This window comes from Levilactobacillus mulengensis, assembly GCF_003946045.1.
Classification (GTDB): Bacteria; Bacillota; Bacilli; order Lactobacillales; family Lactobacillaceae; genus Levilactobacillus; species Levilactobacillus mulengensis.
This window is the reverse complement of record NZ_RHNW01000001.1, coordinates 288,357-403,699: the sequence shown is the minus strand read 5'-3', so window position 1 is coordinate 403,699 and position 115,343 is coordinate 288,357. Positions and strand designations below refer to the sequence as shown.

The window sequence follows — 115,343 nt, the reverse complement described above, 5'->3', positions numbered from 1 at the left end:
GGCAAGTCGTTTTTTGTTTGCTCTTTTCTGTTGGTCGTTGGGACTGCGCTCCCGGCGGTGACTTTCAAGATGCCCTGCTATGGGGAACGCCTGCAGCCTGAGGGGCGGTCTTCCGGCTCGCTTTGAAGCCACGAAAGGCACGCGTCTCCAAAGTCGTCCCATGCTGTAAACGACTAAAGAACAGTCGTTAACACCATCGACACAGCAGGACATCTTGAGTCACCTCTGGTCGCTCACAACGGCCAACCGAAAGGCAAACAAACACTTGGTTTTGTATGGGTGTTGATTGTCGCTCCCGGCGGTGACTTTCAAGATGCCCTGCTGTGGGGACCGCCTGCAGCCTGAGGGGCGGTCTTCCGGCTCGCTTTGAAGCCACGAAAGGCACGTGTCTCCAAAGTCGTCCCATGCTGTAAACGACTAAAAAACAGTCGTTAACACCATCGACACAGCAGGACATCTTGAGTCACCTCTGGTCGCTGAGGCTAGTGGTGCCAGTGTTAGTTTGTTTTAGTGGCCGATCACTTTTGCCTGTAGTGAATGCCAGCCTCGCCGGTCAACTTGACCGGTAACACGGGGTTTACAGTAACAGCTCGTCTTAGCCGGGAGGGGTGTGAAAATGGACTCAGCCGGTGGATTTCCTGAGGTTTCCTCAGGAAATGGCGACTTTGAAACTCGGTCCTCAGAGGTTCAAAGCGAGCTTGAAGACCGCTCTTTGGCTTCGAGCGTCCTACCACCAGCGTTCCGGTCCATTTTCACGCCCCGGTAGGCGGAGGGCAAAGACCAGTCGAAGGTTTTAACGCAATGAGAATTAACGGTCGGGTTGACCGGTGAGCTGAGGTCGGGAAACGGCTTGAGCTCACCGGTTCACCAACCGAGGAACAAATTTTAAGGAGGAAATACGGTATGCGAGTGAAAGACACGCTGAACTTGGGTAAGACCAAGTTTAAGATGCGCGGTAATTTACCAGTCAAAGAAGTTGACCGGCAAAAAGCCTGGGCAGACAACAAGATTTACGAAGCCCGTCAAAAGTTAAACGAAGGGAAGCCATCATTTATTTTACATGATGGGCCGCCATACGCGAACGGCCCCATCCACATGGGTCATGCGATGAACAAGATTTCCAAGGATATCATTGTTCGTTACAAGTCCATGAATGGGTTCCGTGCCCCTTACGTTCCCGGCTGGGATACGCATGGTCTGCCAATTGAACAACAATTGACGAAGGCCGGTTACGACCGCAAGAAGATGTCGACCGCTGAGTTCCGTGACCTCTGTCGCGACTACGCTTTGAAGCAAGTCGACTTACAACGCGATGGTTTCAAACGGCTGGGTGTTTCTGCCGAATGGGACAATCCTTACCTGACTTTGAAGCCTGAATTTGAGGCCGCTGAAGTCCGCGTCTTTGGTGAATTTGCCAAGCGTGGGTTAATCTACAAGGGTAAGAAGCCCGTTTACTGGTCATGGTCATCTGAATCTGCGATGGCTGAAGCCGAAGTGGAATACCACGATGTAACGTCACCATCCGCTTTCTACGGCGAAAAGGTCGTTGACGGCAAGGGTGTCTTAGACGATGACACTTACCTGGTCGTTTGGACCACGACGCCTTGGACGATTCCTGGTTCTGAAGGGATCACCATCGATGCTGGTATCGAATACGCCGTTGTCCAACCCGCTGGGGAAGACCGGAAATTCGTTTTGGCTAGCGACTTAGTGGCTGAAAATGCCGAACGTTTCGGTTGGGAAGACGTCAAAGTCTTGAAGACCGTCATGGGGCAAGACATGGACAACATCATTGCCCAACACCCATTCATCGCTGACCGTAAGCTGGTCGTGATGTTAGGCGACTTCGTGACGACTGACTCCGGGACTGGTCTGGTTCATACCGCACCAGGTTTAGGGGAAGACGACTTTAACGTTGGTAAGCTCTACAACCTGCCTGTCTTGGTGCCCGTTAACGACCAAGGGTACATGACCGCCGAAGCCGGCGAAGACTTTGATGGCGTGTTCTACGAAGATGCCAACCAGATCGCCTTGGACAAGTTGAAGGCCAGCAACGCCTTACTGAAGTACATGCCATACGAACACAGTTACCCATTTGACTGGCGGACCAAGAAGCCCGTTATCTTCCGGGCAACGCCACAATGGTTCGCGTCCGTGGACAAGATCCGTGATGAAATCTTGGCTTCCTTACAAGACGTTAAGTTCCAACCAGATTGGGGCAAGCGTCGTTTGGAAAACATGATCAAGGACCGTGGCGATTGGGTTATCTCCCGTCAACGGGTCTGGGGTGTGCCACTGCCAATCTTCTATGGTGAAGACGGTGAAGCTATCATCACGCCAGAAACGGTCGACCACGTGGCTGATTTATTTGGCAAGTACGGTTCCAACATCTGGTTCAAGCGTGAAGCCAAGGATCTCTTGCCCGAAGGCTTTACCAGCGAACACTCACCAAATGGCGAATTCACGAAGGAAACCGACATCATGGATGTTTGGTTTGACTCCGGTTCGTCTCACCAGGGTGTGCTGGCCGAACGCGACTACCTGGACTTCCCAGCTGACCTTTACCTGGAAGGTTCCGACCAATACCGTGGCTGGTTCAACTCTAGTTTGATCACTAGTGTTGCCGCTACTGGCAAGGCCCCATACAAGCAGGTCGTGTCACAAGGGTTCACGTTGGACAAGGACGGGCACAAGATGTCCAAGTCCATCGGGAACACGATTGCGCCTAGTGAAATCATCCAGAAGATGGGTGCCGACATCGTGCGTCTCTGGGTAACCTCCGTGGATACCTCAGCCGACGTGCGGGTCTCAACGGAATCCTTCGTGAAGATTTCCGACAGTTACAAGAAACTGCGGAACACGATGCGTTACCTGTTGGCCAACACCAGTGACTTTGATCCCGAAAAGGATGCGGTTGCCTTTGATCAGCTGACTGCCGTTGACCGACACATGCTGTATCAACTGAATGAATTCACCAAGAGCGTCAAGGCCCACTACGACAACTTTGACTTCCTGAACATCTACAAGGAACTCATCAACTTTGTCGTCAGTGACCTGTCCGCGTTCTACCTCGACTTTGCCAAGGATGTGCTGTACATCGAGGCAGAAGACAGTGCTGCGCGTCGGTCCATGCAGACCGTCTTCTACCAAATTGCCGTGACCTTGACCAAGTTGATCACGCCAATCCTGCCACACACGGCCGAAGAAATCTGGGGCTTCCTGAAAGAACCAGAAGACTTCGTGCAATTGGCTGAAATGCCCGCTGTGATGGACATGGATGACGCCGTGGAAGTCAAAGACGACGAACACAAATCCGCTTGGGACCACTTCATGGACCTGCGGAGCCACGTTCTGAAGGCTTTGGAAGAAGCGCGTGACGCCAAGTTAATCGGGAAAGCCGCTGAAGCCCACCTGGACTTGTACGTGGACGATGCGACCCAGAGCCTCTTGGACAATCTGAACGTAAACGTGCAACAAATCCTCTTGGTTTCCGGTTTAGACGTTGCGAAGTTGGACCAAGCCCCAGCTGACGCCCTGAACTTTGGTGACATGGCCGTGAAGGTCTCCGCCGCTGCCGGTGAGGTCTGTGACCGTTGTCGGTTGACCAAGGAAGACGTTGGTAGCGATTCTGACTACCCACACTTCTGTGCCCGCTGTGCCGCTATCGTTCGGGCCAACTACCCTGAAACGGCAACTGAAGGTTTTGAAGAAAAATAAGCTTAATCGCTAATCTGAAGAGTCCCATCGCTGACAGAACGTCGGTGGTGGGACTTTTTTTGGGTAAAATTTGGTCAAGCTGGCGCCGGACCGTACCGCCTAAGAACCATTGTTTGCGGTCGACCGTTCAAGCGAGTATAATTTGCACTATGTATGGGAGGGAACACGATGTTAACTGGAAAAGTAAAGAGTTACAATGAACAACGCGGTTTTGGCTTCATCACCACGCCCGCAGACGGCGACATCTTCGTGTACTACACGGCCATCGTCGGGGAAGGGTTCAAAAAGTTAGAAGCTGGTCAGACCGTGCAATTTGTGATTGTTCAAGGCATGCGTGGCCTCCAAGCGGCAAAAGTAACGCCCGTTGTGACGGGTACTACTGAGGAGGCTTAGGCATGGACTTAGAAGAGCACGTTGAATCGACCGAGAAACTCTACGACGGTGTGATTGTGAAGCTGGAACGTCAGCGGGTCCGCCTACCGAATGGGGATACGGCTTCGAGAGAAATTGTGCGTCACGCGGGTGCCGTGGGCATTTTAGCGTTGACGGACGATCATAAAATGATTTTGGAACGGCAATGGCGCGCGCCCATCGCAGCGGCCACGTTGGAAATTCCAGCTGGTAAATTAGACAGCCGGGATGCCGACAACGTGGAACACGCGGTGATGCGTGAGCTCAACGAAGAAATTCGTTACCAACCGGGCCAGTTAAAACGGATTACCGGATTTTATTCTAGCGTCGGTTTTTCTGATGAATACATGACGCTCTTTTTGGCGACTGATTTGAAACCCGTCACGACCGAATTGCCCCGGGACCAAGGGGAAAACTTGGAGCTGTTGACGGTGACCAAGGAAGAAGCTCAGGCCATGATTGACAGCGGCGAAATCAGCGACGCGAAGACAATTACGGCCATCTATTACTGGTTATTACAGAAGTAGGTGACAGCAATGCGTTCAGACGATGAACAAGATAGTCCCAAGACCCGCGCCGATTACCGACGGGAGCAGGAGCGTGCCGAGCAGGAATTTCAGGAACGCGACCGCAAACGGGTGCAAGTTGAAAAAGAATATGCCCGCACACACGGTGGTGAAAAGCCCAGTGACGACGAACCCACTGAACAGCGGGTCAATCCCGTGGACAGCAAACAGCAACGGCTAGGGCGACGGCTCAATTGGGCAATCTTCTGGCTGGTGCTTTTGATTATTGCGGTTTACCTCATCCTCTTCTTCCTCGACTAAGCTTTACCCTTGCTTTGTCGCCGACAGCTGGCAAGTCCGCCACCCTGTGGGGCGACCTCTGAAGCCTGAGAAGCGGTCTTCAGAGGCGCTTTGAACCTCGGAAATCACGAGTTTCAAAGTCGTCCCGTGCTGTAAGGCCGGGAAAATCGCCCGACCAAACAGCACCGACACAGGGTTCTGGGCTTACCAGCTTTACGGCTAAGACAGGTTAAAGCCACCGGACTTTGGTGGCTTGATTTGGTTGAGTGTGAGTGAAGCTAAGTTAACTGGGATGAGACTTTGTATCTATAAGGTATACATCATTTCACCTTTTAAAAATTAATGGATAGCAGTGACTCGCAATCACTGGTGTCGGGTTAAACCGGTGTGAGCCGTGAGGCGCCAGCTAGTAGTTGCGTCATGAATATTAGAAACTAAATAAAAAACAACGGGTTTATCATTAACTGTTGGGTGAGCCGTGAGGGTAGTGCAAATGGGCTCAGCCGGGGGATTTTCTGAGTGTTTTGTTCAGAAAATGGCGACTTTGAAACGCGTTTTTAGCGGTTCAAAGCGAGTCTGAAGACCGCACCTTGGCTTCAGGCGTCCTTCCACCAGCGTTCCGGCCCATTTTCACTGCCCGGTAGGCGCTGGACCCGACTCGTTAAATGATAAACCACGAATAGGAGTGGACACACGATATGACATTTGGCATTCTCTGCGCCATGGAAGAAGAAATTAAAGAACTGCACGAAGCCCTGGAAGACGCTCAAACCACGAGCATTCACGGTTTGGAATTTTATCAAGGCACGATTCACGGGCAATCCGTTGTCCTGGTTCGTTCCGGGATTGGTAAAGTTGAGGCCGGCTTGACCACGGCCCTGCTGATCACCCAATTTGACGTTGATATCGTCATCAACTCGGGGTCAGCCGGCGCCTTGGCCCCTGACCTGAACATCGGTGACGTGGTCGTTTCCACTGAAACGGCTTACCATGATGCCGATGCCCGGGCCTTTGGCTACGAATACGGTCAATTACCCCAACAGCCAGCTCGATTTGAAGCGTCCAAAGAATGGGGCGAAAAGATCGTGGCGGCCGCTGCGGATACCGGTTTGAAGACCAAATTAGGCCTGATTGTGTCCGGTGACCAATTCTTGAACAGTCCTGAAACCATTAAGGACATCATGGGTCACTTCCCAGATGCTTTATCTGGCGAAATGGAAGGGGCCGCTGTTGGTCAAGTGGCGCATCAATTTGACGTGCCATACGTGGTGGTTCGGGCCATGTCCGACAACGCCGACAACGATTCCGGCGTTAACTTTGACGACTTTATTATTGACGCGGGGCACCGCTCTGCACAAATGTTATTAGCCTTGTTAGCTGCACAGAACTAACTCGGCTCTTCAGGAGGTTTTTAGGGTGCAAGAGATTCACATTGATAACAGTAATGCCGTCCGGGAAATCTACCTGGACAACGCCGCCACCACACCGATGGCGCCAGAGGTTTTAAATGAAATGGTCGACAAGATGGCTAACGTGTACGGCAACGCTTCAACCCTGTATGGTTTGGGTCGGCAAGCACACACGGTCATGGAAAACAGTCGCCAAGTGATCGCCAAGAGCATTAACGCGGCTCACGATGAAGAAATCATCTTCACCAGTGGGGGGAGTGAAAGTGACAACACTGCCATTACCCAGACCGCGTTGACGCGTCAATCCTTGGGCAAACACATCATTACCACCGCGATTGAACACGAAGCCGTGCTCAAGCCCCTGCATGCGTTGGAGGAACAAGGCTTTGACGTGACCTATTTGCCAGTCGACGAACACGGACGCATCAGCCTGGACGACTTCAAGGCGGCCCTGCGTGATGACACGATTCTGGTGACCATCATGATGGGGAACAACGAGGTCGGCAGCCGGATGCCAATCCACGAAATTGGTGAGATTTTAAAGGATCATCAGGCGTGGTTCCACACCGATGCCGTGCAGGCTTACGGGTCACTCGACATCGACGTGCAGCGTGACCACATCGACATGCTTTCGACGTCCGCGCATAAGATCAACGGCCCCAAGATGATTGGCTTCCTGTACAAACGTGAAGGCGTGAACTTCCCGAGCTTGATCAAGGGTGGCGACCAGGAAGAGAAGCGGCGTGCCGGGACGGAAAATGTGCCCGCCATCGCTGGAATGGCCGTGGCCGCTAAGCTGTTGACGCCGGAAGTGAAGGCTGAAAAGCGGGCCCGGTTCCACGGCTTCAAGCAACAAGTCGTTGACGGTCTGACCAAGAATGGTGTGGACTTTGCCATCAACGGCTCGCTGGAAGGCGAGAACCTGGAGCACGTCTTAAACATCTGGATCAAGGGGATTTCGACCTACGTGATGCAAACGAACCTGGACTTGGCGGGCATCGCCGTTTCTGGGGGATCTGCCTGCACGGCCGGGTCAATCGAACCGTCACACGTGTTGACCGCCATGTTTGGCGCCGACAGCCCCCGCATTGCGGAGTCGATTCGGTTATCCTTTGGTTCACAAACGACGAGCGACGACATTGACGCGTTTATTAAGAACGTCAGTGCCATCGTGAAGCGACTTTCAAAGAACGAGGTGAAGTAACATGTTATTTGAAAAAGAAATGAAGATCACGGGTGACACGGATACTTACGAATTGCACCCAAATATTAAGGCTTACGCGTTGAAGGACGTGGGTTTCCAAGTCTCCAACGCCGGCAACTACACGCTGGAACGGTCGGTTGACCCAACGTCGCCTTACAACAAGAATCAGATGTTAAAGGTCGTCGTGGCCAAGGACCTCAGCGGATTCAAGATGTCCACGACCAACGCGTCCGGCAACGCCCGGGTCAACATTTTCAAGGGCGCCCACGCCGAGGGCAATGTGGAACAGTACCATTTCATTCTGCAAAACCTGATTGACCGGGAAATTTTACAGAAGAAGTAATAAGAGTGGGACGACAGGCGGTTAGCTGGCGAGCATTAAGGCTGATAGTCGAATAATCCCGGGTTTGGATTGTTTGGCTATCAGGTTTAAGCGGAACCAGCTGCCTGGTGGCGCACGTTTCGACCATGTAAATTGCACAGCGAAAAGTCTGGAATATCCTTTCCAGGCTTTTTTGTCCTTACTGACTTCAAGGCACTTAGCTAAGTCTGGGTGTGTTAGCCGCTGGTATTTTCGAGCGGCTTTTTAGTTTCCAACCCAAAATTGTCTGGTTAGGCATTTTCACCCGCCATTCAGGATCGCCAAACAGGTATCGATAGTACGTGTACTATCGGTATCGTGTCTTGATATTTATTTTAAAAATGGATAGTATTAAGTGTGTGAAATGTTAATATAAAATATATTTTGGGAGAGGGGTGAGTTGAGGCCGACTAGGTTTATCTGAGGAGATTAATCGTTAGTAGAGTAGCTATCGTGTAGCCTTAGTGGGCTATTTTTGGTCAAATCTAAATCAACTAGCACCAAGCGTAATCGTGATAGACATGAGTACCAGATTGCGACAACTATTGGGTACCTAATGGTCGTCGGTTATTTTTACATGGGTCGGGAGGACTACTAATTGCTTTCTTGCAATCTGTGGGACCCATGATGGCAGCATAAAAATATTGAGACAAAGGAAGCAGATCAAAGTGAACAAATTAATTAAGGGCGCAGTAGTGGGCGCGTTGGTTGCTGGCGTGAACTTGGCATTTTTGACCGTGGATTCATCCACGGCGATGGCAAAAACGACGGCTGCTAAAGTCATTAGTTCAAAGAAAATACATAGAACGACGTATTATCCGAATGGCGGGACGCTCTATACGAGTAAGAAGCTCACGACTAAGTCAGCTAAGTCCCTTAAAATGGTGAAAACCGCACTGTATGCAACGAAGTCGGCTAAACTTAAAAGGACGACAGGTAAGAAGGTCACGTATTACTACGTCAAGAATAAACGGGGCAGTGTTAAGGGCTGGATTGGGAGAGGCTATCTCAGTAAGACTAAGAATTTAGCGCAACGTCGTTCGGATATGCGTGGCGTGCAAGCGGCTGTGCGGTGGCTACCTAAGGTCAAACCAACGAAGGGGATGACGACCTATGATCGGCGAGATGATGAAAATCGCCTATTTAAGATCATGAAGCCGGTCAATGCTTACAAGTCGGCAGTATCTTATCCAGGTCTCGGACTCCCCGACGCGATTGCTTACATGTATGCAACGAAGCCTAAAGAATCACGAGCAATCCTTGAAGCTTACAGCGTTTTCAAGGGCCGCTTCGATAAAAAGACGAATGCAAAGTTAGCAAAGTTGAGCAAGCGCGTTGAAAAGAAAGTAAACATCTCAGACACATCGATGCATGATGATCAGGCGCTAGGTGCGACTGAAAACCTAATCCACGCTTTAAAGAAGGCTGTGAAAGGTCTGGATTAGGCGTAGCATCAATTACTAAATATTTAAGCCAAAAGTCTGGAATATTCTTCCAGGCTTTTTTTCGCGAAAAATTGAGTTGGTGGGAAAAGGTCGTTGTGTTTTTAGTGAGTTGAACGTAAAGTTGCTTGTAAGTGTGATTTGCTGGGGTGACCTAAATTCTTTGAGTAGTAAGTAAGGGATAGTGAGTTGATTGTGACGCCACTTATCGGTCAACTCAAATGCCTCAATTTTGTTCGATAATAAACATACATGCTCAACTGTTGATTATAAGAACGAAACTCGCTATGATGACAGCAATGGCAGTCAAAACTAACTTGGTCTCAAGTGTGTAATCAATCAGATAGTTAAGGGACAACACGATTGTGCGCAGAACTAGGATTGTTCACGGAAATGGTGAACTGAGGGCGTCTATGTCAGTGACCAGAGGTAGATCAAGATACACAGCTGTGTCGATGGTCTTAGCTGAGTGGGTTATTCTCAGCTTAGAGCATGGGGCGACCTTTGAGACAGCACTGTGGCTCAAAGTCGAGGTGGAAGCCCGGTTCTCAGGCTGGAACCGACCCCACAGCAGGGTATCTTGAATCTGCCGTCGGGAACGAAAGCAGTCGTCTCAGTTGACCATTCGTGAATGCGTAGATTTGGGGGAATATATTGTGAATGAAATTGCGGGCGTCACCTTTTTTCAACGAGACTTGACCTATCCCACGAACCGTAATCGACTGCGGCTCGTGTACACTAAACCGGTGAATGCGTTATTCCGGGAACACCGGGTCTACAGCGAGATTCACTCGCGGGACAGTCGCTTTAAAATTGATCAGGACAAAATTTTCTTTGGCAATCAGGCCGTCATCGAACCCTACACGGCGTTTGGTCGGGGCGCGGCCTTTCATGCGATGGGGGCGTTCAGTTATTCCTGGAGCGTACTGCCGGTGAACACGGTGGTCGGACGCTACTCCTCGATTGCGGCGGGGTCGAGCGTGATGAACGTGGACCACGCGCTGCACCACTTTACGACGTCGAGCCTGACGTTTGACCACTACCATCAGCCGTTTAACGACTACTTGGCGGACCATCCTGCGTCTAAATTTGATAGCATCGGCCAGGATGGGATGTATCAGATTAAGCCGGTGGTGATCGGCAACGACGTGTGGATTGGCAAGGGTTGTGTGTTTGGCAACAAGGGCATCGTGGTCAACGACGGGGCAGTCGTGGCCGCGGGGTCGTTGGTGACCAAGGATGTGCCGCCGTACGCGGTCGTTGGTGGCTGGCCGGCCAGGGTGATCAAGTTTCGCTTTGACTTCGCCACGATTCACGAGTTGATGGCGCTGAAATGGTGGCAGTACGATTTCGGCCAATTCAGTGATATTGAGGTCCAGGAGGATATTGGCCAGTTTATTGAAAAAATCCGGGCAGCGGAGGCGGCGGGGACGCTGGTGCCTTACGCGCCGGACCCCTTGACGTTGGCGGACGTTCAGGCAGCGACGGAACGGGAGGAAGCTTAAATGACAACGGTGATTAGACACAATACCTTCTTTCAGCGCGACGTGCAGTTGACCGAAAAGCCGCGGGCCATTACGGTCCCCGTTCAGCCGGCCGTCGATGATTATTTGCGGGCGCATCACATCTATACCCGCTTTAATTCGGCGGCCTCCCGGTTCAAGGTCGGAACCGACCAGATTCGCTGGGGCGCGACCGCTAGCATTGAACCCTATACCACGTTCGGTCGCGGCACGGCCTTTTACGCGATGGGGTCGTTCAGTTATGCCTGGAGTCAGCTGCCGGTAAACACGGTGGTTGGCCGCTACACCTCGATTGGCAACCGGGTCCGTCAGCTGGGCCATAACCATCCCCTGGACCGGTTCACCACCTCGAGTGTCAGCTTCGATGGCAAACTGGCGGCATATCAGGATTATTTGCAAACGAGTGGCCAGACTTACCGTCCCGTGGCCAATCCAGCCGCGGTAGTCCAGCCTGTCGCCATTGGCAACGACGTTTTGATTGGTGACGACGTGGTCTTTGGCAACCATGGCGTGGTGGTCAGTGACGGTGCGGTGGTCGCCGCCGGAAGTCTGGTGACGCATGACGTGCCGCCGTACGCGGTCGTGGCGGGCTGGCCGGCTCGAATCATCAAGTACCGCTTTGACTTTCCGACGATTGACCGGCTGCTCGACCTGCGCTGGTGGCAGTACGACTTTGGCCGCTTCGGTGAAATTGCCGCGGACGCACGGATCGAACCCTTTATTGCCCAACTGGAAAATCTAGTGGTCGCGCAAGGGTTGCAGCCGTTCGACCCAGAACCGGTCACGGCTGAGGCGATGCAGTCGGTGGTCAGCGAAACGTAAAAAAACAGGCTAGCCGTTGGGTGGCTAGCCTGTTAGCGTTGTGCGCGAAGCTACTGTCATCGACGACTAAACAATGGTCGCGCGTGACACCAAAATAAACTTGAGGACCGCAATCAGCAGCAGGAGAATCTGCAGGCTGAGGTCGGCCTCGTTTAGAAAATGATGGTCCTTGGTCGTGGTGAAGAAATCAAAGTGGCCCGTTAGCGTGACCAGAGCGAGAAAACTGATGACGGCGAGGACGATGGGCTGGGTCGTCAGGGCGGCAAGAATCAGTAACAGCAACGTGACGCCAAACAGACCTTCCTGCAACTTGGAATTTTGTTGGACAACGTGCATGATGATCCCTCCAGTGAGTCCGGTAGACGGTACTGGGCTCGTTTGATACCGCCATTATGCCGGATTCTAGCGAAATGGCCAGTCGCCGCAACTATTTTGGCAGAGATGGGTTAGCGAACTATCATAATTGACCGCGAAATCTTGCAAAAAAGTAGTGGCTGATTGCAACTAAAAACCGCCGCTCTCCATAATGGGGACGGCGGTTTTATTAGGCTAAATTTTGCCGCACTGCGGCTGCCAGGGATTCCGCCTGCTGTGGGGACGCTTCAGACTGGAAAAACACCAGTCTTCTCGCTCGCTTTGAAGCCACGAAGATCACGTGTCTCCAAAGTCGCCCATATTGTGAGCTAGCCACTGGCCAGCTCACAATATTACCACGGCTGGCTGCATCCCTGTCCTCCTCCGGCTCCACTTGTGTTTTATCACGACAATAGTCGGAAAACCTGGAGACGTAGAACTTTCAGCCTTTAGCTCACCAACTAGACCCAAAACCATCATCTAGGTCTTGAACATAGTTTGGTGACTGATTTGGTTGGAGAAACTGGCAGAGTTCTGCTGGTTGAAAATCAATCTTGGCGAGCTGTTCTGGTGTTTTCCAGAGTAAGCGATCGCCATTACAGGTGGTCGCTGGTAAGGCGACTGTCGTTTCGACTTGAAATAGGAGTACCACTTGTTGCCAGGTTTCGTCAGGAATCGTGACGTGATGGTCGGCCACCGCTAGTAAGTGAATCGGGGTGACTTCAACTCCCAGCTCCTCACGAAATTCACGGACAATGGCCGTCGCAGCGGATTCGTGGAGTTTGACACGACCACCGATCAAGACGACGTCGGCGGTGGTCGAGGTGGTGACGAGAATGCGGCCGGTCGCATCAAAGATGGTGCCAGCTGCGCGGTAGTTGAAGTTTCCGTTGGTCGTTTCTAACGTGATGTCATTGGGCTCGTGTTCCATGTCAATCTCCTTAATTAGCCGAAACGTACTTCAGTAGACCCCGTTGCCATTCAATGTAAGAGAGAATCAGCAACACGCCGGTGACCAGGGCCGTCCACAGCAGCAACCAGGTTGGCCGGTTGTGGCCGAACTGGGCCGGGACGTTGGTGATGGCCAGTGAGGGGATGACCCACAAAAAGAGCTGTTGGATCACCCGCGGATAAATCTTGGCCGGGCGCGCGGACGCGTCCATCAGGTCTTCTGGCAGGCCGTTGAGCGCGGACAGGCCGTCGACCCAAAAGGCCAGTGTGACCATGATCTGGTTGAGGGCGAAGACAAAGCCGATGCCGATCACCACCGCGACCAGGTAAAGGCAGAGGTTCAGCGGTGTCGGGTGCAATTTACTTAGAATCACGCCCTCGATGACGCCGGTCAGCAGTAGCGTGACCAGCGAAGGAAAGTCCACCCGGTAACAGGCGTGAAACCAGTACGAGTTGACCGGCCGCAACAAAGAATAGTCCAGGTTGCCGTCCAAAATTTGGTCAACCAGGTTCTCGTGGCCCGCGACGAATAGGAATTGGTAGGCGTAGCTGATGAGATTGGCCGTGGTGATGAGGTTCAGGTAGTCGAGAAAATTCCAGCCGTAAATGGTGGGGGTAAACGAGAAGTATACGCCACCGGTGATCAACTCGATGGCGTAGAACAGGACTCCGAAGAGGGCGGTCAGCACGGTCGTCACCCGGTAGGTCATGGTCTCCGCTAAGCTTTGCGTGACCAGCACGCGATAAATTTTCAGCATTAGCTCCCCACCCCCTCATAAGAGCGGATACCCCGGGGCCAAACAACCTTCAGGATACCCAAGGCGACGACGGCCCACCCCAACGCCCAACCGCCCGCCAGTAAAATTTGGTTGAGCGACAGTTTGCCTAAAAGCAGGAGCGTCAGTTGGTTACCGGCCAGGGAAAAGGGATTATAGATCAGCCAGGCAAATGCCGGTGGCAACACTTGAAGCGGAAAGGCTTGTCCCCCTAACAGGAGGAAGAGCGCGTTCAGCACGGGCCGTAGCGGCCAGACCTGCACCAGCCAGAAGCTACACAGGCTGATGGCGGTGATCATTAGGAAAAACATGCCATAGGTCAGCCCCATCAAAACTAGGCTGCTGAGCCCGTACAGCAGGCCGCGGCGAAGGACGGGACTGATAAAACCGGTCGCCAGGCCATAGATGACTAGAAAGGGCAGGGCCCGCCCCAGGTAATCCCAGAAGCTTTGGATAAAATAATTGATGGGACGCATGAGCACGACGGAGAGGTTGCCACTGCGGACCAGTCCGCTGAATTTGAAAATGGGTTCTGTGGAAAAGATAAGGGCTAAAACGTTGACTACAATCAGGTAGATGACCATCTGATTGGGTTGGATGCCGGCGATGTCGCTCCGACCGCTAAAGCTGTAGACGGCCAGCCACATGAAGATGGTGACCATGACATTGACGGCGGTCATCAGTAGGTGTAAAACCAGGTTGCCCCGGTAGGCCAGCGTGGCCATCAGGGCGTTTTGACAAGTCAGCCAATATTTCATTGTGTCGGCGCCTCCTCGGAAAACAGTTGGGTGAGAATGGCGTCCAGGCTCCCGTTGTGCCGGTTGACACTTAAAATGTGGCGGGGGTCGATCGGCAAGGTCGTTAGCGCGGTCGCATCAATTTCGTAATGGGTCGCATCCACCTGGCGCACGTGCTCGGGTAGCGGTTCCAACGGCACGTCGGTCACAATTTCCAGAAGGGGCACGGTGGCGTAACGACTGATCAGACCGGTCGTCGTGCCGTCAAAAATCTTGTGACCGTAATTGATGACCGCCACGCGTTGGGCCAGGGCCTCGATATCTTTGGTGTTGTGGCTGGTCAGGATGATGGTCATCTGGGTGTCGTGATTCAGCTGCTTGAGAAAGCGGTAAATGTTGGCCTGACTACTGACGTCGATACCAATCGTGGGTTCGTCCAGGAAGAGAATCTCGGGCTTGTGGATCAGCGCACAGATGAGTTCAAACTTGATCCGTTGGCCCAGTGAGAGCTTCCGAACGGGCACGTGGAGTTGCGGCGTCACGGCCAGTTCCTTGGTGAGAAACGCCAGCCAGGTGGTGAAGGCGGCGTGGGGGATGTGGTAGATCTCCCGCAGGAGCACCAGAGTATCCAGTGGTGGCAGGTCCCAAGCCAGCTGGCTCTTCTGGCTCAGCATGACGCCGATGCGCTGGAGGAAGGCCGGCCGCTTGCGAAAGGGAACCTGGTCGGTGAACAGGCGGACGTCACCGGCATTAACCGGCAGGATGCCCGTCATCAGCTTGATCAGGGTCGTTTTACCCGCCCCATTGGCGCCTAGGAGGCCGAGAACCTCGCCCCGGTTGACGTGGAGGGAAATGTCTTGAACAGCCGCGACGGTGCTTTTTTGACGGTGAAAGAGGTCGTGCCAGGCGCCGCTGAAGCCGGCTTGCTTGGTGAAGGTCACGTAGCTAAAATTGGCGTGGTCGACCGTAATAATGGGTGAGGGCATAGATGTCACTTCCTAACCATGAGAAATTTTAATTATTTTCTCATCATTTTATCATTATACACGTCTAGGGCAGTTTGACCAGTCCCACCACTGGAAACGGGGCAGTTAGGTGAAAGGAAACGCCAGGCTTGCAAAACCGCTTGAAAATGGGTAAACTAGGCAATACTGGATTTATGCGACCTTCAAATCGTAGATTCTCCAGAATCTTAGAGAAATGATGGTGATATCATGCAGGACAACAGCCACACACGGGTTGTCGTTGGTATGAGTGGCGGGGTCGATTCCTCCGTTGTCGCTTTGCGCTTAAAGCAGCAGGGCTACGACGTGATCGGCGTCTTCATGAAGAATTGGGACGATACGGACGAGAACGGGGTTTGTACCGCCACTGAAGACTATAAAGATGTCGCAAAGGTTGCCTCACAAATTGGCATTCCTTACTACTCCGTCAACTTTGAAAAGGAATACTGGGACCGCGTGTTCACGTACTTCTTGGACGAGTACAAAAAGGGTCGGACGCCGAACCCCGATGTGATCTGCAACAAGGAAATCAAGTTCAAGGCTTTCTTGGATTACGCCTTGGAATTAGGTGCGGACTATATCGCAACGGGTCATTATGCCCAGTTGACGCGTGACGAGAACGGCGACGCCCACTTAATGCGGGCCGTGGATCAGAACAAGGACCAGACTTACTTCTTGAGTCAGCTCTCAACGGAGCAGCTGGACCGCGTGATGTTCCCAATCGGTGACCTGGTTAAGCCCCAGGTCCGTGAGATTGCGAAGGAAGCCGGTTTGGCCACCGCTGATAAGAAGGACTCCATGGGAATCTGCTTTATTGGTGAAAAGGGTCACTTCAAGGACTTCTTGAACACGTATCTGCCAGCCAAGCCCGGCAAGATGATGACGGTCGATGGCGAGGTCAAGGGTGACCACGCCGGATTGATGTACTACACGATCGGTCAGCGTCGTGGGTTAGGTATCGGTGGTGACGGTGAGGATAACGAGCCTTGGTTCGTGATTGGTAAGGACTTGACCAAGAACATTTTGTACGTGGGCAAGGGTTACCACAACTCTCATCTGTACGCAACGCACCTGTCCGCTTCGGACATTCACTGGGTCAACACGATTGACCGCGGCAGTGACTTCCACTGCACAGCGAAGTTCCGTTACCGGCAAAAGGATACTGGCGTGACCGTTCACTTGAGTGAGGACGGCCAGCAGGTCACGGTTGAATTCGACGACCCAGCCCGGGCCATCACGCCTGGTCAGGCCGTTGTGTTCTACAACGGTGACGAGTGCTTGGGGAGTGCCATCATCGACGCTGCCTACAACAAGGACCGCGAGTTACAGTTAATCTAATCTTTCAGCTCCCAATGAACCGGCTCGCCGGTTTCATTGGGAGCTTTTTGGTTACACGGGTCGTTGATGGGCCGCCTTACCGGGCGGAGAAAATGGGATCGGAACGCTGAGGGAAGGACGTCTAGAGCCAAAGAGCGGTCTCTAGACTCGCTTTGAGCCGAAGCCCGCGTCTCAAAGTCGCCATTTTCTGAGCAAGCCACTCAGAAAATCCCACAGCTGGACCCATTTTCTCCGCCCTCACGGCTCACGACGGCGGTAACCAGCTCCTATCGAAATAGTGGACTGTTTCAAAAAGGCTGAGACTGTCGTGAGGGGGTGAGTCGTCAGTCCTTAGACAGGTGTGACTGGTCTAGTTGGTGAGTGGCACGCGGTGGGCAGGGCGGTCTTTGACCTTGTTTCTGAGCCGAAGCCCGCGTCTCAAAAACACCACTTATTATGAGAACGAAGCGTTCTCACAATAAGTCCCACGGCTGAACCTATTTTCACCATCCCTGCGGCGGAGACGGCGGTAACTGGCAGCTGATGTGGTGGCGAGGCTGGTTTAATGGGAAGCTGGCACTGATTTGGCTACTGGTAACTCTCGGTCAAGTTGTGGGGATGTCCTGGCAGAGCAACTTTAGGTGGAAGGATGTTCTAGTTGGCTTAACTTTAATTAAGAGTGATTAGTCAACTTAAAGTGGTAGGCACGATGGCAGTAGATAATAATGCCATCGACCTGAGTGAAAGAAACAACCGTAAAATTCAAATCAGTCCGTTCTTGGGATGCCGGAGCGGAGGTGAATCGTCGGTGGGGACAGCCAGAGCGAAAGGGGGACGGGGATAGAACCCTGTGTCGGTGGTGTTAGCTGGGTGGGCTTCCCAGCTTTACAGCACGGGACGACCTTTGAGACGTGGGCTTCGGCTCAAAGGCGAGCCGGAGGACCGCTTCTTAGGCCGCAGGCGGTCCCCACAGGGTGGCAATCCCCGTCCACCGAAGCGGCAGGCCGTCCCCGCCGACTAATTCACCGCAGCGGAGGCAGACCAAGAACCCCAGCAATTTGAATTTTCTAACGGATGTTTCTTTGAAAACTTAGGAAAAACTGGCATAATATAGACTATGTGACTTTACGGAAAGGACGGCAACAATTTTGAAATTATACTTTATTCGCCACGGCAAGACCGAATGGAACCTGGAAGGCCGCTTCCAAGGCGCCGGGGGCGATTCCCCGCTGTTAACCGAGAGCTATGACCAAATGGTACAGGTTGGCCGCTTCTTAAAGAACACGCCGTTCACCCACGCGTACGCCAGCCCCATCAAACGGGCCCGGGTGACGGCCCAACACGTGGTCAAAGAATTACACCAACAGGTGCCGCTGACGCTGGTTAGCCGCCTGGAGGAATTTCATTTAGGCAAGATGGAAGGCATGGCGTTTACCGCGGTGCGCGACCAATTTCCCGCCGAGCTCGATGCCTTTCGCAATCATCCGGACCAATACGATGCGGCGAAGATTGGTGGGGAGACGTTTACCCAGGTGATCGACCGGATGACGCCCGCCATTCAAAAAATTGTGGCGGCTAATTCCAAGCCGACCGACAACGTTCTCATCGTCAGCCATGGTGCAGCCCTGAACGCGGAAATCAACGCGTTATTGGGGACGCCACTGGCCGACCTGCGGAAACGTGGCGGTCTGCGAAACACCAGTGTGACGGTGCTGGAGACCGTGGACGGGCACCACTACGACCTGGTCGACTGGAACAATACTAGCTTCTTGACGGCAACTGCGACGCCAACCGATACAATTTAGGTGATAAAATGACTGAAGAAAAAATGACCCGCGATGCGGATAAACAAAAATCAGAACAACTCGTCCATCAATTGGTTCAACGAATTAACACCCATCCTGGTGATGCGGAAGCGTACTATGAATTGGCCACGGTGCTGGTCGACCTGAACTCCTACGCGCAAGCCGAGGAACTCCTGATGAAGGCCCTCGGACTCTTTGCGACCCAACCGGCCGTGGTGGAAAAGTTGCGCTACGGACTGGGCAACGTGTACTATGCTGCGGAAGACTATTCCAAGGCCATCCAGCAGTTTGATCAGCTGGGTGAGCGGTGGAAGGGTGCCGGCTACCTGATGATGGCGCAGAGCTACATGGCGAATGGCGACCACAAACGGGCGCTGGCCTTTGCGTTAACGGCGCTGACTAGTCAACCGAACGACGAGGCGACCCTCCAGGTCATGGCCGAAAACCTGTTGGCCTTAGGTAACATGGACCAGGCGGCCGAATACTATGATCGCGTGCTCCAACTGGACGCCAAGAACGGCCGGGCTCACTTTGACCGTGGCTTGGTGGCCATGGTCTTAGGCCAACCCTACCAGGACCATTTCGCACAGGCTAAGCAACTGGACCCCACGTACTATGAGAAGGGCCAGCAACGGCTAGCCGACATCGAACGCTTCGTGCAAACGCAACGGGGCAAGACTGACGACCAACAGTAAGGGAGGCGCACAGATGGCAACCGAATCGCTCGATTTATTTGAAGAAAGTGGCGCGCCTCAGGCCGATTATGTGGTCGGCACCGTCAGTGCGGTCTTTTTTGCCAGCAACGATAGCTTCTACAAGGTCATGCTGGTCAAGGTTTCCGAGACCAGCTTGGACTGGCACGAAGACGAGATTGTCGTCACCGGAAACTTTGCCGATATTAAGGATGACGTGACCTACCGCTTCACGGGTAAGCGCGTGGAACACCCCAAGTACGGGGTCCAATTTCAGGCGGATAACTATCAAAATGAAACGCCAACCACCCGCAGCGGCGTGGTCGGCTATTTAAGCGGCGACGACTTCCCCGGGCTGGGCAAGAAGACGGCCGAGAAAATTGTGGATGCTTTGGGCACCAACGCCATTGAAGAAATTTTAAACGATCCGGCGGTGCTCCAGCCACTTGGCTTGTCGCCCAAGGTGTCGGCGACCCTGATCAGTCAGCTCCAGACCAACAACGGGATGGAACAGATCATCATCGGACTCAACGGTTACGGCTTCGGGAGCACCTTGGCCGCGGCCATTTACAACCGGTACCAGGAAAAAACGCTGGACGTGATTCATGAGAATCCGTACCAATTGGCCGAGGATATCAACGGGGTCAGCTTTCGGCGAGCAGACCAAATCGCTACCCAACTGGGGTACGCGGCGGATAAGCCCGAACGATTGCGGGCCGGCCTGTTACAGACGCTCAACGACCTGTCAGTAGCCAACGGGGATACCTATACCACGGCTAAGCCATTGTTAGCCAACGCGTTGAGCCTGCTGGAAAATTCCCGCAACGTGCGCTTGGACCCAGCCAAGCTGGCGGATGAACTGTTAGAGCTGGCTAAGGAACAGAAGGTCGTGGGCGATGACCAGCGGATCTATTTGAAGACGCTCTACGACGCCGAATGGCAGATTGCCGAGCACCTTCAGCGGCTATTAAAGGCGGACGATTCGCCGGCCAAGTTCAACGATGATGCCATCCGTAAGCAACTCCGCATCGTGGAGAAGCAGGGCGACATCGTGTACGATGAGTCCCAAACGGCGGCGTTGACCGCGGCTATCCAGGCCAAGGTCATGCTGCTGACCGGGGGACCCGGGACCGGGAAGACCACGATTATTCGCGGCCTGGTCAATTTGTATGCCCGCATGCACGAGGTCTCTTTAGACATCAACGAATACAAGGAAAAACCGTTTCCAATCCTCCTAGCCGCGCCAACCGGGCGGGCGGCCAAGCGGATGAGTGAATCGACCGGCTTACCGGCCAGCACGATTCACCGCTTGTTGGGCTTGACCGGTCGGGAAGATAATTTAGATGAGGCGGCCACCAACGACTTAGAGGGCGGGCTGTTGATCATCGATGAAACGTCGATGGTCGACGTTTACCTGATGAAGACGCTCTTGCGGGCCGTGCCCGTGGGCATGCGAGTCGTGCTAGTCGGCGATAAGGACCAACTGCCGTCCGTCGGCCCCGGTCAGGTCTTTCACGACCTGTTGGCCAGCGACCAGCTGCAAAAGATTCAGCTCGATACGATTTACCGACAGGGGGATGGCTCGTCCATCATTCCGTTGGCCCACGCCATCAAGTCGGGAAAACTACCGGCTGACTTTACCAAGAACCAAAAGGACCGGTCGTTCATCGCCTGCCACGCTAATCAGGTGGAGAGCGTGATCGACCAAATCGTTCAGAAGGCCCACGCCAAGGGCTTTTCTGCCAGTGATATTCAGGTGCTGGCGCCCATGTACCGGGGCTCGGCCGGGATTGACCGGTTGAACGTGGTGTTGCAGGACATTTTGAACCCGAAAAAGTCTGAGCGGACCAAGGAAGTTGAGTTCCGTAACCAGAAATTTCGGATTGGTGACAAGGTCTTACACCTGGTCAATAGTCCTGAAAACAACGTGTTCAACGGGGATATCGGAGTGATCACCGGGATCGACCTGGCCAGCGATAAGCACAGCGAGGTCAAGAGTGACCAGCTGACGATTGCCTTTGAGCAGACCGAGGTCACGTACGCCCGCAACGACTGGAACCGGCTGACTCTGGCCTACTGTATGTCGATTCACAAGTCGCAGGGGTCCGAATTTAAAATGGTGATCCTGCCCATGGTCGGTCAGTATAACCGGATGCTTCAACGGAACCTGTTGTATACGGCGGTGACGCGGGCAGCGGACATGCTGATCCTCCTGGGTGAGCCGCGGGCCTTTGAGGCCTGTGTCACCAGCCTGGGCGTCAACCGGCGCACCACGCTGACGACGCGAATCCAAACGGTGTTGGACCCAGACGGAACGCCCGTGACGCCTGCGAATCCGGCAGAATCGGCGCCAGTAGCTGAATCCGAGACGCCTGAACCGGTTGCGGCACCAACCACGGATGAGGTGGAAACACCCGAGCCAGCAACAGGGGATACGGCGTCGACTGACACCGCGGAACCCACGACGCCAACGGATTACCGCCTGACGCCGGAACTGGTTTTGAGCCGAAAGATTGACCCCATGATCGGTATGCAGGGTGTGTCACCCAAACAATTTATGCCATCCGTCTAAAATAGCGGTTGCAAGCGTTGCGTTTCCGGTCAAAGATTGCGATAATAAAGACAGAAAAAAGCGCACTGCTGGGCGTCAGTTGGTCTGATTAAGATGACCAGCGCCTGGCAGAACGTCAAATATACGAATTTGTGGAAAACCCACAGGGAGGCTGTTATGGCAGAACACGTCGAAGCTGGCAGAATGAAAGTCTTTGCTTTGAACTCGAACCGACCACTCGCCGAAAAGATTGCGAAGGCGGCAGGTGTCGAATTAGGGAAGGCAACAATCAAGCACTTTAGTGACGGTGAGATTCAGATCAGTATTGACGAAAGTATTCGGGGGGATGAATTGTTCCTGATCCAATCCGTTTCGGATCCGGTTAACACGAACCTGATGGAATTATTGATCATGGTGGATGCCGCACGGCGGGCCAGCGCTGAGAAAATCAACGTGGTCATTCCGTACTACGGTTACTCACGGGCCGACCGTAAAGCCCGTTCCCGCGAACCCATTACGGCTAAGCTAATTGCGTCCTTGTTGCAAATGGATGGCGTCAATCGGGTGATTGCCTTAGACCTGCATGCGGCTCAGCTGCAAGGATTCTTTGACATTCCCGTTGACCACCTCCAGAGTGACCGGTTACTAACCAGCTACTTTGAAAACAGCACGACCTTGGCCGATGAGGACATCGTTGTGGTCGCTCCCGACCATGCGGGGGTCAGCCGGGCCCGGCGGTTAGCCGAGTTACTGGGCGCGCCAATCGCCATCATCGACAACCGCTCCGATACGGAGAACGCGGCGCATCCCGAGGCTGTCATTGGGGATGTGAAGGGCAAGCACGCCATCTTGGTGGACGATATCATTGATACCGCCATCCGAATCACCGTTTCCGCCGACGCCTTGAAGAAGGCCGGTGCGGCGGACGTTTACGCGGCGGCGACCCACGCGGTTCTGTCCGGTGACGCGACCCAACGCATCAACGATTCCGTGTTGAAGAAGGTCGTCATCACCGACTCCATTCAATTGCCAGAGGACAAGCAAAGCGACAAGTTTGTCGTGATGTCCGTCGGCGACATGTTTGGAAAGGCCATCGACCTGATTTACCATGAAGAACCCGTCGATTCCTTGTTCCACAAGGCACCTAAGCGCCAAAAACAGTAAAAATATAAGTTGCGTGAAGTGGTTGAGAAAATAATCTCGACCACTTTTTTGTGCGACGATTAATGTACAGGTTTGGTACGGCAATGTACAGATTTAAAAAGGGCTTTACAACCTTTTGTGCCTTTGCTATAGTGAACGAATCGGGGTGATTGGGAAAAATTGGGGAGGTCAGGATTTTGTCTAATTGGAAAACTTTTGGGATCGATGCACCACTCGTTCCCGTACTATATTTATTGGCGGCGGTCTTCTTGTTTGTGCAGGGTTACGTGTTGCGGCCATCAGCGCCTATCGTGCTGGAGGTGATTGCGGCGGTTATCGTGTTCGTCGAAGGGGGCCTGTTCTTACATACCACGGTCCGGGGAAAGTATCGGCTGTTTGATCAGCTGATTCCGCGACTGGGTGTGCAGGCGACTGACCAGATTCTGGATCTCGGCTGTGGTCGGGGAGCGCTGTTAACCCGGTTGGCCGGGCGATTAGAAAAGTCGGGACAAGCCGTGGGACTGGACTTGTGGCATTCGCGCGACCAGTCGCATAACGCCGCGGCGGTCACCCAGCGAAACGTAACGGCATTAGGGCTTACCGACCGGGTCAAATTAGTGACTGGCGACATGGTGGCTTTGCCCTTTCCGGACGACCAATTTGACGTTATCACGACCAGTTTTGCGTTGCATAATATTCATGGCGTCCAGCAGCGGCAGCGGGCACTACAAGAGGCGGTCCGGGTGTTGAAACCGGGCGGTCAGTTGGTCATCATTGACACCGGCCATCACGCCGCTGAGTATCGGCAGATGCTCAGTGCGGCGCAGTTGGATGTTCGGGAAGCCCATTCGCTGGGCATCAATGGGTGGTGGTCTGGCCCCTGGATGAATAGCTACTTGGTGCGCGGGGTTAAGTTGTAAAGCGCCAGAGCTTTTACTTGTAGTTAAGCGTACGAGAACAAGATAAGGTCCGAAACCAATTGACGGTTTCGGACCTTATTTGTAGAATACTAAATCATTTTCATGTGAATTGATTTCCGGTCATAATCTAAATACCGCTCGAGCCAGTTCTGGCCGGCCGTTAAGACCACGCAACAGAGCCAGTAGAGAATGGCAATCGTGATGTAGATCGTCATGTAGTCCTGATTGGCTCCGGCCACAATTTTTGCGTCCATAAACATTTCGGTCACGGTAATCATGGCGGCCAGCGAGGTTCCCTTGAACATGTCCAGCAGAATGTTGCCGAGCGCTGGAATGCTGATGCGGAAGGCCTGCGGAATGATGATCAGACGCATGACCTTGCGGTAGGGCAACCCAATCGAGTAGGCGGCTTCGTACTGGCCGTGGTCGATCCCCAGGAATGAGGACCGAAAGACCTCGGACACGAACGCCGCGGCACCAATCGTAAACGAAATGATGGCGGCGGGGATGGCGGTCAGGCCAAAGCCGAAGTAGACGATGAACAGGACGACCAGCATGGGCACGCCGCGCATAAAGGAAATATAGGCGCGAGCAATCCAGTGAAGCACCCGAATGTGGCTGAGCTGCGCCAGCGTCAAGAACATCCCCAGAATCGTGGCCAGCACGAAGGCCATTAAAGTTAGGTAGATGGTCATCGGCAGTCCCGCCAGAATCTGGGGGATGGACGACCAAGCCAACTTGGCGTTAAAAAATCCCGGAATCGAGAAATATTTTAGCACAGTGGCGCCACCTGACTTTCTATTGACCCGTGTACTTAGACTTAATGGTGAAGTTCTTAGAGATCTTCACGTTCGGCTTCTTCGTGACATCAGCGCCATAGTACTTTTCAGAAATCTTCTTGATGGTGCCGTTCTTCAATAATTTTTGAACTTCTTTATCGACTTCGGCCTTCAGCTTGGTGTTGCTCTTCTTCATCAAGATCCCCACACCCTGACCATCATCGCTGGTGGTAAAGTACATGTTCTTGATCAAATGCAGACCGTTGTTAGGAATGGCCTTCAACGCCAGTTTTTGCAGGTAGTAGTCGTTCATGATCATATCGGTCTTGCCATTTTTAACGTCCTTCAAATAAACATCATTCGAAACGTTGTCATAGTTGACCAATTTGGCACCAAGTTGTTGAGCTAGCCGTTGATAACCCGTTCCGGCTTCACCAGCGGACTTCTTACCCTTGATGTCTGACCAGTTGTGGATGCCGGAGTCATTGCTGTTCCGGACCATGATACTGTTGAAGGAGTGCTTGTACACCGTGGACAGCGCGTACTGCTTCTTGCGGGCAGGGGACAGACCAAAGTCGTTAGCTGCCATATCGGCCTTACCCGTGTTGACCGCCGTTAACTGCCCGTCAACGCTGAGTTCCTTGAACTCAACCTTCTTGTGCAAGCCTTTGGCGACGGCGCGGACAACTTCAATGTCATACCCCGTCAGCTTGCTGTTCTTGGAGGTGTGGAACGACGTGGGGTACAAAGTCCCGGACGTTGCCACAATCAAGGTCTTCTTGTTAGCAACCTTGGTATTCGTTGACTCCGACGACGATGAGTTCTTCCCGCAACCAACGAGACCGACGCCCATCACTAAGCTTAAACCTAAACCTAAAACCAACCATTTCTTCGTCTTATTCATCAATTTTTCAGTCCTTTCAATTTGTGACCTAAGACTTTTTAAGTATAACTATTTGAAAACGCTTTTACAACCGTCGTGTTCGCAAATGCTGTGGTGAAATAGGGTCGTTCCCGGCGGCGGGCTCAAGTCGGCCTGCTATGGGGCCGGTTCCAGACTGAGGGGCGGTCTTCCACCTCGACTTTGAGCCTGAAGAGCGGTCTCAAAGATCGTCCCGTGTTCTAGGCTGGGAAAGGACCCCAGCCAACAACACCGCCACAGCTGGCCAACTTGGCCCGCCTCTGGTCACTCAGATTTGCTACGACATTTACGCTTGGCGGTTGACGTCTTCAGGTGTATACGAGTGTGTCACAGAAATTCACAAATAGCCCATTCTGTTAGGACTTTTGGCTTATGTTGTAGGTAAGCAAAGACTGGCAAATTATAATAATCGTTCTTACTATGAAAAGTCGGTAAATTGCGGGGCGCTGTACAACAAAATTTAATTGGAAAGCGGTATAGTTACAGTTGGTCCTAGTTTTTAGTAAGTGAATTTTTAGAACGGATGGCTTAATCGTGTAGTCAAAGGACCTGTTGTCGGATTATTCAATTGACTTGGCATCGTTCATGAATGCGTGAGTCGTTGTTCGCAGTAGGCGCTGGAACCGTAAAATATTGTGTCAATATCAGTGACCAGAGGCGAATCAAGGTGACCTGCTGTGTCGGTGGTCTTGGCTGAAGTTTTTGTTCAGCCTAGAGCACGGGACGACCTTGGAAACTCGCGAATTTCAGCGAGGTTTCAAGGCGAGGTGGAAGACCGCTTTTCAGTCTGGAACCGTTCCCCACAGCTGGGCACCTTGAATTCGCCGGCGGGAACGATGGCGATGGCCCAATTTTTATGGTTTCAGATTGAAGTACATAAAATTTGTAGGAGGCGTTTGATTTGGCAATTACGGATTGGATCGGTACACCAGCATTGACGTGGACACAGCGGGTGCGCAGCGGTGAAGTGACCAGCCAAGAGCTGATTGAACGGGCATTTACCGAGATTGAGAAGCAAAATCCGCAGTTAAATGCGGTCATCACGACTAGAAAAGAGAAAGCCTTAAAGGAAGCGGCGGCGCAAACCGATACCGGTCAGCCATTTCTGGGTGTGCCCTTACTCTTGAAGGGCCTGGGTCAACAACTGAAGGGTGAATCGAGCACGAGCGGTTCACGTTTGTTGAAGGACAACGTGGCTACGCAGACGAACTTCTTTGTCGAGGCGCTGCAGCGGGCCGGATTCATTGTGATTGGTCAAACCAATTTCCCCGAATTTGGCTTTAAAAATATCACGGACGCCGATATCTATGGCGACGCGCACAACCCGTGGAACCTGGATTACCAACCCGGGGGGTCCTCCGGTGGTGCCGGGGCAGCGGTGGCCGCAGGGATTGTGCCCCTGGCTGCCGGCAGTGATGGTGGGGGATCGATTCGGATTCCGTCATCCTGGTCCGGAACCATTGGCTTGAAGCCAACGCGCGGTCGCGTTCCCGTGGGTCCTGGTGACTGGCGGTCTTGGCAGGGAGCGGCCATCGACTTCGGTCTGACTCGTTCCGTGCAAGATACCGCGGCCTTACTAGACAGTTTACAAACGATTCAACCGGCGGCCGTCTTTCAGCAGCCGTTGGAGGAACCGGGCTTCTTAGCCCAGTTGGATCAGCCGGTTCAGCCCGGGGTCATCGGTTACACGACCGAATCCCCTGTCGGCACGCCGGTCAGTCCGGATGCCGTTAAAGCGGTCGAAGATGCCGTGGCCTTTTTGACCAGTGAAGGATTTGATGTTGAAGAGGTTCACAGTCCAATTGATGGCGTAGCCTTAATGGAAAGCTACTACACCATGAACGCTGGGGAAACGGCGGCCTTCATGGGTGAAATGCAGGACGGCATGGGCCGACCGTTGACGCGTGACGACATGGAGCTCCTGACGTGGGCGCTGTATCAGACTGGGCTGAATACCAGTGCGGCCGAGTACAGTCAATCCTTGGGCAAATGGGATCAGGCGGCCTGGCAAATGGCCCAGTTACACGCCAAGTACCCGGTTATTTTGACGCCAACGACCGCCTGGCCAGCACCTAAGGTTGGTGACACGTTGGTTTCTGAAGAAAATGCCGCGAAGATGGCCGACATCACGAGCTTGAAGCCAGCGGCACAGAAGCAACTCATTTACGATCAATGGTTGCCGGCACTGACCCGTTCGCCATTTACGCAACAGGCCAACCTAACGGGGGAACCCGCTATCAGTCTGCCAACGGCGGTTACAGCCGAGGGCTTGCCACTGGGAATTCAATTTAATGCGGCCAAGGGTCAGGAAGCGGTTTTATTAAAGCTCGGGGCTTTATTCGAACGCGCAGGTAAGTTAAAATTGTTACACCAGACTATTTTAGATTAGAGGAGCGAAAGTTTTGAAGGGAAAGCAAGTTAGTATTTTAATTGGGGTCGCGTTGTTGGTTGCGGGCGGATTAGCCGCTTGTGGCAAGTCAACGTCCAGCACCAGCAAGTCCAATCAACTGGCGACGAATCAGTCCGTCAAGTTGTCGGCCAAATCCGAGGTCACCACGCTAGACGTGTCCAAGGCTGCGGATTCTACGAGTTTAACCATGCTCTACCATACGCAAGAGGGATTGTATCGGTTAGGCAAGAATGAAAAATTGATCAACGCCATGGCTACCAAGACGACGGTATCTAACGGTGGGAAGACGTACGTGTTTAAACTGCGGCAGAATAATCACTGGAACGATGGCAAGGCCGTAACGGCCAACGACTTCGTTTACTCCTGGCGGCGGACGGTCAATCCCAAGACGGCATCCGAGTATGCGTACTTGATGGCCGGCTTGAAGAATTATCGGGCCATTCAAAAGGGCAACCTCGCACCGAACCAATTAGGGGTTCAGGCCGTGAACAAGAACACCCTGAAGGTCACCTTGAGTAAGCCAGTTGCCTACTTCAAACTGCTGTTGGCGTTCCCAACCTTCTTCCCACAGGAACAAAGCGTTGTGGAGAAGAATGGGAGCAGTAATGGTCACTCAAGCAACCAAACGGCGTACGATGGGCCATTTACCATGACCAAGTGGCAAGGGACCAACCAGAGCTGGGTCTTGAAGAAGAACACCAAGTTCTGGGATAAAAAGGCCATCACATTGGACAAGATGAACTTCCAAGTGGTCGCTGATCCTTCGACCGGACTGAGCTTATACCAGAAGCATGAATTAGATGCCACGACGCTAGACGGCACGCAGGTCGCTAACTTGAAGAATAATCAGGACATGAAGACCTTTGTCGGCGGGACCACCTACTACATGCAGATGAATCAGAAGAAGGTCAAGGCCTTACGGAACTTAAAGGTGCGCCAGGCCTTATCCATGGCCATCGATAAGCAACAGTTAGCCAAGAGCGTCTTACGTGACGGGTCCAAGGCACCAATGGGCTTCGTTTCCCAAAACCTGTCTCGTAACCCGAAGACTAAGGCTGATTTTGCCAAAGACGCCTACGTTAAGGACGGGGTCACTTACGATTTGAAGCAGGCCAAGACCTTGATGAAGGCGGGCTTAAAGGCTTCCGGTCAAAAGAGCCTGAACTTAACGTTGCTGGCGGATGATACCAGCGTGACCAAGACGGTGGCCCAGTACATCCAAGCCGAGCTGCAAAAGCTGCCAAACGTGAAGGTCACTATCAACACGTTACCTTACAAGACGCGGTTGAGTCGGTCAAACGCCGGGAACTTCGAGCTGGTTCTGTCCAGCTGGGGGGCCGATTTCGCCGACCCAATCAACTTCTTGTCTCTGATGAGCACCGGTAACACCAACAATAACGGTGACTTCTCGGATGCCAAATATGACGGCTACGTGAAGGATTCAGAAAACAAAGACGCCAACAAGCCAGCAGCCCGTTACCAAGACCTGGTCAACGCTGAAAAGCGCTTGATGACGCAGCAAGGGGTCGTGCCGTTGTATCAACCCGCTACCGTTGAAATGTGGAATTCCAAGGTTTCTGGGTATGTTTGGAATCCGGCGGGGATGAGTCGCGGCTACCAATGGATGAAGGTTGAAAAGTAACTTGACCTTGGCGGGGGTCGCCTCGCCAGCCAGACACTCCGCCTGCTGTGGGGAGCGCCTGCGGCCTAAGGAACGGTCCTCCGGCTCGGTTAGAAACCGGGCTGAGAATCGCCCGTTTCCCAACGCGTCCCACGGGGTAAGCTGAGCAAACCACTCAGCTAACGCCGTCGACACAGCCGTCTGCGTGTCTGGCTGACTTCGGCTGGCAGCAAGGTTAAGTTCTTTGGGACTTTCCCTGGTTTGCTGGTTGGGGTTGAAAAATAGCCTGGAACGCGGTGGGGAGGACGCCCCGAGCCAAAGAGCGGTCTCGGGACTCGCTTTGAACCTCTGGGAAACGAGCTTCAAAGTCGCCATTTTCTAAGGAGAGCACTTAGAAAATCCCACGGCTGAGGCTATTTTTCCCGCCCTCACGGCTGACACGGAATTAACCGGTGATGATATTGTTCGAACTTTCCGGTTTTACTTTTTGAAAGTTTAAGTGGGTTATGTGGGTCGTGTTGGGAATTGCACTGAGAGGTGTGACTTCTGACACGGCCTTTTGTGTGTCTGAGACACTCCGCCTGCTGTGGGGAACGCCTGCGGCCTGAGGTGCGGTCCTCCGGCTCGGTTGGAAACCGGGCTGAGAATCGCCCGTTTCCCAACACGTCCCACGGGGTAAGCTGAGCAAACCACTCAGCTAACGCCGTCGACACAGCCGTCTGCGTGTCTGGCTGACTTCGGCTGGCAGCAGGGTTAAGTTCGTTTGGACTTTTCAGTTTTACATTTTAAAATTTAAATTGTTTATGCAGGCCGTGTTAGAAAATATGCTGAAAGGCATTTCTTGACACGACCTTTTGTGTGTCTGAGGGGCCAAATGGTGAAAATCTGTGGCTGATGTTAGTGACCAGAGGCGGATCAAGGCGAACAGCTGTGTCGATGTTCTTAGCTGAGTGATTTATTCTCAGCTTAGAACATGGGACAATCTTTGTGACCGATTCTCAGTCACAAAGCTGGGGTGGAAGACCGCTTCTCAGGCTGGAACCGACCCCACAGCAGGGCACCTTGAATCTGCCGTTGGGAATGGTTAGCACAGTTTTCACCCCTCCGGAGGCATACCCAATGAGCAACCTATTTAGTAAATGTTAACTAAATGATAGGTAAAATTTTGATTTTCCATGAAAGCGGATGGCACCGGCCTTGCACTTTTTTGTTTACGATAATGACGAAGAAATTTACTTGAAAATCAAATCCGAATTGAAATTAAATATGAAACATGTTATACCTAGGGTAGTAACTATGAAAGCGAATACATAACCGTGAAACTTGCGGATTTGGAGGCCGACACGATGCAATTTGATGATTTACTGACAGAACAACGGAATCACCGGTCAACACACATTGATCGAGAGTCCACGTTAGAAATGGTTGCGACGATCAACCGGGAGGATCACCGCGTAGCGCGCGCCGTACAAAAGCAATTGCCGCAAATCGCAGCGGCGATTGATGCTGCGTACCCACTCTTTGACCAGGGGGGCCGCTTGATTTACGTGGGGGCCGGGACTTCTGGCCGGCTCGGCGTGATTGATGCGACCGAGCTGCAACCGACCTATGGGCTGAGTGGTGAGCAGACCTTTGGCTTGATTGCCGGGGGCACGGACGCTTTGACCCACACAGTCAAGGCGGCAGAAGATTCGATTGAGCTGGCGCAAAACGATATGGCTGGCGTTGACTTGACCGACAAGGATGTGGTGATTGCGAGTGCCGCTTCCGGCCAGACGCCTTACACGTTGGCTGCTCTGCAGTATGCGCAGGACCATGGTGCCGTGGGCATTGGTTTTTCCTGTATCGAGGGAAGTCCGCTGTCCGAACTAGCCGACTACGCCATCACACCGGTCGTGGGACCGGAAATCATTACTGGGGCCACGCTGTTAAAGGCTGGGACTGCCGAAAAGATGGTTCTGAACATGTTGTCCACGGGGATCATGATCAAGACGGGCAAAGTCTATCAAAACCTGATGATCAACGTCGTGCCAACCAACGACAAGACGTTTGAACGGGCCAAGAAGATCATTGCCGAAGCGACGCAGACGTCCACGCTGGCCGCGGAACGGGCCTTGGAACGGTCAGACAACAATGTGCCGCTCGCCATCGTGTTGATTGAAACGAAGGGGACCATCGCGGAGGCGAAGGCCTTGCTGGAAGCTACCGGTGGACACGTTTCACAAGCGGTTAAATTGAACGATTCACAACATTAAAATTGGCAAGAAACTTGACTGGTCCACACCAATTCTCTATACTTTAACTCAGGTATAAGTGGAAAGGAATGTGGCAGAATGTATCTTGCAGATGAACACCGTTACGACAAAATGCCGGTTCGCCGGGCAGGAAATACGGGTTTCCAATTACCCGCAATTTCTTTTGGGATGTGGCACAGTTTCGGGGAGAACGCTAACTATGGCGACACCCGCGACATTATCCTGAAGGCCTTCGACGCCGGTATTTTTAGTTTCGACTTGGCGGCAAACTATGGTCCTGGCTCTTACGCTGCGGAAAGCCTCTTTGGTGAGGTTTTGCACCGCGAATTGATGCCATACCGTGATGAATTGGTCATCAGTAGTAAGGCTGGTTTCCATATGTGGCCTGGCCCTTATGGTCAAATGAGCTCTAGAAAGGCTTTGACGGCCTCTTTGGATCGTTCCTTGAAGGCAATGGGGTTGGATTACGTGGATATTTACTACAGCCACCGATTTGATGCCGAAACGGCTCCTGAAGAAACGGCCGTGGCCTTGGACGACTTAGTTCGCCAAGGGAAGACACTGTACGTTGGGATTTCCAACTACACGAAGCCACAAGCCGAAGCCATGATCAAGATTTTCAAGGACTTGCACACGCCGTTCGTCGTGGACCAAGTTTCTTACAACATGTTGAACCAAACCGCTAATGATGATGGCTTGTTTGACATGCTGGCTCAAAACAACGCTGGGGCCATCGCTTACGGGCCGCTGTCCGAAGGATTATTGACGGACAAGTACCTCGACGGAATTCCTGAAGACGTGGACATTCACTGGTCCAACGAATTCGTCCTGGACAACGGTCGTGACAAGATGGTCCAAAAGCTCCAAGCACTCAACAAGATTGCGCAGAGCCGGGGCCAAAAGCTCTCCCACATGGCCTTAGCCTGGTTATTACACAACCCGGTTATCACCAGTGTCATCACGGGGGCTTCCAAGCCAGAACACTTGAACGAAAACATCAAAGCCGTTCAAAACTTGGAATTCGACCCAGAACAAGTAGCAGCAATCGATAAAATTTTAAAGGCTTAATGATTAAGCGAAAAGGACTAAATTTGACGGGCAACCGTGAATTTGGTCCTTTTTTTCGGCAGATTTGGCGAGTAAATTCGCGGTTGAAGTAAAACTGAAAGTCACAGTTGGCTGGAATTGGGTGGACCAATTTTACAAATGGTCTCCAAAAAATGACCTATTTGGACGGGTAAACCACTATGCTAACCGTCATCTGCGGGTAACTGTGTAAATACGTTGCAGGTGAAAAGAGTCAAACGCTGAAATTTTTAAAATAGTCGCAAAATCCCGCGTGCCATGGGGTATAATAAAACATAGGTTAAACTTGGTGCTAGCGTAATCAGCGGTACGGTAATACACTGGCCGTTAGTTGCCAAAAAGTTCAATAATGAGTGGAACCGCTGACTCACAAGGAAAACAGTGTCAGTACGCGATAGTGAAAATGAATGCACCCGTTTGAGTGACCAGAGGCAGATCAAGGTGCCCTGCTGTGTCGGTGGCCTTAGCTGAGGGATTTTCTCAGCTTAGACCACGGGACGACCTTGGAAACTCGCGAACCGCAGCGAGGTTTCAAGGCGAGACCCCAGACCGCCCCTCAGGCTGGGGCCGTTCCCCACGGCAGGGCACCTTGAATCTGCCGGCGGGAACGGGTGATTTCATTTTTACTGTCCTGAGTGTACTGACGATGACAGTTTTCCTGCAGTCGGCAGAGCGGTTAAATCTAGACGGTGGAGGTTGGCTATGACACGTAAAGTAACGATCCGGGACCTTGCTGAAGCGGCGGGCGTTTCGGTCACAACGGTTTCGCAAATTTTAAACGGTAAGGGCGAGCGCTTCAGTCTGGATACTCGGCGGCGGGTCCATCAGCTGCAAGAGGAGATGGGCTACGTGCCCGACTTCAACGCCCGCAACCTGATTATGAAGTCGGCCCAGACGATTGGTGTCCTGGTCCCGAACCTGGGGAACCCCTTCTTCAGTATGTTCATCCGCGGGGTACAAGAAACCAGCCGGGAACGGCACTTCATTCCCTTAATCTTTGGGGCCAATCATGATGAAAAGCTAGAGAGCTACTACCTGGAGGAACTGATCAAGCGGGCAGTCGACGGTCTCATCATTGCCAGTGCCTCAATCACGGCCGAAGCTATCGATAATATTTTAAAAAAGAACGGCATTCCGTACCTGTTGATTGACCAAAACGGGGGGCCGAGTGTGGACCGCGTGCAGATCAATGATGAGCAGGGTGGCCAGCTCGCCGCAGATCATCTGTTGGCGCTGGGCCACGAGAAGATTGCGGTCGTCATGCCCGATGATCCGACCCAAAACCTGCAGATTCGGTTGGCTGGGTTTAAACACCGGTTGGCTGAACACCACGTGAATCTGCCGGAAAATGCCATCGTGCATTCGGCCATGACCAAGTTGGGCGGCTACCAGGCCACGGCGGCCGTTCTGGCGCAGCACCCGACCGCAGTCTTTGCCATCAACGACGAAACAGCGTTGGGCTTGATGCGCGGGTTGCACGAGCAGGGGCTGTCGGTGCCCAACGATATTTCAGTCCTGGGTTACGATGATATTGACTTGGACGAGTACGTGGTGCCCAAGCTAACCACGATTCACCAACCCGTTGTGACCATGGGCCAGCAGGCAACCGGGCTGTTGATCAATCGCATCAAGGATCAACGGCAGGCGGCACAGCTGGTAGACTTACCGGTCGACCTGCGTGAACGCGAAAGCACGGCGCATTTGAAATAAATTTCAGTTAGTTCTTGTAAGCCTTTTCGAAACATGATACGCTAAGGGTAATCTAAACGGATACCCTCGGTGTGTCAGCATTGAGTAAAACGTTTTACAATTTTAAACACTGCTTAAGGAGTGAAGGTAAATTATGTCAAACAAAGTTACGGTTCTCGGAAGTCTAAACGTCGATACGACGCTGCGAGTTGCTCGGATGCCCCAACCTGGGGAAACGTTGTCAACGGAAAACAAGAGTAGCGCTGCCGGTGGGAAAGGTGCCAACCAAGCGGTTGCTGCTGCCCGGGCCGGTGCTGAAACCAGCTTTATCGGTAAGGTCGGTAACGACGACGCCGGTCGGTTCATGGTGGAATCCCTGAACAACGACGGCATCGATACCAGTGCTATCATCACGGATAAGACGGTCGGGACCGGTTCTGCGTTCATTCTCTTGGATGAAGCTGGCCAAAACAGTATCTTGGTTTACGGCGGGTCCAACCAACAGATCAAAGCGGACGAAGTCATTGCCCGTGAAGATGAAATTGCGAAGGCTGATTTCCTGATCGCCCAGTTTGAAACGCCACAAGCAGCCACCCTGGCAGCGTTTAAAGTTGCCAAACAACACGGGGTCACGACCATTTTGAATCCCGCACCAGCTGCGAAGATCGACCCAGAAATCCTGAAGGTCACGGACCTGGTGGTGCCTAACGAAACGGAAAGTGCTGAGCTGACCGGTATCGAAGTGACTGACGAAGCCTCGATGGATGCCAATGCGAAGAAATTCCGTGAGATGGGCGTGAAGAACCTGATCATCACGGTCGGGAGCAAGGGTGCGTACTACGCTAACGCCAAGGAATCCGGCTTCGTGCCAGCCTTTAAGGTACACGCCGTCGACACCACGGCTGCCGGGGACACGTTCATTGGGGCCCTGAGTTCACAGTTAAAGCCAGATTTGAGCAACGTGGCCACGGCCTTGGTCTTTGCCCAACGCGCTAGTTCCTTGACTGTTCAAGGTTTAGGCGCGATGCCATCGATTCCCACGGTTGCTGAAATCGAAGCTGCTAGCCAAAAATAATCTTTCAGAAAACAGATAGTCAAATCGCAGACTTAACCGATAATTTTCGGAAAAGTTTGCGATTTTTTTTGCGTTTTGGGACAACCGGTTGCAAACTATTCAAATCGGTCTATTTGGTATAGCTGATTTTTAACGTTTAGAATCGCCGGCCTAACAACTTTCTTAAGAGGGGTTGCATTAATCATTTTAAATTGGTATAGTGATGAAAGTCGATGAGCGATTGGCGATTTTACCGGTAAGATCAACGAATTGGGAACATCAACCAAAAACAAGGCCGTGATTGGTCCGGCCGATTTAAGTGAGGTTATTTAAAAATGTTGAATGAAGAAGTCGTTACTAACCAAATGGATTTTGATGAAACGGATACACAAGCGGTCACTGCCGTGCGGATGTTAAGCATGGATATGATCTCGCGGGCACGGTCGGGCCATCCCGGTCTGCCGTTGGGGGCGTCACCGATGGCTTACGTGTTATTTTCTCGGCACCTGCGGGTTGACCCCTCATTTCCACAGTGGTTCAACCGCGACCGGTTCGTCCTTTCTGCGGGACACGGGTCAGCGATGCTCTACAGCCTGCTTCACCTTAGTGGCTTTGCCTTAGGCCGTAATGATCTAATGAACTTTCGGCAACTGGGCAGTAAGACCCCGGGTCATCCCGAAGTCGGCGTGACCCCTGGGGTGGACGCGACGACCGGGCCGTTGGGCCAAGGTATCGGCATGGCGGTTGGGATGGCCATGGCCGAAAGCCATTTACGAGCAATGTACAACCAACCGAATTTAAACGTGGTCGACCACTATACGTACGCGTTGTGTGGCGACGGTGACTTGATGGAAGGGGTTGCCGCCGAAGCCGCTAGCTTGGCTGGCCAACTCCAACTCAATAAGTTAATTGTTTTGTATGATTCAAATGATATTTCACTGGATGGGCCACTAAGCAATGCCTGCCAGGATGACGTGGGCCAACGGTTTGAAAGCTATGGTTGGAACTACCTGCGGGTCGCCGATGGCGAGGACCTAGAAGCCATTGACCGGGCCATTCGCACGGCCAAGAATAATCAATCCGGGCCAACCCTGATCGAGGTCAAGACGCAGATTGGGGCCGGGAGCCCCGCCGCAGGAACGAACAAGGTTCATGGGGCACCGCTCAGTGAGGCGGATTTGGCCACGACGCGGCAGAACTATCACTGGGACTGTGATCCCTTTACGGTGCCCGCCACCGTGCACGAACGGTTCATGACGACCATCAAGGCTCGCGGCTGGGCGAGCCACCAAGAATGGTCGAACCTAGTTGCCCGTTATTCCGACGTGGAACCAGAATTGGCTACGCAATTTGCGCAGGGCATCAGCCAGGCGTTGCCCGATGACCTGGCTACGCAACTGCCAACGTATTACAAGAAGGACCAGTTAGCTACGCGGGCCAGCGGTCATGAAGTTCTCCAACGGCTGAGTGCAGCGGTTCCTAACCTGTGGGGTGGGTCCGCGGACCTGTTTAGCTCGAACAAGACGGCGGTGACCGACAGTGAGCGGTTCAGCGCTGAAAATCCTCGCGGGAAAAACTTGTGGTTTGGGGTACGGGAATTTGCCGAAGCGGCAGCGATGAACGGGATTGCCTTACACGGTGGCACCCGAATCTACGGGTCAACGTTCTTCGTGTTCTCCGATTACATGAAGCCAGCGATTCGGTTGGCTGCGATTCAACACCTGCCAGTGACCTACGTGTTTACCCACGACTCTCTGGCGGTGGGGGAAGATGGTCCGACCCACGAACCCGTTGAACAATTAGCCGCTCTACGCGCAATTCCGGGGTTAACGGTCTACCGGCCAGCCGATGGCAATGAGACCGCAGCGGCTTGGTTGGCGGCGATTCAGGCGACGGACCATCCAACGGCTATCGTCCTGTCCCGTCAAGGCTTAGCGACGTTGCCACGGCCCATGGCTGTTAAGGCGGGCGTCAAGCGAGGTGGTTACGTGGTCGCAGATGCCCACGATGAGGCGGAAGGTATCCTGATGGCTTCCGGTTCGGAAGTGAACCTGGCCTTGGCCGCACAGGCAAAATTAAGTGCGCTCGGCCATGACGTTCGCGTCGTTTCGCTCCCAAGCTTTGAAAAATTCAATGCGCAATCTGCCGAGTACCAGGAACGGATTCTCCCGCGGCACTTGCGCCGCCGGGTCGCCGTGGAAATGGCCAGTGGCTTAGGCTGGTGCCAATACACGGGTCTGGACGGCATCATGCTCACCCAGGAACGGTTCGGCGCCAGTGGTCCAGGAAGTACCGTCACCGAGATGGCGGGCTTCACACCAGAACGCGTGGTGCAAGCTTACTTAGCACTAAGCTAACGTGATTAAATAAGTAACCAATATTCGGGGAAACAACACACATCGGAGACAGCAAAGCTGGGACGCGGGTCCTGGCTTTGTTGCGTTCTGGTGGGAATGAACTGGCTAACGCGGGTTACAGCAAGCATGTTATTATCTACAAGATGATCTAGTCGGTCGAAAAGGGTTATGATTGTTGTTTGACGATTGTTGTTGAAAATGAACGGTCGATGTCAGCGGACCAGAGGCGGATCAAGGCGGTCAGCTGTGTCGGTGGTCTTGGCTGGGGTGTTTTCCCAGCCTAGCCCACGGGGCAACCTTTGAGACCGCACCCTGGGCTCAAAGGTGAGGTGGAAGCCCGTCCTTTGGCTGGAACCGTTCCCCACAGCAGGGCGCCTTGAATCCGCCGTCGGGGAGCGAAAATACCAACCAATTGATTTTCAACGTAACAAGTTTTCGTCCAAACCTAGTAAGTTGTTAAAATTATTGGTATATTGGGGGTAAAGACACTGGAGGCGGTTTTTAATGGATATTCGACGGATCAAGGTACCGACAGCGCTGGTGTGGTCTACACCAACGACCGTCACAAAAACGGATCGACCTTACTTAAAGGATGGCAACCTAACGACCTGGTTAGCGAGCTTAAAACCAGCGGAACGGGAACAACTCGCGGATAAGAATCGCGTGGTCACTGAGGCCCTGTTTAATGATCGGGTGATTTTAGACCGGGTCGAGGGCGAATGGGCCCACGTTTTTGTGACGCGGCAAAGTAGTCGGCAGGAACGACGCGGTTATCCTGGTTGGATTCCATTAACGCAACTGACCACCAGTGATGAGGAACTCGATTATCCAACGACCACGGTGCGGTTAGCCCATCCCGTTACCCAACTCCTGGATGAGAACAAACAACCCCTGATGGACCTGCCATTGGGGACCATTTTACCGACGACAGGTCAGGACAGCGAGTGGATCCAAGTGGTTACGCCGCTAGGTCATGGCTGGATCACGGCCGCCGCGGCCACACTGGGCGTCGAGGGTACCGATGATGGCAGCCGGCTCCTGACCTTGGGCAAACAATTCCTGGACACACCTTACCTGTGGGGGGGCATCACGCCGCAAGGCTTCGACTGTTCTGGCTTGATCTACGCGCTACACCGGGCATTGGGTTACATGATTCCCCGGGATGCGCAGGATCAATTTGCCAATGGCTACCCAGTTGCGCCCGAAGCATTGGCCATCGGTGACCTAGTCTTCTTTGCTCGGGAACACGGCACGGGTGAGATTCACCACGTTGGCCTGTATGCCGGCAGTGGGAAAATGTTACATGCGCCCAAGCCCGGTGAAGCGGTGCAGTTAGTCTCGATGACGGCGACCGGTTTAGCCCCAGAATATGCGGGTGCCCGGCGTTTCTGGCAATAAAGCAAGTCTGAAGAATTCTCTAAATTCATGGCAGGACTCCACGCAACGTGTGGGGACCTGCTATACTTGTTTTTGGGGGAAGTATTCTAACGAGAAGAGAGGAACATTCTAATGAAAATGAAACACGTAGTTTTAGGATTGGCCGCGGCCTTATTAGCAGTCGGCATCGGCGGTCAAACGTTGGCAGTTCACGCCGACACGACGGATAGTTCCACTGATACCACGAGTACCAGCAGTTCCGCAACCAGTGGCAGCACCGTGCAAACCAAGGCACTGTCCAAGGCCTACGTGGTCTACGGCGCTGGTTTAGCCAGTGAGGACAAGGATACGGTTGCTTCTGCCCTAGGGGTAAAATCAAATTACACGGCCTTAACGGCAACGGGGAGTGACTACGCCCAGTACCTAAACTCAGCCGGAACGACCGATGCCAGCATGATCAGTTCCGTGGCATTGGCGCCAGCTGATCCGGGAACCGGCGTCAAGGTTAACATCGCTGAATACAATGGAAGCAATAACATTACCGAAGTCACCTCACAGCAGTACGCGATGGTCGCCACCATGGCGGGGGTCAAGGACGTGATCATCACCGTGACGGCGGACAAATCCGTTTCCGGTGAATCTGCGCTGACCGGGGTGTACAAGGCCCTGGCTGCGGATGGGTTAACGTTGAACTCAGAAAACACCCAAGCCGCTAACGGTGTGCTGGATGCGACTCAACCAGCCATTGATTCCAACAGTAGTAATAAGAAATACCCAGGGAAGCTGATGTCAGCGGTGGGGTCCGTTTCTTCTGACTTGGCCAAGCAACGGCAAGACGGGAATGACCTGGCCACCAAGGCGGACATTGAAGAGATGCTGCAAAAGGCCCTGGCTAAACAAGGCATTGACGGTCAAACGAGTTCCACCCAAATCACTAATATTGCCATCGCGTTAAGCAAGGTACAACAAGCCCCAGTCTCAACCAGTAAGAATTATGTCACCAACGTGACGAATGTTGCCAATAACCTAGCAAATAGTATTGGGGACAAAATGGCTGGTGTGAAAGACTTTGCCAACAGTGCGGATGCCCAGAAAGCAGAGAACTTCATTGTGCAAATCTGGCAAAAAGTCGTCAACTGGTTTAAGAGCTTAGTCGGTTAAAAGTTAGTAAGAACGGCGGGTTAACGAATTAACGGGAGTTTAGCTCCCGTTTTTTTGTGCGCTTTTTTTATTTTCACAAAGTCGGCGGTCAGGTGAATACTTGTAGTATGCAGAAAGCGCCCTCAATATTAACTTGTATTCTGCAATTAATCGTAAAATGTGACGCTTCTGCAAATATGTGATAGTGGCGGGTAACCAGTTGATGAATGAAAAAGAACAAACGTTTGAATAATAAGTGAAAGAAAATGGCGATAGAAAGGGCTTTCAAGAACATGTCGTATTTCAGAAAACGTCAAAGGGAACACTGGTTCAGCTTAAAAAATCCGTTAACAATTCCTTAATATTTCACAAGGAACTGGGAAAACGTGTGGTACTATTAGTTTGTGATTCGTATTGACTATGAACGAACGGGATTGCGCTTGATCGGCGTGTGACCACGTTCACTTTGTTTGAAAAAATCTAAAGTCATAAAAGGACGTGTTGGTGAAGATGAGTACAGGACAACGAAAAACCAAAGCAGTTGTTGGGGTCGTCGGGGCCATTGGGGCTTTCGCGGCGGGCGCAACTATTACCGCAAATGCGGACAGCATCCAAGTTAAGCCAGGAGACACCGTGTGGGACCTTTCACAAAAACTCGGTGTTTCTATTCAGGATTTAGAACAACAGAATTCAATTGACGGCAAGACCGATTTAATCTTTGTTGGTCAACGTTTGCAAGTCAAGTCAGCTAAGACCGCTAAGCAGTCATACACAGTGAAGTTCGGCGATACCTTATGGGATCTCGCCCAGACCTACCACTTAACAGTGGCCCAGTTACAGAAGGCTAATGATATGTCCGGCGATATGTTAAGCGTCGGCCAGAAGTTGACCATTCCACAAGCGAGCGCAACTAAGGGCGACAGCACGACTAGTCAGGCAGCGCCTAGCGCAACCAGTCAATCAACGCAGAAGGCCAACGCCGTTCAAGCCCAGATTGTGGCTGAACAGCAGGCGGCTGCAAGTAAGCAAAAGCAACAAACCGCCGCAGCTACTAGTAGCTCCACGGTGACGAGCGCGGCGAAGTCAACCAGCTCAACGTCAGCAGCATCGACGGGGCAGAGTAGTACCGCCCAGTCATCATCAACGACGGCGACAAGTCAGGCGAAATCCTCAACGGGCCAAACTGGTTCGCAAACGACTAGTCAATCAGCTTCAACGAGTTCCACGATGAAGCATCAGACGGCGGCACAACCGTCAACCCAGTCGGCTGCTAGCTCATCAGTAACGGCGCCTTCATCAAGTGTGTCAAGCCAGAGTACCACGTCGCGCACGAATACGACGACGTCTTCTTCAGTTGCCAGTCAATCACAATCAACAACAAGCAACCAGACGCCAACTAGCAATGCCACGGCAACGACGCAACGGCGCAGTCGGGCAGCCTTGGTACGGTCCACGTCAAGTGCCACCAGTCAAAGTACGACGAGCCAGAGTCAAACTAGCGCGGCAGCTAACCAGTCAACGACGAGTCAAAGCGCCGTACAGAGCAAGACAAGTACACCAGCTGCCACGAGTAGCAGTGCGGTAACGCAAACGGGCAGTCAAAACGCGACGGCCACGACTGCGGCTAAGAAGACGAAGCGGCTCAAGACCACGACGCGTTCTGCCGTGAACAATCAGACCACTTCATCCGCTTCTGCGGCCCAAGGATCTACGTCCAGTTCAACGGCGGCCGTTGCGACGACTAGCAGCAGTACCAAGAAGAAGGCTAGCACCAGTGGCTTGACCTCAGGTTCCGTCACGGGCTTGGCCTTGAAGTTAGCTTCAGCCAACATTCCTTACGTCTGGGGCGGGTCTTCCTTGAGTGGGATGGACTGTTCTGGTCTGGTCGCTTATGTTTACCAGCACGCCCAGGGCGTCAGCCTGCCACATAACACGGTCTCTCAAGAAAGCTATGTTACCACGCACTCTGTGGGCTCAGCTAAGCCTGGGGACATCCTGTTCTGGGGATCTAAAGGGGCCACGTACCACGATGCCATTTACTTAGGCAACAACCAATTTGTTGCGGCACCAGAACCTGGTCAAAACGTTAAGGTACAGTCCATCAGTAAGTACTTCATGCCTTCCTTCGCAGGGACGCTGAAGTAGAGCGGTTTCATCCGAAGCGGGGGTTTAGCCACTTTGGCCAAATTGCCGAAAAAAGTTAAGATTATCGTTAACAAATCCGTGACCAAGTGTTATGATACTTTTTGTCATTTAGAGACAGACGAGTAATCATAAATAAACCTGGTTGAAGGAGTTGTGTATTGATGAGTAATCGAATTGAGATTCTGGAAGAATACCGGCAAGCTAATTCACAGTTAGCCACGCTTAAGCGGAAAGAGTCTGAGAGTGTTTGTTCTAGTTCGGAAACGGTGCGAATTGAGCCCCGTTACGGCGAGGAAATGCATGACCTATCCAATAAGTGCGCTCAGCTGGACATGATTCTGGAAGCAATGGATGCTTCGGAAGATTAACTAAAAACCTATCGAGGAGTTTGGGGTGTTATGATCCCAGGCTCCTTTTTTGCTGGGCAAATTTGGTAGATGACCGCTGGCAGATGTCAAAATACCAACATTGGTGTATACAAAAAGCCGTAGCATCACTAGGACGTTTGTCCAGTGATGCTACGGCTTTTAAAGTAAGAACCTCGTTAAATGGTTAAATCAAACCAGAAGGGATACTGGTTAACCCCAACGTAGACGTCGAAGAAACGTCCGCCCATCTCTTCACCGTCTAATTGGCCGTATTCGATGGCTGGAACGGTGAGGTGGACCTTTGATGCCTGATAGTAGTGAACGGCCTTAGACGTCAAATGACGCTTAAATACGAGCCGTAGGGCTAACCACATCAGCTTCAAGAAGTTGGGCTTCTCGATAACCACTAGGTGGAGCTGATGATCTTCAATCGTGGCCCCCGGGGCGATGCCAACGCCACCCCCGAAGTAGGGGTGATTAGTTGTAGTCACCAAGAAGGCGTTGGCATAGATGTCTCGCTGATTGCCCACGTGGACGGTCAACGTGAAACCAGATTGGTTGTAATACACATCTAATGCCGACGCCAGGTAAGATAGGGAACCCAGGTGGTGCTTGTTGAGCCAAACCTTGGCTTTGGATTGATTGGCCTTCGTGATGATGGCCGCATCGAAACCGATACCCAAATTATTCGTGAAGACACCATGTTCATGTTTAATCGTTTCATCGTACGTACCAATATCATAATTGGTTGCGTGGGTACACTGGATGACCTGATCAAAGGCGTCTTCCCATTTCGTGGCCATGCCGGCACCGCGGGCAAAGTCGTTGCCGGACCCAATCGGAATGTAGCTAACCGGAATCGGGTAAGTCCGGGGTTGCTTGGTGAGACCGTTAATGGCCTCGTGCAGGGTGCCGTCGCCCCCAATGGCGAGAACTACCCAATTTTGGTGGGGTTCATCGGGGAGTTGTTTGGCAAATTGCTCACTCAACAGAATGGCGTGGTGGGCGTACTCCGAAACAGCTAGTTGGTAGGAGACTTGGGCGTCATCAAGGCGCGCCTTAATCTGGGGCCAAAGTGTAGCGGCCTGGCCACTTCCTGCATGTTCATTTAGGATGATATAGAACTGGACAGTCACCGTACTGCTCCTCTCAATTTTTAGTCCATTTCATTATAAACGAAAACCAGCGGGGTGCCTAGTGATTATCGTCGACTTTCCTTAGTTGTAATAATTAAGACGCCAATGGGTTCGTAAATGGCTAAATGACAACGTTTTCATGGAAACTATGCAACCAAAAAGGACCCGAGACGACTGGTCTCGAATCCTTTAGGTAAATTACTTAGTCATGATGAACATTGGCAGAATCATTGGGTGCCGCTCAGTCTTCTCAAACAAGAAGTTTTGCAGGTCATCAATGACCGCGTTGCGAATGGAGGCTTCAGTCGCCTTCGGATTGCGCATCGCCCGACGGATCGTCTGGAAGACGCGCCGCCGACCTTCGTTCAACAGCTCGCCGGATTCTCGCATGTAGACGAACCCACGAGAAAGCAGGTCAGGACCGGCCTTGATCTCTTGGTTCTTGAGATCAATCGTGGCAACTACGACCACCAGGCCTTCTTCGGAGAGCAATTGACGGTCGCGTAACACGACGTTGCCAATGTCACCGATGCCAGAGCCGTCAATGTAGACGTCACCAGCAGTGAAGTGGCCAGCGACCCGAGCAGAATCCTGGGTGAGAGCGAGAACGTCCCCATTTTGCAGGATAAAGCTGTGATCGAGGGGAACCCCACATTGTTCAGCCAGTTCGGTATGAATCTTCAACATCCGGTATTCCCCGTGAATTGGCATGAAGAATTTCGGTTGCATCAGCCGGAGCATCAGCTTCTGTTCTTCTTGACCACCGTGACCGGAAGTATGAATGTTGTTGACCTTACCATGAATGACGTTGGCGCCGGCTTCTTCTAGCTCGTTAATGACCCGGTTGACTGAGATGGTGTTCCCAGGGATTGGGTTACTAGAGAAGACGACGGTGTCACCCGGCTGGATGGCAATTTGCCGGTGGGTCCCGTTAGCGATCCGTGAAAGGGCCGCCATGGGTTCACCTTGCGAACCGGTACAGAGAATCATGACCTTGTTCGCCGGCATGGAGCGAATGGTATTGGCGTCAACTAACGCTTCGTCGGGGATGTTTAAGTACCCGAGTTCTCGACCATTAACAATGGCTGCTTCCATGGAACGGCCAAAGACCGCAATCTTACGACCGTGGGCCAGTGCTGTTTCACAGGCAGTTTCAATCCGAGAAATGTTCGAAGCGAAGGTGGCAAAGATGACCCGGCCCTCGACTTGGTCAAAGATCTTACGGATGGATTTACCCACCCATTTTTCTGACTTCGTCCAGATAGGGCGTTCAGCGTTCGTGCTATCAGACATCAAGCACAAAACGCCTTCTTCACCCAGCTTGGCCATCTTTTGTAGATCAGGCGGCTGGTTGGTAACGGGTGTTAAGTCGAACTTATAGTCACCCGTTTCCACAATCGTGCCGACTGGTGTATGGACAGCAACCCCCAAGGTATCAGGGATTGAGTGGGTCGTCCGGAAGAAGGTGACACTCATCTTCCGAAATTTAAGCACAGTATCATCATCAATTGTGTGTAGTTCAGTCGATTTAAGTAATCCGTGTTCTTCAAGCTTGTTCTTGATTAAAGCTAAGGCTAACGGCCCCGCGTAAACGGGAACGTTGAGTGCCTTTAATAAATAAGGAATACCGCCAATATGATCTTCATGGCCGTGGGTAATCACTAGCGCCTTGATTTTGGCTTGGTTTTCAACGAGGTACTGGTAATCAGGAATCACATAATCGATTCCTAATAATTCGTCCTCTGGAAATTTAATCCCGGCATCAATTAGGATGATTTCATCCTGAAATTGAATCCCGTAAGTGTTTTTCCCAATTTCGCCAAGTCCACCCACGCCAAAGATAGCGGTCTCGTTATTTTTGACGTTTAATTTGTTCATTCAGTGAACTCCGTTAATTTGTAATTCGGATTCTGTTGCTCGTAAGCTAAGTCGTTGCCTTCAATAGCTTCGATGAATTCGATATTGTGGTCCGTGTGTGCTTCCACTTGTGCCCGGGCTTCAACCTCGGTTGGGGCCTCCAGGTAAAGGGAATGCGTATCCTCGCGCTTAGGATTCCGCTTGTTATCTTCTTGGTAATATACTTTATAAATCACAGACAAAACTCCTTCAATTTAAACGATTTAATTCGTCAATTCGTGAGCGAACGATGAATTATTTATGTCCTGCCGAACTGCGGGTTGCTTACACAACAATTAGCACAATTTTAGCATAGTTTCAGCTGATTGTATAGAATTACCCCTAGACCGTAAAACATGCTATGATGAAACTAGTGTAAAGTGAACGGAGGAGTCGCCATGGCACTAATAGTGGAAATAATTATTGGCATCATTATTGCGTTGGTTATTTACGTTGTGATTCACCGAATGATCGTGCAACGAGCGACCAGAATGGTGCGGCGAAACGCCCAGGATGAAACGGATGTGGCGGTCAAGGCCGCGCTCCAACGGTTGGTGAATGATGATGTGCTGACCGAAGAAGAGTGTCAAATTAGTTCGGCGGTGACCGTGGCCGATGTCTGGGGCCGGGGCGTGATGGTCTTTGAGTATGCCATGCCAACCGGAATGGATACGGATCGCCGGTTACCGCACTTGGAAACAGCCTTCAATGAAGCGCTGGCTAGTTTTAGTGCGGATCATCAAGTCAAAGCGGTCGTGGCCGGGCCGGCATTTGTGGTCAGTGACATCTGGTTGTACGAGGGGCAGCTCCACGTGGACGTGGCCTACCTCATGAACGAATCTACCGTGGAATACTTAAAAGATTTAAAGAAGCTTAATGATCCGGCGATGAAGGACCGTTAGTCCTGTTGGAGCGACTGATTGGCGGGAACGCGAATGACGTGTTCTTCCATTAGATGATGCTTGGGAATGGTGTGAGTTTACGTAAGCGACATGCCGGCTCAGTTAATGGTTCACTCCCACTGGTCGTCTTCGCGAGGGATAAATCGGGGCTATACCTAGATCATTGAAACACTCCGGATAAGATGTGTAAGAATAGATTGTTAAAACAATCACAATATAATGGAAGAAACACGTTTGATTTTAATAGAAATCGGCAAATAATTGTTGTCAGATAGGGCTGTGGCCCACGTTTGAAAGGGAAGAGCTTCCCTGGAAATTTTACGGTTTCTACTATAGAGAGATTCAGTCGAAAAGGATTCAAGTCCAGATGCCTGGTTGGCGTCGCGAGACTTGAATTCTTTTTGCTTGGCACTAACTGATTCTTGTACCGAGAATTGAAATTCACCACTAAATTCGTTTAGCCGCCTAAAAAACGCCGCCACCCAATTTTCAGGGTTGCGACGTCATTTTAGTTAATTACTCAATCATGATCATGTCATCGTTACGGGCGAATGGCTCGTCCTTGTTGATGTGATCGTAGAAGAGGGTGCCATGTAAGTGATCGATTTCGTGTTGGCAAACGATTGCCGGGTAGTTCTTCAAGCGAATCTGGTGCTTCTCACCAGTCACGTCGTAGTAACGTAAGGTGATGCGGTCGTGACGGGGCACGAAGCCGGGCACGTCTTTATCAACGGAGAGGCAACCTTCACCCTCGGTCAGGGCACCGGGTTGAACGGATTCGGACACGATGACCGGATTGATGATGACATCGGTGAACGGTGACTTGCCGCCGTCTTCTGGTGCGGGCACCAGCACGGAAGCCATTTTCTTGGAAACACCCACTTGGGGAGCAGCCAGGCCAACGCCAGCACGCAAACCGTATTTCTTACATTGTTCTGGGTCTTGGGAAACAACTAAGTATTCCATTAAGTCCTTAGCGAGTTGTTGGTCTTCCGCTGAGAGGGGGAACTTAACGTCCGCAGCCTCTTTGCGTAGGACGGGATCGCCGTCGCGGACAATATCTTTCATCAGAAACAAGAGCAATTACCTCCGCAAAAATAAATATAGTTACGTACTATTGTAACATACCGGTTAAAAGAAATGAAATGAAAAGAAAACGGTTTCTATTTTCAAAAAAAGTGAAAAATGTAAAACCGCAACTCGCAGTAGGAGTTTGGCCGAATCCCTTTATTTGTCACAATGAAAGGGCTTGCAAGAGCTGTGAAAAAATGGTACATTTTAAACGTAGTCAGGAAACGCAACGTTAACTCACTTTTAGTTAACAATTTCATATCAAGTGAAAGGAAAGTGTTACTTATGGCTAATGGAAGCAAACAGATTGTAGACTTTGCCAAAATCAAAGCTACGATGGCCGATCCGTATAAGCACCCGGTTCAAGTCATCAATGGAGATGGCAAGGTTGTTGATCCAGACACGTTGGCAAAATATTCAGATGACCAACTTGTTGACTTCATGAAGAAAATGGTTTGGGAGCGTACGTTACACGAACAAACAATGAACTTCTCCCGTCAGGGTCGTCTCGGTTTCTATGCTCCAACTGCCGGTGAGGAAGCCAGTGAAATGGGAAGTGTTACCGCATTTAAGGAACAAGACTTCCTGTTACCTGCATACCGTGATTTACCACAAATGATTCAACACGGTACTACCGTTGCAAAAGGTTTCTTATGGTCAAAGGGTCATGTTGAAGGTAATCAACACGAAAATCCTAACATGATGTTCCCACAAATTATCATTGGTGCCCAATACGTTGAAACTGCCGGCGTTGCTCTGGGTATCCAAAAGAACAAAGACAAAGACCGTGTAGCATTCGTCTACACCGGTGATGGTGGTACTTCACAAGGGGACTGGTATGAAGGAGTTAACTTCACCAGTGCTTACCAAGCACCTGCCGTATTCTTCGTTCAAAACAACGGTTGGGCTATTTCCGTTCCACGGAAGAAGCAAACTGCTGCTGAAACCTTAGCACAAAAGGCCGTTGCCATGGGTGTTCCTTCCGTCCAAGTTGATGGGATGGATATCGTGGCCGTCCACGAAGTTTCAAAGGCTGCTCGTGACTATGCCGCTGCTGGTAATGGTCCAGTTGTTATTGAAACCTTAACTTACCGTTATGGTGCTCACTCCTCTGCTGGTGATGATCCTTCTCGTTACCGGACCGATGAAGAAACTAAGCCTTGGTTCGATGCCGATCCATTAATTCGTATGCGGAAGGTCTTAACTGACAAGGGCGTTTGGTCACAAGATCAAGAAGACAAGTTAGTTGAACAATACAAAGACGAATTTAAAGACGCAATGAAGGAAGCTGAAGCAGCACCTGCACAAAAGGTTTCTGACTTCTTGAAGTGGACTTACAATGTTCCTACTCCAGCTGTTAAGAAGCAAATTGCAGAATTCGAAGCAAAGGAGTCGAAGTAATCATGGCTAAAATGACGTATATCAAAGCGATCACTTCTGGTCTGGACCAAGTCTTAAGCGATGACCCTAAGACGTTGATCTTCGGTGAAGATGTTGGTAAAAACGGTGGTGTGTTCCGGACGACCGTTGACTTACAAGACAAGTATGGCGAAGACCGTGTCTTCGATACCCCACTTGCTGAATCCGGTATTCTTGGATTAGCTATTGGTTTATCATTGACTGGCTGGCGTCCAATTCCTGAAATTCAATTCATGGGCTTCACGTTCGAAGCAATGGATGGGATTGTTGGACAATTAGCTCGTGACCACTACCGTTTCGGTGGCCAAAAGAACTTCCCTGTTACCATCCGTACGCCATTTGGTGGTGGGACTCATACCGCCGAAATGCATGCTGATAACTTGGAAAACTACTTCGTAAGTACCCCAGGTCTGCGGGTAGTTACCCCTTCAAATCCATATGATGCAAAGGGCTTGGTTATTTCTGCTATCGAAAGCGACGATCCAGTTCTGTTCATGGAAAACTTGAAACTTTACCGTTCAATGAAGGATGAAGTTCCAGATGACAAGTACACTGTTCCGTTGGACTCCGCTAAGGTTGTTCGCGAAGGTACTGATATTACCCTCGTTGCCTACAGTGCTGAAGTCAACGAAGCTTTGACCGCTGCCGATGCTTTAGCTAAGGACAACATCTCTGCTGAAGTTATTGACCTGCGTTCCTTGTCACCAATTGACACTGATACGATCTACGCTTCCATTGACAAGACCCACAAGGTTGTTGTCATTCAAGAAGCTCAACGGATGGCCGGTGTCGGCGCCGTTGTCGCATCAGACATTGCTGAAGACAAAATCATGTCATTGGATGCTCCAATTGGCCGGGTAGCTGCACCAGATAGCGTTTACCCATTTGCCCAAGCTGAAAATGACTGGATCCCTAACTCCGATGACATCGAAGCTAAGGCTCGCGAAATCTTCAACTACTAAAAATAACATCTAAACATTAAACGATAAAATTAACGATGTGGGAGACATCCTGCATTAGATGAAAGAAAGGAAGTTTTCCCATGGCTTATACGTTCAAACTCCCAGAGCTTGGTGAAGGAATGGCCGAAGGCGAAATTTCTTCATGGCTTGTTAAAGAAGGAGACGCAGTTAAGGAAGACGACACATTAGTCGAAATCCAAAACGATAAGTCTGTTTCGGAATTACCATCACCCGTTGCTGGTACTATTTCACAAATTGTTGCACAAGAAGGGGACACTGTTGAAATTGGCGATCCACTGATCGTCATTGACGATGGTTCAGATACCCCTGCTGACTTGACGAAAGATAGCGACTCTGCAGACGACGCTCCAGCTGAAGAAGCTGCGCCAGCACCTGCACCAGAACCAGCCGCAGCTCCAGCAGCACCTGCTGCTCCAGCCGCTGCACCTACTGGTGTTCCAGCCGCTTCAGACCCTAACAAGTTAGTTATGGCAATGCCATCTGTCCGTCAATACGCACGTGACAAGGGTGTTGACATTACCCTGGTTGCCCCAACTGGTAATCATGGTCAAGTTCTCAAGGCTGACATCGACAACTTCAATGGCGCCGCTGCACCTGCAGCCGCTGCTGTTCCAGCTGCCGAAGCCGGTGGCAAGGCCGTTACTGGTCAAGCTATCAAGCCTTGGAACGCTGACAACCCAGATCTGGAAACTCGTGAACCAATGTCACCAATGCGGAAGATCATTGCTAAGAGCATGCGTACTTCCAAGGACATTGCACCTCACGTAACTTCATTCGATGAAGTTGAAGTTTCTGAATTAATGGCTAACCGTAAGAAGTACAAGCAAGCTGCTGCCGACAAGGACATCCACTTGACCTTCTTACCTTACATTGTTAAGGCTTTGGTTGCCGTTATGAAGAAGTACCCTGAATTGAACGCATCAATTGATGACACGACTCAGGAAATTGTTTACAAGCACTACTACAACATTGGTATCGCTACCAACACTGATGATGGTCTTTACGTACCAAACATCAAGGCTGCTGATTCCAAGGGTATGTTTGAAATTGCTAAGGAAATCACTGAAAACACCCAAGCTGCTTACGACAACAAGTTAAGCCCAGCTTCTATGGCCGGTGGTTCCATCACGATTTCTAACGTCGGCTCAATCGGTGGTGGCTGGTTTACCCCAGTTATCAACCAACCTGAAGTTGCTATTTTAGGTGTTGGCCGGATTGAAAAGGCTCCTATCGTCAACGAAGATGGCGACATCGTTGTTGGTCGTATGTTGAAGCTTTCTCTGAGTTACGATCACCGTCTGATTGATGGTGCCTTAGCTCAAAATATTTTGAACGACATGAAGGCATTGTTACACGATCCTGCAATGTTGTTAATGGAAGGGTAGGAATAATATGGCAGATGTTGAAAAAAAGGACACCGTCATCATTGGTGCCGGACCCGGCGGTTACGTTGCCGCCATTCGGGCTTCTGAATTAGGCCAAAAGGTCACTTTAGTTGAAAAGTCCGATACCCTTGGTGGTGTCTGCTTAAACGTTGGTTGTGTACCTTCTAAGGCCTTGATTCAAGCGGGTCACCGTTTGGAACAAGCTAAAGATGGTTCCACCTACGGGATTTCAACGAAGTCAGCTGAAATCGACTTCGCCAAGACTCAGGAATGGAAGCAAAAGAAGGTCGTTGATCGGATGACCAGCGGTGTTAAGATGCTGATGAAGAAGCACCACGTTGACGTTGTTAACGGGGAAGCTGTCTTCCTGAGTGACACCCAACTACGGGTTATGCCTACGGGTGAAAAGCAGTTCATGTCCACTGATACGGGCCAGACTTTCGAATTCAATAACATTATTATTGCATCCGGGTCTCACCCAATCGAAATCCCTGGCTTCAAGTTTGAAGGTCGGGTTGTCGATTCTACCGGTGGTCTGGCCTTGCCAGAAATCCCTAAGGAATTCGTTGTTATCGGTGGTGGTTACGTTGGGACTGAATTAGCTGGTGCATACGCTAGCTTAGGTGCTCACGTAACGATCCTCGAAGGCACGAAGTCAATTCTGCCTAACTTTACTAAGGACATGGTTTCCGTTGTCCTTAAGAAGTTGAAGAAGAAGGGCGTTGATGTTATCACCAACGCTATGGCTAAGAGTTCCAAGCAAGACGACAACAGTGTCAGTGTGACCTACGCTGTCGACGGCAAGGAATCTACGATTAAGGCTGACTACTGCATGGTCACCGTTGGTCGTAAGCCAAACACTGACGACTTAGGCTTGGAATACACCAAGGTTAAGTTGAACGACCATGGTCAAATCGAAGTCGATAACCAAGGCCGGACTGCTTCAGAACACATCTGGGCTGTCGGTGACGCTGTTCCTGGTGCTGCATTGGCTCACAAGGCCTTTACTGAAGCCAAGACTGCGGCTGGTGCCATCTCCGGTAAGAAGACGGCTAACGACTGGCTGAGTGTTCCAGCTGTCTGCTTCTCTGATCCTGAAATTGCGACCGTTGGTTACAGCGCCGACGCAGCTAAGGACAAGGGAATCAAGGTCAAGACTGCGCAATTCCCATTCGCTGGGAACGCACGTGCCGTTTCATTGGACGCCGCTGATGGGTTTGTTCGGTTCATCTACACGGATGACGACAACAAGAACATCGTGGGTGCCGAAGCGGTTGGCCCTGAAGCCAGCACCATGGCTGGTGAATTATCAATCATCGTTAACGACGGCTTGAACGTTGAAGACGTTGCCTTGACCATTCACCCACACCCAACGTTAAACGAACCAATCCAAGAAACTGCCGATATCGCTTTGGGCTTCCCAACCCATATCTAAAGTCTCTCGTGATTGTTAAAAGCGTTACAGAAAAGGTTACCAGTAGTGGTAGCCTTTTTTGCTGTCCTTGGGTTTTGATTTGGGGCTTTAGGGTCAGGGACTTAGGGTCAAAACCAGGTTCAAGGGCACGCGGCATTGGCCACCTGCGGCTTCCAGGTGTTCCGCCTGCTGTGGGGAACGGTGCCGGCCTGAGAAGCGGTCCGGCACCTCGCTTTGAAACCTCGCTGAGGCGCGCGAGTTTCCAAAGTCGTCCCGTGATGTAAGACCGGGCAGAACACCCGGTCAACATCACCGACACAGCCGTCTCCACACCTGGCTTCCTCCGGCTCTTGATGGTGAGTGACCCCTGAAAAGGGTTTAACCCAAACCCAAAATGCGCTACAACGGGTGTGAGTGGTGATAACAAGGTTACAGCTCTTACACCCGTTGTAGCGGTCAAAGCATTGTCTCATGATGTTTTCGTAAAGTTACGGGGATGAGTCACTATGATTGGGAAGGGCGAGTGCAGCACTGATGGGGACGACAGCAGGCAGTGACAATCAACCTTTGCATGAGTTGTTGAATAAGCAACAATGTGAGTCGTGAGGGCGGGCAAAATGGGTTCAGCCGTGGGATTCACTCATCAGACCCTGATGAGTGAATGGCGACTTTGAAACTCGGTTCTCAGAGGTTCAAAGCGAGTCTGAAGACCGTTCTTTGGCTTCAGACGTCCTGCCCACCGCGTTCCGACCCATTTTGCCCGCCCGGTAGGCGCTGACGAGGACAATTTAATCTACAAAACGCCTAGAAAAAGTTGATTGTTACAGCTTGCTATCCCCGGGCGTTCACTTATAATGGAGCTATGACTTGCGTTTGCCCGGACCACACTGTGTGCGCCTGGGCAAGAGAGAACGTGAATTGGGCAAAAAGGAGGGTCACCATGAAACCAACGTTGATTATTCAAGGAAACTTTGAGCAGGCGAGTCGGTTTATCCGGCAACTACTGGTGGCAGATCTGCCGCTAGAATGTGTTGTGATCCCGAATGTAACTGACGACGCCCCGCGATACCAAGCGTTGGTGGTGGCCAGTGCCCTGTGTCCCCAGATGACGCTACGGGTGGGGACGGCCGTGGACTACGGTAAAGCCACCTGGCTGGTCTTGCTTGACCGGGCCGATGCTGAGACCGTTCCGGCGGCCGAAGTCGCTGAATTGCGACTGTTCATGAACCGAATCGTGGAAAATGGGTTTAAGGGCCAATTGGTTTTCTGTGGTGAGCATGATGAATTATTGACCTACTTTGCCTGGAAATTCTCCGGGTTGAATCAGAGTCAAATCTGGGGCCTGGGAACCTTTCCCTTGGCGCGACTCCTCACGTACCGCTTAGCTGAACGACTGGGGGTCGGCGTAGCGGCAATCCAGACGGCTGTCGTCGGGACGGCGGATAAGCCCATCGTGGCGTGGAGTCGGACCTACGTGGGGCCTGCGCCCATTTTGATGTATCTGGCTAATGAGGATGCTAAATTTAACGCGGATGATTTAGGCAAAATGGGTCATTGGCTCCAACGAGAGGCGGGGGAGGACCAACGGATGTTGCGTTCTATGGCGCTTATCCGCCTGTTAGAGGCCGATTTGACGAATCAACCCCTGATTGCCTCGGTCACGAATATTCACGATGAGACGCCCGTCTATGCCGCGGCGACCCCCGTGCTGGTGAATGGCAGTGGGGTCAAGCATCTAACTAATTTAGTCTTATCTGAAGATGAGCAGCACGAATTTGCCGAGCAGATTGCGACGCTGCGAGAAAATATTGCGACCATTGCCGGTCAGCAAACGGAAGGACGCGCTTAAATGGAACCAAATAATTATGCCTACCCCTTAGAACCAGACTGGTCGACTGAGGATATCGTTGCAGTGACCACGCTCTACCAGCGAGTGGAAGACGCGTATGAATTACCACGCGGCGTGGCTAGTAGCGACTTACTGGATGCCTACCGGGCATTTCAGAAGGTCGTTCCACAGAAATTTATGGAAAAACAGCTCGACAAGTCTTTTGAAGAAGCGGCCGGGTATAGCATTTACCGGACGATGAAACGGGCCCGGCAGGAAGACGGTCAGATTAAGATGAAAGGACAGGCGTAGCATGAGCCAAGATTGGCAGCAACTCAACACCGCAATTATTAAGTTATTGAGAGAGGCGCGACAACACGTTTTAACCAAGATGCAGGATCCGTTGACCGTCGCTGAAAAGACGAATCGTAAAGATTTAGTGACCAACGTGGACAAGGCTAACGAAAAATTTTTGACGGCGGGCATTCGTGAGATTGATCCCACCGCTAAAGTTTTAGGCGAAGAAGGGTTTGGGGATGACCTCACCAGTCTTGAGGGCCGCGTCTGGATTGTGGACCCCATCGATGGCACGATGAACTTTGTGAAACAGCAAGATAACTTTGCCATCATGATTGGCATCTACCAGGATGGCGTTGGCCAATTGGGCTACATTTATGATGTGATGAATGATGTGCTGTACCACGGTGGACCGCAACTGGGCGGCGTTTGGGCCGATGATCGGCAACTCACAGCACCGGCTGATATTGCGTTGGCCGATGGTCTGATTGGTGCCAGTGGTCCCTTAGTGATTCATGATGTGGCGCACATGCAAGAAATTATTCACGTCAGTTCGGGGATGCGTGTCCTGGGAAGTGCCGGAATCGAAATGATTAATATCATGAATGGCAAGACGTTAGGGTACATTTCACACCTGAAGCCTTGGGACATCGCGGCAGGTCAAGTCCTGCTAAATGAGTTGGGGGTTCAAGTCTCGACTATTGACGGAAAACCACTCGATATGTTATCATCTAATCTTGTACTAGTAGCGACGAAAAAAGCGCAACGTGATATTCTCCAAATCGAAGAAGATGACGTCTCACTGTGACCCTGTCACAGTTTTTTTATGCGGCTGGCCGATACGGATGGACTTTACCAGCTATTGACGCTACAATAAGCGTACTTACAGACGTAAGCATGCCGTGATCCATCTAATTCACCAAGCACGAAAGGAAGAAATACACTTGAAAATCAGAGATGATATCCGTAACATTGCCATCATTGCCCACGTTGACCACGGGAAGACGACCCTGGTTAACGAAATGCTGAAACAATCCGATACGTTAGACGAACACACGGCCATTGACGACCGTGCCATGGATACTAACGCAATCGAAAAGGAACGGGGCATTACGATCCTGTCCAAGAACACCGCTGTTCGTTACGGCGACAAGCAAATCAACATCTTGGATACCCCAGGACACGCCGACTTTGGTGGTGAAGTGGAACGGATCATGCGCATGGTTGACGGCGTTCTGTTGGTTGTCGATGCCTACGAAGGTACGATGCCACAAACCCGTTTCGTTTTGAAGAAGGCCCTCGATCAACACTTAACCCCAATCGTGGTTATCAACAAGGTTGACCGTGAAGGCGCCCGTCCTTCCGAAGTCGTTGATGAAGTCTTAGACCTCTTCATCGAATTAGGTGCGGACGAAGACCAATTGGACTTCCCAGTGGTTTACGCCTCAGCTATGAACGGGACTTCTAGCTACGAGCCAGAAATCTCCTCACAAGAACACACGATGAAGCCTGTCTTTGACACGATCATCAAGCACATCCCAGCCCCAATTGACAACACTGACGAACCTTTACAGTTCCAAGTTGCCATGCTCGACTACAACGATTTCGTTGGCCGGATTGGGATTGGCCGGATCTTCCGTGGGAAGGTTAAGGTTGGTGACAGCGTTACTGTTATGAAGCTTGACGGTACTAAACAAAACTTCCGGGTTACCAAGTTATTTGGTTTCTTCGGTTTGAAGCGTTTGGAAATCAACGAAGCCCAAGCCGGTGACTTGATTGCCGTATCTGGGATGGATGAAATCAACGTTGGGGAAACCGTTGTGGCTCCTGACACGTTGGAACCACTTCCAATCTTACGGATTGACGAACCAACGCTGCAAATGACTTTCCGGACCAACGACTCACCATTTGCTGGTCGCGAAGGTAAGTTCGTGACGTCTCGTCAAATCGAAGAACGTTTGAAGCGTGAATTGCATACCGACGTTTCCTTACGTGTCGATGACACCGACAATCCTGGTGCCTGGGTCGTTTCTGGTCGTGGTGAACTTCACTTGTCCATCTTGATCGAAACGATGCGTCGCGAAGGTTACGAATTGCAAGCTTCTCGTCCAGAAGTTATCTACAGAACAATCGATAACGTTCGTTGCGAACCATTCGAATCAGTTCAAATCGATACCCCTGACGAATACACCGGTTCAATCATCGATACCTTATCTAAGCGTAAGGGTGAAATGAAGAACATGGAAGCCGTTGGGAACGGTCAAACGCGTTTGACCTTCATTGCCCCATCACGTGGGTTAATCGGTTACTCAACTGAATTCCTGTCCTTAACTCGTGGATACGGGATCATGAACCACACGTTCTCCAAGTACATGCCAGTTATCAAGAACTGGAACCCTGGTCGTCATAACGGGACTTTGGTTTCCATCAACTCTGGTAAGGTAACGACTTACGCTATCATGGCTGTGCAAGACCGTGGGCTCATCTTTACTGATGCCGGGACTGAAGTTTACGAAGGGATGATTATTGGCCAAAACAGCCGTGACAACGACATTTCTGTCAACATCACGCGTGGTCGTAACCAAACCAACGTCCGTGCCGCTGGTTCTGAAGATATCGCCAAGGTTAAGTCGCCTTTGAAGATGTCCTTGGAAGAATCACTGGAATTCATCAACGAAGATGAATACTGTGAAATCACCCCAGAACACGTCCGTCTTCGGAAGCAAATTCTGAACACCAGTGAACGTGAAAAGGCTGCCAAGAAGCGGAAGACTGCTTCACGGAAGTAATTTAAACCTTAAATAAATTTTAACGGTAAGACCCAGTGAGGGAACTCACGGGCCTTACCGTTTTTTTTGTGCCAAAATTATAAGCGAGCTATGCTATAATGTAAACATTCGATTACCGCTAGACGGCGGTAGACTTGGAGCGAATCAATCGTATGCGAAAGTTAAAATATTTAGATTATTGGTTACTGGTACCTTATTTGATTTTGAGTGTCTTCGGGATTGTGATGGTGTATTCCGCCAGTGCCGACATTGGCACGCAAAATGGGGGGAGCCCGGGCAGTTATTTAATTAAACAGGCATTATACGTTTTCCTGGGTTTAGCCATTCTGGGGTTCATGATTATGATGAACATCAATAAGTTACGGAATAGACGGCTGTTAAAGATTGCCGGGTACTTTGCCTACGGGGCGCTGTTCTTCCTGCTGATTAGGGGCGAAACCGTCAATGGGGCCGCTGGCTGGATCAGCTTGGGGCCCATCAACATTCAACCGGCTGAATTCATTAAATTTTATATCATTATCTGGCTATCAAATGTGATTACGAACCGCCAGGATGACTTGGAAGAATACAGCTGGTGGTCCACAATGCGACAGCCACTACTGGTCTGTTTTATCATTCTGGCACTGATTGTAAAACAACCCGATTTAGGTGGGGCGGCAATTAACGGCGCTATCATGTTTGTCCTGTTCTTAAGCAGTGGGTTCGCCTCACGTTGGGCCAAGATTATTTTTACCGGGATCATTGCCGCGGGTATTTTTGTGGTTATGCCGGCGCTTTCCTGGTTAGCATCGTCGTCTGCAGGAAAAGGGTCGTATCAGTTACAACGAATCGTGGCCTTCATGAACCCCTTTGAGCATGCTCAGGGCGTTGGGCAACAGCTGGTTAATTCCTACTACGCGATTAGTAATGGCGGAATTTTTGGGGTTGGTTGGGGAAATAGTATCCAAAAGACGGGGTACCTGCCCGAACCCAACACCGACTTTATCATGGCTATTTTGACTGAAGAGTTAGGCTTGATCACGGCACTGGCCGTTGTGACATTGCTCTTTGTGATTATCTTACGGACCGTACTGATCGGGGTTCGGAGCAATTCGACCTATCAGTCATTAGTATGTTACGGGGCGGCCACTTATTTAGCCGTCCAAACGTCGTTTAACTTGGGTGGGGTCTTAGGCTTCCTCCCAATCACCGGGGTCACGTTCCCGTTCATCAGTTACGGGGGTTCCAGTACTTGGACCCTGGCGCTGGTAATGGGGGTCGTCATGAACATTAGTGCCCGGCAGAAGCGTTATCGGATGACGAATTAAGCTGTGAGGGATAAGTATTGAGTCATTGGCCTAATCTATTCCTGATGCAATTAGAGACAACACAAATTGTTTCTGAGTAGTAAACGATAGCAAAGTGCTGCATGGGATGAACTAGTGTTAGTTACAGCCATAGATTGTTTGGTGGATTAAGTAAGAGACAGGCAAGTGATTGACGGGCTAACTGCGTGTCAGCCGTGAGGGCGGCGAAAATAAGTTCAGCCGTGGGAATTCTCTTAGCGATTTATCGCTTAGAAAATTGGCGTCTTTGTGACTCGGTCTTTGAGGCGCAAAGCGATCCCGGAGACCGTTCTTTGGCTCCGGGTGTCCGCCCACAGCGTTCCGACTTATTTTCACCGCCCGGTAAGGCGACTAACATGCAAGCCTAGCCCGTAAAAGAAGGAGGACGAACGAATGGCATTTGAAATGCAAGCGCGGCAGAGTCTGATCGTCTACACCTATAGTTTAAAGCAGACGCGCCAACTAAAGCGCTACGGGACCGTGATGTACGTGTCAAAGAAGATGCGTTACGTGGTCCTTTACGTCAATCAAGAGGACGTCAAGAAATTAACGGACCAGTTGAGCCAATTACGCTTTGTCAAGCGCGTGGTGGCCTCAGCACGGCCAGAAATCAGTGAAACGTTTAACGGGGTCGCCGAAGAGATGACGGCCCACCAAGACCCTGAAGCAGAGGATGATGAAGAATGAGAATTGTAGCTGGTGATTTTGGTGGCCGGCGGCTGAAGGCCGTTCCTGGCATGGCCACACGACCAACCACGGATAAAGTTAAGGAAGCCCTGTTCAACATTATTGGGCCTTACTTTGAGGGCGGTCGGAGTCTGGACCTATTTGCCGGCTCCGGTGGTCTCAGTATTGAGGCCGTGTCCCGCGGGATTGAACAGGCTGTTTTGATTGACCGCCAGTACGCGGCAATTCAAACGATTAAGGACAACGTGGCGGTTACTAAGGCTGAAGACCGGTTTGAAATTTTAAAACGCGACGCGAACCGGGCGCTGCAAGAGTTGTCTGACCGTGGCGACCAGTTCGACCTGGTCTTCTTTGATCCGCCGTACGCCCAACAAAAAATTGTGGCCCAGATGGCGCGGTTACGGGAATTAAATCTGTTAACGCCAACGGCTCGTATCGTCTGTGAAACGGACCAACAGGCTAAATTACCGGATGACGTTGACGGGTTTCACTTCATTGAACGCCGGGACTACGGGATTACCGAGCTGACCATTTATGGAATGGGAAGTGACGCTGAATGACGATTGCGGTCTTTCCAGGCAGCTTTGATCCGTTGACCAATGGCCATCTGGATTTGATTACTCGCGCCAGCAAGATTTTTGATCAACTGGTCGTCGCTGTGGGACAGAATACCTCTAAGCGTGGCCTGTTCACGACGGCAGAGCGGGTGGCCTTTATTGAAGAGACCACGAATGACTTGCCTAACGTGCGTGTGCGGGTCGAAAGTGGCCTGACGGTGAGCTTCATGCAGTCGATTCAGGCGACCGTGCTGGTCCGGGGCATTCGCAATAGCGTGGACTTTGAGTATGAACAAGGTATTGCGGGGATGAACCGAACGCTGGATCATAACATTGATACGGTTTGCTTGATGGCGGACCCCCAGTATCAATTCGTTTCTTCGAGTCTGTTGAAGGAAGTCGCGCGGTTTGGCGGGGACCTCACCAATTTAGTACCGCCCGTGGTGGCCCATGCCATGGTCGCACGCTTAGAAGGTGAACAGTAGATGTGGAAATTGACCCGCCGTGAGTGGCGGCAAATTATCGTAACGATTGGCCTCTCACTGCTGATTCTGGCGTTTTTCTTCCTGCCACTCCCCAAGTATATCGAGGGACCAGGCGAGGCGGATAATTTAAAATCATTTGTGAGCATGCCGGGGCATCCCGATAAGTATGGGGGCAAGTATATGATCACGTCCGTGGCTCTGTCACAGGCACGTCCGGCCACGTACTTATACGCGAAGTTAAACGCTTACTACAGCATTGAAGGCGTGGACGATGTTACCGGGGGCGAAAGTAATGCCACCTATGACAAGGTTCAGGACTTTTATATGCAGAGTGCCATCAATGAATCCATTTATACGGCCTATCAGGCGGCCCATAAGCCCGTTACGCGGCGCTATCTGGGAATCTACGTGCTGAGTGTGGATGACAAGTCGCCATTTGCTGGCAAGCTTAAGGTCGGTGACACCGTGACCAAGGTCAACGGTCGGCATTTTAATTCGATGGTCGGGTACCAACACTACATCCAGAAGCAAACCGTGGGGGAACCGGCAGCCATTACCTATCAGCACAATGGTCAGACGAAACGGGTGACCAAGAAGCTGATGCGCCTGCCAACCAAAAAGGCGGGCATCGGCATCACGCTGACGGATAACGTTAAGGTCACCGCGAAGCCCAAGGTCTCCATTGACGCGGGCCAAATCGGCGGGCCTTCTGGTGGGCTGATGTTCAGTCTGCAGGTCTACTCGCAGGTCACCGGCAAGAACTTGCGTCACGGTCGAAAGATTGCGGGGACCGGGACCGTTGATGGCAACGGTAACGTGGGCGAAATTGGCGGTATCGATAAGAAAATTATCGCCGCTAAGCGTGCTGGTGCGACGGTCTTCTTTGCGCCGTACGTCAAGCCATCGAAGCTCCTGTTGAAATACGAGGAGCAGCACAAGACCAATTACCAATTGGCTAAAGCGACGGCGAAGAAGTATGCGCCAGACATGAAGGTCGTGCCGGTTAAGACGTTTAATGACGCCGTGCATTACCTGGAGACACATAAATAAGATTTGTGATGCGGCTGGAGAATTTCTCCGGCCTTTTATTTTTGAAAAAAATGTTGCCAAATAAAAAACATTTGCGTCCCGTTTACGCAGTTAATCTGTAAAGGGGGTCGCAAAATGAGTCGCATACAAGAATGGTGGTTTGCATTGAGTCGCCAGCAACGGTGGCTAGGATTAACAATTGGTCTCAGCGTGGTGGTGCTGGGTGGCTGGTTAGCCCTGCGACAACCCGCACAGGCGGCGGAGTCGACCATGATACCGTCCGCAACCGGGAGTGGGCAAATGCAACAGTCCTCGGCTATGAGTAGTGGCCACCGACCGGTTACGCAGTCGTCGATGGGACAGTCCAGTCAGGCAAGTAGCCACGATACCCGGGTATTTGTGGATGTCCAGGGGGCGGTCGCCCATCCGGGACTCTATCAGTTTGGCGCCGATATGCGGGTAGCCGATGCGTTAAAGGCTGCCGGTGGACTGACTAGCCGGGCGGATCGGAAACAGATCAATCTTGCCACGCGTTTGACCGACCAGCAACAGCTGTACGTCCCCATCAAGGGCGAAAAACCACCCACTAGTAGTGCACCGGCAACCGCGTCCGGTAGCGGCAGTCAAAAGCCGGGGAGCCAGGCGACGGCTACCAGTGGGGGGAGTGACAAACCCACGGCCGTGGTGAATTTGAACACGGCCACGGTGGCAGACCTGCAACAGCTAACCGGTATCGGGGAGAAGAAAGCCCAAAAGATTGTTGATTACCGCGAGGCTCACGGGAGCTTTCAGACGGTGGCTGATTTGGCCCAGGTTCCTGGCTTTGGAGCGAAGACCGTGGCGAATTTACAAGATCAACTCACGACGTCTTAACTGGTGGTATACTGAAAAATAAAATTGCTAAAGGGGTAATTGTGATGAAACGAGAACGGATTCCTTGGGATCAATATTTTATGCTCCAAGCACTAGTGATTTCCACGCGAAGTACCTGTAACCGGCTGTCGGTCGGGGCGACCGTGGTCCGGGACAAGCGCATCATCGCAGCGGGCTATAACGGGTCCGTATCGGGCGATGATCACTGTTTAGACGAGGGCTGTTACATGGTTGACGGTCACTGTGTCCGGACGATTCATGCGGAAATGAATGCTATCTTACAGTGTGCCAAATTTGGCGAGGCAACGGATGGAGCAGAAATCTATGTCACGGACTTTCCGTGTCTCCAATGCACCAAAATGTTGCTGCAGGCCGGCATTCGTAAGATTACCTATATGCGAAGCTATCACAATGACCCGTACGCCCAAAAGTTAATCGAGTTGAAACATGTGGTGTTAAATCAAGTGACCGTTGATCCGGCTTTACTGTCGACGTTGCCGTTTGATCAGCCGAAACAAGATTAGTGACGGCTGACCGCTGGTTCTTTATGAGTCTCCCGGTGGCGGCACTAAGCGTGGTCATGGGCGGTCATCCCTGGGCCGGTACACTCCTTCTCGGACTGATGTTGGCCCGCGTTTGGACGTTACGAGTGCGGTCCATCTGGGTACTGACGTTGGTCTTACTCGGCTTATTTGGTGGGCTCTGGGGGTTGCGGCAGGCCACGCTAACGCGCCGGCAGCTGCCGTTTGTGACCCCGACGCTGACCAGTCGGACGTTACGGGTACAGCCGGACGCCGTGGTCCTGCGTGGGGCGGCCTACTATTTTGTCGCTCGAGATGTTGTGACTGGCGAAGGTTTAACGGTGCGGGGCGCGGTGAAAACGGCTGATGAGCTTCATCAATTGCAACGTGAGAGCCACGCAACTGTCTGGCGGGTGAGTGGGCAACAGCAAGGCATTTTGCCGGCCACAAATTTTAATCAGTTCGACGGTGCGGCTTACTGGCGGCACCGGGGAATTGTGAAGACACTGAAGATTACGGCCATCACCAGTCGGGAGCGGGCTAAGTCGACGCTGACGTCGGGGTTTACAGACTGGGGACATCATTGGCGAGCGCGGCTCATTCAGGCCTGTGAGCGCCTGCCGGGGGCGTTACGCGTCTATGCGCTGGGATTGCTGCCGGGCGCCAAGGCGGCGGAGTCGGTGGCTGAACTGCAGGGGATGCAGCGGTTAGGCCTACTCCATTTATTTGCGATTTCGGGGCTCCACGTGGCACTACTTTTGACGGCGGTCGAGTGGCTGTGTGTACACCTGCGACTACAGCGCGAGCACTGGGAGATGGGGATGCTGCTTGGCTTACCGGCTTACTTCATCTTGGCCGGCAGTGGGAGCGGTGTTCTTAGGGCTTGCTGGATGCGCGGCCTGCAACTGACGGGTAAACGCCTAGGTTGGCGACTGAGTACCTTAGATGCGTGGGCCTTGGCCTTTCTGGTCGGACTGGCGGTGAACCCCGGGTTATTATTTGAGCTGGGGAGTCAGTTGAGCTATGGGCTGTCCCTAGGGCTGATTTTGCTGAAGGATGAGTCTAAGGCCTGGCGGCAGGTCGGCCTCACATTGCTGGGATTGCCCAGCCTCCTCAGTGGGTTATTTCAGTGGCACAGTCTGACGTTACTAGCTAACTGGTTGGTAGCGCCGTTATTTCCCATCGTCATTTTACCCGTGACGTTGCTGGGAACCGTGGTATTTCCCTGGTTGCCCGGTATCAGTCGGTGGTGTGCTGGTTTATTGAAAGGCTTAGACGATGGTCTAGCCTGGTTGGCCACGTTACCCGGGAATGTGCCCTTTGGCAAACCGGCGTGGTGGGTGGCTTGGCTCTGGCTTGCCGGGACCTGGTGGCTGTTTACCCGAGCACCCCGGCAACGACGGCGGTGGGTTGGGATGTTGTTGGTGAGTTATGCGCTGGTCTACGGGGCGATTCACTTGCCACTGTCCGGTGAGGTGGCCTACTTCGACGTGGGTCAAGGGGATAGTATTTTGTTGCGGACACCCTTTAACCGGCGAATATCCCTGATCGATACCGGTGGGCGCTTGGGCTTTCCACAACCCGACTGGGTCCCGCCAACGCCGACCACGTATGGCGCAGAACGGACAAATATTAATTACTTAAAGAGTCGGGGAATCGATCATGTGGATGATCTTTATCTGACGCATCACGATGCCGATCACATTGGGGATCTGCCAGCTTTTTTACAGGAATTACGGGTCAAGCGACTTTTGGTTCCCGCGGGGATGGAGTCGGAACCAGGTTGGCAACGTTTATTGAAAAATAGTGCCACGCCGGTCAAAATTGAACCCATTCAAGTGGGCAGCGCGGAACCCCTGTTGGTGCGGCATCCCGATCACGCGGCTCCAGCCGAAAATGAAAACTCCCTAGCGCTACAGGGAACCTTTGGCGGCCTGAATTTTCTGTTTATGGGAGATTTGGACCAGGCCGGCGAGCAGAAAATGTTGGCGGCGGACCCGCAGCTGCACACGGACGTGTTAAAATTAGGACATCACGGAAGCAAAACGGCGTCGGCCCCAGCCTTTATTGCCCAGGCAAAACCTAAGTGGGCAATTATTTCTGCGGGACGACAGAACCGATACGGCCATCCGAATGCGGAGACCCTCACCACGCTGCGGCAGAACCAGGTGCCAGCGGTGAGTACCCAAACGAGCGGGATGATCCGCTACGTTTATCGGGGCAAGCACGGGTATTGGCAAACTAAACTTAAAGGGGCACAAGTGTCGTGACAATCAATGAACTTTTAAAAACACTCGAACACGGGGGACAGTTGGCCAACGTTTATTTAATCCTGGGCCAGGCAGATTATCTGCAACGGCGGTTGAAGACGGGCTTCAAGAATAGTGTGCCAGCTGAGGAACAGACCATGAACTTCGCTAGCTATGACATGGACACGGTACCATTGGCGGTCGCCCTGGACGATGCCATGGCGGCGCCGTTCTTTGGTGAGCGCCGGGTCGTTTGCATCGACAACCCCCAGTTTTTAACCGGTGAAACGAAGAAACAGAAGGTCAATCACGATATTGATAGCCTCCAAACGTACTTGGGGGCGCCCATGCCCAGTACGGTATTGGTCTTTTTTGCCCCGTATGAGAAGCTAGATGGCCGGAAGAAAGTGTCGAAGCAATTAAAAAAAGTTGCCACGACGATTGAAATCGGCAACTTTGCGGAGCGTGAGGTTCGGCAGTTTATTGAAGGCCAGCTCAAGCAGGATGGTTATAGTATGGCACCGGCCGCACTTAACGAATTGATTCAGCGGACCGACGCGGATCTGACCCTCATGATGAGTGAACTCCCTAAGTTGGAACTCTTTTCTTTGCCAAGCAAAACGATTGAGCTGGCAGCCGTCACCGGACTGGTGCGACAGACCTTAACGCAAAATGTGTTTGACCTGGTCAACCGGGTCTTAGCTAAGGATACGGCGGGGGCAGTGACCCTATACCGAGAACTGCTACAGGCTAAGGAAGAACCGCTGCGAATCAATGCTATCCTGCAGGGACAATTTCGACTATTGATTCAAACCAAGGTCTTAGCCAAGCAGGGATACAGTCAAGGCAAATTAGCCAGCATCTTAAAGGTGCACCCGTACCGAATCAAATTAGCGCTGCAGAGTCAGCGACGCTTTAAGCTGACCGATTTGAACCGGGCATACTTGGGCCTCTTTCGGGTCGAACAGCAGATGAAGTCGACGGCGATGGAACCAGAAATGCTGTTTTCGTTATTCATGACGCAATTTGCGAGTCAAGTTGCCTAAGATAGATATACGTGGTGCCGGCAGGGAATGTCGGCACCTTTTTTAGACGACAAAAAAGGCGATTGACCACAGAAGTGGTCAATCGCCTGATTGCATCATCTAATCGTTTTGATTAATTGATTACTTAGCTAAACGTGCAGCCATCCGTGACTTGTCACGGGCAGCCTTGTTACGCTTGATCAAGCCCTTTGAAGCGGCCTTGTCAACTGCAGCACTAGCTTGACGGAATAAGTCTTCCGCGTTGTCGGCACCGGCGGTCTTAGCTTGTTCAAAACGCTTAACGGCAGTCCGCATAGTGCTCAATTGAGCAGAGTTACGTTCGTTAGCCTTAACGTTGGTCTTGGCACGTTCGATTGCTGATTTGATAATTGGCATGAAAATTTCACCTCCGAATGAGAAATCCTTTGTACCGGAAATCTTAATTTCAACGTATGTAATTATACAGAAGGCCGGGGCCGAATGCAAGACCCTGTTGCGATAAATGTAAAGTAATTTTACTTGATAGGCAATCGGGGAAAAAACTTGCACTTTATCGGCAAGTCCCGTATAGTAGATAACTGTGCTTAAGCACAAACCTCTAACTTAGTTCGCCAGGCGGCCACCGCCGACTTACTCAGTTTGGGGCAATTATTTGAAGGGTGGTATATTTACCATGGCTATTAGTCAAGCAAAGAAAAACGAAATCATCAAGCAATACGCTCGTCACGAAGGTGACACGGGTTCTACCGAAGTCCAAGTCGCTGTTTTGACCGCTGATATCAACGAAATCAACGTTCATATGCAACAACACCGGAAAGACTTCCACTCACAACGTGGTTTGATGAAGAAGATTGGTCACCGTCGTAACCTTTTGGCTTACTTACGGAAGACTGATTCTCAACGTTACCGTGAATTAATCAAGAGCTTAGGCCTGCGTCGTTAATTCGTCGCACCGGAGTCCCTTGCCAGAAATGGCGAGGGGCTTTTTCTTTTGCCTCAACTATCATCTTAGTACTGCAAACGGTTAAAGTGTGGTAAACTGAAGAAAGTTTAATCATGGACGAATCTGGGTTATTCTACCCAGCATAAAGTACTGGTGATCAATACCAGGATTGAATTAAAAACTATTGAAGATATCTTGAGGTGAACTTATGAGTGCGAAGATTAAGATTATCCCGTTTGGCGGTGTCCGCGAAAACGGGAAGAACATGTACGCCGTCGATGTTAACGGCGGAATTTACATTTTAGATTGTGGTTTAAAATACCCGGAAAATGAATTGTTGGGGATTGACGTGGTCATTCCTGACTGGGCTTACTTACGTGAAAATAAGGATCGGATCGTGGCGGTCTTTTTGACCCACGGCCATGCCGATGCGATTGGGGCGTTACCTTACTTCTTAAGCGAATTTAACGTACCCGTCTTTGGGTCCGAAATGACGATTGCCTTAGCTAAAATTGGCGTCGAAGCTGAACCCAAGATCAAAGATTACGATGACTTTCACATTATTGATGAAAAAACGGAAATCGACTTCGGTGACGTGGTGGTTTCCTTCTTCTCAACGACCCATTCCATTCCAGAATCATTGGGAATTGATTTGAAGACTGACGAAGGCCAAATCATCTACACTGGTGACTTTAAATTTGACCAAACCGCTAAGCCGGGCTACCAAACCGACTACGCGCGGTTAGGGAGCATTGGTCAGGCCGGGGTGCTCGCAGTCTTGAGCGACTCCGCCAACGCCGAAAATCCAGCGATGAATGCCTCGGAGCAAACGATTGCGGAAGACATTGAAGAAACTTTCCACTACAGAGATGGCCGCGTGGTCGTTGCTTGTGTGGCTTCGAACATTCTGCGGATTCAACAGGTCTTTGATGCGGCTGCTAAAACCGGACGGAAGGTCTGCCTGACCGGACAAGACCTTGAAAAAATCGTGAACACGGCGATGAAGCTGGGCAAATTGGTCTTTGACGATGATTTATTAGTCACGACCGCCCAACTGGACAGTCTGTCGCCAGCCGAAACAGTTATCCTGCAAACTGGTAAGATGGGTGAACCCATCAAGGCGATTCAACGGATGGCCAACAAACAAGAAAAAGACTTAAATATCCTGGAGGGTGACTTGGTCTACATCACGACCACGCCATCCCATGCCATGGATACGACGGTTGCGCAGACCCGTGACATGATTTACCGGGCCGGTGGCGAAGTCAAGGCTATTTCAGATGACCTGAATTCATCAGGCCACGCTTACAAACGCGACCTGCAATTAATGCTGAACCTGTTAAAGCCACAGTACCTGGTCCCAATTCAAGGGGAATACCGGTTACTGAATGCTCACGCTGAAGCGGCCCAGGAGTTGGGCATGCCCGCTGACCATATCTTTATTCTGGCCAAGGGTGACGTGTTGACCTATGATAAGGGCAACATGGGCTTAGGCGAAGGCATCGACGTCAGCGATACCATGATTGATGGTATCGGTGTTGGTGACATCGGGAACATTGTTTTACGTGACCGGAAAGTCTTGGCCGACGACGGGATCTTTATCGCCGTGGTTACCATTGACCGCAAGAAGAAGCAAATCGTGGCGGATCCTAAGATTACCTCACGTGGCTTTGTTTACGTGAAGGCTAATAAGGACCTGATGCAAGAGAGTGGTCAAATCATCCGGAAGGCTGTTCAAAATAATTTGGACAACAAAGAGTTTGATTGGGGTCACCTCAAGCAGGATGTGCGGGAACATTTGAGTCATTACCTCTTTGAACAAACGCACCGGCGTCCTGTGATTCTGCCCGTGATCATGGAAGTTAACCAACATCACCGGCGGAGTACCAGCAAGGCAAAGGATGGCGGTAAGGAAGAAACGCCTGCTACCCAACCCAAGCCTAAGGCTAAAAAGAAGCCAGCCAAGGCCAAAGAGACCAAACAACCAGCCAAGGCAGAAAAGACTGCGAATAAGCCACACCGCAATCGGAAACGGCATCACAGCAACAAACCGGCCGCAACGACCGACCAACAAGCTTAACTAATGAGCGGGCCTCCTACCGATTTGGCAGGGGTCCGTTTTGAGTTGTCAACACGATACCCTAAAGGAGGAAGACCCATGTCAAATTTTCCTAGTCCAGCGGCTCGTGATGAGGCCTATCAGAAGGCCGTAGCGGCGTTTGAAAGTCGTCAATGGTCAACGGCAAGTGACCTCTTTGAAACGCTCTATCAGGACCAGCAAACGGCCGAATTGAACCGCTATGTGGTCGCAAGTCTTTACCACGACCAGAAATATCTAATGGCCGAACAATATGCGGCCGAGCAGAACAGCGTTTATTTGACGACGGCCAAGGATTTTCAGCTCCGGCTGGACGTGGCCTTGAAGAATCAACAATTTATATTTGCCCGTGAGTTCTGCGCCCTAGCTGCAGCCGAAACTTGGCGAGCAGGGGGGCTGGCTCAGATTGAGGCGGCCGAGGCGGCTTCGACTGAGTCCCTCGCGGCAACGCAACGGGTGATTGCCAAGCAATTCTATCACCTGGGGGACGTTCCCTTTAACGAGCAGCGAGAGCGCTTGGAGCATGCTCGTCAGCTGCCGCTAGCCATGTACTTGCAGGGCGTGCAGTATCTGTTGGTCGATCCCTTTTTGCACCCCTTACTGCGGGCAGACCTGCTGGAGGGCCTCATGCGGCTACACGTCGATCAGACGGTCAAACTACACTGGTTGGATGATCGAATCTACACTGTGGCCGTGAAGGAACTCCAGCCAGTGGGGACGAGCAAGGCCGCTGTGGCGTTTCAGAAATACTTGCAGGAAGATTTAGGCCAGCAAGATCCGATGCTGGCAGCGAACTTACAGCAAACGATTACGTTACAGCTGATGATGCTGTACCCGTTCATCGATCGCACCATCACGGATCCGGTCAGTTGGGTGCAAACCATTGCAGGATTACCCCTGACGGCCACCGTTTCTGAAGAAATGATTAAGGAAATGCAAGACTGGCAAACCACGCTAAACCGCTTCATGGCGGAACTCTTCGATGTAATCGGGGGACAAAATCCCGAAAATCCCGAAAATGAGTGAAATTTTAGTTTACAAATAATTCTTCAGCATATATACTGGTCAAGGATTCTTTTTTGGGAGGGTTCCAGCTTTCCCTTTCTGAAAAGAAGTAGTATAATTTTACGCAAAGGGTAGTTTGTTTTCTTCGGAAGATAAATTGCGCTTGCGATAAAATACAGGAGGGTTTCATTAATGGCTGAAAAAGAACATTATGAAAGAACTAAACCCCATGTAAATATTGGTACTATTGGCCATATTGACCATGGGAAAACGACGTTAACTGCTGCAATCACTAAGGTACTTGCTAGCAAAGGTTTAGCAAAGGCCGAAGATTACGCTGATATCGATGCTGCTCCAGAAGAACGTGAACGTGGTATCACGATCAACACTGCTCACGTTGAATACGAAACGGAAAAGCGTCACTATGCGCATATCGATGCCCCAGGACATGCTGACTACATCAAGAACATGATCACTGGTGCTGCCCAAATGGACGGTGCTATCTTGGTTGTTGCCGCTACTGATGGCCCTATGCCACAAACCCGTGAACACATTTTGCTTGCTCGCCAAGTGGGTGTTGAATACATCATCGTCTTCTTAAACAAGACTGATCTTGTTGACGACGACGAACTTGTCGACTTAGTTGAAATGGAAGTTCGTGAGTTGCTTTCAGAATACGATTACCCTGGTGATGACATTCCTGTTATCCGCGGTTCTGCTTTGAAGGCTCTCGAAGGCGACGAAGAACAAGAAAAGGTTATCCTTCACTTGATGGATGTTGTTGATGATTACATCCCAACTCCAGAACGTGAAAACGACAAGCCATTCTTGATGCCAGTTGAAGACGTCTTCACGATCACTGGTCGTGGGACTGTTGCTTCTGGTCGTATCGACCGTGGGATGGTTAAGGTTGGTGACGAAGTCGAAATCGTTGGTTTACATGACGACGTATTGAAGACGACTGTTACTGGTCTTGAAATGTTCCGTAAGACGTTGGACCTTGGTGAAGCCGGGGATAACGTTGGTGCATTGCTCCGTGGGATTAACCGTGAACAAGTTGTTCGTGGACAAGTTTTGGCTAAGCCAGGCTCGATCCAAACGCACAAGGAGTTCAAGGGTGAAGTCTACATCTTGAGCAAAGAAGAAGGTGGCCGTCATACGCCATTCTTCTCCAACTACCGTCCACAATTCTACTTCCACACCACTGATATCACTGGTGTTATCGAATTGCCTGATGGCGTTGAAATGGTTATGCCTGGTGACAACGTGACGTTCACTGTTGAACTGATCCAACCAGCTGCCATTGAAAAGGGTACGAAGTTCACTGTTCGTGAAGGTGGCCACACCGTTGGTGCCGGTACCGTTACGGAAATTGACGACTAATTTTAATTAATTAGCGTATCTGCAAGAGGGGTCGAAAAGTTTATCTTTTCGGTCCCTTTTGTTTTGACCAGAAATCCAAACCCATGTTCAGTGGTCAACGGGTTCGATTTGTGAATTTTCTGCGAAAATAGGCAAAGAATCCGCGCCATTCACGGTGTTTCGGCAAAAATCATTTTACAATTTGGGCGCCATAAGGTACACTAATACAGTATGCAATTGCTAGAATTGTAAATAGTAATATCTTTCATTTCGGAGGGAAAATAATGGCTGCAAAGTGGGAAAAAAAGGAAGCTACTAAAGGCGAACTGACCTTTGAAATTGCTCCTGATAAGATTAAGGAAGGCTTGGACAAAGCATTCCAACAAACTAAGAAGAATTTAGCGGTTCCAGGTTTCCGTAAGGGCCGGGTTCCACGTCAAATCTTCAACCAAATGTACGGTGAAGAAGCACTCTACCAAGACGCTTTAAACATTGTCTTGCCAGAAGCTTATGAAGCTGCTATCAAAGAAGCTGGCATCGAACCAGTCGACCAACCCCAAGTGGATGTTGAATCCATGGACAAGGGTAAGGCTTGGGTCTTAAAGGCTGACGTTACGGTTAAGCCTGACGTTAAGCTTGGTGACTACAAGGGCCTTAGCGTAACTAAGCAAAACACCCGTGTTTACCAAAAGGACATTGACGCTGAATTAGAAAAGCAACGTCAACAACAAGCTGAATTAGTCTTGAAAGAAGACGAAGCCGCTGCTAAGGGCGATACGGTTGTTATCGACTTTGACGGTTACGTTGACGGCAAGCAATTCGACGGTGGCAAGGCTGACAACTACTCCCTGGAATTGGGCTCTAACTCCTTCATTCCTGGCTTCGAAGACCAATTAGTTGGTCACAAGGCTGGCGAAAACGTGGACGTTAAGGTTACTTTCCCTAAGGACTACCAAGCCGAAGACTTACGTGACAAGGAAGCCACTTTCAAGGTTACCATCCACGAAGTTAAGGAAAAGCAATTGCCTGACTTAGACGATGAATTCGCTAAGGATGTTGACGAAGACGTTGACAGCTTAGAAGAATTAAAGGCTAAGACTAAAGACAACTTAAAGGAACAAAAGACGACTGCTGCTCACGAAGCCATCGAAGACGAAGCCATCAGTGAAGCTGTTGACAACGCCGAAATCGCTGAAATCCCAGCAGCTATGCTGAAGGATGACATCGACCGTCAAATGGATCAATACCTGGCTAACATGCAACAACAAGGTATCGAACCTAAGATGTACTTCCAATTGACTGGTACGACCGAAGACGACTTGCGTAAGCAATTCACTGACGGTGCTGACAAGCGGGTTAAGACCAACTTGGTTCTGGAAGCCGTTGTTGAAGCCGAAAAGATCGAACCTTCCGAAGACGAAGTTGCTGCTGAAGTTAAGGACTTAGCTGCCCAATACGGTATGGAAGAAAGTGCTGTTCGCAGTGCCCTTTCAGATGACATGTTGAAGCATGATATCGCCATCAAGAGTGCCGTTGACTTAATTGCCGACTCCGCTAAGCAAGACAAGAAGAAGGATGCCGAAGACGACGAATAATCGTTGCCGCTAGACATGACCGGGACGACAGGCGCTGTTGTTCCGGTTTTTTTATATCGCAAACTTGTTGTGCGAGGCAAAATAATTTTCAGGGGTCGTCAACTGTGGTATAGTACACGATTGATGGGAAACCTGGATAGTTCGACAGGTTTACTGACCAAAAACGAATCATTTAGTTAAGGCTTAAGCCTGGAGAGAAAGGGTGAGTTTATTTGTTTGAAAACACCGACGAAACGAATGGCCCAGTAACGTGCTCATTCTGTGGTAAATCACAAGACCAAGTGCAGAAGATTGTTGCTGGCCCAGGTGTTTACATCTGTAACGAATGCATCGACCTTTGTAAGGAAATCATCGATGAAGAGTTCAGCCAAGACGCCGCACAAGAAACCTTAGAAGTACCAACGCCGGCAGATATCGTCAAGACACTTGACGACTATGTCATTGGCCAAAGCGAAGCTAAGCGGACGCTTTCAGTGGCCGTTTACAACCACTACAAGCGGGTCAACGAAATGGCTCAGGCCGACAATGACGGCCCTGAATTGCAGAAGAGTAACATCGCTGTGATCGGACCTACTGGTTCCGGGAAGACTTACCTGGCACAAAGCCTGGCTAAGATTTTGAACGTGCCATTTGCCATTGCCGATGCCACGACCCTGACCGAAGCCGGTTATGTGGGTGAAGATGTTGAAAACATCCTGTTGAAGCTCTTGCAAAGCGCCGATTACGACGTTGAACGGGCTGAAAAGGGCATCATTTACATCGATGAAATTGATAAGATCGCCAAGAAGGCCGAAAACGTGTCGATTACGCGGGACGTTTCTGGTGAAGGGGTCCAACAGGCCCTGTTGAAGATCTTGGAAGGGACGATTGCCAACGTGCCGCCTCAGGGTGGTCGGAAACATCCCCAACAAGAATTCATTCAAATTGACACGACCAACATCTTATTCATCGTTGGTGGGGCCTTTGATGGGATTGACGGTATCGTTAAGCGGCGTTTGGGTGACCAGACGATTGGTTTCGGTGCCGACACCAAGGAACAAAACGTGTTGGCCTCAGGCGATAGCTTAATGCAACACGTCATTCCAGAAGACCTCTTACAATTTGGGCTGATTCCTGAATTTATTGGTCGGTTACCAATTTTAACGGCTCTGGAAAAACTGGACGAGAACGACTTGGTCCGGATCTTGACGGAACCTAAGAACGCGCTGGTCAAGCAATACGAGAAGTTATTGTCATTAGATAACGTTGAGCTCGAGTTCCAACCAGCCGCCTTACGTGAAATGGCCAAGTTAGCCATCGCACGGAACACGGGTGCCCGGGGCTTGCGGTCCATCATTGAAGATGTGATGCGCGATATTATGTTTGACCTCCCAAGTCGTAACGACGTGGCTAAGGTCATCATTACGGCCGACACGGTTACCAACCATGCCGAACCGGAACTGGTCTTAAAGGATCAAAAGGCGTCATAATTTTTGTGTCACTGGGAGTCGGGGCTACGGCCTTGGCTCCTTTTTTCGTGGCCCGAGTTTTTAATTTAAAAAAAGTTTCATTGCCCGTCGTGGCTGGCTTCCACCGCGTCGCTTTAGAAAATTTGCCATGTGGCCAGTCTTTCTGTGTTAAAATGGTGAAAGATATTTTGGAGAGGATGGACTAACTAATGGAAGTCAATCATGTCGAATTAGTCATGAGCGCGGTAGACCCCGTGCAGTACCCAACGACGGGGTACCCAGAGATTGCGCTGGTCGGTCGTTCTAACGTGGGTAAATCCTCACTAACGAACGTCCTGATCAACCGGAACTCTTATGCCCGGACATCGAGTCAACCAGGGAAGACACAAACCCTGAACTTTTATAACGTGGAGGACCAACTCTACTTCGTTGACGTCCCCGGTTATGGCTATGCCAAGGTTTCAAAGTCAGAACGGGAAAAGTGGGGGAACATGATCGAAACCTACCTGACCCAACGTGACCAGTTAAAAGGGGTCGTTTCCCTCGTGGATGCCCGTCACGCGCCAACTGAGGACGATGTGACGATGTATCAGTGGCTGGCTTACTATGGTTTACCAACGCTGATTGTTGCCACCAAGAGTGACAAGATTGCGCGTGGTAAGTGGAACCAAGCGGTTAGCCTGATCAAGAAGACGATGGACCTGCCTAGCGATGCGGACAACATCATCATGTTCTCGGCACCCAAGAAGATTGGGAAGGATGCCGTCTGGAACTGGATCGAGCAACAAGCCTTTGGGGAGGAATAAATTTGGAATTTAACGAATATCAAAAAGCTGCGAACCGGACGCTGTACGGCAACGAACAGGTCCTGACGAATTGTGCGCTGGGCCTAGCCGGCGAAACGGGCCAGGTCGTTGATTTGGTTAAAAATTACACCTTCCACGGTAAGGACTTGGATCACGACGCCATCGTCAAAGAAATGGGCGATGTGCTGTGGTACCTGAGCCAGATTTCCCAGTGGGCCGACATCGACTTCGATGAGGTCGCTCAGGATAACATCAAGCGGCTTAATGCGCGTTATCCCCATGGATATCAGCCAAACCATTAAATTAGCGTCAACAAAAAGGTCCCACGGAAAATTTTCCGTGAGACCTTTTTTGGTACAACGACCTAGTCGTGTTCGTGCTTCTTTTCATGTTTGATCTGATCGTCCTTGATCAGGCCCTTACCCTTTTTGTCATTCTTGTGTTCGTCGTTGCGCTTCAGAAACTTATCACGCTTGACGTCGGTCGGGTCCATTTGGGCAAACTTACCGAACATGGAATCCAGGTCGTCTTGACGCTTGACTTTCAATGCCAAATCGAACCACCTCCTTGCTTTTTCAGTAATCATAGCAGAATTCCGCGGATTTGTCATTTTTTCGGCCGCAGTGGTGGCACGGGGGCTTTCACTTGCACCAAACAAACATTCGTTTTATAATTTAAAAGCTAATCTATACGATAAAAAAACGGGAGGGATTTTCCTTGGCGTCGGAATATTTAGAACACAAGCTAGCCTTACTGCCGGGCCTTCCCGGCTGCTACTTGATGAAGAACATCAACAGTCAGATCATCTACGTGGGGAAGGCGAAGAACCTGAAGAACCGGGTGCGCTCGTATTTCAAGAGTAGCCATACCGGGAAGACGGCCCAACTGGTCAGTGAAATCGTGGACTTTGAAACGATCATCACCTCGACCGACAAGGAAGCCTTCCTGTTGGAAATTACCCTGATTCAAAAGCACCAACCCTACTTCAACATTAAATTAAAGCGGGGGACCGGTTACCCCTACATTAAAATTACCAATGAACGGGACCCGCAACTCCTACTGGTCAGTGACATTCGCAAGGACGGGGCCTACTACTTTGGACCGTACCCCAACGTGTACGCCGCGGAGGAGACCATGCACTTCCTGCAGAAGGTCTACCCGTTACGCCGGTGCACCGGGTTTCAAGGCCGGCCCTGCCTGTACTATCACATGGGTCAATGCCTGGGCGCCTGCTTCCAAGAGGTACCGGAAGAGGCCTATGCCAAGCAGATTCGCAAGATCAAGTCCTTTTTAAACGGGAACGTGGCTCACGCCAAGAAGGAACTGGCGACGCGGATGGACAAGGCGGCTAGCGAGATGGAATACGAACGGGCCGCTGATTTACGCGACCAAATTCGTTACATTGAAGCCACGGTCGAAAAGCAAAAGATCATTTCTAACGACAACACGCCCCGGGATATCTTCAACTTCTACCTGGATAAGGGCTGGCTGTCGATTCAGGTCTTCTTCATTCGGCAGGCTCGCTTGATGAAGCGAGAGAAGCGCCTCTTTCCCGTCGTGAACTCCGCTGAAGAAGAATTGGCGAGTTTCATTGTGCAGTTCTATCAACGGAAAAATACGGTGCTCCCACGCGAAATCCTGGTGCCGGCCAGCATTGACCACGACGTCATCGAGGAGCTGCTCAAGGTGCCCGTCAGAACGCCGCAGCGGGGCACCAAACGAGATTTGCTGGAGATGGCCGGGAAGAACGCCAAACTGGTCTTAGACGAGAAGTTTCGGCTGTTGGAGCTGGATGAAAGTAAGACCACGGGTGCCATGAAGGAAATCACCGATGCCTTGGGCATTGCCCCGGGGCACAAGATTGAGGCCTTTGACCACTCACATATTCAGGGGGCCGATTTGGTCTCCGCAATGGTCGTGTTCGTTGATGGTCAACCCAACAAAAAGTTATATCGGAAATATAAATTGCGGACGGTCGATCACGCGGATGAAACCGCCAGTACCCTGGAAGTCATTCGCCGACGGTATGGCCGGCTCTTAAAGGAGCATGGCGCCATGCCGGACCTGATTTTGATGGATGGGGGCGACATTCAAATGAATGCCGTCAAGGAGGTCTTAGCCGACGAATTTGACCTCCACATTCCGGTCGCCGGGATGGTCAAGAACGACCACCATAAGACGGCCGACCTGTTGTTCGGTCCCAACGATGAACACATTCATTTGGATCCCAAGAGTCAGGGCTTCTACCTGGTCCAGCGGATTCAAGATGAGGTTCACCGGTTTGCAATCACCTTCCACCGGCAGGTTCACACCAAGCACTCCCTGAGTTCTCGGTTGGACCGCATCCCTGGCGTGGGGCCGAAGACGCGAAATAAACTGTTGCGGAAATTTGGCTCGACCAAGAAAATCGGTGAGGCTTCCGTGGATGACCTGCGGGGCCTGGGAATCAGTGAACCCGTGGCCCAAACGATTCACATCACGCTGGCAACCGAAACAGCCGAAATAAAAAGTCCGCGGACGCCAACGAAACTTTGACGTGGCGACCGTTTGCCGGTATACTGGCTAGCAGGAGTCTTAGAGAGAAAGCAGCACGCGCTGGTTTAGAAAACGAGGAATAAAAATTATGTTTGTAGATCAAGTTAAAATTAACGTGAAGGCCGGCAACGGTGGGAATGGTATGGTGGCCTTCCGGCGCGAAAAATTTGTGCCAAACGGTGGTCCAGCCGGTGGTGACGGTGGTCGTGGTGGTAACATCATCTTCCAAGTCGACGAAGGCTTACGGACGCTGATGGACTTCCGGTACTCCCGTAAATTCAAAGCGAAAAACGGGGGTAACGGGGCCATCAAATCCATGACGGGCCGCGGTGCCGATGATACCATCATCAAGGTCCCTCAGGGCACGACGGTCATCAATTTGGAAACGGGCGCCGTTATGGCCGACCTGGTGGCCAGTGATGACGAAGCCGTGATCGCCAAGGGTGGCCGTGGTGGTCGGGGCAACATTCATTTTGCCTCACCCAAGAACCCAGCACCAGAAATCGCCGAAAATGGTGAACCTGGTCAAGAATTTGAAGTGCAACTCGAATTGAAGGTCTTGGCCGATGTTGGGCTAGTTGGGTTCCCATCCGTTGGGAAGTCCACGTTACTGTCCACGGTGACGAGTGCCAAGCCAAAGATTGCGGAATACCACTTTACCACGCTGGTCCCTAACCTGGGGATGGTGCGCTTGCCCGATGGTCGTGACTTTGTGATGGCCGATTTACCCGGCTTGATTGAAGGCGCCGCAACCGGGGTTGGACTCGGGTTCCAATTCTTACGGCACGTTGAACGGACGCGGGTCATCCTCCACTTGATCGATATGAGTGGGCTGGAAGGCCGCGACCCCTACGATGACTTTGAAAAGATCAACGAAGAGTTGAAGACGTACGATCCAGACATCTTGAAGCGGCCACAAATCGTGGTTGCGAACAAGATGGATATGCCGGATTCAGCGGACAACCTGGCCAAGTTCAAGGAAGACTTGAAGCAGGACACGTTGTTAGCGAAGACACCAGAAATCTTTGCGGTCTCCGCCTTGACGCACGATGGCTTGACCCCTCTGTTGGGTCGTACGGCGGATATGTTGGCCGAAACGCCACAATTCCCAGTTAAGCAGCCAGAAGTGGCCACCTCTGCGGAATACACGTTCAAGCCAGAAGCTGAATTTACGCTGACGCAGGATGAAGACGGGACTTGGATATTAGGCGGCGACAAGCTTGAGAAGCTGTTCCAAATGACCGATATCAATCATGAAGAAAGTCTCTTACGCTTTGCTCGGCAAATGCGGGGGATGGGGGTTGACGATAGCCTGCGGAGCCACGGTGCCCAAAACGGGGACTCGGTTAAGATTGGCGACTTCACCTTCGAATACATGGCTTAACTGGTTTAAATGGCTGTCGGGACGGCATAAACCCGTTCACCTGCGGCTTCCAGAGACTCCGCCTGCTGTGGGGCCCGGTTCCAGCCAAAGAGCTGGCTTCCACCTCGCTTTGAAGCCGTGAAAATCACACGTCTCCAAAGTCGGCCCATGCTGTAGGCTGGGAAAGAACCCCAGCCAACACCATCGACACAGCTGACTCCGTCTCTGGCTTCCTCCGGTGAAGACAGCTTTTTACCAAAGACAGCAGTTAAAACCAAAAGCTATAAAGTTTTTATTGTCTTTCAATCGTCGCCATTACCTGAAAAATTAGGTGGTGGCGATTTTTTTGTGTTTTAAAGTTGTGTGTGAGCATCAAAAAAGGACGGCCAGTTGCGGCACGTCCTCATAGTTTAGGTTGCTTGAATTTTCTACAGCGTTAATTTCAACCAGCCAGTTGGGTCGGCGACTTGCTTGTGATCCGCGTAGGCGCCGGCGAAGGAAATCTTGACCGATTTGAAAGTGGGTTTGGTCTTTTCGCTGGCGAGTCCGGTGGCGAAGGTGTCGAGCTTGTCGTGAGCGGCAATCGTCTTGCCGGCACTGGCGTCGCTCAGTTGGTTGGCGGCATTCAGCTCTAGGCCCTTTTTCAACCGAATTGCTTGAATACCATCGGTGGTGACGTCGTGGTCGCCGCTGTTGGTGATGGCGAACTTCACCTGAATCGTGTAGTAGGGGCTCTTCAGGGTGGTCAGGTTCAATGCCTGAGCGGCCATGCGTTTGGCGGCCGCCGTCTTGGCGGTATTCTTGATCAACCGCACCGTCGTGACTTTATAGGTCAGGTCACCACTCTTGATGGTGGTTTGGGGATGCTTGACCTTCGCCAACTGGAGCTTGGTGCCGACCTTGTCGTAGGTGTATTGGCCGGACGACTTGAGGTTGCCCGACTTCACATAGCGCGCACTCTTGGTTTGAGCAGCCTTCGGTTCGTAAGTCTGGGCTTCTTTCTTAGGGGATGATGATTGGGTTACGGCCGCGTCCGGGTTGGCGGCGTGATAGCTGCTGGACTGACTGCTACTATTTTTAAAACTAGCGGTACTCTTTGACGCGTTGTCTTGACAACCGGCCAGGCCAACGACGGCGAGCAGACTGGCTAGGATGGCAACTTTTGATAAACGCATGGTAAAACTCCTTTCAACCGAGCAAAATTTGGTGAGGCACAAGACGGTAACCGTACAGCCGAATGGGGGGCTCCGCCGCGATAAAGAGACTCGCGTGGGGGTCGATCTGCTGACACCGGGCGCGAAATTGGTCCAGTGTCAGGGGATGTCCCGGTCCGCTGACCAACAAAAGTCGCTGGCCGCCCGGCTGGAGGTCGGTGATGGGCTGTAGCTGATGGTCGCGTTCCCAGTAGAGCCGCAACGCGGGATGTAAATCAATTGTGGACCGGTTAAAATCAATGAGACGCAAGGCACTCCCTCCCCAGTTCGTGTCGCCGTCGCCTAGAAAAATTGGCAACGACTTCGATTACCTTCAGTATACCGAATTTTTTCAGGGAACCCCAGACTTCGCAGAAAATTTAACGGAAATTTGCCAGTTGGGGACGAAAACGAGTGGCTACGGGATTCGTGGCCCTTGTGGGAATAACCGGGGGATGAGGGGGGCAACGCCTCGACCCGGTACAACCACGTTAGACAAGTTGCGAGTGACTCCGGACAATTGGAAAAGTGGGGTGGAAAAGTTGCGGTTTGCCCGAAAATCCCCTAAAATGGTGTTCGGACTTCTAAATAGGATAGGAACGAAAAAATTATGGAAATTGAATTCTTAGGGACCGGCGCTGGTTCGCCAGGAAAGTTCCGCAACGTAACGAGTACGGCCTTGCGTCTGCTAGACGAACGCAACTCCGTTTGGCTGTTTGACGTCGGCGAAGCGACACAGCACCAAATTTTACGAACGACCTTAAAGCCACGTAAAATTGATAAAATTTTTATTACCCACCTGCACGGAGACCATATCTTTGGGCTGCCGGGCTTGTTGAGTAGTCGCTCCTTTCAGGGGGGCAATGAACCACTGACGATTTATGGACCTAAAGGGATTCGGAGCTTTGTAGAAATCAGTCTACGGGTGTCCGAGACCAAGCTATCCTATAAGATTCATTATCAAGAATTGGCCAGCGATGGGTTAGTCTTTGAGGACAGTAAGTTCCGTGTTTACGCCCAGCACCTGGATCACCGCATCGAGTGTTTCGGCTACCGGGTAGAGGAAAAGGATCATCCGGGTGAGCTTCAAGTGGATAAGCTGCGGGAGGCCCAGATTCCATCGGGCCCCGTTTACGGCAAGCTCAAGGCCGGCGAAACGGTTACCTTACCCGATGGACGGACCCTCAACGGCCAGGATTTCTTAGGCCCCGCCCAGCCGGGACGTATCGTCGCTATTTTAGGCGATACCCGGCAGACACCTGGTGAGGAACGATTGGCGCGCAATGCGGACGTCTTGGTGCACGAGAGTACGTTTGCCAAGGGCGAAAGCAAGTTAGCTCGCTCATACTACCATTCCACCAACATTCAGGCGGCGGAACTGGCTAAGCGGATGCACGTGAAGATGTTATTATTGAACCATATTTCCGCCCGGTACACCGGTAAGATGGCGTTAGACCTGCAACAACAGGCCCGCGACGTCTTCAAGAATACCAAGGTGGTCAAGGACTTTGATGAAGTAGATGTGCCGTTTCAAAAAATAATTAAAGCTGGTGCGAAGTGATGAAGAATCAATGGCGAATCGTTGTAACTATTTTATTGGTAATCGTTGTCGCGGTTTTTGCAATTCTAAACGTGGAGAGTGTGCCCGTTTCGTTTGGCTTTACCACGGTTCATTGGCCGTTGATTCTGATTCTGTTGGTCTCCATCTTAATTGGGGCCATCCTGATGATTCTTTTCTCAACCATCAATAGTTTCCAACATAATCGCGCTTACAAGGATCTGGAGAAGACCAGCAACGACCGGATCACGGCGTTAAAGGCCGATAATGACCGGTTGAACAAGCGTCTGCAAAACTCCAACAGCAAGCAGGCAGCCGGATTACAGGAGAAGCAAATCAAGACCCTGAAGGCGCAGGTGGCTGATTTACAGGCACAGTTGGATAAGCAATAGACTAACTGAATGACGCGTACGATAGCTGTCATTGTAGTTAATCAATCAATGAGACTATCGTTTGTCTAACCAATCAGTTGGTAAGATGAACTTAATAACGGTAGATCTGATTAGAACGATAAACGGGTACTGGGTTAACGCTGTGTTAGCCGCAGGGATGGTGAAAATAGGCTCAGCCGTGGGAGTTGTCTTAGCGGTTTACCGCTTAGACAACTGCTATCTTTGAGACTCGGTCTATGAGGCTCAAAGTAAGTCTGGAGACCGTTCCTTGGCTCCAGACGCGCGCCCACAGCGTCCCGGCCTATTTTCACCATCCCGGAGGCGCAAACGAAGCGCAACCAAGTACCCAGGAAAATAGTAGAAGGCCAACGTTCTCAATCGATGGGCGTTGCAGGGATTAGCGCTGAACGCAACACTAATTTCTGTGGCGTCCGTTTCTATTTGAACGTTGGTCACACAGATTTAGTTTGGAAAGGATGGTTTGCTGGTGATTGCCGCACAGTACCAATGGAATATTAAACATGTTGATCAGCCGTCAGCCGAGGCCCAGGCCTTAGCACAGGCGGAAAGTATTTCGCCAATCGTCGCCCAGATTCTGTGGAACCGGGGGTATCAGACGGCGGAAACGGTCCACACCTTTTTGAATCCGGGACCCGAACAACTCCATGACCCGAACCTGTTACACGATATGGCTAAGGGGGTCGCGCGAATCGAAGACGCGATTGGCGCCGACCAACAGATCACCATTTATGGGGATTATGACGCTGACGGGGTCACGAGCACGTCCATTCTATATGAAACGTTGAACGAAATGGGAGCCAAGGTGAACTACTATATCCCGAATCGGTTCACTGACGGCTATGGTCCCAACGTTGCGGCTTTTAAAAAGCTGATTGCGGCAGGGACCCAACTCTTCGTGACGGTGGACAACGGGGTGGCCGGGAACGAGGCCATTGCCGCGGCCAACGAAGCCGGGGTCGACGTGGTGGTGACCGATCACCACGAACTGCCCCAAGAATTGCCGGCGGCCTATGCGATTATTCATCCCCGCTACCCGGGCGCGGAATACCCATTTGGGGGCCTGTCTGGGGCCGGGGTGGCCTTCAAGGTCGCGCAGGCCTTACGCGAAGAGATTCCGCAAGACCTGTTGGACCTGGCGGCCATTGGGACCGTGGCCGATTTGGTCCCCCTGGTCGATGAAAACCGGGTACTGGTCTACTACGGCCTCCAGCTGTTAAAGCAGGACGAACGGCCGGGCTTACAGGCGCTGATGAGTGGGGCCGGGTTGAAGCCCGCCGAATTGGACGAGCAATCGATCGGTTTCGGCATTGCCCCGCGATTGAATGCGTTAGGCCGCTTGGACGACGCCAGTCCCGCCGTTGAGTTACTGACCACGTTGGACGACGAACGGGCCAAGTCGTTGGCCAAGGACACGGAACAAAAGAACCGGCACCGCCAAGACCTGGTCAAACAGATCAGTGCGGCGGCGTTGGCGGAAGCGGCCGATGCGGATCACCGTGACCGGCCGACCCTGATCATTAGCGGACATGACTGGCACGAAGGGGTGCTGGGAATTGTGGCCAGCAAGGTCGTGGAAACCACGGGTAAGCCGACCCTGGTCGTCAACATTCAGGATGGCCGCGCCAAGGGGTCTGGTCGAAGTGTCGAGGCCTTTAACTTATTTACGGCCTTAGACGGTCACAGAGACCTGATGACGGCTTTTGGGGGTCATCACATGGCTGTGGGACTAACCTTCCCTGAGGACCAATTAGGGGTCTTAGCGGACGCCTTGGATGCCGAAGCGGGGACGCAGAAATTGACCGAGAGCGGTCCTAGCGAATTGGCGGTTGCCGCGTCGTTAAAGGTCGCCGACGTCACGATGCCGCTTTACCAGGAACTGGCCAAGATGGCGCCGTTTGGGACGGACAACCTGCAACCGTTGTTTGCCTTTGAGTCGGCGACCTTGACGCAGATCAAGGCCATTGGGCAGGACCATTCCCATTTGAAATTCCAATTACAAGAAGGCCAGCACCAACTCAATGCGATTCAGTTCGGCGCCGGCAAGAATGTGCCTGCCCTGACGGCTGCACCGAGCGATGCCGCCGTGCTGGGTGCCATCGAAGATAATGTGTGGCAGGGACGGCATTCCCTACAGGTGATGGTCAAGGATTTGAAATTAACGACTACCGTAACGGCCGAATCCACCGTGGCTGAGTCGCAGCCGACCGCACCACAGGCTGCAACCAGTGCCCCAGCGACTGACCGGGTCGTGGATGCCCGGACGACCCGTCTTAATCAGGCGATGTTTGCCGCGTTTGGCGTCTACGTCTTCTTCCATCGCAACGTGTATCAACAACTGGCGCGGCAATTGCCGACCGGGGCCACGGCGCTCTTAGTCGATGGCTCGGTTCAGCAGCCATTGCCAGCCGACACGCCGGCATTTATCGTTGACTGTCCGGATGATACGAGTGATTTGACCCGCGTTTTGGCCGAGCTAAAACCGCAACAGGTCACGGCTTATCTCTATAAGAAAGAAAGTCTTTCGCAATTAGGGATGCCAACTCGCGCGCAATATGCTAAACTGTTTAAGTTCGTTGCAACACATCAACAAGTCGATGTGGGGCACCAACTGGACCAGTTAGCCACATTTTTGCGGTTACCACGGACCCAGTTAGTCTTCATGATTCAAGTCTTCTTCGAGTGTGGGTTCATCACAATCGATCACGGTATCATGAATGGTGTGGCGCACCCGGAGCACAAGGATTTGACTACGGCCCCGAGTTACCAACTCAGACAACAGCAGGTGCAGACGGAAGACGCGCTTTTAAGCTGTCCGACCGCGGCACTCGTGCAACGTCTCCAGGCCTCATTGACCTAATATAAAGGAGCTACTTAATCTTATGGCAACTGATTTTACGAAATATATTGCAAGCGTTCCGGACTACCCCGAAAAGGGCATCATGTTCCGGGACATCTCCCCGTTAATGGCGGACGGCAAGGCCTTCCACGCGGCAACTGATGAAATCGTCGATTACGCGAAGGGCAAGGGCGTTGAAATGGTCGTGGGTCCAGAAGCCCGGGGCTTTATCGTCGGCTGTCCGGTGGCTTACGAAATGGGCATTGGGTTTGCCCCTGCCCGTAAAGAGGGTAAGTTGCCCCGCAAGACGGTCAAGGCCAGCTACGATTTAGAGTACGGCCAATCCGCCTTGTACATGCACGAAGACGCCATCAAGCCAGGTCAAAAGGTCTTAGTGACTGATGACTTACTGGCGACTGGTGGGACTATCGAGGCCACGATTCAATTGGTCGAAGACTTGGGCGGCATCGTTGTCGGCACGGCCTTCTTGATCGAGTTGAAGGACCTGCATGGTCGCGACAAGCTTAAGGGCTACGATATCTTTAGCTTGATGGAATACTAAGCGTTAAAATAGGTTAACTTAAAAGGCTGGCATCAACGACCCCCGCGGAGGGACGTTGGTGCCAGCCTTTTGTTTGAAGTTATCGGGAAATGGTTAATCCGTAATGGAGCCGTGGCGTTGGACGACGATGCCCGTGAGTGTCAGGGCCAGGGCGAATACCACCAAAAGCCCAATGACCGGGGTCCAGGAGTGGGTCGTTTCCTTTAAGAAACCGAAGAGAATTGGTCCGACCGCGGCTAGCAGGTAGCCCGCCGATTGCGCCATGCCGGAGATGGCCGCCGTTTGATACGGATTGGTGGTCTTCTCGGTGAAGAACATGATCGACAGGTTGAAGGCGACACCGGAACCGAGGCCGCTAATCAGGGCCATGGTGGTGAGAAAGCCCAGTGATTGGGTGGGCACCAAGAAGGTCAGGGGCGCCACCACGTAACCCAGCGTCATGATGGCCAGCAACGTGGCCAGACCATGGCGGCGATTGTAGAGGTAGGGCACCAGGAAGGCCAAGGGCAGCCCGCTCAGTTGAAAGAGCGTCAGCAAGTTACTGGCCACGATGGTCGAGACACCATGTGCGGTGAGGATGCTAGGCAGCCAGGTCAACAGGACGTAGTAAACCAGCGATTGTAGGCCGAAAAACAGGGTGATCAACCAGCCGGACCGTTGCTGCCAGACGCTCCGGTAGTGGGGCTTGGCCGCGCGTTGTTCAGCGTTCAAGGTCGTTGGGCGGTGACCGCGTAAATTTGGTAACCAGGCCAGGGCAGCCACGATGCTGAGCAGTCCTAATAGGCCTTGGGTCAGACCAAAACTGACGTGTGAAATTAAGTAACCGGCCGCAGCGGTGCCCAATGCACCGACCAGTAGCATCGAGAGCGTGTACAGGCTGGTTCCTAGCCGAATGTGGTCGGGAACGTGGGCCTTGATCAACGCGGGAATCAGGACGTTGCCACTGTCGGCGCCGATGCCGACCAGAAAGGTGCCTAGGAAGAGTGCCGCAATCGTGGGGATGATCCGCAGATAGCTGCCGGCAATCAACAGCAGAAACAGGGTGAAGACGGTCCGCTCGTTGCCCCAGCGGTGGGCTAACTTTACGATAATCGGTGAAAAAATGGCAAAGGTGACCAGCGGAATCGACGTTAACAGGCCGGCCAGCGAACTGGGTAGGTGCAACGTCTTTTCCAGGCTAGGCAGTAGTGGCGGCATCAGGGTAATAGGTAGCCGCAAGTTGGCGGCAATCAGCATCATGCTGAATAGAAACCAGGAACGTTTGGGTTGAGACACGGGGGTTCCTCCTTAGGAAAGTTTGGGATGAGTTGCTTAGGTAAAACAGAATGACACTGCAAACTTAACCCGTTACCAATCAGTATAGACCTGAAAACGCCACCTAAAAAAGGCCGAATAAAAAAGTCAGGGCCGTGGGAGGCGACCCTGACTAACGAAGAAAACAGCCCGTTGAGGAGGACTATTGGGGGTGAATCAAGATTCGTGCGGAATCCGTGGGCGGTGCAAAAGGGGAGAAAATGTGTTTATCAACTAATCTATTTGATTAGCTTGTAGTTATATTATCGGCCAATTGGTTGCGACTTGCAATGAATATGCTCAGTGAAAATTGGGGGTCGAAAAAAGGCGCTTGAGTAGGTCTCAAACGCCTTAGGTAACGTGGGTTTAGTGTTTGCGCGACAAGAAGTAGCTGTAGAGCGCAATGCCCAGGCCAATCACAATGAGGACCAGGACACTAATTTTAACAGTGGGTGACACGGCAACCCCTTCTTTCTCCCAAGACTTCACCTTAAGTATAGCAAGTTAACCGGTTTCGCGGCAAGCGCGTTAGGCCTGGTCGTGGTAGTGTTTCCCCGTCTTCAGGTTGATGTATTCTAGGCTGTAAGCGTTGCCGCCGTCGAGTTGATCGGTCATAAACATGGCATAACGGCCCTTGTGGGTGACGGCCCCGTGCGCATGAGATTCCGCAGCGGAACCGGTATGAACGTTAGCGCCCTTGGAAATGCCCGTGAATAGGTTGTGGACCCAGGTGACGTGAGCGATATCTTTAGTTTTGTAATATTTCAAATGGAACTTCCGCCGCATCTGTTTGACGGTGTATTTAGACCGGTATTCCTTGCCATGCCACTTGATGACGTGATGGGTCGCGGCCTCGGCCGGAACGATGGGTGCGGCTGCGATGGTGCCACCACCAATGGTTAATAGCGCAACGATGAGTAAGAGTGACTTCTTGAACATGTAAAATTCCTCCCAGAATAACAACGATTGGGGCTTAACCCCTCGCTCTCAGTGTACCCTTCCAGTGACGGACAAGCTAGCGGCGAATTGGAAAAGTGTCGGCATCCGGGTAAAATAGGGAGTGAGAAGGTGATCGGATGGATTTCGTTGACTTAACCCCAATTCAATTGCGGTATACGCCCCTGGGAAGCCGCCAGCAGGCCCCTAAGCTACATGACTGGCAACTAGACTGGCAGAAGTTAGCCGCGCTGATACGGGACAATGGGGATGTTATGGCGGTCGTCCAGGCAGGACTGGCCGAGGATTGGTTGAACACGCAGGGCACCATTTGGGATGAACAGTGGGGCTACTACCGGTACCCTAATGACAATCGCGAACCCGACGATACGGTCTTTTGGGCGGCCTCAACCTGGGCCACACCAGCCATTTTGGTGACGTTTCACAATGAATTGACCAAGGCGTTTGCCTGCTATACCGAGGGGCGGGATCCGGATTTTCATTATTTGGGACGTTAAGCTAATGACTCAATTATTTATGTGGGAAATAAAATTAGAATCGAGATATAGCTTTTATAAGAAAAACATCATTCTGTAATCGTTTTGACTTTTAAGCCGGTTATACTTAAGCCAAGTTAATTGGAAAGGGAGTTTGACTTATGAGTGACCTGTTTATTAGTTACCAGTCCGCTGATCCGTTGGCCCATTCATTTCAACTTCAACTCCAGAAGTGGGCGGACCAGGACTGGGAGTTCCCAAGTTTCAGCTTTCACGAGCAAGAACCGCCCATCAAGTTTCAAACGCGGGCGGCCGGTGCAGTGCGGCGTCAACTCCGTAAGGAAATCAAGCAGGCCCACCAACTCCTGGTGATCGTTAGCCGGCAGACGTGGCAATCCGAGTGGACGGACTGGGAAATTGCGACGGCCTACGAGGCGGATAAACAAGTGTTGGCCGCCAAGGTTGATTCGACCAATATCTCGCCGTTGGGCCTGTTGACGGCCAAGCCGGTGTGGATCGATCCGTTTGATCCTATTGCGCTGATTCAACGAAAATTTTAAACAAGGCTTGCATTTATAGTCATTATTGGTAAAATATATTAAGTAGTGACTTGGAGAGTTGGCAGAGTGGTAATGCAACGGACTCGAAATCCGTCGAACCGGCTAATACCGGCGCGCAGGTTCAATTCCTGTACTCTCCTTAAATTGAATTGAACGTTTGAGCTGTGTGATCACTTGCCTGTTAGGGGTAAATGACCACACAGCTTTTTTGTTTCAACTAAAAAATCCCACCAAACTAAATTAGTGGGATGATGCAAATGATTGATTTTCAATTAGTCTTGAATATCGTGGTCTAAACGGACTGCGAACCAATCCCTAATCCGCCAACCGCGCAATAACCTCATCCAACCCAGGATATTCCCGCAACAGGTCCGCCTTAGCCGGCATCGTAAAGTCCCGGAAATCAAATCCCGGGGCGACGACGCAACTCACCAGGCAAAAGGCATTGGGCGTCGTGACTTCAGCCGCAAAGAGGGTGCCACGGGGAACGGTAAATTGGAGCCGCTCGTCGTTCAGCACATCTGGCCCTACCGTCACGTGGTAGTAATTGCCATCCGGTGCGATGCAGTGAATCGTGATGGCCGCACCGTCGTGGAAAAACCACAGTTCATCGTGATTGAGCTGGTGGAAGTGAGAGGGGTTGGCGCTGTCGAGCAAAAAGTAGATCGACGTGTAGTGATACCGCGCGTCTTGACTGGTGTTGTCAAAGAACTGCTCGTCGCTATGAGCCGTTTGACGGTACCAGCCGCCCTCAGGATGTGGCTTGAGCGCCAGTGCGTCAATGTAGGTTAATTTACCGGTCATCAAAGTTGCCTCCTTAAAAGCTGTGCTTACTGGTCTTCCCCCCAGGGTGTCTGGGTCGATTTGGAAATTCCCTTGGCCTGCTTGATGGCCTCGTTCAAGGCATTGGTAACTTCCTTGGGCGTCCGCTTCGTCAGGTCTTGCTGCTTGAGCCATTCGTAGGCGGCAGCTTCAAAAATATCTTCGGGAAATGTCATGTCTGTTCACCACCTTGTCCTTGATTATAGCAGAACTCGTGGTCAAGCGGGCACAAAAAACGGGTCGCCGGTTGGCAGACCCGTTTGGTTAATTATTCGGTGATTTTTTGTTTCTTGGCAACTTGTTGATGGGCTTCGACGGCCAGTTCGGGGAACCAAATCGCAATTTCATGGTGCGCGTTCTCGCGGCTGTCAGAGGTGTGGACGATGTTTCTTAAGATGCCATCTGGGTATTCGTGGGCAAAGTCGCCCCGAATGGTGCCAGGCTGGGCATCGTTGGGCCGCGTCTTACCGGCTAAATTGTGGACGGCCTTCACGACATCGGTCCCGGTAACGATGATGGCCACCAGGGGACCTTCCGTCATGTACGTCTCAATTTCATGGAAGTAGGGCTTGTTGACCTGATCGCGGTAGTGCCTTTCAAGTTGTTCAGGAGTTGCGCGGACTACTTTTAACGCCGTAATTTGGTAGCGCTTACTTTCTAGCCGTGAAATAATCTCGCCGATGTGGCCTTCTGCGACACCATCGGGTTTTACCAGTACCAAAGTCTTTTCTGAATTTGCCATGATAGAGACCTCCTTGTATTTTGAACAACGGAACTTCATTGCTCATGACCTAACAAGTTACAATTTAAATTGTAGGGGATTCTATGAGCCACGTCAACTAAAAAAGCAGCTCCCGTCAAAACGGCAACTGCTTGAGCTTAACGCTATTCTGGATCACCCATGATCATCCAGAGAATCAGGTAGGCGATTAGCCCAGGAAAGGCGGGGGTAATGGCTAAGACCACGAAAAGGACGCGAGCCACTCCGACGTTCCAGCCAAAGTGTTCCGCTAGTCCGCCAATGACACCGGCAAAAACGCGATTATTAAGTGAACGGTGAATATTTTTCATGAGAAATCCCTCCCGCTAGATAATTTTTAAGATTGAAAATCGGTTTTGTTGAAGAAGTCGACGTGAATCGTGTCGTCGGTGATCTCCAGCTTGGTGATACTGCCGTTGATGGTGGCAATCCCTTCGTCGAGTTCAGGGGCGTAGCGGTCAACGATGGACCGAATCGTCATCCCGTGGGAAACGACTAAGACTTGGTCGCCATCCTTGGAGTTGGCCCGCAACTTATCAAAGCCTCGGTCCAAACGCGTCCAGAACATGTCGTTACTTTCGGCTTCCCCGTACAGGTCGGCTTGGTGAATCAGGTCGCGAGCCTTTTCCAAACCGTAAGTTCCCAGCACGTCGGATTCAGAGGTCAGCTTGACCTGGGCCCCGACGAACTGCCACATCTGGTTCAAGTCGTTGCCTTCAAAGTAACCGTGGCACTGTTCCCGGAATTCGGGGTATTGGTAAGAAACAATATTCATGTTTTCAGGATTTTGTTTCAGCGCAATGCGCGCGGTCTCGATGGCCCGGCCAGAATCACTACTGTAGGCAGCGGTCAGGGGAACACCCTTGAGCTGTTCACCGGCGCGTTTGGCATCGGCACGGCCCTTTTCGGTCAGGGGAGAGTCGATCCAGCCCTGAACTTTGTTGTAGTGGTTTAACATGGTTTGCCCGTGACGCACGAAGTACGCGGTAATTTTCTTCATTTTTTCAAAACTCCCTCATCAACTTAGTAAGTGGTTACAAACCTAGTATAGCAATGCCACGCGGTGAGCGCACCCATTTAGCCGTTGAAATGAAAAATCTTCAAATTTTAAGGGTTTTGCCAGCGCCAAGTTGCGTAAAGAATGCTATGCTTTTTAATAACAGGAGGCGATGCGTATTGAGTACTGAAAGTAGTTATCGTTATATGGGGGACCATCCCCTCGATCTTAGTCAGTTAGCCACCCGGGTCGATCACGTGCCCGAACAGGCGGTCATCACCAATGCCTTGGAGGCCAATGTGGCGACGTTGAGTGACCTGCAGAGTCGGTTGTATTCCCAGAAGAAGACCGGGGTCATCATCATCTTGCAGGGGATGGATACCGCCGGGAAGGACGGCCTGATTCGGCACGTGTTCAGCGGGTTGAACCCCTCCGGTACGAGTGTCGTCAGTTTCAAGCAACCCACCCATCTCCAGTTGGACCATGATTTTCTCTGGCGGATCAACCAGGCATTGCCACAACGCGGTGAGATTCGGATTTTCAACCGGTCGCAGTACGAGGACGTCCTGATCAGTCGGGTCCATCCGGAAATGTTGTTGAAACAAAATCTCCCTGGCGTCGAGACGTTGGACGACGTGGGTGATAAATTCTTTGACCGCCGGTACCATGATCTGCGGCATTTTGAAACGTACTTGCGTCACCAAGGCTTTATCACCATCAAGTTTTTCTTGCACCTTTCCCGTGAGGAGCAGACGAACCGCTTCGAACGGCGAATCGAAATTCCTAGTAAAAACTGGAAATTCTCACCCAGCGATATGCAGGAACGGGCTTTTTGGGAGGACTACCAAGTTGCCTATACCAAGATGTTGGAAAATACGGCCACAAAGAAGGAACCTTGGTACCTAATTCCGGCCGATGACAAGGGTGTTGCTCGCCTGTTAGTCTCCAACATTTTGGTCAAGCGGCTTCAGAATATCCACCCAACTTACCCGAAAGTTTCACAGGAGACGAAGGAAAAGCTGAAGACCACCCTGCATCAGCTAAAAGAGGGAGAATTGTAACTGACAATATGCATGATATCAGTACATGATACCGCGTTCAATATGGCTGAATTGTATGATACAATTGGCGATAAATTTGCCTTATCCCCTTAATAAATGCTAAAGTAGCGGTAACTTAATTTCAGTGATTTTACTTAGGAGGATTCAGACGATGACCGTTGCGGTAGGAATCGACAAACTGGGGTTTTATACGCCCGGACTTTATTTGGATATGACGGACCTCGCTCACGCCAGAGGGGCTGAGCCAAACAAATATTTAATTGGGATCGGCCAGTCCAAACAGGCGGTGATTCCCCCAACGCAGGATGTGGTCACGATGGCAGCCAATGCGGCCGAGCAAATCTTAACGCCAGCCACTAAGGCAGAAATCAGCATGGTCCTCTTCGGCACGGAATCGGGTATCGACAATTCCAAGGCCACGGCGGTGTACTTAGCCCACCTACTGGGTCTGCCCAGCAACACGCGGGCCGTGGAAATCAAGCAGGCCTGTTACGGGGCGACGGCTGGGTTGCAGCTAGCCACCGATTTTGTCCGCGCCCGACCCACGGCGAAGGTGCTGGTCATCGGGGCCGATATCGCGCGTTACGGGTTACGGACGGCTGGTGAGGTCACCCAGGGTGGTGGTGCCGTGGCCATGCTGGTAACGGCCAATCCGCGAATCTTGGCGCTGGATGCCATCAGCAGTTACCATACGGCCGACGTCATGGACTTCTGGCGGCCAACCTACCGGACCGAAGCATTGGTAGATGGAAAATATTCAACCAACGTCTACCTCGACTTCTTCCAGCGGGTTTGGGACGACTACCAGGTCCAAACGCACCGCACGATTGCGGATTTTTCCGCGTTCGTGTTCCACTTGCCATTTACCAAGATGGGGCGGAAGGGGCTCCGACAGATTCTGCCGACGGCCACGAGTGCGCAACAGGCCACGTTGACCGCGGCCTTTGAGGCCAGCCAGGCGGATAACCGGGAAGTCGGCAACCTCTACACGGGGTCGCTTTACCTGAGCCTGTTGTCATTACTACGTCACGGCGGTCTACAGGGCGGCGAACGGTTGGGGCTGTTTAGCTACGGATCGGGCGCTGAGGGCGAGTTCTTCAGCGGCACCGTGCAACCGACCTTCCAGCAGGGGTTTGACGAGACTTTTCTGGCCAACCAACTGGCGGATCGCCAAGTCGTGAGCGTCGCGGAGTATGAAGAAATTTATCGCGCGCAACTGCCAAACGACAGCCGCGATGTTCAACTGGCCGTGGGTCAGGAAACGGCGCCATATTATCTGGCCGGTCGGCAGCACGAGCAACGACAGTATCGTCAGCAATAATTTGTAAAAATGGTCAAATAAAAAGCGTTGCTGTCAGCCAATATGGATGACGGCAACGCTTTTGTATGCATTAATCATGTCTATTCAAAGATATTCTTAGTCACGTACCCGTCCTTAAACACCAGAACGGGGGACTGATCACCAACGCGCATGACCAGCCGATAACCGGGACCGAGGGCCTTCTTGAGCGATTGACTGGTCTTGGTAAAGTTGTCGACGAACTTTGGCCACTTGGCCGCCTTGGCCTGACTCGGGTCGGCCTTTAAGCCCTTGATGGTTTTCTTGAGACTTTTGTTGGTAAGGGTCAGCGTGTAGGTCTTGCTGGCGTGATCGAAGGTGACGGTGCCCAGCTTGACCAGGGACTTGGCCAACTGTGTCTTCACTTGTTTTTCGTTGTCGGCACGAGTGGCCGTCTTGTCACTTGCAGAGAAGGCTTGGCCGGATTGCGAGCTTAGTGATGATTGCTTGCTGGTCTGAGTCGTCTTGTCATGAGTCGAGGACGCTGACCAGAAGGGCAACTGGGTGATTGCGCCCACGGTGACCAGGATGGTAATAACCAAAACGATGATGGAACTGCGCTTGGATTCTCCCCGCCGACTGGCATTGACGACGGAAAACGCAGTGATAACAATGAAGATAATCCCCAAAATAGTAATACCTAGAAACATGATGCACCCCTCCGTAGGTTAGGGCGGCTTGTTAGGTCAACCGCCGTTTAATTAGTCCCAGTATAGCATGAATGAATTAGAGAATGAAACAACCGCGCTGAGATGAATACCGTTAGTTAACTTGCAGGGCGGTTAAGGGGCAAAAGATTCGTGAAAAAAGGTTTAAAGTCGAATAATTCGAGGTGGCAAGCAGTTAAAATCCGGATTATGTGAATTATAACCGAATATTAATCAAAAAATAGTCGCCAAGAGTTAACATTTCCGCTATAATTAATCGTAATAAAGAGAGAAATGAGGAGATTAGAGTGACGAACGTTTATTTAGCAGGTCCCTTCTTTGATGACGAACAAATTTCCCGGATTGAACGCGCGGAAAAGGCCTTGGCTGCCAATCCCCGGGTCGCCAATGTCTTTAGTCCCCGCTTGAGTGAGATTCCTGGGTTAGAAATGGGCACGGCCGAGTGGGCCACCCAAACCTTCCAAATGGATGTCCACCAGATTGACCAGGCCGACGTTGTGGTGGCCCTGGTCGATTTCGTGGATGACCAAGTGGATTCTGGCACGGCCTTTGAAATTGGCTACGCCTTCCACAGCAAGAAGCCGGTGGTCGTTCTCCACGAAAAAGACACCATTTTAAATCTGATGTTGGCGGAAGGTCTGCATGCCTACTTACGCGAAGCCGAATCACTGGCGGCCTATGACTTTGCGACGCTTCCCGAAAGCCACTACCAAGGGAAAGTTATCTAGTCTCAAATAACCCACGAACGTAAAAATCACCCGTCACATGAACTGTGGCGGGTGATTTTGAGTTTACTTTATTAGTGAACGTCGTCACGGAAGAGACCCACAACGCGGCCTAAAATGCTGACGTGATTCAAGATGATGGGGGCCATGGTATCATTTTCGGGTTGTAACCGGAAATGATCGGCTTCCTTAAAGAATCGTTTGCAAGTGGCTTCGTTTTCTTCGGTCATGGCGATGACGACATCACCATTGTCCGCGGATTGTTGCCGGCGGACAATGACCTGGTCACCGTTTAAAATACCGATGTTGATCATACTCTCGCCGCGAATCGTTAACATGAAGAGTTGATCGTCGTCGTTTTCAAATTCTGGGGGAACTGGGAAGTAGTCGGTCGCTTCCTGAACGGCCAGAATCGGTTCGCCGGCAGTCACGGTGCCTAAGACTGGAATTCGCGTCTGTTCTTCATGGACGCCCAGTTCTTCTAAACCGGCGGGCGTAACTTCTAGTGCCCGGGGCTTCGTCGGGTCCTTGACCAGCAAGCCCTTTTTTTCCAGGCGGGCGATGTGGCCATGAACCGTAGAGGTCGATGAGAGCGATACGGCTTCACCAATCTCCCGGACGGTTGGCGGATACCCTTTTTCATTGACCCGTTCCCAAATGAAGCGGAGAACAGCGATTTGTTTGCTTTCAGAAGCTTTACTCATTTTTCTGCCACCTCGTTCGTCATTCGTAGTATAGTTTAGTGTTAGTGTAGCATACAGACCGAACATTTTCAAACAGATGTTCGGGTAAATAAGTTGAAATCTAAAATTAACCCTGATATGATAGACCGTGACTTGAAAAAAGCGGGGTTAATACCCACCAAAATAACGAAACTAAAGGAGGGTCGTTCATGGCAGACACGACAATGGACACCTTGCTGGCCCGGATCAACGAGCTGGCACACAAGAACAAGGCTGAAGGCTTGACCGAGGCCGAAAAGAGCGAACGCGCTGACTTACGCCAACAATACTTGAAGTTATTCAAGCAGAGCTTCCGTAGCCAAGTTGAAATGCTGCAGGTCTACAACAAGGATGGTAAGGAAGTTACCCCTGAAAAGGTCCGGCAGATTCAACGTAACAAAGGTTTACGTGACGATTAAGGAAAGAAGCGGGTCCTTTTTGGGATTCGCTCTTTTAATTTCCTTTAAGTTTGTGTAGAATTGTTAAATGAATGACTTCATCAAAGGAGGGGAACGAACTTGGCAACTTGGATCTGGATCTTAATCGTGATCGTCGTCGGTCTGGCCTGCGCAGCGGGTGGCTTTTTCGGCGCACGGAAGTACATGGAAAACTATCTGAAAGACAATCCACCAATTAACGAAGACCAATTACGGGCAATGATGTTGCAAATGGGGCAAAAGCCTTCACAACGAAAACTTCATCAAATGATGAACGCGATGCAACAAAACGCTAAAAAATAAATTGGCTTTATTGAGACTCGCTTCCAGCTTATTTCCTGGAGGCGAGTCTTTTTGATTGTATTTTATGAAAATTCCAGTAAAATGATAAAGTCTGTGCTATATTTTAATCATATTCTAATTTTTAAGGAGGGATGTTCGTGAGTATCTTTCGCAAATTATCCTGGTACTTTCGTCTGGAATGGCGACGGTATCTGATAGGGGTCATCGGACTCCTGTTGACGGCTATCATCGCCATTATTCCCCCACGGATCATTGGGAACATGGTGGACGGCATTCACGGGCAGACCATGACGAGCCATCTGCTGCTACTTGATCTGCTGTTTGTGACGCTGGCGGCGTTGGCCCAGTACGGGACCCGGTACATTTGGCGTAATGCCATTTGGGGCGGGGCTGCGCGGCTCGAACAACTGCTCCGGAACCAACTTTTCGGGCACTTTATGAAAATGGACCGGGTCTTCTACCAAAAATACCGGACCGGGGACTTGATGGCCCATGCCACCAACGACCTGGAAGCCATTCAACGGGTGGCCGGTGGGGGGATTCTCCAGTTCGCCGATGCCATTATTACCGGGGGCACCACGTTGATTGCTATGATGGCCTTAATTGATTGGCGGCTGACCCTCTTAGCCATTATTCCATTTCCACTGTTGGCGGTGGTTTCTTGGTATCTGGGGCAAAAGATTCATCGCGCCTTTGGCGAATCCCAAGCGGCCTTTTCTCGACTGAACAACAAGGCCCAGGAAAGTATCAGTGGGATCAAGGTCATCAAGGCCTTGGGCCAAGACGATGCGGACGTGGCGGACTTTGATGCCCAGGTCGACCGGACCATTGGCATTAATCGCCGGGTCAACCGGTTGGACTCCATGTTTGACCCCGCCATCACGCTGATCATCTCGATTTCCTACGTGGCCACGATTGTCCTTGGGGGCCTGTTTGTCACCCACAACGTCATTACCATTGGGAATCTGGTGTCCTTTATCAGCTACCTGGCCATGATGATCTGGCCGATGTTTGCCGTGGGGATGCTGTTCAACACCATGGAACGGGGCAATGCCAGTTACGACCGGGTTATGGAACTGCTGAACGAGAAGACCCATATCATCGATCAAAAAGATGGGATTCAACAACGGCCACAGGGAACCATCAGTTACCACGTGAACCAGTTTGATTATCCAGACAACGGGGGGGCTAGCCTGAAGCAGATTGATTTCGAGCTGCCGGCCGGGCACACCCTGGGTATCGTGGGTCGAGTTGGGGCTGGGAAGTCGACGATTATGAAATTAATTTTACGGGAGTTTGACAACTATTCCGGTGAAATTGACTTTGGCGGTCACCCCATTAAAGATTATGCGCTAGACAGCTATCTGCCAGCGATTGGGTACGTGCCGCAAGAAAGCTTCCTATTCTCTTCGAACATTTTTGAAAATATTCGCTTTGCCCAACCGGACGCGACTCAAGAACAGGTCGAGGCGGCTGCGGCTAAGAGTGATCTGGCCGGGCAAATTGCCAAGCTGCCCGCCGGCTATGACACCGAAGTGGGTGAGGAAGGGATTTCCTTATCCGGGGGGCAACGCCAACGGTTAGCGATTGCCCGGGCCCTGTTGATCAATCCAGAATTGTTGATTTTGGATGACGCCTTGTCCGCGGTCGATGCCGAAACGGAGGCGGAAATTCTCGCCAACCTGAAGGCCGAACGGGCCAACAAGACCACGATTATTTCTGCGCATCGGTTGAGTTCCGTGATGAATGCCGATGAAATTCTGGTACTCAGCGAAGGTGCCGTTGCCGAACGGGGGACGCATGACCAATTAATGGCGGCTCACGGCTGGTACCAGCGCATGTTTACGCAACAACAACTTGAAACTCAGGTGAAGGGAGGCGTCAGTGATGGCAGATAAACCACACGAATCCGCTTGGGCCCATAGCATGTCAACCAAGGAACAACTGACAGTGGTCAAGCGACTCTTTCATTTTGCCGCGCCGTATAAATGGTTCTTCGTCGGCTCCGTCATCTTGTCGGCGCTGATCAGTGCCGTGAACGTCTTCCTGCCATGGCTGCTCCGGACTTACATGGACAAGTATTTGCGGACCAGCAACGCCACGATTGCCATTATGTGGATGTTCGCCGGCCTGTACCTGTTCGGGATGGTCGTCAAGGCGGTCTTCCAATTCTGGCAAAACTATACCAGTACCATGGGTGCCGAGTACATGCTAGAAAATGTGCGCCGCAAACTTTTCCATGATTTACATGGTAAGGGGATGCGGTACTTTGACCAAACGCCAGGTGGGTCCATCCTGTCACGGTTGATGAACGATACCATGACCTTCTCCAACTTCTGGGCGCTGTTTAACACCCTGGTGTTGGCGTTGTTCGCCGTGATTTCATCCTTCATCGCCATGTACGTGACGGATGTGAAGGTGGCGCTCTGGACGTTGATTCTGGTGCCATTCTTGGGCCTGACGATTTGGTATTACCAACGTTTCAGCTCCAAGGTCTACCGGCGGATGCGGGAACGGTTGAGTGAACTGAACACCAAATTGGCCGAGGCCATTACGGGAATCAGTGTCATTCAGGAGTTCCGCCAAGAAAAGCGGACGGCAGCCAACTTTGAGAAGACCAACAAGGCCTATTACGGGACCCGCCGCGACATGATTCGGACCAACTCGTTATTGTTGAGCCCCATCATCAATCTGTTTTACGCGTTAGGGACCGTCATTGTCTTGGGTATCTTCGGTGTTCGCGGTCTACATGAGGTCGTGGCTGCCGGGGTGATTTATGCGTTCATTACGTATTTGAACAACTTTTACAGTCCCATGAGCAACATGATGGATAACCTGAGTGACTTTCAAAACGGGATGGTGGCGGGTTCCCGGGTGTTACGCATCTTGGATGACCAAACGCTCGCACCCCAACAGCATCCTGTCGCCGACGCTAAGATCACGGCCGGCAAAGTTGAATTTCGCCACGTGACCTTTGCTTACGACCAGGAGCATCCCGTCCTGCGCGACGTCTCGTTTGTCGCCGAGCCCGGTCAAACGGTTGCCTTGGTTGGCCAAACGGGTTCCGGGAAGACATCAACGATCAACGTGTTGATGCGTTTCTACGAGTTCCAATCCGGGCAGGTCTTGATTGATGACCGCGACATCCGGGATTACCCGGCAGCCGAGCTCCGCGCTAAGATGGGCTTGGTTTTGCAGGAACCGCAGTTGTTCTATGGCGATATCCAAACCAACATTCGGATGTTTAATCCGGATATCTCCGACGAGCAGGTCGAGCGGGCCGCACACTTCGTTCAAGCCGATGAGTTTATCGACAAGTTACCGGAGGGCTATGCCACGCCGGTCTTGGAACGGGGAACCGAATACTCCGCTGGTCAGCGACAACTGATTACCTTTGCCCGGACGGTGGTCACCGATCCCAAGATTCTGATCCTGGATGAGGCAACGGCCAACGTCGACACGGAAACGGAAACCATGATTCAAAACGGGTTGAGCCGGATTCAAGAAAATCGGACGACGATTGCGATTGCGCACCGGTTATCAACGATCCAGAATGCCGATTTGATTTTGGTTTTGAACCAAGGGAGAATCGTGGAACGTGGGACCAACGACGAGTTGATGGCGCAACACGGTTACTACTACGACATGATTCAACTCCAAAACGCCGCCCACGTGGACTAATCATTTTCGCTACAGCGCCTCCGGACTGGTTAAACTGTGCCGGGTTGCGGGGATGTTCGTTCCCGGCGGCGGGCTCAAGGTTCCCTGCTATGGGGTCGGTTACAGCCCGAGAGGCGGGCTTCCACCTCGACTTTGAGCCCAAAAGCGGTCTCAAAGGTCGTCCCATGGGCTAGGCTGAGAAAACCTCAGCCAAGGCCATCGACACAGCCGGGAACCTTGGTCCGCCTCTGGTCACTAAAACGGGTTGCACTGGGCACATTTTAACCAGTTCTGCGGCTCATGTTGGCCTACAATTATTGATCTCGTGTTCAGATGTTTAGATGCTCTGTTGGCATTCATGTACTTTGTCATAATGGTTGCTGGTAGTTGAATTAAAAGTGAAACGAAAAAGGGCTTCGTTAGTGCGTCACAGTAGATGCTGTGCCAGACACTAACGAAGCCCTTTTATCATGGAATATTTTATTAATCCTTTTTCTTTTCGCCCGTGACATCGACGTAGTGGAAATTCGGGTCGATTTCGTTGTCGAGCTTGTCGAAGGCCGCCTGCATTTGCTTTTCGATGACGGCTTGGCCTTCTTCGTTTAATTTCATCTTGCGGTCGATGACGATGGGGGTGCCAAAGGCAATCGTGACCGGCTTGCGGGAAAAGAGTTGCTTGAAGGTCAGGGGGCCTTGGTAGACGGCGGGAACCAGGGGAACGCCGGCCATCTTAGCAATGACCGCTGCGCCACCCTTGAGTTCGGCGGAGTGCCGAGAGCCTGAAGGGAACATGATCAGCGACAAATCACCCTGACGCAGAATGCGAACCGGGGTTTTGATGGCTGAAGGGCCCGGATGGTCACGATTTACTGGAAAACCGTTGACATGTTTCAACAACCATCGGAAAATAGGGTTTTGGAACAATTCCTCTTTGGCCATGAAACTAAACTTGCGCGGATAACCCGCCATGGCAAAATAAACGGGATCGAACCAGGTCCGGTGGGGGCCCACCAAAACGTAAGGGCCGTCCGGCAAGTCAGCTTGGTGAACGTACCGTGCCCGGCCATTGACGATGTACAAAATCGTACAAACCACGCCCCGTAAGAATTTATAAAACATGTGATACACTCCTCTCGCAATGAAACTGATTGTTTCTAGTATGCAAAAAAAGTCGCGGGGTTGCAAGCTATCTTGTGAAAATGCTGGAGAAATGTGCGCGTGACATCCAACTGGGTGGCTGGCAGATGGCTGATGATCCGAATAGGTAAAATTAGCTTGAGTGGGTCAAGCATCAAGTCCATGTCAGAGGAATATAGACTGGCAATTTAAGAGAGTGAGTTGCCAGGTTGGCAAGATGTGGCAGAGTGGCCAGTGTCAGTGACCAGAGGCGGGCCAAAATGGCCAGCTGTGTCGGTGGCCTTGGCTGAGGAATTTTCTCAGCCTAGTCCACGGGACGACCTTTGAGACCGTACTGTGGCTCAAAGTCGAGGTGGAAGCCCGTTCTTTGGCTGGAACCGGCCCCATAGCAGGCCGTTTTGAGCCCGCCGCCGGGAACGAACAATTACCGCAAGCCAATTAATTTTAACTAAAAACCTTTTAACGAAACGGAGGCGTTATCGGTGAACCTGAAACCCGATGAACGAATCGATCAATTATATAGTCAAGATATTCAAATTATTCAGAGCCCCGAGGTCTTCGCCTTTTCACTGGACGCCGTATTGCTGGCGGATTTTGCCAAGCTCCCGTTGCGCGCGACCAGTCAGACGGTCGACCTGTGTGCCGGTAACGGCGCGGTGGGCCTGTTTATGAGTAGCAAGACGCACGGTCAGTTGGCCGAGGTGGAGATTCAGCCGCGGCTGGCCGACATGGCTCGACGCAGCATTGCCCTGAATGACCTGACGGACCGCATGACGGTGTACGAGGGCGATTTGGCCCAGGTGAACGACTGGATTCCCAAGGATTCGGTGGACGTAGTGACCTGTAACCCGCCGTATTTCGAAGACCTGCCGGACAGTCAGAAGAATCCGAACCGGTACCTGGCGATTGCCCGCCATGAAATTTTGACTAATTTGGCAACGATTGTGGAAACGACCAGTGGCTTGCTCAAGATGAACGGCAAGGCTTACTTTGTTCACCGGCCCGACCGGCTGCTTCAGCTGTTGGAGCTGATGACGGCGAACCGGTTGGCCCCTAAACGCGTACGGCTGGTTCACCCGAAGCCCGGCAAGGAGGCCAACATGGTCCTGGTCGAAGCCATCAAGGACGGCAAGCCCGGGGGACTGCGGTTCCCAACGCCACTCACGGTTTACGACGCGCAGGGCCATTACACGCCCGAAGTGGAGGCGTTACTCTATGGCCAGCACTAAGTTGTACTACTTCTACGTGCTCTTGTGCGCGGACAATTCCCTGTATGGCGGCTTCACGACCGATGTTGCCAAACGCTTTGCCACCCATTTAGCCGGCAAGGGGGCCAAGTATACGAAGGTTCACCGGCCGTTGAAGGTCCTCTATAGTGAAGAATTTAACAGCAAGCACGATGCCTTACACGCGGAGTGGGCCTTCAAGCACCAGAGCCGGCAAAAGAAATTGGCCTACCTAGCCGATCATGGGGTAACACTTTAGTGGAGAAAATTGGTTTATCTGTGTTACACTATGCCCGTGCTTCAAAAAAGTGTCTCAAATTAATTTGAGGAGGAAATTACTGTGAAAATTATTGCTTATGGCATTCGTGACGACGAACAACCTTATTTGGAACAATGGTCCAAGGAACAAGGGATTGAAGTTAAGGCTGTCGGCGACCTCTTAGACGACAAGACTGTTGATCTTGCTAAAGGCTATGACGGGGCAGTGGTTTACCAACAAAAACCTTACACGGCCTCTGTCTTAGACAAGTTAGCCGCTAATGGGGTGACCAATCTGTCATTACGGAATGTCGGTGTGGATAACGTTGATGCCGATGCCGTTAAACGCAACGGCTTCAAGGTTACCAACGTTCCAGCATACTCACCAGAAGCGATTGCTGAATTAACAGTTACGCAATTGATGCGTCTGTTACGGCGGACACCAACGTTTGACCGTAAGCAGGCCAACGGTGACCTGACTTGGGCCCCAGACATTGCGGATGAATTGAACAGCATGACGGTCGGTATCGTTGCCACCGGTCGGATTGGTCGCGCAGCGATGAAGATCTACCAAGGCTTCGGTGCCAAGGTGATTGCTTACGATGTCTTCCACAACCCAGAGCTGGAAAAGCAGGGTATCTACGTGGATACGTTGGATGAATTGTACGCCCAAGCCGACGTCATCTCCTTACACGCCCCCGCAACCAAGGATAACGAAAAGATGTTGAACGACGACGCCTTCGGTAAGATGAAGGATGGCGTTTGGATCTTGAACCCTGCCCGTGGTGCACTGATCGACACGGACGCTTTGATTCGGGCCCTCGACAGCGGCAAGGTTGCCGGTGCTGCGCTGGACGTTTACGAAGACGAAGTGGGCATCTTCAACACCGACTTCGGTAGCTTCGACGCCATTCCTGACGAACGCCTGAAGAACTTGATGAAGCGCGAAAATGTACTGGTTACGCCACACATCGCCTTCTACACCAAGACGGCCGTTAAGAACATGGTCCAGTTCGCTTTGAACAACAACAAACAATTAATTGAAACTGGCAAGGCCGAGAACGAAGTTAAGTTCTAAAAATTGCTAGCAAAAAAGCCGCTCAGCTGAGCGACTTTTTTTATGCTTACTTTTTAATTTAGGAGGACTGACCGAACCAAGCAAGTGGGTTGTTGGTCGAAATCAGTCAAATTAAGACGGAACTGTAAACCGTTGCGCAATGTCAGTGACCAGAGGCGGTCCAAGATGCCCGGCGAGGCGGAAGAACGCTTCTCAGGCTGGAGCCGTTCCCCACAAGCAGGGCATCTTGAGACCGCCGCCGGGAACGAGAGACAAAGTACAATCGGTTCTACAGTTCAGGAACGGCGGAGAGGGCGAGCAGGAGGTCCTGCAGTTCCAAAGAATCGCCGACCGTCTGATCCGGAATCCAGTTGCCGCCATCGGTCATTTCAGCGTTGCGGTGGTTGAACCAAAAGGCGTGCCAACCGGCTTGCTTAGCACCCTTGACGTCCATGCCGTAGCAGTCACCCACGTAGGCGACTTCGGTGGCACGGAGGTTCAAGCGGTGATTCATCATCGTAAAGATTTGGGGGTCGGGCTTGGCTAAGCCGGCTTCCTCGGACGTGATGATGTTGTCCCGGTCAATCCACCGGTGCATTTCCAATTGCATGACCTTGGCGAGTTGGTGTTGCGTTTTACCATTGGTAATGATGCCCAACTTAAATTGATCTTTCAGTTGGTCCAAGGCCGTTGCCAGCCCCGGGAACAGTTTAATATCTTGTAGGCCAGCGGCATAGGCGTGTTCAAACGCTAATGCCGTGGCACTGTCAACCGGCGCGACGTCCTGCTTTTGCAGGGTGGCGTTCAAACGGTTGACGGCCATTTCTTCGTGCGACCAGCGGCCACTGGCGACTTGGTCGTAGGCACTAGCGCTTTGGCACCGGTAGTCCTGAAAGGCCTGGGTGAAATCGAGCGTTTCTGAATTGGTTACTAGTGGTTCCAAGGCGGCCACGAAGGGAGCCTTTTGGTCATAGAGCGTGTCATCGACATCGAAGACGACCGCTTTTATCATTTCGTTTCCTCCTCATTTAGTTCTTTGGTAGTTTATCATACTTATTAAAAAATGCCAATTTTCTGGGATGAGGGGGACTAACGTTCGGCTCTGGCTTTAACCAGCCGACTAAGAGAATCCATCAGACGGGAAATTAACGAACGGCGTCCCGTCAGTCATTGGACAAGCTCGACAAGAATCCTAAACTTTTGCTTGTGTTTAGCCGAGAGATTTTGTATAATTACTTTCGGTGCGTATGCGCCAATTCACACCTCGCGTGATGACCGGAGGGGTGCTCGCTTGCGAGTTCTCCAGTCAGTTGAGCGTGGGGGAGGAAATCAAAAACTATTTGGAGGCATTTTATCATGGCTGTTATTTCAATGAAACAACTGCTCGAAGCCGGTGTCCACTTTGGTCACCAAACCCGTCGTTGGAACCCTAAGATGAAGCAATACATCTTCACGGAACGTAACGGTATCTACATCATCGACTTACAAAAGACGGTGAAGTTGATTGACGCTGCTTACAACTACATGAAGGACGAAGCTGCTAAAGGCGCCGTTGTTCTGTTTGTTGGGACTAAGAAGCAAGCGCAAGACTCTATCGAAGAAGAAGCTACCCGTGCTGGTCAATACTACGTTAACCACCGTTGGTTAGGTGGGACTTTGACTAACTGGGAAACCATCCAAACTCGGATCAAGCGTCTGAAGTCTTTGAAGAAGATGGCTACTGACGGTACTTTTGATGTTCTTCCTAAGAAGGAAGTTTCCTTACTTAAGAAGTCTCAAGACAAGTTGGAACGTTTCTTAGGCGGTATCGAAGACATGCCTAAGCTGCCTGACGTTATGTTCATCGTTGACCCTCGCAAGGAACAAATCGCTGTTCACGAAGCACAAAAGTTGAACATTCCGATCGTTGCCATGGTTGATACGAACACTGACCCAGACGAAATCGACGTTGTTATCCCATCTAACGATGACGCTATCCGTGCCGTTCGTCTGATCACTTCCAAGATGGCTGATGCCATTGTTGAAGGCCGTCAGGGTGAAGACCAAGTTGACGAAAAGACCTTTGAAAAGAAGTCTGATGCCGCTAAGGGCGACAAGAAGACCGACAACTCAATGGAAAGCATCGTTAACGCTGTCGAAGGCGACAACAAGTAATTAAATGCAAGGTTGCGGGCAACCGCGACTTTCCAAATATGATTTAAAGCACCTTAGGCTGGCTTAATGTTTAGGACCGATAATGGCCTGAGATTGAGTCAGTCTTTTTTGGTGCCTTAGATGAATTGATAAAAGGAGGCCATTACACATGGCAAGTAAAATCACTGCAGCACAAGTTAAAGAGTTACGGGACAAGACTCAAGTTGGGATGATGGATGCTAAGAAGGCCCTCGTTGCCTCTGACGGCGACATGGACAAGGCCATCGACTTCTTACGTGAAAAGGGTATCGCTAAGGCCAAGAAGAAGAGCGGCAACGTTGCTGCTAACGGTTTGGCTCGCGTGAAGGTTGACGGTAACACCGCTGCCATCATCGAAGTCAACTCAGAAACTGACTTTGTCGCAACCAACGACACCTTCAACGGTTTAGTTGACTTAGTTGCCGACACGATTGCCGCTAAGCAACCAGCTGACTTGGATGCTGCTTTGGCATTACCAACTGCTGATGGCTCAACGATCAACGAAGAAATCGTTAAGACCACGCAAGTAACTAGTGAAAACGTGCAATTACGTCGTTTTGCTATCGAAAAGAAGACGGATAGCCAAGTCTTCGGTTCTTACTTACACCAAGGTGGCCAAATCGCCGCATTGGTTGTTTTGGAAGGCGCCGACGAAGCTACTGCCAAGGATGTTGCGATGCACGTCGCTGCCATCAACCCAGAATTCGTTTCTCGCGATGACATTCCTGCTGACCGCTTAGCTCACGAACGCGAAGTTCTGAAGCAAGAAGCCCTCAACGAAGGCAAGCCTGAAAAGATCGTTGAAAAGATGGTTGAAGGCCGTCTGCACAAGTTCTTGTCAGAAATCAGTTTAGCTGACCAACCATTCGTTAAGGATGGCGACCAAACTGTCAGCCAATTCGTTGCTAGCAAGGGTGGCAAGTTAGTCACCTTCGTTCGTTACGAAGTTGGTGAAGGAATCGAAAAGCCAACGGTTGACCTGGCCAAAGAAGTTCAAGACCAAATCAACGGTTAATTCCGAAAGAAAAGCGTAGATTCCGTGAGGGGGTCTGCGCTTTTTTGCTGGAATTAGAATAATGATGGCAATAAAGTAAGTCAAAACAAGTCAGGGATTCTGCGTTACACTAGACTTAGTTGGCGGCGCTGTCAGTGAAAGCTTCCCCAATATGGGGAAATTTGTAAGGAATTGTCACGAAAATCAGGTTTTCGTGCGCCCTGACTATCACTGGCCCCCCGTTTATGATAGAATTATTGTCAGAATACAATAGGAGGAAACACAATGGCGGACGTAAAGTATAAACGGATTATGCTGAAACTCAGTGGCGAGGCTTTGGCCGGCGACAAGGGGTTTGGCATCAATCCGCCAGTAATTAAAACCGTAGCGGAAGAGGTCAAGAGCGTTTATAACTTGGGCATTCAAATCGCTATTGTGGTTGGTGGCGGTAACATGTGGCGCGGGGTTTCTGGCGAACAGATGGGTATGGAACGGGCCCAAGCTGATTACATCGGCATGCTGGCTACCATCATGAACGCACTGGCACTCCAAGATAACTTGGAATCCATCGGGGTCCCGACCCGCGTGCAAACGTCGATTGAGATGCGGCAAATTGCCGAACCTTACATTCGGCGCAAAGCCATTCGGCATTTGGAAAAGGAACGCGTTGTCATCTTTGCTGGGGGCACGGGTTCACCTTACTTCTCCACCGATACCACGGCAGCTTTACGGGCAGCTGAAATCAACGCCGATGCCATCTTGATGGCCAAGAACGGGGTTGACGGCATCTACTCAGCAGATCCCAACAAGGATCCTAACGCCGTGAAGTTTGACCAATTAACACAGTTAGATATTATCAACAAGGGCCTGCACGTCATGGATACGACGGCTAGCTCACTGTCAATGGATAATGATATCCCATTTGTCGTCTTTAACTTGAACCAACCGGGGAACATCCGCAAGGTCGTTGAGGGCGAGAACATTGGGACAACAGTTAGGGGTAAATAATTATGGCTGATCAGATAGTTACAACAGCAGAATCAAAAATGAAAAAGGCGGAAGAAGTCTTAAAGCGTGAGTTGGGAACGATTCGTGCCGGCCGGGCTAACGCCAGTATCTTAAACCGGGTCATGGTAGACTACTATGGCGCCGCAACGCCATTGAACCAAGTGGCTTCCATTACCATTCCAGAAGCCCGGCTCTTACTGGTTACGCCTTACGACAAGTCGGCCTTGGAAGACATCGAAAAGGGTATCTTGGAATCCGATGTCGGCATTACGCCAGCAAACGATGGGTCTGCCCTGCGTTTGGTCATTCCCCAATTAACTGAGGAACGGCGTAAGGAAATTGCTAAACAAGTTAAGGCCAAAGCCGAAGAAGGCAAGGTTGCCGTCCGGAACGTCCGTCGTGACGCCATGGATAGCATCAAAAAAGGCCATAAGAACGGCGATTACACCGATGACGACCTGCACAACCTGGAAGACCAAGTCCAAAAAGTCACCGACAAGGCCATCAAGGGTGTCGACACGATTGCTGCCGACAAGGAAAAGGAAGTTATGACCGACTAACCACCTACAAAAAGGAGCGCTTAAATTATGGCAGAAGACAAGCAAAATAACCAAGAAGACCCAGAAAACATTGAGATCACACCAGGTACTGAACAATTTGGTAAAATGGTCTTTCGTTTAAACAATCCGGTTAACGCGGAAAACGTCTCAATCTTGAACTACAACGGTGCTGAACTGGAGCAAATTCAAGACGGCGTATACGCCCAACCAGCTTTTGTTAGCGATGACTTCAACCTGTTCTTTGTGGTGACCCAATTAATCGGTGACGACTGGATCGTGGCCTTTTCTAAGGCAACTATCGAAAACGGTAATGAGATCACGGACCTGTCCGACCCACTCCCAACCGGGGAAGGCCTGAACCTGTTAGGCCAAGTTAGCGCCGATGACGCCAACAACCTGTTAAGCTACTTTGGCACCTTAGCGGACGCTAAGCGTGGCGAATGGCGGTTAATTGAGTAGCCGGTCAAAATTAAAGTTTTCGCTCAATTTGGGGGCCGGGATAGTTTCCCGGTCTCTTTTTTGTTATGATGAGAGGTTGTAAAGACCAATGGAGGTGCGCCGTGTTTTCATTTTCAAAAAAAGATCAAGCAACGGGTGAAGTGACAGAACGCCAGCTGGATGACGCCAACATCCCGGCTCACGTCGCCATCATTATGGATGGTAACGGCCGGTGGGCGCAGCAGCGACATTTGCCCCGAATTGCCGGACATAAGCAAGGGATGAACACCGTCAAGACAGTTGCCAAGGCAGCGAGTCACTTAGGAGTTAAGGTGTTGACCCTGTACGCCTTCTCAACGGAGAACTGGAAGCGGCCAACCGCCGAAGTTAATTATCTGATGAAGTTGCCCGTGGATTTCTTTGGGACCTTTGTGCCCGACCTAATCAAGAACAACATTCGCGTGAAAGTCATGGGGTACACGGATCAATTGCCAGCCGCGACGCAAAAGGCCGTCAAGGATGCAATCGCAGACACTGCTGATTGCACGGGAATGGTGTTGAACTTCGCGTTGAATTACGGGGGTCGTGCAGAAATCGTGACGGCCGTCCAGACGTTAGCGCAACAAGTTCAGGCAGGCACCTTGGATCCCGCCAAAATTGATGACGCTGCCATCGACCAGCAGTTGATGACCAGTGACCTCGGCGATTTGCGCGATCCTGACCTGTTGATTCGGACCAGTGGCGAAGAGCGCCTGTCGAATTTTATGCTCTGGCAGGTCGCCTACAGCGAGTTTGTCTTCACCCAGCAACATTGGCCAGACTTTGACCAAACAGCTCTGGAAGAGGCTATTTATGAGTATCAACAACGACACCGGCGGTATGGGGGATTAGCCTCCGAACCGGAGAAAAAATAAAATTGAGGAGCTTTTAACATGAGACAACGGGTTATTACGGCGGTCATCGCCTTAATCATATTTATCCCCATTATTATCGCGGGGGGCATCTGGGTGGACATCGCCGCCATTGCGTTAGGTTTGGTTGCGTTGTCAGAAGTCCTGATCATGCGGAAAAAATTGCTGGTCAGCCCAGAAGCTTGGATCTCTGGTATCGGCATCATTGCCGTTATCGCACCTAGCAGCTGGTGGGACTGGTTACCCAGCTATCTGAATCCTTGGTACATCGTTTATTTGTTTGTCCTGTTATTATTGTTACGGACGGTGGTTTCCAAGAACCGGTTCTCCTTTGACGATGCCGGGGTGATTACCCTGAGCATGCTCTACATCGGGATTGGCTTTCACTTCTTCATCGCCGCACGGGGTGTGGGCTTGATTGCTCTGCTGTACGCGCTGTTTATCGTGTGGACGACCGACTCTGGGGCCTACATGATTGGCCGGAAGATTGGGAAGAATAAGTTGGCCCCCCACATCAGTCCCAACAAGACCTGGGAAGGCTCCATCGGTGGATCTTTAGTGGCCACGATTGTCGGGAGTGTCTTCTGGTACTTCTACCCGATCGGTCACTACAGCTTACTGGTCATGGTCCTATTGACGTTGGTCTTCTCCATCGTGGGTCAGTTCGGTGATCTGGTTGAGTCCGCTTTGAAACGCTATTACGGCGTCAAGGACTCTGGGAAGATTTTACCCGGTCATGGTGGCATCTTAGACCGGTTCGATAGTTTACTGTTAGTTCTGCCAGTCATCCATTTATTCGGATTGATTTAGACTTAGCTGTTCGCTTGCGCCCCCTAGGGTTCTTAGGGTATGCTAGGGAGCAGATGCAAAAACGAAACGCTACTCTCGACTGAAGAAGGGACGACACCTGTGATTACAACGATTATTACCTTTGTTATCGTTTTCGGGATTCTGGTCATCGTGCATGAGTTCGGGCATTTTTACTTTGCCAAACGCGGTGGGATCCTGGTGCGTGAATTTTCTATCGGGATGGGCCCCAAGTTGGTCTATCACCGGGGAAAAGATGGGACGACCTACACCCTGCGGCTATTGCCGGTAGGGGGGTACGTCCGGATGGCTGGGGCCGAGGACGACGAGGAAGAAATTAAGCCTGGGACGCCGGTCAGCCTCTACGTCGGCGACAATGAGCAAGTTGAACGAATCAACACCAGTAAGAAATCGACGTTATTTAACGGGATTCCGCTGGAAGTCACCGGCACTGATCTGGAGGACGAACTCTGGATCGAAGGATACGAGAACGGCGACGAATCTGAAGTTAAGCGCTACAGTGTGGCCCACAACGCGACCATTATTGAGGCCGACGGGACCGAGCTGCAAATTGCGCCTAAGGACGTTCAGTTCCAGTCCGCTACGCTGGGTCGCCGGTTAATGACGAACTTTGCCGGGCCGATGAACAACATTTTGTTGGCAATCGTGACCTTTATGCTCATGTCATTCGTTCAGGGTGGCGTGGCGATGGGCACCAACCAGATTCAGGTGGCGAGTTCACCGATTTCTGTGGCCAAGAAGGCCGGCGTCCAGACGAACGATAAGATTACCGCCGTCAACGGCAAGAAGACCACGAGCTGGACGGATCTGAGCAACGCCATCCAGCCACTGGCGCATAAGAAAACCACGCTGACCATTCAACGGGGGTCCACCACGAAGCACGTCACGGTGACGCCCGCTGGCCAAAAGTCTAACGGCAAGACCGTGGGGATGATTGGGATTACCCAGGCGCAGGACAAGCACATTGGGGCCATTTTGGCTTCTGGTTTTACCCAAACTTGGACGATGACCAAGGCGTTGTTTGGTGCGCTGTGGCACATGGTCTCCGGTCACTTTAGCTTGAACGATTTAGGGGGGCCCGTCGCCATCTTTGCGACAACCTCTCAAGCCACGCAGTACGGGGCCGTTGGGGTGCTGAACTTCTTAGCATTCCTCTCAATTAACTTGGCAATTGTCAATTTATTGCCAATTCCAGCCCTCGATGGTGGTAAAATATTATTAAACTTTATTGAAGCCATTCGACGCAAACCACTTTCAGAAAATGTGGAAGCGGCGATTACGTTGGTGGGAGTCGGGTTCTTAGTTCTACTGATGCTCTTAGTGACGTGGAACGATATTGAACGTTACTTCATTCATTAACAAATTCGGTCGTTACGGGAAGGGAATATTTAACTATGAAACAATCGAAACTACTCATTCCAACTTTGAAGGAAGTTCCGAATGGGGCAGAAGCGTTGAGCCACCAAATGATGTTACGGGCGGGGTATATTCGCCAAGTCACTGCGGGGGTTTACGCTTATTTGCCACTGGCTTACCGGGTCTTAGCGAACATCGAAACGATCATTCGCGAGGAAATGGAAAAGATTGACGCGGTTGAAACGTTGATGCCAGCCATTTTACCCGCTACCTTATGGCAAGATTCTGGCCGTTACGAGACGTACGGTCCCAACTTATTTAAGTTTAAGAACCGCCACGACACGGACTTTATCTTAGGGCCGACCCACGAAGAAACCTTTACCATGTTGATTCGTGACGCCGTTAAGTCTTACAAGCGGTTGCCATTGGTGATGTACCAAATCCAACCTAAGTACCGGGATGAAGATCGGCCACGGTACGGCTTATTACGGGGCCGTGAGTTCATCATGAAGGATGCTTACTCCTTCTCAATCAACGATGAAGACCTAGACCGAATCTACGATCAAATGGAACAGGCTTACGAGAACATCTTCAACCGGGTCGGCTTGAACTACCGGGCCATCGTTGGGGACGGTGGTGCCATGGGTGGGAAAGATTCCAAGGAATTCTCCGCCATTGCACCCGTTGGGGAGGATACGATTGTCTACTCCGACTCCTCTGATTATGCGGCTAACTTGGAAATGGCGAAGAGCCTCTTTATCAGTAAGAAGTCTCACGCCCAAGCCGAAGACCTGAAGAAGGTGGCGACGCCTGGTGCCAAGACCATTGATGAAGTTGCCGACTTCTTTGACGTGAAGCCAACAGCCTTAATCAAGAGCATGCTCTACATTGCCAACAAGGAACAACCCGTCATGGTCTTGGTTCGTGGGGATCACGAAGTCAACGAAACCAAGTTAAAGAACTACTTGGATGCTGACTTCTTAGACCCCGCAACGCCAGAGGACGCCAAGAAGTTCCTGAACGCTAACTTTGGTTCGCTCGGCCCTGTCGGTGTTGGTGAAGACGTTAAGATCTTAGCCGACCAATACGTGGGCGACATGGTCAACGTGATCGTCGGTGCCGATGAAGATGGCTACCATTACGTGAACGCCAACGCTGGCCGCGATTTCCGGGTCGACGCCTACGATGACTTTAGAGATGTCCAACCGGGTGACCTGTCACCAGATGGTTCCGGCGTCTTGAAGTTTACTAAGGGCATTGAAATTGGCCATATCTTTAAGTTAGGAACGCGTTACTCCGATGCACTCGGCGCAACCGTTCTGGACGAAGGTGGCCGGCAAAAGCCTGTTGTGATGGGTTCTTACGGTATCGGTGTGAGCCGCTTACTGTCCGCTATCGCCGAACAACAAGCTGATGAGAACGGGCTGGTTTGGCCCCGGAACATCGCGCCATTTGATATTCACCTGGTTCCCGTCAACCTGAAGAAGGAAGACCAAGCTAACCTGACGGCTGAACTCGAAAATGAGTTGACGGCCAAGGGTTACCGCGTGCTGACCGATGACCGGAAAGAACGCCCAGGCGTGAAGTTCGCTGACTCTGATTTGATGGGGATTCCGGTCCGCATCACGATTGGGAAAAAGGCCGGCGAAGGTATCGTTGAAATTAAAATTCGCAAGACTGGTGAAACGGTCGAAGTGATCAAGGACGAGGTTGCTAGTACCGTTGAAATCCTGTTCAAGGACATCGACTAGCGACACCGTAAAGACCAGCATTGATGGCTGGTCTTTTTGGTTCCTCACAGAAATGTTTCAAGTTATGAAAGGAGTTTCCTCGTGGACGAAGATCGCCATGCTTTATTTGAAAAATTACTACAACAACTAGA

At 51.4% G+C, this 115,343-nt stretch carries 107 protein-coding genes and 1 tRNA gene (1 of these 108 only partly in view); 82 read left to right on the top strand and 26 right to left on the bottom strand.

Annotation, left to right across the window (positions count from 1 at the left end; genetic code table 11):
* Positions 1-903: 903 nt before the first annotated feature.
* From ileS to EKM84_RS01815, 10 genes are all read left to right on the top strand, one after another.
* Positions 904-3,717 (top strand): isoleucine--tRNA ligase, encoded by a 2,814-nt coding sequence (gene ileS / locus EKM84_RS01860; RefSeq protein ID WP_125763074.1) that lies wholly within the window; start codon positions 904-906, stop codon positions 3,715-3,717.
* A gap of 168 nt (positions 3,718-3,885) precedes the next feature.
* Positions 3,886-4,110, top strand: coding sequence for a cold-shock protein (locus tag EKM84_RS01855; RefSeq protein ID WP_125763072.1), 225 nt, complete (start codon positions 3,886-3,888; stop codon positions 4,108-4,110).
* A 2-nt stretch (positions 4,111-4,112) separates the two neighbouring features.
* A complete protein-coding gene (locus EKM84_RS01850; protein WP_125763070.1) occupies positions 4,113-4,655 on the top strand; it encodes an NUDIX hydrolase in 543 nt (180 codons plus the stop codon).
* Between the two features lie 9 nt (positions 4,656-4,664).
* On the top strand, positions 4,665-4,955 hold the full coding sequence (locus EKM84_RS01845; protein WP_125763068.1) for a hypothetical protein: 291 nt from the start codon (positions 4,665-4,667) through the stop codon (positions 4,953-4,955).
* A gap of 677 nt (positions 4,956-5,632) precedes the next feature.
* The gene (locus tag EKM84_RS01840; RefSeq protein WP_125763066.1) at positions 5,633-6,325 is read left to right on the top strand and encodes a 5'-methylthioadenosine/adenosylhomocysteine nucleosidase; all 693 of its coding nucleotides are present in this window, start codon (positions 5,633-5,635) and stop codon (positions 6,323-6,325) included.
* 97 nt (positions 6,326-6,422) lie between these two features.
* Positions 6,423-7,547 (top strand): cysteine desulfurase family protein, encoded by a 1,125-nt coding sequence (locus EKM84_RS01835; protein WP_404819500.1) that lies wholly within the window; start codon positions 6,423-6,425, stop codon positions 7,545-7,547.
* Between the two features lies 1 nt (position 7,548).
* The gene (locus EKM84_RS01830) at positions 7,549-7,890 is read left to right on the top strand and encodes a DUF1831 domain-containing protein (RefSeq protein WP_125763062.1); all 342 of its coding nucleotides are present in this window, start codon (positions 7,549-7,551) and stop codon (positions 7,888-7,890) included.
* A 686-nt stretch (positions 7,891-8,576) separates the two neighbouring features.
* The gene (locus tag EKM84_RS01825; protein ID WP_125763060.1) at positions 8,577-9,353 is read left to right on the top strand and encodes a hypothetical protein; all 777 of its coding nucleotides are present in this window, start codon (positions 8,577-8,579) and stop codon (positions 9,351-9,353) included.
* Positions 9,354-10,006: 653 nt separating this feature from the next.
* Entirely contained in the window at positions 10,007-10,855 is an 849-nt protein-coding gene (locus EKM84_RS01820) for a CatB-related O-acetyltransferase (RefSeq protein ID WP_125763058.1), read from the top strand.
* Complete coding sequence (locus EKM84_RS01815) at positions 10,856-11,695, top strand: CatB-related O-acetyltransferase (RefSeq protein ID WP_125763056.1); 840 nt, start codon at positions 10,856-10,858, stop codon at positions 11,693-11,695. It begins immediately after the preceding gene.
* 66 nt (positions 11,696-11,761) lie between these two features.
* On the opposite strand, the gene EKM84_RS01810 is transcribed toward EKM84_RS01815, so the two are convergent.
* The 5 genes from EKM84_RS01810 to EKM84_RS01790 all read right to left on the bottom strand — a co-directional run bounded on the left by EKM84_RS01810 (position 11,762) and on the right by EKM84_RS01790 (position 15,499).
* The gene (locus EKM84_RS01810) at positions 11,762-12,031 is read right to left on the bottom strand and encodes a hypothetical protein (protein WP_125763054.1); all 270 of its coding nucleotides are present in this window, start codon (positions 12,029-12,031) and stop codon (positions 11,762-11,764) included.
* A gap of 472 nt (positions 12,032-12,503) precedes the next feature.
* Positions 12,504-12,980, bottom strand: a complete 477-nt coding sequence (locus EKM84_RS01805) for an NUDIX domain-containing protein (RefSeq protein ID WP_125763052.1) — start codon at positions 12,978-12,980, stop codon at positions 12,504-12,506.
* Between the two features lie 10 nt (positions 12,981-12,990).
* Complete coding sequence (locus EKM84_RS01800) at positions 12,991-13,758, bottom strand: ABC transporter permease (RefSeq protein ID WP_125763050.1); 768 nt, start codon at positions 13,756-13,758, stop codon at positions 12,991-12,993.
* Positions 13,758-14,534: an ABC-2 family transporter protein gene (locus tag EKM84_RS01795; RefSeq protein ID WP_125763048.1), complete on the bottom strand. Its 777-nt coding sequence runs from the start codon at positions 14,532-14,534 to the stop codon at positions 13,758-13,760. The genes EKM84_RS01800 and EKM84_RS01795 overlap by 1 nt, the downstream gene beginning before the upstream one ends.
* The gene (locus EKM84_RS01790) at positions 14,531-15,499 is read right to left on the bottom strand and encodes an ABC transporter ATP-binding protein (RefSeq protein ID WP_125763046.1); all 969 of its coding nucleotides are present in this window, start codon (positions 15,497-15,499) and stop codon (positions 14,531-14,533) included. Before EKM84_RS01790 ends, EKM84_RS01795 begins: the two co-directional genes overlap by 4 nt.
* 228 nt (positions 15,500-15,727) lie before the next feature.
* Here EKM84_RS01790 and mnmA point away from each other — a divergent pair, with 228 nt between their 5' ends.
* The 6 genes from mnmA (at position 15,728) to EKM84_RS01760 (ending at position 23,945) form a co-directional block, all read left to right on the top strand.
* Entirely contained in the window at positions 15,728-16,855 is a 1,128-nt protein-coding gene (gene mnmA / locus EKM84_RS01785; protein WP_125763044.1) for a tRNA 2-thiouridine(34) synthase MnmA, read from the top strand.
* Positions 16,856-17,979: 1,124 nt separating this feature from the next.
* The gene (locus tag EKM84_RS01780) at positions 17,980-18,639 is read left to right on the top strand and encodes a histidine phosphatase family protein (protein ID WP_164511276.1); all 660 of its coding nucleotides are present in this window, start codon (positions 17,980-17,982) and stop codon (positions 18,637-18,639) included.
* Positions 18,640-18,647: 8 nt separating this feature from the next.
* Positions 18,648-19,334: a tetratricopeptide repeat protein gene (locus EKM84_RS01775; protein WP_125763040.1), complete on the top strand. Its 687-nt coding sequence runs from the start codon at positions 18,648-18,650 to the stop codon at positions 19,332-19,334.
* A 13-nt stretch (positions 19,335-19,347) separates the two neighbouring features.
* Positions 19,348-21,903, top strand: a complete 2,556-nt coding sequence (recD2, locus tag EKM84_RS01770; protein ID WP_125763038.1) for an SF1B family DNA helicase RecD2 — start codon at positions 19,348-19,350, stop codon at positions 21,901-21,903.
* Positions 21,904-22,059: 156 nt separating this feature from the next.
* Positions 22,060-23,046, top strand: a complete 987-nt coding sequence (locus tag EKM84_RS01765; protein WP_125763036.1) for a ribose-phosphate diphosphokinase — start codon at positions 22,060-22,062, stop codon at positions 23,044-23,046.
* A 176-nt stretch (positions 23,047-23,222) separates the two neighbouring features.
* Positions 23,223-23,945 (top strand): class I SAM-dependent methyltransferase, encoded by a 723-nt coding sequence (locus tag EKM84_RS01760; protein WP_164511269.1) that lies wholly within the window; start codon positions 23,223-23,225, stop codon positions 23,943-23,945.
* Between the two features lie 89 nt (positions 23,946-24,034).
* Here the strand turns inward: EKM84_RS01760 and EKM84_RS01755 are convergent, their stop codons facing one another.
* Entirely contained in the window at positions 24,035-24,724 is a 690-nt protein-coding gene (locus tag EKM84_RS01755) for an amino acid ABC transporter permease (RefSeq protein ID WP_125763032.1), read from the bottom strand.
* A 19-nt stretch (positions 24,725-24,743) separates the two neighbouring features.
* A complete protein-coding gene (locus EKM84_RS01750; protein WP_125763030.1) occupies positions 24,744-25,628 on the bottom strand; it encodes a transporter substrate-binding domain-containing protein in 885 nt (294 codons plus the stop codon).
* A 919-nt stretch (positions 25,629-26,547) separates the two neighbouring features.
* On the opposite strand from EKM84_RS01750, the gene EKM84_RS01745 reads away from it, so the two are divergent.
* The 11 genes from EKM84_RS01745 to EKM84_RS01695 all read left to right on the top strand — a co-directional run bounded on the left by EKM84_RS01745 (position 26,548) and on the right by EKM84_RS01695 (position 43,148).
* Positions 26,548-28,035, top strand: a complete 1,488-nt coding sequence (locus tag EKM84_RS01745) for an amidase (RefSeq protein ID WP_125763028.1) — start codon at positions 26,548-26,550, stop codon at positions 28,033-28,035.
* A gap of 13 nt (positions 28,036-28,048) precedes the next feature.
* Positions 28,049-29,698: a peptide ABC transporter substrate-binding protein gene (locus tag EKM84_RS01740; RefSeq protein ID WP_125763026.1), complete on the top strand. Its 1,650-nt coding sequence runs from the start codon at positions 28,049-28,051 to the stop codon at positions 29,696-29,698.
* Between the two features lie 1,325 nt (positions 29,699-31,023).
* Positions 31,024-31,932, top strand: coding sequence for an N-acetylmuramic acid 6-phosphate etherase (murQ, locus tag EKM84_RS01735; RefSeq protein WP_125763024.1), 909 nt, complete (start codon positions 31,024-31,026; stop codon positions 31,930-31,932).
* Between the two features lie 78 nt (positions 31,933-32,010).
* Positions 32,011-33,000 (top strand): aldo/keto reductase, encoded by a 990-nt coding sequence (locus EKM84_RS01730; protein ID WP_125763022.1) that lies wholly within the window; start codon positions 32,011-32,013, stop codon positions 32,998-33,000.
* A 720-nt stretch (positions 33,001-33,720) separates the two neighbouring features.
* On the top strand, positions 33,721-34,728 hold the full coding sequence (gene rbsR / locus EKM84_RS01725) for a ribose utilization transcriptional repressor RbsR (protein ID WP_125763020.1): 1,008 nt from the start codon (positions 33,721-33,723) through the stop codon (positions 34,726-34,728).
* Between the two features lie 133 nt (positions 34,729-34,861).
* Positions 34,862-35,782, top strand: a complete 921-nt coding sequence (rbsK, locus tag EKM84_RS01720) for a ribokinase (protein WP_125763018.1) — start codon at positions 34,862-34,864, stop codon at positions 35,780-35,782.
* Between the two features lie 314 nt (positions 35,783-36,096).
* A complete protein-coding gene (gene tkt, locus EKM84_RS01715) occupies positions 36,097-38,118 on the top strand; it encodes a transketolase (RefSeq protein ID WP_125763016.1) in 2,022 nt (673 codons plus the stop codon).
* Positions 38,119-38,622: 504 nt separating this feature from the next.
* Positions 38,623-39,516, top strand: a complete 894-nt coding sequence (locus EKM84_RS01710; protein ID WP_125763014.1) for a C40 family peptidase — start codon at positions 38,623-38,625, stop codon at positions 39,514-39,516.
* Between the two features lie 111 nt (positions 39,517-39,627).
* Positions 39,628-40,656: a DUF1002 domain-containing protein gene (locus EKM84_RS01705; protein WP_125763012.1), complete on the top strand. Its 1,029-nt coding sequence runs from the start codon at positions 39,628-39,630 to the stop codon at positions 40,654-40,656.
* 489 nt (positions 40,657-41,145) lie between these two features.
* Positions 41,146-42,780: a peptidoglycan endopeptidase gene (locus EKM84_RS01700; RefSeq protein ID WP_125763010.1), complete on the top strand. Its 1,635-nt coding sequence runs from the start codon at positions 41,146-41,148 to the stop codon at positions 42,778-42,780.
* Between the two features lie 161 nt (positions 42,781-42,941).
* Positions 42,942-43,148 carry a hypothetical protein gene (locus tag EKM84_RS01695; protein WP_125763008.1) on the top strand — a complete coding sequence of 69 codons (207 nt, stop codon included), beginning with the start codon at positions 42,942-42,944 and terminating at the stop codon, positions 43,146-43,148.
* Between the two features lie 176 nt (positions 43,149-43,324).
* On the opposite strand, the gene EKM84_RS01690 is transcribed toward EKM84_RS01695, so the two are convergent.
* The 3 genes from EKM84_RS01690 to EKM84_RS01680 form a co-directional block, all read right to left on the bottom strand.
* Positions 43,325-44,284, bottom strand: coding sequence for a diacylglycerol/lipid kinase family protein (locus tag EKM84_RS01690; protein WP_125763006.1), 960 nt, complete (start codon positions 44,282-44,284; stop codon positions 43,325-43,327).
* A 198-nt stretch (positions 44,285-44,482) separates the two neighbouring features.
* A complete protein-coding gene (rnjA, locus tag EKM84_RS01685; protein WP_125763004.1) occupies positions 44,483-46,162 on the bottom strand; it encodes a ribonuclease J1 in 1,680 nt (559 codons plus the stop codon).
* The gene (locus tag EKM84_RS01680; RefSeq protein WP_125763002.1) at positions 46,159-46,377 is read right to left on the bottom strand and encodes a DNA-directed RNA polymerase subunit epsilon; all 219 of its coding nucleotides are present in this window, start codon (positions 46,375-46,377) and stop codon (positions 46,159-46,161) included. Before EKM84_RS01680 ends, rnjA begins: the two co-directional genes overlap by 4 nt.
* A gap of 201 nt (positions 46,378-46,578) precedes the next feature.
* Here EKM84_RS01680 and EKM84_RS01675 point away from each other — a divergent pair, with 201 nt between their 5' ends.
* Positions 46,579-47,082 (top strand): hypothetical protein, encoded by a 504-nt coding sequence (locus EKM84_RS01675; protein WP_125763000.1) that lies wholly within the window; start codon positions 46,579-46,581, stop codon positions 47,080-47,082.
* A 516-nt stretch (positions 47,083-47,598) separates the two neighbouring features.
* Here the strand turns inward: EKM84_RS01675 and def are convergent.
* The gene (gene def / locus EKM84_RS01670) at positions 47,599-48,159 is read right to left on the bottom strand and encodes a peptide deformylase (protein WP_125762998.1); all 561 of its coding nucleotides are present in this window, start codon (positions 48,157-48,159) and stop codon (positions 47,599-47,601) included.
* A gap of 279 nt (positions 48,160-48,438) precedes the next feature.
* Between def and pdhA the strand changes: the two genes are divergently transcribed.
* The 17 genes from pdhA to holA all read left to right on the top strand — a co-directional run bounded on the left by pdhA (position 48,439) and on the right by holA (position 67,040).
* On the top strand, positions 48,439-49,554 hold the full coding sequence (gene pdhA, locus EKM84_RS01665; protein WP_125762996.1) for a pyruvate dehydrogenase (acetyl-transferring) E1 component subunit alpha: 1,116 nt from the start codon (positions 48,439-48,441) through the stop codon (positions 49,552-49,554).
* Positions 49,555-49,556: 2 nt separating this feature from the next.
* On the top strand, positions 49,557-50,534 hold the full coding sequence (locus tag EKM84_RS01660) for an alpha-ketoacid dehydrogenase subunit beta (protein WP_125762994.1): 978 nt from the start codon (positions 49,557-49,559) through the stop codon (positions 50,532-50,534).
* 80 nt (positions 50,535-50,614) lie between these two features.
* The gene (locus tag EKM84_RS01655) at positions 50,615-51,940 is read left to right on the top strand and encodes a 2-oxo acid dehydrogenase subunit E2 (protein ID WP_125762992.1); all 1,326 of its coding nucleotides are present in this window, start codon (positions 50,615-50,617) and stop codon (positions 51,938-51,940) included.
* Positions 51,941-51,947: 7 nt separating this feature from the next.
* Entirely contained in the window at positions 51,948-53,375 is a 1,428-nt protein-coding gene (gene lpdA, locus EKM84_RS01650) for a dihydrolipoyl dehydrogenase (protein WP_125762990.1), read from the top strand.
* Positions 53,376-54,294: 919 nt separating this feature from the next.
* Positions 54,295-55,203 carry a lactate dehydrogenase gene (locus EKM84_RS01645; protein WP_125762988.1) on the top strand — a complete coding sequence of 303 codons (909 nt, stop codon included), beginning with the start codon at positions 54,295-54,297 and terminating at the stop codon, positions 55,201-55,203.
* Entirely contained in the window at positions 55,204-55,494 is a 291-nt protein-coding gene (locus tag EKM84_RS01640; RefSeq protein ID WP_125762987.1) for a UPF0223 family protein, read from the top strand.
* A 1-nt stretch (position 55,495) separates the two neighbouring features.
* The gene (locus EKM84_RS01635; RefSeq protein ID WP_125762985.1) at positions 55,496-56,287 is read left to right on the top strand and encodes an inositol monophosphatase family protein; all 792 of its coding nucleotides are present in this window, start codon (positions 55,496-55,498) and stop codon (positions 56,285-56,287) included.
* Positions 56,288-56,423: 136 nt separating this feature from the next.
* On the top strand, positions 56,424-58,268 hold the full coding sequence (typA, locus tag EKM84_RS01630) for a translational GTPase TypA (protein ID WP_125762983.1): 1,845 nt from the start codon (positions 56,424-56,426) through the stop codon (positions 58,266-58,268).
* A 152-nt stretch (positions 58,269-58,420) separates the two neighbouring features.
* Positions 58,421-59,575, top strand: a complete 1,155-nt coding sequence (locus EKM84_RS01625) for an FtsW/RodA/SpoVE family cell cycle protein (protein ID WP_125762981.1) — start codon at positions 58,421-58,423, stop codon at positions 59,573-59,575.
* Between the two features lie 411 nt (positions 59,576-59,986).
* Complete coding sequence (locus EKM84_RS01620; RefSeq protein ID WP_125762979.1) at positions 59,987-60,280, top strand: YlbG family protein; 294 nt, start codon at positions 59,987-59,989, stop codon at positions 60,278-60,280.
* Complete coding sequence (gene rsmD / locus EKM84_RS01615) at positions 60,277-60,840, top strand: 16S rRNA (guanine(966)-N(2))-methyltransferase RsmD (protein ID WP_125762977.1); 564 nt, start codon at positions 60,277-60,279, stop codon at positions 60,838-60,840. Before EKM84_RS01620 ends, rsmD begins: the two co-directional genes overlap by 4 nt.
* A complete protein-coding gene (coaD, locus tag EKM84_RS01610) occupies positions 60,837-61,322 on the top strand; it encodes a pantetheine-phosphate adenylyltransferase (protein ID WP_125762976.1) in 486 nt (161 codons plus the stop codon). The genes rsmD and coaD overlap by 4 nt, the downstream gene beginning before the upstream one ends.
* Positions 61,323-62,372 carry a SepM family pheromone-processing serine protease gene (locus EKM84_RS01605; RefSeq protein ID WP_125762974.1) on the top strand — a complete coding sequence of 350 codons (1,050 nt, stop codon included), beginning with the start codon at positions 61,323-61,325 and terminating at the stop codon, positions 62,370-62,372.
* A gap of 114 nt (positions 62,373-62,486) precedes the next feature.
* Positions 62,487-63,224, top strand: coding sequence for a ComEA family DNA-binding protein (locus EKM84_RS01600; RefSeq protein WP_125762972.1), 738 nt, complete (start codon positions 62,487-62,489; stop codon positions 63,222-63,224).
* Positions 63,225-63,268: 44 nt separating this feature from the next.
* Entirely contained in the window at positions 63,269-63,748 is a 480-nt protein-coding gene (locus EKM84_RS01595) for a ComE operon protein 2 (RefSeq protein WP_125762969.1), read from the top strand.
* Positions 63,749-63,783: 35 nt separating this feature from the next.
* The gene (locus EKM84_RS01590) at positions 63,784-66,015 is read left to right on the top strand and encodes a DNA internalization-related competence protein ComEC/Rec2 (protein WP_225418109.1); all 2,232 of its coding nucleotides are present in this window, start codon (positions 63,784-63,786) and stop codon (positions 66,013-66,015) included.
* Complete coding sequence (gene holA / locus EKM84_RS01585; protein ID WP_125762967.1) at positions 66,012-67,040, top strand: DNA polymerase III subunit delta; 1,029 nt, start codon at positions 66,012-66,014, stop codon at positions 67,038-67,040. The genes EKM84_RS01590 and holA overlap by 4 nt, the downstream gene beginning before the upstream one ends.
* Positions 67,041-67,160: 120 nt before the next feature.
* On the opposite strand, the gene rpsT is transcribed toward holA, so the two are convergent.
* Positions 67,161-67,415 carry a 30S ribosomal protein S20 gene (gene rpsT / locus EKM84_RS01580; protein ID WP_125762965.1) on the bottom strand — a complete coding sequence of 85 codons (255 nt, stop codon included), beginning with the start codon at positions 67,413-67,415 and terminating at the stop codon, positions 67,161-67,163.
* Positions 67,416-67,692: 277 nt separating this feature from the next.
* Between rpsT and rpsO the strand changes: the two genes are divergently transcribed.
* The 8 genes from rpsO to EKM84_RS01540 all read left to right on the top strand — a co-directional run bounded on the left by rpsO (position 67,693) and on the right by EKM84_RS01540 (position 76,578).
* Positions 67,693-67,962 carry a 30S ribosomal protein S15 gene (gene rpsO / locus EKM84_RS01575; RefSeq protein ID WP_125762964.1) on the top strand — a complete coding sequence of 90 codons (270 nt, stop codon included), beginning with the start codon at positions 67,693-67,695 and terminating at the stop codon, positions 67,960-67,962.
* 208 nt (positions 67,963-68,170) lie between these two features.
* A complete protein-coding gene (locus tag EKM84_RS01570; protein ID WP_125762962.1) occupies positions 68,171-70,042 on the top strand; it encodes a ribonuclease J in 1,872 nt (623 codons plus the stop codon).
* 78 nt (positions 70,043-70,120) lie between these two features.
* On the top strand, positions 70,121-71,086 hold the full coding sequence (locus EKM84_RS01565) for a hypothetical protein (RefSeq protein ID WP_125762960.1): 966 nt from the start codon (positions 70,121-70,123) through the stop codon (positions 71,084-71,086).
* A 171-nt stretch (positions 71,087-71,257) separates the two neighbouring features.
* Complete coding sequence (gene tuf / locus EKM84_RS01560) at positions 71,258-72,448, top strand: elongation factor Tu (protein WP_125762958.1); 1,191 nt, start codon at positions 71,258-71,260, stop codon at positions 72,446-72,448.
* 263 nt (positions 72,449-72,711) lie between these two features.
* Positions 72,712-74,022, top strand: a complete 1,311-nt coding sequence (tig, locus tag EKM84_RS01555) for a trigger factor (protein WP_125762956.1) — start codon at positions 72,712-72,714, stop codon at positions 74,020-74,022.
* A gap of 212 nt (positions 74,023-74,234) precedes the next feature.
* Positions 74,235-75,491, top strand: coding sequence for an ATP-dependent Clp protease ATP-binding subunit ClpX (clpX, locus tag EKM84_RS01550; protein WP_125762954.1), 1,257 nt, complete (start codon positions 74,235-74,237; stop codon positions 75,489-75,491).
* A gap of 188 nt (positions 75,492-75,679) precedes the next feature.
* Positions 75,680-76,276 carry a ribosome biogenesis GTP-binding protein YihA/YsxC gene (gene yihA, locus EKM84_RS01545; protein WP_125762952.1) on the top strand — a complete coding sequence of 199 codons (597 nt, stop codon included), beginning with the start codon at positions 75,680-75,682 and terminating at the stop codon, positions 76,274-76,276.
* Between the two features lie 2 nt (positions 76,277-76,278).
* Positions 76,279-76,578, top strand: a complete 300-nt coding sequence (locus EKM84_RS01540) for a nucleoside triphosphate pyrophosphohydrolase family protein (protein WP_125762951.1) — start codon at positions 76,279-76,281, stop codon at positions 76,576-76,578.
* A gap of 62 nt (positions 76,579-76,640) precedes the next feature.
* Here EKM84_RS01540 and EKM84_RS01535 read toward each other — a convergent pair whose 3' ends face one another.
* Entirely contained in the window at positions 76,641-76,829 is a 189-nt protein-coding gene (locus tag EKM84_RS01535; RefSeq protein WP_125762950.1) for an SPJ_0845 family protein, read from the bottom strand.
* A gap of 164 nt (positions 76,830-76,993) precedes the next feature.
* Between EKM84_RS01535 and uvrC the strand changes: the two genes are divergently transcribed.
* Together uvrC and obgE are read left to right on the top strand one after the other, a co-directional pair.
* Positions 76,994-78,811: an excinuclease ABC subunit UvrC gene (gene uvrC / locus EKM84_RS01530; protein ID WP_125762949.1), complete on the top strand. Its 1,818-nt coding sequence runs from the start codon at positions 76,994-76,996 to the stop codon at positions 78,809-78,811.
* Between the two features lie 88 nt (positions 78,812-78,899).
* Positions 78,900-80,195, top strand: coding sequence for a GTPase ObgE (gene obgE, locus EKM84_RS01525; RefSeq protein WP_125762948.1), 1,296 nt, complete (start codon positions 78,900-78,902; stop codon positions 80,193-80,195).
* A gap of 407 nt (positions 80,196-80,602) precedes the next feature.
* On the opposite strand, the gene EKM84_RS01520 is transcribed toward obgE, so the two are convergent.
* Together EKM84_RS01520 and EKM84_RS01515 are read right to left on the bottom strand one after the other, a co-directional pair.
* Positions 80,603-81,349 (bottom strand): hypothetical protein, encoded by a 747-nt coding sequence (locus EKM84_RS01520; RefSeq protein WP_125762947.1) that lies wholly within the window; start codon positions 81,347-81,349, stop codon positions 80,603-80,605.
* A gap of 13 nt (positions 81,350-81,362) precedes the next feature.
* Positions 81,363-81,638, bottom strand: a complete 276-nt coding sequence (locus EKM84_RS01515) for a hypothetical protein (protein WP_125762945.1) — start codon at positions 81,636-81,638, stop codon at positions 81,363-81,365.
* A 339-nt stretch (positions 81,639-81,977) separates the two neighbouring features.
* Between EKM84_RS01515 and rnz the strand changes: the two genes are divergently transcribed.
* The 4 genes from rnz to EKM84_RS01495 all read left to right on the top strand — a co-directional run bounded on the left by rnz (position 81,978) and on the right by EKM84_RS01495 (position 86,736).
* A complete protein-coding gene (rnz, locus tag EKM84_RS01510) occupies positions 81,978-82,928 on the top strand; it encodes a ribonuclease Z (RefSeq protein ID WP_125762943.1) in 951 nt (316 codons plus the stop codon).
* Positions 82,928-83,317 carry a lipopolysaccharide assembly protein LapA domain-containing protein gene (locus tag EKM84_RS01505; protein WP_125762941.1) on the top strand — a complete coding sequence of 130 codons (390 nt, stop codon included), beginning with the start codon at positions 82,928-82,930 and terminating at the stop codon, positions 83,315-83,317. The genes rnz and EKM84_RS01505 overlap by 1 nt, the downstream gene beginning before the upstream one ends.
* A gap of 487 nt (positions 83,318-83,804) precedes the next feature.
* Positions 83,805-86,195 (top strand): single-stranded-DNA-specific exonuclease RecJ, encoded by a 2,391-nt coding sequence (gene recJ, locus EKM84_RS01500; RefSeq protein ID WP_125762939.1) that lies wholly within the window; start codon positions 83,805-83,807, stop codon positions 86,193-86,195.
* 22 nt (positions 86,196-86,217) lie between these two features.
* Entirely contained in the window at positions 86,218-86,736 is a 519-nt protein-coding gene (locus tag EKM84_RS01495) for an adenine phosphoribosyltransferase (RefSeq protein WP_125762937.1), read from the top strand.
* 93 nt (positions 86,737-86,829) lie between these two features.
* Here EKM84_RS01495 and EKM84_RS01490 read toward each other — a convergent pair whose 3' ends face one another.
* Both EKM84_RS01490 and EKM84_RS01485 read right to left on the bottom strand, forming a co-directional pair.
* Positions 86,830-87,975, bottom strand: a complete 1,146-nt coding sequence (locus tag EKM84_RS01490) for a CynX/NimT family MFS transporter (protein WP_125763260.1) — start codon at positions 87,973-87,975, stop codon at positions 86,830-86,832.
* Between the two features lie 582 nt (positions 87,976-88,557).
* Positions 88,558-88,968, bottom strand: coding sequence for a hypothetical protein (locus EKM84_RS01485; protein WP_125762935.1), 411 nt, complete (start codon positions 88,966-88,968; stop codon positions 88,558-88,560).
* Between the two features lie 137 nt (positions 88,969-89,105).
* On the opposite strand from EKM84_RS01485, the gene EKM84_RS01480 reads away from it, so the two are divergent.
* The 3 genes from EKM84_RS01480 to EKM84_RS01470 all read left to right on the top strand — a co-directional run bounded on the left by EKM84_RS01480 (position 89,106) and on the right by EKM84_RS01470 (position 90,162).
* Positions 89,106-89,483, top strand: coding sequence for a hypothetical protein (locus EKM84_RS01480; RefSeq protein WP_125762933.1), 378 nt, complete (start codon positions 89,106-89,108; stop codon positions 89,481-89,483).
* Between the two features lie 140 nt (positions 89,484-89,623).
* On the top strand, positions 89,624-90,022 hold the full coding sequence (locus EKM84_RS01475; RefSeq protein WP_125762931.1) for a TIR domain-containing protein: 399 nt from the start codon (positions 89,624-89,626) through the stop codon (positions 90,020-90,022).
* A 52-nt stretch (positions 90,023-90,074) separates the two neighbouring features.
* Positions 90,075-90,162, top strand: a tRNA-Ser gene (locus EKM84_RS01470).
* Positions 90,163-90,337: 175 nt separating this feature from the next.
* Here EKM84_RS01470 and EKM84_RS01465 read toward each other — a convergent pair.
* The 5 genes from EKM84_RS01465 to EKM84_RS01450 all read right to left on the bottom strand — a co-directional run bounded on the left by EKM84_RS01465 (position 90,338) and on the right by EKM84_RS01450 (position 92,604).
* Positions 90,338-90,826: a cupin domain-containing protein gene (locus tag EKM84_RS01465; RefSeq protein ID WP_125762929.1), complete on the bottom strand. Its 489-nt coding sequence runs from the start codon at positions 90,824-90,826 to the stop codon at positions 90,338-90,340.
* Positions 90,827-90,852: 26 nt separating this feature from the next.
* Positions 90,853-91,020 carry a hypothetical protein gene (locus tag EKM84_RS14105; RefSeq protein ID WP_164511268.1) on the bottom strand — a complete coding sequence of 56 codons (168 nt, stop codon included), beginning with the start codon at positions 91,018-91,020 and terminating at the stop codon, positions 90,853-90,855.
* 92 nt (positions 91,021-91,112) lie between these two features.
* Positions 91,113-91,586, bottom strand: a complete 474-nt coding sequence (gene ndk, locus EKM84_RS01460) for a nucleoside-diphosphate kinase (RefSeq protein ID WP_125762927.1) — start codon at positions 91,584-91,586, stop codon at positions 91,113-91,115.
* Between the two features lie 143 nt (positions 91,587-91,729).
* Positions 91,730-91,915: a PspC domain-containing protein gene (locus EKM84_RS01455; RefSeq protein ID WP_125762925.1), complete on the bottom strand. Its 186-nt coding sequence runs from the start codon at positions 91,913-91,915 to the stop codon at positions 91,730-91,732.
* 26 nt (positions 91,916-91,941) lie between these two features.
* Positions 91,942-92,604, bottom strand: a complete 663-nt coding sequence (locus tag EKM84_RS01450; RefSeq protein WP_125762923.1) for a histidine phosphatase family protein — start codon at positions 92,602-92,604, stop codon at positions 91,942-91,944.
* 176 nt (positions 92,605-92,780) lie between these two features.
* Here EKM84_RS01450 and EKM84_RS01445 point away from each other — a divergent pair, with 176 nt between their 5' ends.
* Both EKM84_RS01445 and EKM84_RS01440 read left to right on the top strand, forming a co-directional pair.
* On the top strand, positions 92,781-93,662 hold the full coding sequence (locus EKM84_RS01445; protein WP_125762921.1) for a PPK2 family polyphosphate kinase: 882 nt from the start codon (positions 92,781-92,783) through the stop codon (positions 93,660-93,662).
* A 151-nt stretch (positions 93,663-93,813) separates the two neighbouring features.
* Positions 93,814-94,983: a hydroxymethylglutaryl-CoA synthase gene (locus tag EKM84_RS01440; RefSeq protein WP_125762919.1), complete on the top strand. Its 1,170-nt coding sequence runs from the start codon at positions 93,814-93,816 to the stop codon at positions 94,981-94,983.
* An 80-nt stretch (positions 94,984-95,063) separates the two neighbouring features.
* Here the strand turns inward: EKM84_RS01440 and EKM84_RS01435 are convergent, their stop codons facing one another.
* Positions 95,064-95,651, bottom strand: coding sequence for a hypothetical protein (locus tag EKM84_RS01435; RefSeq protein WP_125762917.1), 588 nt, complete (start codon positions 95,649-95,651; stop codon positions 95,064-95,066).
* A 305-nt stretch (positions 95,652-95,956) separates the two neighbouring features.
* On the opposite strand from EKM84_RS01435, the gene EKM84_RS01430 reads away from it, so the two are divergent.
* On the top strand, positions 95,957-96,397 hold the full coding sequence (locus EKM84_RS01430; protein WP_125762915.1) for a nucleoside 2-deoxyribosyltransferase: 441 nt from the start codon (positions 95,957-95,959) through the stop codon (positions 96,395-96,397).
* A 71-nt stretch (positions 96,398-96,468) separates the two neighbouring features.
* Here the strand turns inward: EKM84_RS01430 and lexA are convergent, their stop codons facing one another.
* A complete protein-coding gene (lexA, locus tag EKM84_RS01425) occupies positions 96,469-97,098 on the bottom strand; it encodes a transcriptional repressor LexA (protein WP_125762913.1) in 630 nt (209 codons plus the stop codon).
* Positions 97,099-97,286: 188 nt separating this feature from the next.
* On the opposite strand from lexA, the gene EKM84_RS01420 reads away from it, so the two are divergent.
* The 4 genes from EKM84_RS01420 to EKM84_RS01405 all read left to right on the top strand — a co-directional run bounded on the left by EKM84_RS01420 (position 97,287) and on the right by EKM84_RS01405 (position 101,537).
* Positions 97,287-97,535: a DUF896 domain-containing protein gene (locus EKM84_RS01420; protein ID WP_125762911.1), complete on the top strand. Its 249-nt coding sequence runs from the start codon at positions 97,287-97,289 to the stop codon at positions 97,533-97,535.
* A 99-nt stretch (positions 97,536-97,634) separates the two neighbouring features.
* The gene (locus EKM84_RS01415) at positions 97,635-97,856 is read left to right on the top strand and encodes a YneF family protein (protein ID WP_125762909.1); all 222 of its coding nucleotides are present in this window, start codon (positions 97,635-97,637) and stop codon (positions 97,854-97,856) included.
* Between the two features lie 137 nt (positions 97,857-97,993).
* Entirely contained in the window at positions 97,994-99,754 is a 1,761-nt protein-coding gene (locus tag EKM84_RS01410) for an ABC transporter ATP-binding protein (RefSeq protein WP_125762907.1), read from the top strand.
* Positions 99,744-101,537, top strand: coding sequence for an ABC transporter ATP-binding protein (locus EKM84_RS01405; protein ID WP_125762905.1), 1,794 nt, complete (start codon positions 99,744-99,746; stop codon positions 101,535-101,537). The genes EKM84_RS01410 and EKM84_RS01405 overlap by 11 nt, the downstream gene beginning before the upstream one ends.
* 462 nt (positions 101,538-101,999) lie before the next feature.
* On the opposite strand, the gene EKM84_RS01400 is transcribed toward EKM84_RS01405, so the two are convergent.
* Positions 102,000-102,635: a lysophospholipid acyltransferase family protein gene (locus EKM84_RS01400; protein WP_125762903.1), complete on the bottom strand. Its 636-nt coding sequence runs from the start codon at positions 102,633-102,635 to the stop codon at positions 102,000-102,002.
* A gap of 500 nt (positions 102,636-103,135) precedes the next feature.
* Here EKM84_RS01400 and EKM84_RS01395 point away from each other — a divergent pair, with 500 nt between their 5' ends.
* The 3 genes from EKM84_RS01395 to EKM84_RS01385 all read left to right on the top strand — a co-directional run bounded on the left by EKM84_RS01395 (position 103,136) and on the right by EKM84_RS01385 (position 105,215).
* Complete coding sequence (locus EKM84_RS01395) at positions 103,136-103,882, top strand: tRNA1(Val) (adenine(37)-N6)-methyltransferase (RefSeq protein ID WP_125762901.1); 747 nt, start codon at positions 103,136-103,138, stop codon at positions 103,880-103,882.
* On the top strand, positions 103,869-104,138 hold the full coding sequence (locus tag EKM84_RS01390) for a GIY-YIG nuclease family protein (RefSeq protein WP_125762899.1): 270 nt from the start codon (positions 103,869-103,871) through the stop codon (positions 104,136-104,138). The genes EKM84_RS01395 and EKM84_RS01390 overlap by 14 nt, the downstream gene beginning before the upstream one ends.
* Positions 104,139-104,219: 81 nt before the next feature.
* Complete coding sequence (locus EKM84_RS01385) at positions 104,220-105,215, top strand: D-2-hydroxyacid dehydrogenase (RefSeq protein ID WP_125762897.1); 996 nt, start codon at positions 104,220-104,222, stop codon at positions 105,213-105,215.
* A 268-nt stretch (positions 105,216-105,483) separates the two neighbouring features.
* Here the strand turns inward: EKM84_RS01385 and EKM84_RS01380 are convergent, their stop codons facing one another.
* Positions 105,484-106,206 (bottom strand): HAD family hydrolase, encoded by a 723-nt coding sequence (locus EKM84_RS01380; protein WP_125762895.1) that lies wholly within the window; start codon positions 106,204-106,206, stop codon positions 105,484-105,486.
* Between the two features lie 344 nt (positions 106,207-106,550).
* Here EKM84_RS01380 and rpsB point away from each other — a divergent pair, with 344 nt between their 5' ends.
* From rpsB to EKM84_RS01330, 10 genes are all read left to right on the top strand, one after another.
* The gene (gene rpsB, locus EKM84_RS01375; protein WP_125762893.1) at positions 106,551-107,348 is read left to right on the top strand and encodes a 30S ribosomal protein S2; all 798 of its coding nucleotides are present in this window, start codon (positions 106,551-106,553) and stop codon (positions 107,346-107,348) included.
* Positions 107,349-107,496: 148 nt separating this feature from the next.
* A complete protein-coding gene (gene tsf / locus EKM84_RS01370; protein WP_125762890.1) occupies positions 107,497-108,381 on the top strand; it encodes a translation elongation factor Ts in 885 nt (294 codons plus the stop codon).
* A 264-nt stretch (positions 108,382-108,645) separates the two neighbouring features.
* Complete coding sequence (pyrH, locus tag EKM84_RS01365) at positions 108,646-109,368, top strand: UMP kinase (protein ID WP_125762888.1); 723 nt, start codon at positions 108,646-108,648, stop codon at positions 109,366-109,368.
* Between the two features lie 2 nt (positions 109,369-109,370).
* Positions 109,371-109,928, top strand: coding sequence for a ribosome recycling factor (gene frr / locus EKM84_RS01360; protein WP_125762886.1), 558 nt, complete (start codon positions 109,371-109,373; stop codon positions 109,926-109,928).
* A gap of 27 nt (positions 109,929-109,955) precedes the next feature.
* Positions 109,956-110,387, top strand: coding sequence for a hypothetical protein (locus EKM84_RS01355; protein ID WP_125762884.1), 432 nt, complete (start codon positions 109,956-109,958; stop codon positions 110,385-110,387).
* Positions 110,388-110,488: 101 nt separating this feature from the next.
* The gene (locus EKM84_RS01350) at positions 110,489-111,280 is read left to right on the top strand and encodes an isoprenyl transferase (RefSeq protein WP_125762882.1); all 792 of its coding nucleotides are present in this window, start codon (positions 110,489-110,491) and stop codon (positions 111,278-111,280) included.
* A gap of 18 nt (positions 111,281-111,298) precedes the next feature.
* Positions 111,299-112,087, top strand: coding sequence for a phosphatidate cytidylyltransferase (locus tag EKM84_RS01345; RefSeq protein WP_125762880.1), 789 nt, complete (start codon positions 111,299-111,301; stop codon positions 112,085-112,087).
* Between the two features lie 99 nt (positions 112,088-112,186).
* Positions 112,187-113,464 carry an RIP metalloprotease RseP gene (rseP, locus tag EKM84_RS01340; RefSeq protein WP_125762878.1) on the top strand — a complete coding sequence of 426 codons (1,278 nt, stop codon included), beginning with the start codon at positions 112,187-112,189 and terminating at the stop codon, positions 113,462-113,464.
* Between the two features lie 35 nt (positions 113,465-113,499).
* Positions 113,500-115,212: a proline--tRNA ligase gene (locus tag EKM84_RS01335; RefSeq protein WP_125762876.1), complete on the top strand. Its 1,713-nt coding sequence runs from the start codon at positions 113,500-113,502 to the stop codon at positions 115,210-115,212.
* Between the two features lie 81 nt (positions 115,213-115,293).
* A protein-coding gene (locus EKM84_RS01330; RefSeq protein ID WP_125762874.1) for a PolC-type DNA polymerase III crosses the window boundary here: on the top strand, positions 115,294-115,343 show its beginning. Its footprint extends 4,288 nt past the window's final position; only the first 50 of its 4,338 coding nucleotides appear in the window; it begins with the start codon at positions 115,294-115,296; its stop codon lies beyond the right edge, outside the window.

What these genes read in the sequence shown, in the direction of transcription:
- tuf (WP_125762958.1), top strand. Translation starts at nt 71,258, where the DNA reads ATGGCTGAAAAAGAACATTATGAAAGAACTAAACCCCATGTAAATATT.
- EKM84_RS01405 (WP_125762905.1), top strand. Translation starts at nt 99,744, where the DNA reads ATGGCAGATAAACCACACGAATCCGCTTGGGCCCATAGCATGTCAACC.
- EKM84_RS01485 (WP_125762935.1), bottom strand. Translation starts at nt 88,968, where the DNA reads ATGTTCAAGAAGTCACTCTTACTCATCGTTGCGCTATTAACCATTGGT.
- EKM84_RS01835 (WP_404819500.1), top strand. Translation starts at nt 6,423, where the DNA reads ATGGCGCCAGAGGTTTTAAATGAAATGGTCGACAAGATGGCTAACGTG.
- EKM84_RS01565 (WP_125762960.1), top strand. Translation starts at nt 70,121, where the DNA reads ATGTCAAATTTTCCTAGTCCAGCGGCTCGTGATGAGGCCTATCAGAAG.
- EKM84_RS01655 (WP_125762992.1), top strand. Translation starts at nt 50,615, where the DNA reads ATGGCTTATACGTTCAAACTCCCAGAGCTTGGTGAAGGAATGGCCGAA.
- rbsR (WP_125763020.1), top strand. Translation starts at nt 33,721, where the DNA reads ATGACACGTAAAGTAACGATCCGGGACCTTGCTGAAGCGGCGGGCGTT.
- frr (WP_125762886.1), top strand. Translation starts at nt 109,371, where the DNA reads ATGGCTGATCAGATAGTTACAACAGCAGAATCAAAAATGAAAAAGGCG.
- rnz (WP_125762943.1), top strand. Translation starts at nt 81,978, where the DNA reads ATGGAAATTGAATTCTTAGGGACCGGCGCTGGTTCGCCAGGAAAGTTC.
- EKM84_RS01625 (WP_125762981.1), top strand. Translation starts at nt 58,421, where the DNA reads ATGCGAAAGTTAAAATATTTAGATTATTGGTTACTGGTACCTTATTTG.
- EKM84_RS01700 (WP_125763010.1), top strand. Translation starts at nt 41,146, where the DNA reads ATGAGTACAGGACAACGAAAAACCAAAGCAGTTGTTGGGGTCGTCGGG.
- obgE (WP_125762948.1), top strand. Translation starts at nt 78,900, where the DNA reads ATGTTTGTAGATCAAGTTAAAATTAACGTGAAGGCCGGCAACGGTGGG.
- EKM84_RS01595 (WP_125762969.1), top strand. Translation starts at nt 63,269, where the DNA reads ATGAAACGAGAACGGATTCCTTGGGATCAATATTTTATGCTCCAAGCA.
- EKM84_RS01750 (WP_125763030.1), bottom strand. Translation starts at nt 25,628, where the DNA reads ATGAATAAGACGAAGAAATGGTTGGTTTTAGGTTTAGGTTTAAGCTTA.
- EKM84_RS01850 (WP_125763070.1), top strand. Translation starts at nt 4,113, where the DNA reads ATGGACTTAGAAGAGCACGTTGAATCGACCGAGAAACTCTACGACGGT.
- lexA (WP_125762913.1), bottom strand. Translation starts at nt 97,098, where the DNA reads ATGAGTAAAGCTTCTGAAAGCAAACAAATCGCTGTTCTCCGCTTCATT.
- EKM84_RS01455 (WP_125762925.1), bottom strand. Translation starts at nt 91,915, where the DNA reads ATGAAAAATATTCACCGTTCACTTAATAATCGCGTTTTTGCCGGTGTC.
- EKM84_RS01830 (WP_125763062.1), top strand. Translation starts at nt 7,549, where the DNA reads ATGTTATTTGAAAAAGAAATGAAGATCACGGGTGACACGGATACTTAC.
- tsf (WP_125762890.1), top strand. Translation starts at nt 107,497, where the DNA reads ATGGCAAGTAAAATCACTGCAGCACAAGTTAAAGAGTTACGGGACAAG.
- EKM84_RS01660 (WP_125762994.1), top strand. Translation starts at nt 49,557, where the DNA reads ATGGCTAAAATGACGTATATCAAAGCGATCACTTCTGGTCTGGACCAA.
- yihA (WP_125762952.1), top strand. Translation starts at nt 75,680, where the DNA reads ATGGAAGTCAATCATGTCGAATTAGTCATGAGCGCGGTAGACCCCGTG.
- rnjA (WP_125763004.1), bottom strand. Translation starts at nt 46,162, where the DNA reads ATGAACAAATTAAACGTCAAAAATAACGAGACCGCTATCTTTGGCGTG.
- EKM84_RS01465 (WP_125762929.1), bottom strand. Translation starts at nt 90,826, where the DNA reads ATGACCGGTAAATTAACCTACATTGACGCACTGGCGCTCAAGCCACAT.
- EKM84_RS01840 (WP_125763066.1), top strand. Translation starts at nt 5,633, where the DNA reads ATGACATTTGGCATTCTCTGCGCCATGGAAGAAGAAATTAAAGAACTG.
- EKM84_RS01505 (WP_125762941.1), top strand. Translation starts at nt 82,928, where the DNA reads ATGAAGAATCAATGGCGAATCGTTGTAACTATTTTATTGGTAATCGTT.
- EKM84_RS01600 (WP_125762972.1), top strand. Translation starts at nt 62,487, where the DNA reads ATGAGTCGCATACAAGAATGGTGGTTTGCATTGAGTCGCCAGCAACGG.
- lpdA (WP_125762990.1), top strand. Translation starts at nt 51,948, where the DNA reads ATGGCAGATGTTGAAAAAAAGGACACCGTCATCATTGGTGCCGGACCC.
- EKM84_RS01815 (WP_125763056.1), top strand. Translation starts at nt 10,856, where the DNA reads ATGACAACGGTGATTAGACACAATACCTTCTTTCAGCGCGACGTGCAG.
- EKM84_RS01620 (WP_125762979.1), top strand. Translation starts at nt 59,987, where the DNA reads ATGGCATTTGAAATGCAAGCGCGGCAGAGTCTGATCGTCTACACCTAT.
- tkt (WP_125763016.1), top strand. Translation starts at nt 36,097, where the DNA reads ATGTTGAATGAAGAAGTCGTTACTAACCAAATGGATTTTGATGAAACG.
- EKM84_RS01640 (WP_125762987.1), top strand. Translation starts at nt 55,204, where the DNA reads ATGGAACCAAATAATTATGCCTACCCCTTAGAACCAGACTGGTCGACT.
- EKM84_RS01795 (WP_125763048.1), bottom strand. Translation starts at nt 14,534, where the DNA reads ATGAAATATTGGCTGACTTGTCAAAACGCCCTGATGGCCACGCTGGCC.
- rpsB (WP_125762893.1), top strand. Translation starts at nt 106,551, where the DNA reads ATGGCTGTTATTTCAATGAAACAACTGCTCGAAGCCGGTGTCCACTTT.
- EKM84_RS01450 (WP_125762923.1), bottom strand. Translation starts at nt 92,604, where the DNA reads ATGAAGAAAATTACCGCGTACTTCGTGCGTCACGGGCAAACCATGTTA.
- rbsK (WP_125763018.1), top strand. Translation starts at nt 34,862, where the DNA reads ATGTCAAACAAAGTTACGGTTCTCGGAAGTCTAAACGTCGATACGACG.
- EKM84_RS01490 (WP_125763260.1), bottom strand. Translation starts at nt 87,975, where the DNA reads ATGATGCTGATTGCCGCCAACTTGCGGCTACCTATTACCCTGATGCCG.
- EKM84_RS01730 (WP_125763022.1), top strand. Translation starts at nt 32,011, where the DNA reads ATGTATCTTGCAGATGAACACCGTTACGACAAAATGCCGGTTCGCCGG.
- rsmD (WP_125762977.1), top strand. Translation starts at nt 60,277, where the DNA reads ATGAGAATTGTAGCTGGTGATTTTGGTGGCCGGCGGCTGAAGGCCGTT.
- coaD (WP_125762976.1), top strand. Translation starts at nt 60,837, where the DNA reads ATGACGATTGCGGTCTTTCCAGGCAGCTTTGATCCGTTGACCAATGGC.
- EKM84_RS01390 (WP_125762899.1), top strand. Translation starts at nt 103,869, where the DNA reads ATGGCCAGCACTAAGTTGTACTACTTCTACGTGCTCTTGTGCGCGGAC.
- EKM84_RS01475 (WP_125762931.1), top strand. Translation starts at nt 89,624, where the DNA reads ATGAGTGACCTGTTTATTAGTTACCAGTCCGCTGATCCGTTGGCCCAT.
- recD2 (WP_125763038.1), top strand. Translation starts at nt 19,348, where the DNA reads ATGGCAACCGAATCGCTCGATTTATTTGAAGAAAGTGGCGCGCCTCAG.
- EKM84_RS01775 (WP_125763040.1), top strand. Translation starts at nt 18,648, where the DNA reads ATGACTGAAGAAAAAATGACCCGCGATGCGGATAAACAAAAATCAGAA.
- EKM84_RS01400 (WP_125762903.1), bottom strand. Translation starts at nt 102,635, where the DNA reads ATGTTTTATAAATTCTTACGGGGCGTGGTTTGTACGATTTTGTACATC.
- EKM84_RS01805 (WP_125763052.1), bottom strand. Translation starts at nt 12,980, where the DNA reads ATGGAACACGAGCCCAATGACATCACGTTAGAAACGACCAACGGAAAC.
- EKM84_RS01790 (WP_125763046.1), bottom strand. Translation starts at nt 15,499, where the DNA reads ATGCCCTCACCCATTATTACGGTCGACCACGCCAATTTTAGCTACGTG.
- murQ (WP_125763024.1), top strand. Translation starts at nt 31,024, where the DNA reads ATGCAATTTGATGATTTACTGACAGAACAACGGAATCACCGGTCAACA.
- ndk (WP_125762927.1), bottom strand. Translation starts at nt 91,586, where the DNA reads ATGGCAAATTCAGAAAAGACTTTGGTACTGGTAAAACCCGATGGTGTC.
- EKM84_RS01435 (WP_125762917.1), bottom strand. Translation starts at nt 95,651, where the DNA reads ATGTTTCTAGGTATTACTATTTTGGGGATTATCTTCATTGTTATCACT.
- rpsO (WP_125762964.1), top strand. Translation starts at nt 67,693, where the DNA reads ATGGCTATTAGTCAAGCAAAGAAAAACGAAATCATCAAGCAATACGCT.
- EKM84_RS01810 (WP_125763054.1), bottom strand. Translation starts at nt 12,031, where the DNA reads ATGCACGTTGTCCAACAAAATTCCAAGTTGCAGGAAGGTCTGTTTGGC.
- EKM84_RS01335 (WP_125762876.1), top strand. Translation starts at nt 113,500, where the DNA reads ATGAAACAATCGAAACTACTCATTCCAACTTTGAAGGAAGTTCCGAAT.
- pyrH (WP_125762888.1), top strand. Translation starts at nt 108,646, where the DNA reads ATGGCGGACGTAAAGTATAAACGGATTATGCTGAAACTCAGTGGCGAG.
- EKM84_RS01495 (WP_125762937.1), top strand. Translation starts at nt 86,218, where the DNA reads ATGGCAACTGATTTTACGAAATATATTGCAAGCGTTCCGGACTACCCC.
- EKM84_RS01845 (WP_125763068.1), top strand. Translation starts at nt 4,665, where the DNA reads ATGCGTTCAGACGATGAACAAGATAGTCCCAAGACCCGCGCCGATTAC.
- EKM84_RS14105 (WP_164511268.1), bottom strand. Translation starts at nt 91,020, where the DNA reads ATGACATTTCCCGAAGATATTTTTGAAGCTGCCGCCTACGAATGGCTC.
- EKM84_RS01635 (WP_125762985.1), top strand. Translation starts at nt 55,496, where the DNA reads ATGAGCCAAGATTGGCAGCAACTCAACACCGCAATTATTAAGTTATTG.
- EKM84_RS01345 (WP_125762880.1), top strand. Translation starts at nt 111,299, where the DNA reads ATGAGACAACGGGTTATTACGGCGGTCATCGCCTTAATCATATTTATC.
- EKM84_RS01605 (WP_125762974.1), top strand. Translation starts at nt 61,323, where the DNA reads ATGTGGAAATTGACCCGCCGTGAGTGGCGGCAAATTATCGTAACGATT.
- pdhA (WP_125762996.1), top strand. Translation starts at nt 48,439, where the DNA reads ATGGCTAATGGAAGCAAACAGATTGTAGACTTTGCCAAAATCAAAGCT.
- rpsT (WP_125762965.1), bottom strand. Translation starts at nt 67,415, where the DNA reads ATGCCAATTATCAAATCAGCAATCGAACGTGCCAAGACCAACGTTAAG.
- EKM84_RS01645 (WP_125762988.1), top strand. Translation starts at nt 54,295, where the DNA reads ATGAAACCAACGTTGATTATTCAAGGAAACTTTGAGCAGGCGAGTCGG.
- EKM84_RS01570 (WP_125762962.1), top strand. Translation starts at nt 68,171, where the DNA reads ATGAGTGCGAAGATTAAGATTATCCCGTTTGGCGGTGTCCGCGAAAAC.
- mnmA (WP_125763044.1), top strand. Translation starts at nt 15,728, where the DNA reads ATGCAGGACAACAGCCACACACGGGTTGTCGTTGGTATGAGTGGCGGG.
- EKM84_RS01440 (WP_125762919.1), top strand. Translation starts at nt 93,814, where the DNA reads ATGACCGTTGCGGTAGGAATCGACAAACTGGGGTTTTATACGCCCGGA.
- EKM84_RS01710 (WP_125763014.1), top strand. Translation starts at nt 38,623, where the DNA reads ATGGATATTCGACGGATCAAGGTACCGACAGCGCTGGTGTGGTCTACA.
- EKM84_RS01355 (WP_125762884.1), top strand. Translation starts at nt 109,956, where the DNA reads ATGGCAGAAGACAAGCAAAATAACCAAGAAGACCCAGAAAACATTGAG.
- EKM84_RS01765 (WP_125763036.1), top strand. Translation starts at nt 22,060, where the DNA reads ATGGCAGAACACGTCGAAGCTGGCAGAATGAAAGTCTTTGCTTTGAAC.
- EKM84_RS01380 (WP_125762895.1), bottom strand. Translation starts at nt 106,206, where the DNA reads ATGATAAAAGCGGTCGTCTTCGATGTCGATGACACGCTCTATGACCAA.
- EKM84_RS01855 (WP_125763072.1), top strand. Translation starts at nt 3,886, where the DNA reads ATGTTAACTGGAAAAGTAAAGAGTTACAATGAACAACGCGGTTTTGGC.
- EKM84_RS01420 (WP_125762911.1), top strand. Translation starts at nt 97,287, where the DNA reads ATGGCAGACACGACAATGGACACCTTGCTGGCCCGGATCAACGAGCTG.
- EKM84_RS01675 (WP_125763000.1), top strand. Translation starts at nt 46,579, where the DNA reads ATGGCACTAATAGTGGAAATAATTATTGGCATCATTATTGCGTTGGTT.
- EKM84_RS01695 (WP_125763008.1), top strand. Translation starts at nt 42,942, where the DNA reads ATGAGTAATCGAATTGAGATTCTGGAAGAATACCGGCAAGCTAATTCA.
- ileS (WP_125763074.1), top strand. Translation starts at nt 904, where the DNA reads ATGCGAGTGAAAGACACGCTGAACTTGGGTAAGACCAAGTTTAAGATG.
- tig (WP_125762956.1), top strand. Translation starts at nt 72,712, where the DNA reads ATGGCTGCAAAGTGGGAAAAAAAGGAAGCTACTAAAGGCGAACTGACC.
- EKM84_RS01800 (WP_125763050.1), bottom strand. Translation starts at nt 13,758, where the DNA reads ATGCTGAAAATTTATCGCGTGCTGGTCACGCAAAGCTTAGCGGAGACC.
- EKM84_RS01480 (WP_125762933.1), top strand. Translation starts at nt 89,106, where the DNA reads ATGGATTTCGTTGACTTAACCCCAATTCAATTGCGGTATACGCCCCTG.
- EKM84_RS01520 (WP_125762947.1), bottom strand. Translation starts at nt 81,349, where the DNA reads ATGCGTTTATCAAAAGTTGCCATCCTAGCCAGTCTGCTCGCCGTCGTT.
- EKM84_RS01705 (WP_125763012.1), top strand. Translation starts at nt 39,628, where the DNA reads ATGAAAATGAAACACGTAGTTTTAGGATTGGCCGCGGCCTTATTAGCA.